At 53.2% G+C, this 106,217-nt stretch carries 106 protein-coding genes, 1 tRNA gene and 1 pseudogene; 62 read left to right on the top strand and 46 right to left on the bottom strand.

The features are described 5' to 3' along the window. The 3 genes from CZ787_RS17180 to CZ787_RS17170 all read left to right on the top strand — a co-directional run. Positions 1-1,826, top strand: a 1,826-nt coding sequence (locus CZ787_RS17180) for a fimbria/pilus outer membrane usher protein (protein WP_087111507.1), incomplete at its 5' end; no start/stop codon positions are given. Beyond that, positions 1,823-3,187, top strand: coding sequence for a fimbrial protein (locus CZ787_RS17175; RefSeq protein WP_087111505.1), 1,365 nt, complete (start codon positions 1,823-1,825; stop codon positions 3,185-3,187). The genes CZ787_RS17180 and CZ787_RS17175, both read left to right, overlap by 4 nt. Then, positions 3,165-3,944 (top strand): molecular chaperone, encoded by a 780-nt coding sequence (locus CZ787_RS17170; RefSeq protein ID WP_087111503.1) that lies wholly within the window; start codon positions 3,165-3,167, stop codon positions 3,942-3,944. The genes CZ787_RS17175 and CZ787_RS17170 overlap by 23 nt, the downstream gene beginning before the upstream one ends. Positions 3,945-4,098: 154 nt before the next feature. On the opposite strand, the pseudogene CZ787_RS17165 reads toward CZ787_RS17170, so the two are convergent. Together CZ787_RS17165 and CZ787_RS17160 are read right to left on the bottom strand one after the other, a co-directional pair. Next, positions 4,099-4,402: pseudogene (locus CZ787_RS17165) on the bottom strand (IS66 family transposase); the annotation flags it as partial. A 205-nt stretch (positions 4,403-4,607) separates the two neighbouring features. Next, positions 4,608-4,793 (bottom strand): hypothetical protein, encoded by a 186-nt coding sequence (locus CZ787_RS17160; RefSeq protein WP_419866543.1) that lies wholly within the window; start codon positions 4,791-4,793, stop codon positions 4,608-4,610. Between the two features lie 372 nt (positions 4,794-5,165). On the opposite strand from CZ787_RS17160, the gene CZ787_RS17155 reads away from it, so the two are divergent. From CZ787_RS17155 to CZ787_RS17100, 12 genes are all read left to right on the top strand, one after another. Continuing rightward, the gene (locus CZ787_RS17155) at positions 5,166-6,164 is read left to right on the top strand and encodes a COX15/CtaA family protein (protein ID WP_087111499.1); all 999 of its coding nucleotides are present in this window, start codon (positions 5,166-5,168) and stop codon (positions 6,162-6,164) included. Between the two features lie 154 nt (positions 6,165-6,318). Then, positions 6,319-6,804, top strand: coding sequence for a DUF2489 domain-containing protein (locus CZ787_RS17150; RefSeq protein WP_087111497.1), 486 nt, complete (start codon positions 6,319-6,321; stop codon positions 6,802-6,804). 274 nt (positions 6,805-7,078) lie between these two features. Next, a complete protein-coding gene (locus CZ787_RS17145; protein WP_087111495.1) occupies positions 7,079-7,951 on the top strand; it encodes an OmpA family protein in 873 nt (290 codons plus the stop codon). 228 nt (positions 7,952-8,179) lie between these two features. Further along, positions 8,180-10,102, top strand: a complete 1,923-nt coding sequence (gene thrS / locus CZ787_RS17140) for a threonine--tRNA ligase (protein ID WP_087111493.1) — start codon at positions 8,180-8,182, stop codon at positions 10,100-10,102. A gap of 60 nt (positions 10,103-10,162) precedes the next feature. Further along, complete coding sequence (gene infC / locus CZ787_RS17135; protein WP_140399006.1) at positions 10,163-10,654, top strand: translation initiation factor IF-3; 492 nt, start codon at positions 10,163-10,165, stop codon at positions 10,652-10,654. An 81-nt stretch (positions 10,655-10,735) separates the two neighbouring features. Beyond that, positions 10,736-10,930: a 50S ribosomal protein L35 gene (gene rpmI, locus CZ787_RS17130; RefSeq protein WP_087111489.1), complete on the top strand. Its 195-nt coding sequence runs from the start codon at positions 10,736-10,738 to the stop codon at positions 10,928-10,930. A gap of 56 nt (positions 10,931-10,986) precedes the next feature. Further along, a complete protein-coding gene (gene rplT / locus CZ787_RS17125) occupies positions 10,987-11,340 on the top strand; it encodes a 50S ribosomal protein L20 (protein WP_018916261.1) in 354 nt (117 codons plus the stop codon). Positions 11,341-11,491: 151 nt separating this feature from the next. Next, entirely contained in the window at positions 11,492-12,511 is a 1,020-nt protein-coding gene (pheS, locus tag CZ787_RS17120) for a phenylalanine--tRNA ligase subunit alpha (protein ID WP_087111487.1), read from the top strand. Between the two features lie 26 nt (positions 12,512-12,537). After that, entirely contained in the window at positions 12,538-14,919 is a 2,382-nt protein-coding gene (pheT, locus tag CZ787_RS17115) for a phenylalanine--tRNA ligase subunit beta (protein ID WP_087111485.1), read from the top strand. 66 nt (positions 14,920-14,985) lie between these two features. Beyond that, a complete protein-coding gene (locus CZ787_RS17110) occupies positions 14,986-15,285 on the top strand; it encodes an integration host factor subunit alpha (RefSeq protein WP_087111483.1) in 300 nt (99 codons plus the stop codon). A gap of 204 nt (positions 15,286-15,489) precedes the next feature. After that, entirely contained in the window at positions 15,490-15,951 is a 462-nt protein-coding gene (locus CZ787_RS17105; protein ID WP_087111481.1) for a flavodoxin, read from the top strand. Positions 15,952-15,954: 3 nt separating this feature from the next. After that, positions 15,955-16,329, top strand: coding sequence for a hypothetical protein (locus tag CZ787_RS17100; RefSeq protein ID WP_087111479.1), 375 nt, complete (start codon positions 15,955-15,957; stop codon positions 16,327-16,329). A gap of 5 nt (positions 16,330-16,334) precedes the next feature. On the opposite strand, the gene CZ787_RS17095 is transcribed toward CZ787_RS17100, so the two are convergent. Beyond that, a complete protein-coding gene (locus CZ787_RS17095) occupies positions 16,335-16,559 on the bottom strand; it encodes an EAL domain-containing protein (protein WP_254908646.1) in 225 nt (74 codons plus the stop codon). Continuing rightward, positions 16,501-16,833, bottom strand: a complete 333-nt coding sequence (locus CZ787_RS19285) for a CBS domain-containing protein (RefSeq protein ID WP_087111475.1) — start codon at positions 16,831-16,833, stop codon at positions 16,501-16,503. The genes CZ787_RS17095 and CZ787_RS19285 overlap by 59 nt, the downstream gene beginning before the upstream one ends. Before the next feature lie 241 nt (positions 16,834-17,074). Here CZ787_RS19285 and tig point away from each other — a divergent pair, with 241 nt between their 5' ends. The 6 genes from tig (at position 17,075) to CZ787_RS17060 (ending at position 25,496) form a co-directional block, all read left to right on the top strand. Beyond that, the gene (gene tig / locus CZ787_RS17085) at positions 17,075-18,427 is read left to right on the top strand and encodes a trigger factor (protein WP_087111473.1); all 1,353 of its coding nucleotides are present in this window, start codon (positions 17,075-17,077) and stop codon (positions 18,425-18,427) included. Positions 18,428-18,495: 68 nt separating this feature from the next. Further along, the gene (gene clpP / locus CZ787_RS17080) at positions 18,496-19,113 is read left to right on the top strand and encodes an ATP-dependent Clp endopeptidase proteolytic subunit ClpP (RefSeq protein WP_087111471.1); all 618 of its coding nucleotides are present in this window, start codon (positions 18,496-18,498) and stop codon (positions 19,111-19,113) included. Between the two features lie 74 nt (positions 19,114-19,187). Then, positions 19,188-20,468, top strand: a complete 1,281-nt coding sequence (gene clpX, locus CZ787_RS17075; RefSeq protein WP_087111469.1) for an ATP-dependent Clp protease ATP-binding subunit ClpX — start codon at positions 19,188-19,190, stop codon at positions 20,466-20,468. A 183-nt stretch (positions 20,469-20,651) separates the two neighbouring features. Continuing rightward, a complete protein-coding gene (gene lon, locus CZ787_RS17070; RefSeq protein ID WP_087111467.1) occupies positions 20,652-23,066 on the top strand; it encodes an endopeptidase La in 2,415 nt (804 codons plus the stop codon). Between the two features lie 192 nt (positions 23,067-23,258). Beyond that, positions 23,259-23,531: an HU family DNA-binding protein gene (locus CZ787_RS17065; RefSeq protein ID WP_087111465.1), complete on the top strand. Its 273-nt coding sequence runs from the start codon at positions 23,259-23,261 to the stop codon at positions 23,529-23,531. Positions 23,532-23,678: 147 nt separating this feature from the next. Next, positions 23,679-25,496, top strand: a complete 1,818-nt coding sequence (locus CZ787_RS17060) for a SurA N-terminal domain-containing protein (protein WP_087111516.1) — start codon at positions 23,679-23,681, stop codon at positions 25,494-25,496. Positions 25,497-25,563: 67 nt separating this feature from the next. Here CZ787_RS17060 and CZ787_RS17055 read toward each other — a convergent pair whose 3' ends face one another. Beyond that, positions 25,564-26,334 (bottom strand): UDP-2,3-diacylglucosamine diphosphatase, encoded by a 771-nt coding sequence (locus tag CZ787_RS17055; RefSeq protein ID WP_087111463.1) that lies wholly within the window; start codon positions 26,332-26,334, stop codon positions 25,564-25,566. Positions 26,335-26,349: 15 nt separating this feature from the next. Continuing rightward, a complete protein-coding gene (locus tag CZ787_RS17050; RefSeq protein WP_087111461.1) occupies positions 26,350-26,850 on the bottom strand; it encodes a peptidylprolyl isomerase in 501 nt (166 codons plus the stop codon). A 155-nt stretch (positions 26,851-27,005) separates the two neighbouring features. Here CZ787_RS17050 and CZ787_RS17040 point away from each other — a divergent pair, with 155 nt between their 5' ends. From CZ787_RS17040 to CZ787_RS16995, 10 genes are all read left to right on the top strand, one after another. Next, the gene (locus tag CZ787_RS17040; protein ID WP_087111457.1) at positions 27,006-28,685 is read left to right on the top strand and encodes a glutamine--tRNA ligase/YqeY domain fusion protein; all 1,680 of its coding nucleotides are present in this window, start codon (positions 27,006-27,008) and stop codon (positions 28,683-28,685) included. A 10-nt stretch (positions 28,686-28,695) separates the two neighbouring features. Beyond that, entirely contained in the window at positions 28,696-30,090 is a 1,395-nt protein-coding gene (gene cysS / locus CZ787_RS17035; protein WP_087111455.1) for a cysteine--tRNA ligase, read from the top strand. Positions 30,091-30,200: 110 nt separating this feature from the next. Then, a complete protein-coding gene (locus CZ787_RS17030; protein WP_087111453.1) occupies positions 30,201-31,112 on the top strand; it encodes an ABC transporter substrate-binding protein in 912 nt (303 codons plus the stop codon). A gap of 3 nt (positions 31,113-31,115) precedes the next feature. Further along, a complete protein-coding gene (locus CZ787_RS17025; protein WP_087111451.1) occupies positions 31,116-32,312 on the top strand; it encodes an ABC transporter permease in 1,197 nt (398 codons plus the stop codon). Next, the gene (locus tag CZ787_RS17020; RefSeq protein ID WP_087111449.1) at positions 32,309-33,274 is read left to right on the top strand and encodes an ABC transporter ATP-binding protein; all 966 of its coding nucleotides are present in this window, start codon (positions 32,309-32,311) and stop codon (positions 33,272-33,274) included. The genes CZ787_RS17025 and CZ787_RS17020 overlap by 4 nt, the downstream gene beginning before the upstream one ends. Then, positions 33,264-34,046 carry an ABC transporter permease gene (locus CZ787_RS17015; RefSeq protein ID WP_419866541.1) on the top strand — a complete coding sequence of 261 codons (783 nt, stop codon included), beginning with the start codon at positions 33,264-33,266 and terminating at the stop codon, positions 34,044-34,046. The genes CZ787_RS17020 and CZ787_RS17015 overlap by 11 nt, the downstream gene beginning before the upstream one ends. Before the next feature lie 207 nt (positions 34,047-34,253). Further along, complete coding sequence (locus tag CZ787_RS17010; protein ID WP_087111447.1) at positions 34,254-35,456, top strand: thiamine pyrophosphate-dependent dehydrogenase E1 component subunit alpha; 1,203 nt, start codon at positions 34,254-34,256, stop codon at positions 35,454-35,456. 1 nt (position 35,457) lies between these two features. Next, on the top strand, positions 35,458-36,435 hold the full coding sequence (locus CZ787_RS17005; protein WP_087111445.1) for an alpha-ketoacid dehydrogenase subunit beta: 978 nt from the start codon (positions 35,458-35,460) through the stop codon (positions 36,433-36,435). 18 nt (positions 36,436-36,453) lie between these two features. After that, the gene (locus tag CZ787_RS17000; RefSeq protein WP_087111443.1) at positions 36,454-37,728 is read left to right on the top strand and encodes a 2-oxo acid dehydrogenase subunit E2; all 1,275 of its coding nucleotides are present in this window, start codon (positions 36,454-36,456) and stop codon (positions 37,726-37,728) included. A 20-nt stretch (positions 37,729-37,748) separates the two neighbouring features. Further along, positions 37,749-39,596 (top strand): protein kinase domain-containing protein, encoded by a 1,848-nt coding sequence (locus CZ787_RS16995; RefSeq protein ID WP_087111441.1) that lies wholly within the window; start codon positions 37,749-37,751, stop codon positions 39,594-39,596. Between the two features lie 49 nt (positions 39,597-39,645). Here the strand turns inward: CZ787_RS16995 and CZ787_RS16990 are convergent, their stop codons facing one another. From CZ787_RS16990 to CZ787_RS16960, 7 genes are all read right to left on the bottom strand, one after another. Beyond that, positions 39,646-40,257 (bottom strand): ABC-type transport auxiliary lipoprotein family protein, encoded by a 612-nt coding sequence (locus CZ787_RS16990; RefSeq protein WP_087111439.1) that lies wholly within the window; start codon positions 40,255-40,257, stop codon positions 39,646-39,648. After that, entirely contained in the window at positions 40,254-41,195 is a 942-nt protein-coding gene (locus CZ787_RS16985) for an MlaD family protein (RefSeq protein ID WP_087111437.1), read from the bottom strand. The genes CZ787_RS16990 and CZ787_RS16985 overlap by 4 nt, the downstream gene beginning before the upstream one ends. A 3-nt stretch (positions 41,196-41,198) precedes the next feature. Further along, the gene (locus tag CZ787_RS16980) at positions 41,199-42,038 is read right to left on the bottom strand and encodes an ABC transporter ATP-binding protein (RefSeq protein WP_087111435.1); all 840 of its coding nucleotides are present in this window, start codon (positions 42,036-42,038) and stop codon (positions 41,199-41,201) included. Next, a complete protein-coding gene (locus tag CZ787_RS16975; RefSeq protein ID WP_087111433.1) occupies positions 42,035-43,147 on the bottom strand; it encodes an ABC transporter permease in 1,113 nt (370 codons plus the stop codon). The genes CZ787_RS16980 and CZ787_RS16975 overlap by 4 nt, the downstream gene beginning before the upstream one ends. Positions 43,148-43,227: 80 nt before the next feature. Then, complete coding sequence (locus CZ787_RS16970) at positions 43,228-44,049, bottom strand: IclR family transcriptional regulator (protein WP_087111431.1); 822 nt, start codon at positions 44,047-44,049, stop codon at positions 43,228-43,230. A 120-nt stretch (positions 44,050-44,169) separates the two neighbouring features. Then, on the bottom strand, positions 44,170-45,378 hold the full coding sequence (locus tag CZ787_RS16965; protein ID WP_087111429.1) for a 3-oxoadipyl-CoA thiolase: 1,209 nt from the start codon (positions 45,376-45,378) through the stop codon (positions 44,170-44,172). 76 nt (positions 45,379-45,454) lie between these two features. Next, positions 45,455-46,978: a 3-hydroxyacyl-CoA dehydrogenase gene (locus CZ787_RS16960; protein ID WP_087111427.1), complete on the bottom strand. Its 1,524-nt coding sequence runs from the start codon at positions 46,976-46,978 to the stop codon at positions 45,455-45,457. A gap of 196 nt (positions 46,979-47,174) precedes the next feature. Between CZ787_RS16960 and CZ787_RS16955 the strand changes: the two genes are divergently transcribed. The 7 genes from CZ787_RS16955 (at position 47,175) to CZ787_RS16925 (ending at position 54,696) form a co-directional block, all read left to right on the top strand. After that, positions 47,175-48,326, top strand: coding sequence for an acyl-CoA dehydrogenase family protein (locus tag CZ787_RS16955; protein WP_018916229.1), 1,152 nt, complete (start codon positions 47,175-47,177; stop codon positions 48,324-48,326). Beyond that, complete coding sequence (locus CZ787_RS16950) at positions 48,326-49,945, top strand: class I adenylate-forming enzyme family protein (protein WP_087111425.1); 1,620 nt, start codon at positions 48,326-48,328, stop codon at positions 49,943-49,945. Before CZ787_RS16955 ends, CZ787_RS16950 begins: the two co-directional genes overlap by 1 nt. Then, positions 49,942-50,421, top strand: coding sequence for a PaaI family thioesterase (locus CZ787_RS16945; RefSeq protein ID WP_087111422.1), 480 nt, complete (start codon positions 49,942-49,944; stop codon positions 50,419-50,421). Before CZ787_RS16950 ends, CZ787_RS16945 begins: the two co-directional genes overlap by 4 nt. Continuing rightward, positions 50,418-51,806 carry a hypothetical protein gene (locus CZ787_RS16940; RefSeq protein WP_087111420.1) on the top strand — a complete coding sequence of 463 codons (1,389 nt, stop codon included), beginning with the start codon at positions 50,418-50,420 and terminating at the stop codon, positions 51,804-51,806. Before CZ787_RS16945 ends, CZ787_RS16940 begins: the two co-directional genes overlap by 4 nt. 163 nt (positions 51,807-51,969) lie before the next feature. Further along, positions 51,970-52,719, top strand: a complete 750-nt coding sequence (locus CZ787_RS16935) for an electron transfer flavoprotein subunit beta/FixA family protein (protein ID WP_087111418.1) — start codon at positions 51,970-51,972, stop codon at positions 52,717-52,719. A 14-nt stretch (positions 52,720-52,733) separates the two neighbouring features. Further along, positions 52,734-53,660, top strand: a complete 927-nt coding sequence (locus CZ787_RS16930) for an electron transfer flavoprotein subunit alpha/FixB family protein (protein WP_087111416.1) — start codon at positions 52,734-52,736, stop codon at positions 53,658-53,660. Positions 53,661-53,736: 76 nt separating this feature from the next. Next, entirely contained in the window at positions 53,737-54,696 is a 960-nt protein-coding gene (locus CZ787_RS16925; RefSeq protein ID WP_087111414.1) for an NAD(P)H-dependent flavin oxidoreductase, read from the top strand. On the opposite strand, the gene CZ787_RS16920 is transcribed toward CZ787_RS16925, so the two are convergent. The 7 genes from CZ787_RS16920 to CZ787_RS16890 form a co-directional block, all read right to left on the bottom strand. Next, entirely contained in the window at positions 54,678-55,457 is a 780-nt protein-coding gene (locus CZ787_RS16920) for an enoyl-CoA hydratase/isomerase family protein (protein WP_087111412.1), read from the bottom strand. The genes CZ787_RS16925 and CZ787_RS16920 overlap by 19 nt on opposite strands. A gap of 10 nt (positions 55,458-55,467) precedes the next feature. Then, entirely contained in the window at positions 55,468-56,586 is a 1,119-nt protein-coding gene (locus tag CZ787_RS16915; protein ID WP_087111409.1) for an acyl-CoA dehydrogenase family protein, read from the bottom strand. Between the two features lie 10 nt (positions 56,587-56,596). After that, a complete protein-coding gene (locus CZ787_RS16910; RefSeq protein ID WP_087111407.1) occupies positions 56,597-57,790 on the bottom strand; it encodes an acyl-CoA dehydrogenase family protein in 1,194 nt (397 codons plus the stop codon). Positions 57,791-57,792: 2 nt separating this feature from the next. Then, on the bottom strand, positions 57,793-59,208 hold the full coding sequence (locus CZ787_RS16905) for an enoyl-CoA hydratase/isomerase family protein (RefSeq protein ID WP_087111405.1): 1,416 nt from the start codon (positions 59,206-59,208) through the stop codon (positions 57,793-57,795). A gap of 76 nt (positions 59,209-59,284) precedes the next feature. Beyond that, the gene (locus tag CZ787_RS16900) at positions 59,285-61,300 is read right to left on the bottom strand and encodes a TRAP transporter permease (RefSeq protein ID WP_087111404.1); all 2,016 of its coding nucleotides are present in this window, start codon (positions 61,298-61,300) and stop codon (positions 59,285-59,287) included. A 70-nt stretch (positions 61,301-61,370) separates the two neighbouring features. Then, on the bottom strand, positions 61,371-62,531 hold the full coding sequence (locus CZ787_RS16895; RefSeq protein WP_087111402.1) for a TAXI family TRAP transporter solute-binding subunit: 1,161 nt from the start codon (positions 62,529-62,531) through the stop codon (positions 61,371-61,373). A gap of 211 nt (positions 62,532-62,742) precedes the next feature. Next, entirely contained in the window at positions 62,743-64,443 is a 1,701-nt protein-coding gene (locus CZ787_RS16890; RefSeq protein WP_087111512.1) for a SulP family inorganic anion transporter, read from the bottom strand. Positions 64,444-64,705: 262 nt separating this feature from the next. On the opposite strand from CZ787_RS16890, the gene CZ787_RS16885 reads away from it, so the two are divergent. Next, positions 64,706-66,361, top strand: coding sequence for a methyl-accepting chemotaxis protein (locus CZ787_RS16885; protein ID WP_087111400.1), 1,656 nt, complete (start codon positions 64,706-64,708; stop codon positions 66,359-66,361). Here CZ787_RS16885 and rarD read toward each other — a convergent pair. Beyond that, positions 66,332-67,240 (bottom strand): EamA family transporter RarD, encoded by a 909-nt coding sequence (gene rarD / locus CZ787_RS16880; protein WP_087111398.1) that lies wholly within the window; start codon positions 67,238-67,240, stop codon positions 66,332-66,334. The genes CZ787_RS16885 and rarD overlap by 30 nt on opposite strands. Positions 67,241-67,311: 71 nt before the next feature. Here rarD and CZ787_RS16875 point away from each other — a divergent pair, with 71 nt between their 5' ends. Together CZ787_RS16875 and CZ787_RS16870 are read left to right on the top strand one after the other, a co-directional pair. Further along, entirely contained in the window at positions 67,312-68,127 is an 816-nt protein-coding gene (locus tag CZ787_RS16875; RefSeq protein WP_087111396.1) for an amidohydrolase, read from the top strand. Further along, positions 68,127-68,831, top strand: a complete 705-nt coding sequence (locus CZ787_RS16870; protein ID WP_087111394.1) for a pseudouridine synthase — start codon at positions 68,127-68,129, stop codon at positions 68,829-68,831. The genes CZ787_RS16875 and CZ787_RS16870 overlap by 1 nt, the downstream gene beginning before the upstream one ends. Before the next feature lie 135 nt (positions 68,832-68,966). On the opposite strand, the gene CZ787_RS16865 is transcribed toward CZ787_RS16870, so the two are convergent. The 6 genes from CZ787_RS16865 to gloB all read right to left on the bottom strand — a co-directional run bounded on the left by CZ787_RS16865 (position 68,967) and on the right by gloB (position 76,702). After that, positions 68,967-70,559: an ABC transporter ATP-binding protein gene (locus CZ787_RS16865; RefSeq protein WP_087111392.1), complete on the bottom strand. Its 1,593-nt coding sequence runs from the start codon at positions 70,557-70,559 to the stop codon at positions 68,967-68,969. Continuing rightward, positions 70,552-71,625 carry an ABC transporter permease gene (locus CZ787_RS16860; RefSeq protein ID WP_087111390.1) on the bottom strand — a complete coding sequence of 358 codons (1,074 nt, stop codon included), beginning with the start codon at positions 71,623-71,625 and terminating at the stop codon, positions 70,552-70,554. Before CZ787_RS16860 ends, CZ787_RS16865 begins: the two co-directional genes overlap by 8 nt. 2 nt (positions 71,626-71,627) lie before the next feature. After that, entirely contained in the window at positions 71,628-72,701 is a 1,074-nt protein-coding gene (locus tag CZ787_RS16855) for a microcin C ABC transporter permease YejB (RefSeq protein ID WP_087111388.1), read from the bottom strand. A 32-nt stretch (positions 72,702-72,733) separates the two neighbouring features. Continuing rightward, the gene (locus CZ787_RS16850; RefSeq protein WP_419866542.1) at positions 72,734-74,554 is read right to left on the bottom strand and encodes an extracellular solute-binding protein; all 1,821 of its coding nucleotides are present in this window, start codon (positions 74,552-74,554) and stop codon (positions 72,734-72,736) included. A gap of 138 nt (positions 74,555-74,692) precedes the next feature. After that, positions 74,693-75,904: a transglycosylase SLT domain-containing protein gene (locus tag CZ787_RS16845; RefSeq protein ID WP_087111384.1), complete on the bottom strand. Its 1,212-nt coding sequence runs from the start codon at positions 75,902-75,904 to the stop codon at positions 74,693-74,695. 30 nt (positions 75,905-75,934) lie between these two features. Next, the gene (gene gloB / locus CZ787_RS16840; RefSeq protein WP_087111382.1) at positions 75,935-76,702 is read right to left on the bottom strand and encodes a hydroxyacylglutathione hydrolase; all 768 of its coding nucleotides are present in this window, start codon (positions 76,700-76,702) and stop codon (positions 75,935-75,937) included. 111 nt (positions 76,703-76,813) lie between these two features. On the opposite strand from gloB, the gene CZ787_RS16835 reads away from it, so the two are divergent. Genes CZ787_RS16835 through nudC form a run of 4 tightly spaced genes read left to right on the top strand, consistent with a single transcriptional unit; the run spans position 76,814 to position 79,604 of the window. Continuing rightward, on the top strand, positions 76,814-77,590 hold the full coding sequence (locus tag CZ787_RS16835) for a class I SAM-dependent methyltransferase (protein ID WP_087111380.1): 777 nt from the start codon (positions 76,814-76,816) through the stop codon (positions 77,588-77,590). A gap of 31 nt (positions 77,591-77,621) precedes the next feature. Continuing rightward, complete coding sequence (rnhA, locus tag CZ787_RS16830; protein WP_087111378.1) at positions 77,622-78,092, top strand: ribonuclease HI; 471 nt, start codon at positions 77,622-77,624, stop codon at positions 78,090-78,092. Further along, positions 78,092-78,829 (top strand): DNA polymerase III subunit epsilon, encoded by a 738-nt coding sequence (dnaQ, locus tag CZ787_RS16825; RefSeq protein WP_087111376.1) that lies wholly within the window; start codon positions 78,092-78,094, stop codon positions 78,827-78,829. Before rnhA ends, dnaQ begins: the two co-directional genes overlap by 1 nt. Next, complete coding sequence (nudC, locus tag CZ787_RS16820) at positions 78,822-79,604, top strand: NAD(+) diphosphatase (protein ID WP_087111374.1); 783 nt, start codon at positions 78,822-78,824, stop codon at positions 79,602-79,604. The genes dnaQ and nudC overlap by 8 nt, the downstream gene beginning before the upstream one ends. A 39-nt stretch (positions 79,605-79,643) precedes the next feature. Here nudC and CZ787_RS16815 read toward each other — a convergent pair whose 3' ends face one another. After that, entirely contained in the window at positions 79,644-79,952 is a 309-nt protein-coding gene (locus tag CZ787_RS16815; protein WP_087111372.1) for an SCP2 sterol-binding domain-containing protein, read from the bottom strand. Positions 79,953-80,098: 146 nt separating this feature from the next. On the opposite strand from CZ787_RS16815, the gene sohB reads away from it, so the two are divergent. After that, the gene (gene sohB, locus CZ787_RS16810; protein ID WP_087111370.1) at positions 80,099-81,142 is read left to right on the top strand and encodes a protease SohB; all 1,044 of its coding nucleotides are present in this window, start codon (positions 80,099-80,101) and stop codon (positions 81,140-81,142) included. A 23-nt stretch (positions 81,143-81,165) separates the two neighbouring features. Here sohB and CZ787_RS16805 read toward each other — a convergent pair whose 3' ends face one another. After that, entirely contained in the window at positions 81,166-81,486 is a 321-nt protein-coding gene (locus CZ787_RS16805; protein ID WP_087111368.1) for an ArsR/SmtB family transcription factor, read from the bottom strand. A 300-nt stretch (positions 81,487-81,786) separates the two neighbouring features. Here CZ787_RS16805 and CZ787_RS16800 point away from each other — a divergent pair, with 300 nt between their 5' ends. The 3 genes from CZ787_RS16800 (at position 81,787) to CZ787_RS16790 (ending at position 85,394) form a co-directional block, all read left to right on the top strand. Continuing rightward, complete coding sequence (locus CZ787_RS16800) at positions 81,787-83,700, top strand: propionyl-CoA synthetase (RefSeq protein WP_087111366.1); 1,914 nt, start codon at positions 81,787-81,789, stop codon at positions 83,698-83,700. Positions 83,701-83,837: 137 nt separating this feature from the next. After that, complete coding sequence (locus CZ787_RS16795) at positions 83,838-84,506, top strand: 7-cyano-7-deazaguanine/7-aminomethyl-7-deazaguanine transporter (RefSeq protein ID WP_087111364.1); 669 nt, start codon at positions 83,838-83,840, stop codon at positions 84,504-84,506. A gap of 81 nt (positions 84,507-84,587) precedes the next feature. Further along, positions 84,588-85,394: an alpha/beta fold hydrolase gene (locus CZ787_RS16790; RefSeq protein ID WP_087111362.1), complete on the top strand. Its 807-nt coding sequence runs from the start codon at positions 84,588-84,590 to the stop codon at positions 85,392-85,394. A 21-nt stretch (positions 85,395-85,415) separates the two neighbouring features. Here the strand turns inward: CZ787_RS16790 and CZ787_RS16785 are convergent, their stop codons facing one another. Together CZ787_RS16785 and CZ787_RS16780 are read right to left on the bottom strand one after the other, a co-directional pair. Beyond that, entirely contained in the window at positions 85,416-86,819 is a 1,404-nt protein-coding gene (locus tag CZ787_RS16785; protein ID WP_087111509.1) for an exonuclease domain-containing protein, read from the bottom strand. A gap of 48 nt (positions 86,820-86,867) precedes the next feature. Continuing rightward, positions 86,868-87,845: an ABC transporter substrate-binding protein gene (locus tag CZ787_RS16780; protein WP_254908644.1), complete on the bottom strand. Its 978-nt coding sequence runs from the start codon at positions 87,843-87,845 to the stop codon at positions 86,868-86,870. A 302-nt stretch (positions 87,846-88,147) separates the two neighbouring features. Between CZ787_RS16780 and CZ787_RS16775 the strand changes: the two genes are divergently transcribed. Beyond that, a complete protein-coding gene (locus CZ787_RS16775; RefSeq protein WP_087111358.1) occupies positions 88,148-89,854 on the top strand; it encodes a potassium/proton antiporter in 1,707 nt (568 codons plus the stop codon). A gap of 58 nt (positions 89,855-89,912) precedes the next feature. Beyond that, a tRNA-Ser gene (locus tag CZ787_RS16770) sits at positions 89,913-90,003 on the top strand. A gap of 42 nt (positions 90,004-90,045) precedes the next feature. Here the strand turns inward: CZ787_RS16770 and CZ787_RS16765 are convergent. The 14 genes from CZ787_RS16765 to CZ787_RS16700 all read right to left on the bottom strand — a co-directional run bounded on the left by CZ787_RS16765 (position 90,046) and on the right by CZ787_RS16700 (position 98,823). Next, a complete protein-coding gene (locus tag CZ787_RS16765; RefSeq protein ID WP_087111356.1) occupies positions 90,046-91,188 on the bottom strand; it encodes a tyrosine-type recombinase/integrase in 1,143 nt (380 codons plus the stop codon). Beyond that, complete coding sequence (locus CZ787_RS16760; protein WP_176372248.1) at positions 91,095-91,403, bottom strand: helix-turn-helix domain-containing protein; 309 nt, start codon at positions 91,401-91,403, stop codon at positions 91,095-91,097. The genes CZ787_RS16765 and CZ787_RS16760 overlap by 94 nt, the downstream gene beginning before the upstream one ends. A 1-nt stretch (position 91,404) precedes the next feature. Further along, a complete protein-coding gene (locus tag CZ787_RS16755; protein ID WP_087111352.1) occupies positions 91,405-91,917 on the bottom strand; it encodes a hypothetical protein in 513 nt (170 codons plus the stop codon). Then, entirely contained in the window at positions 91,914-92,408 is a 495-nt protein-coding gene (locus tag CZ787_RS16750) for a hypothetical protein (RefSeq protein ID WP_087111350.1), read from the bottom strand. The genes CZ787_RS16755 and CZ787_RS16750 overlap by 4 nt, the downstream gene beginning before the upstream one ends. Next, positions 92,405-92,698 carry a hypothetical protein gene (locus tag CZ787_RS16745; RefSeq protein ID WP_087111348.1) on the bottom strand — a complete coding sequence of 98 codons (294 nt, stop codon included), beginning with the start codon at positions 92,696-92,698 and terminating at the stop codon, positions 92,405-92,407. Before CZ787_RS16745 ends, CZ787_RS16750 begins: the two co-directional genes overlap by 4 nt. Continuing rightward, complete coding sequence (locus CZ787_RS16740) at positions 92,695-93,024, bottom strand: DUF4406 domain-containing protein (protein ID WP_087111346.1); 330 nt, start codon at positions 93,022-93,024, stop codon at positions 92,695-92,697. The genes CZ787_RS16745 and CZ787_RS16740 overlap by 4 nt, the downstream gene beginning before the upstream one ends. Next, positions 93,021-93,992, bottom strand: coding sequence for a recombination-associated protein RdgC (rdgC, locus tag CZ787_RS16735; protein ID WP_087111343.1), 972 nt, complete (start codon positions 93,990-93,992; stop codon positions 93,021-93,023). The genes CZ787_RS16740 and rdgC overlap by 4 nt, the downstream gene beginning before the upstream one ends. A gap of 422 nt (positions 93,993-94,414) precedes the next feature. Next, entirely contained in the window at positions 94,415-94,738 is a 324-nt protein-coding gene (locus CZ787_RS16730; protein ID WP_087111342.1) for a hypothetical protein, read from the bottom strand. Continuing rightward, complete coding sequence (locus CZ787_RS16725; RefSeq protein WP_087111340.1) at positions 94,735-94,998, bottom strand: hypothetical protein; 264 nt, start codon at positions 94,996-94,998, stop codon at positions 94,735-94,737. Before CZ787_RS16725 ends, CZ787_RS16730 begins: the two co-directional genes overlap by 4 nt. Further along, complete coding sequence (locus CZ787_RS16720; RefSeq protein ID WP_087111339.1) at positions 94,995-95,396, bottom strand: response regulator transcription factor; 402 nt, start codon at positions 95,394-95,396, stop codon at positions 94,995-94,997. Before CZ787_RS16720 ends, CZ787_RS16725 begins: the two co-directional genes overlap by 4 nt. Positions 95,397-95,750: 354 nt before the next feature. After that, a complete protein-coding gene (locus CZ787_RS16715; RefSeq protein ID WP_087111337.1) occupies positions 95,751-96,503 on the bottom strand; it encodes a zeta toxin family protein in 753 nt (250 codons plus the stop codon). Between the two features lie 19 nt (positions 96,504-96,522). Further along, entirely contained in the window at positions 96,523-97,401 is an 879-nt protein-coding gene (locus CZ787_RS16710; RefSeq protein WP_087111335.1) for a hypothetical protein, read from the bottom strand. Further along, on the bottom strand, positions 97,398-98,276 hold the full coding sequence (locus tag CZ787_RS16705; RefSeq protein ID WP_087111333.1) for a hypothetical protein: 879 nt from the start codon (positions 98,274-98,276) through the stop codon (positions 97,398-97,400). Before CZ787_RS16705 ends, CZ787_RS16710 begins: the two co-directional genes overlap by 4 nt. Continuing rightward, the gene (locus CZ787_RS16700) at positions 98,209-98,823 is read right to left on the bottom strand and encodes a helix-turn-helix domain-containing protein (RefSeq protein WP_176372247.1); all 615 of its coding nucleotides are present in this window, start codon (positions 98,821-98,823) and stop codon (positions 98,209-98,211) included. The genes CZ787_RS16705 and CZ787_RS16700 overlap by 68 nt, the downstream gene beginning before the upstream one ends. Positions 98,824-98,845: 22 nt before the next feature. Here CZ787_RS16700 and CZ787_RS16695 point away from each other — a divergent pair, with 22 nt between their 5' ends. Beyond that, positions 98,846-99,112 (top strand): hypothetical protein, encoded by a 267-nt coding sequence (locus CZ787_RS16695; protein ID WP_087111329.1) that lies wholly within the window; start codon positions 98,846-98,848, stop codon positions 99,110-99,112. A 275-nt stretch (positions 99,113-99,387) separates the two neighbouring features. Here CZ787_RS16695 and CZ787_RS16690 read toward each other — a convergent pair whose 3' ends face one another. Continuing rightward, positions 99,388-99,873, bottom strand: a complete 486-nt coding sequence (locus CZ787_RS16690; protein ID WP_087111327.1) for a hypothetical protein — start codon at positions 99,871-99,873, stop codon at positions 99,388-99,390. An 83-nt stretch (positions 99,874-99,956) separates the two neighbouring features. On the opposite strand from CZ787_RS16690, the gene CZ787_RS16685 reads away from it, so the two are divergent. The 10 genes from CZ787_RS16685 (at position 99,957) to CZ787_RS16640 (ending at position 106,161) form a co-directional block, all read left to right on the top strand. Then, entirely contained in the window at positions 99,957-100,955 is a 999-nt protein-coding gene (locus CZ787_RS16685; RefSeq protein WP_140399004.1) for a DnaT-like ssDNA-binding domain-containing protein, read from the top strand. A 22-nt stretch (positions 100,956-100,977) separates the two neighbouring features. Further along, entirely contained in the window at positions 100,978-101,589 is a 612-nt protein-coding gene (locus CZ787_RS19160) for a replication protein P (RefSeq protein ID WP_254908645.1), read from the top strand. A 2-nt stretch (positions 101,590-101,591) separates the two neighbouring features. Continuing rightward, complete coding sequence (locus CZ787_RS16675; RefSeq protein WP_087111320.1) at positions 101,592-101,930, top strand: hypothetical protein; 339 nt, start codon at positions 101,592-101,594, stop codon at positions 101,928-101,930. Positions 101,931-102,068: 138 nt separating this feature from the next. Next, on the top strand, positions 102,069-102,758 hold the full coding sequence (locus tag CZ787_RS16670; RefSeq protein WP_087111318.1) for an adenylosuccinate synthase: 690 nt from the start codon (positions 102,069-102,071) through the stop codon (positions 102,756-102,758). Next, complete coding sequence (locus CZ787_RS16665; RefSeq protein WP_087111316.1) at positions 102,751-103,050, top strand: hypothetical protein; 300 nt, start codon at positions 102,751-102,753, stop codon at positions 103,048-103,050. The genes CZ787_RS16670 and CZ787_RS16665 overlap by 8 nt, the downstream gene beginning before the upstream one ends. Then, positions 103,047-103,559, top strand: coding sequence for a VRR-NUC domain-containing protein (locus CZ787_RS16660; RefSeq protein WP_087111314.1), 513 nt, complete (start codon positions 103,047-103,049; stop codon positions 103,557-103,559). Before CZ787_RS16665 ends, CZ787_RS16660 begins: the two co-directional genes overlap by 4 nt. A 29-nt stretch (positions 103,560-103,588) precedes the next feature. Continuing rightward, positions 103,589-104,209 (top strand): hypothetical protein, encoded by a 621-nt coding sequence (locus CZ787_RS16655; protein WP_140399003.1) that lies wholly within the window; start codon positions 103,589-103,591, stop codon positions 104,207-104,209. A 123-nt stretch (positions 104,210-104,332) separates the two neighbouring features. Next, complete coding sequence (locus CZ787_RS16650) at positions 104,333-104,854, top strand: hypothetical protein (protein WP_087111310.1); 522 nt, start codon at positions 104,333-104,335, stop codon at positions 104,852-104,854. 48 nt (positions 104,855-104,902) lie between these two features. Further along, on the top strand, positions 104,903-105,253 hold the full coding sequence (locus CZ787_RS16645; protein WP_087111308.1) for a hypothetical protein: 351 nt from the start codon (positions 104,903-104,905) through the stop codon (positions 105,251-105,253). A gap of 2 nt (positions 105,254-105,255) precedes the next feature. Then, positions 105,256-106,161, top strand: a complete 906-nt coding sequence (locus CZ787_RS16640; RefSeq protein WP_087111306.1) for a tyrosine-type recombinase/integrase — start codon at positions 105,256-105,258, stop codon at positions 106,159-106,161. Positions 106,162-106,217: the final 56 nt, after the last annotated feature.

The raw sequence follows: 106,217 nt of genomic DNA, 5'->3' as shown, positions 1-106,217 counted from the left end.
ATGCAGCTATTGCATGGGAAAACTTAGCAGATATCACTTTTCGTACAAAACCTAGTCAACGAAATTATGCCCCCGAAGTGCGTGGCACAGCCTTAACGTCAGCGCGTGTCATTATTAGGCAGCACGGCCAGATCATTCGAGAAACCAATGTGGCCCCCGGTCCATTTATTATCGATGACTTGTTTGACACCTCTTATAACGGTGATCTGAACGTCGAGATCATTGAAGCCGATGGCACTTCCTCTGAGTTTACGGTCCCTTTCGCAGCGGTACCCGAATCGATGCGTCCTGGATTGTCAAACTACAGTGCCACTATCGGTCAAACCACTCAATATGATAACGACTGGTTTGGTGAGGCGACCTATCAACAAGGTATTAATAATAACCTGACCCTAAATCTTGGTGCCAGAACGGCTGATAATTATTTGGCTCTGCTGGGTGGTGGAGTAGTAGCAGGTCATTGGGGGGCGTTAGGATTGAACGCAACCTACTCAAATGCACGAGTAGAACGTGGCGAACGAAAGCAGGGGTGGCGTTTGGGCGCAAGCTACAGTCGCACATTTCAGCCCACTAATACTACATTGACGCTCGCGGGCTATCGTCATTCTACAGCAGGTTACCGTGATATGACTGATGTCCTGGGTGTACGCGACGTGCTCGATGACGGACGACAATGGGATTCGTACAGCCATCAGCAGCGTAATCAATTTACCTTGTTGATTAATCAAAATATGGGTAGATATGGAGCTTTATATTTCTCAGGTTCCGCCAGCGATTATTATGGAGACAAGCAAAAGGACAGCCAGTTTCAATTCGGTTACACCAACAACTGGAAGCAAGTTAGCTATGGTTTATCCTGGTCCAGGCAGAAAAATACCTACCATCAAACATATGATGATCCGACCCTGCCAGACTCGGCTCTTGCTGGATCAAATACTGTTCTCAGAGGAGATGTTGTTAGCCTAAACGTCTCATTCCCCTTGGGAAGCTCGCCTAAATCGCCACAGCTAAATACGGTGTATACACAACGCTCAGGTGATCAAGCAGGGCACACTATACAGACAGGACTTAGCGGCGTAATGGGACGAGACAATACCTTTAGCTATGCCCTGGCAGCCAATCAAGATAGTAATTATGGAGATACCAGCTGGAACGCGAATGTGCAGCAACGCGGTTCGCTAGCGACATTGAGCGCGGGTTACGCCCATGCACATGATTACAGGCAGTACAGTGCAGGCGTGCGAGGGGGGTTAGTGGCACATAAAGGTGGCGTGACGTTGGGTCCATATTTGAGTGATACGTTTGCTTTGGTTCACGCCGAGGGGGCAGAAGGCGCTATGGTGCGACATGGTCAAGGTTCACGTATAAACAGTAGTGGATATGCGATTGTGCCTGCATTAAGTGCCTTCCGCGATAACTCCATAAGAATAGATCCTCAAGGCTTGCCTTCCTATACTGAACTATTAGAAACAGAAAAACATGTAGTCCCCTATGCGGGCGCGATGCTTTATGTTTCCTTTGATACTCGCTTTGGGCAAGCCATTTTAATTCAATCTGAATTGGAGGATGGTAATCCTATACCGTTAGGAGCAGCTGTCTCTAGTGAGCAAGAGCGTGATATTGGTGTGGTTGGTCAAGGCGAGCAAGTATATGCTCGGGTGCAAGAGCAGCAAGGCGCATTGCTTATACGCTGGGGAGATGATGATAAACACACCTGCGTTATTTCTTATGACATTACTAGCGAAGATAAAACTCAGGACTTGATTCAACTGAAGGCCCCATGCCGCAACTCTTCCCCAATACTCCACCTTTCAGAGGCACCATGAAATTCAGAATTAATACGCTAAAATTTTATGGTTTTATGATTTTGTTGTGTATGCCGTTTTCTGAAGCTTGGGCTCGCTGCTACAAAGTAACCCAAGCGCCATCAAACAACCCTGGAAACTCCTCTATCCATATCGGTGAGGGTCAGTCGGGTCCTTGGAGTGGGGCGTGTGGTACCTGTAACGGGAATCTGGGCTTGCCTTCTGTCGTCAACTTGAGTAATGGTTCTCTCGTACCTCACGGCACGCTCTTGGCTAGTAGCATTGCACCCTTCATCCAGTACGGACAGCCGGCGGGTTATGATCCAGAACGTGTATTCACGCGTTGCGCACCTGGCGAGGATATCTATGAGATGTATTCTACGAACGGGGACAACCGCTACAGCGGCTACGGCGGCAGCCCGAAGGGAGATACAACAGGACGAGCGCTAGGGCTAGAAGCGGCTTATGACACGGTTTGGGATAATATTTTATTACGACTCAGCAATGTGACCACTGGCGAGTATATTACGGACATATGGAAAGAGCGTCTGCTGACAGATCTGGATGTCGATTCACGAGGCTACCGACTGGTAAAGGCGAAAAATCTTTCTACCATACGAGCAGATTTGTTCAGCGCTGGCTCTACAACATATCATTATTATAACAGCAACGTGCTGACACGCCCGATGTCGTACAGCCAACCAAATGCCTATATAGCTCTACGAGGTAACGGCCTTGCTGGCCCCAAAACGGGAGTCACTCATGCTTCTGATATCACTGGTTGGCATGGTCGTTGGCCCGGTGCCATTGGTCTGTATGGGCAAGTTACGTTAAAACGTTATCCTACATGTGTTGTATTAAATGCCACCCCTTATGTCCTGCTGCCTACGATTCAGCGTAGTGCTATAGAAAACGGCGAAACCAGCGAAGCAGTGTTTCAAATCAGCTTTAAATGTGAGAATGCTATGGTATCTGGCATAGCAAACAACAATACGGCATTGGGGATCATGGTGTCTTCGGGCGCGTTTTCTGCAGCGAGTAATTTAGGGCTGGTCAATGCAAGCGCAGGAGTATCACATTTAGTGTCCGATAATTACGGGGCAGCGGGAATGGCCGAAGGAGTGGGAATACGGATTTTGCGGGACAACACCCCCATTATTTTGCTGTCTACCCAAAATTCTGGATTCATAGATGGGACAGTTGTTCCCGAAACGGGGTGGTTGCCAGTCGTGGGTAATGCATCGCAATTAATAAGTAGTGATTCCGGCATGAATCAATATATAGAAAATTTTATTGCACGGCTAGAAAAGCTTCCAGGAAGTCACCCAGTGACTAGCGGCAAAGTCAGGGCTACGGCAAATGTCATTATCCGGGTTCAATAACATGATGAAACGTACGCTGTTTTACTTGGTATTGGTCCACGCTATCTTGTACTCGTGCTTGTCATGGTCAGGTGTCTCTGCAGAGCGAACACGGGTGATCATGTCGCTAGATCAGCGTGAAGCTTCCTTGCTATTGGTTAATTTAAATAGCTACCCAGTGATTACTCAAGTATGGGTAGATGATGGCCGACCTGGTGGCACGCCCGAGGCAGCCCAGGCGCCTGTTATGCCTTTACCTCCTGTGTTTCGACTGGAATCTCAGGAATCAGAAACACTGCGGTTGCTATTTACGAAGCAAAATCTACCCCAAGACAAAGAGTCTTTATACTGGCTCAATATTTATGAGGTTCCCCCCCTTCCAACGTCTTTGGGGAAAGAGAAAGAGGGTGAGGATTTAGTTGCGGTCACTTTGCAAACTCAAATGAAGGTAATATTACGCCCAGAATCATTGGATATGACGTTAGAGCAAGCCGCCGAGTCTGTATCTATAACACAAAAAGGAGACCAGATAGAGATAAGTAACCTTAGTCCGTATTACCTTACGCTAACTTATATGAAAATAAACGACGACACGCAAGATGTTCTAAGCCTTGGCGAGCCCATGTTGAGCCCTTTTTCTAGCCAGAGTTTTGAGTTGCCTGCCAATTATGCAGCCACTCTTATAGACCAGATAGGGTATGGCTGGATTGATGACGATGGAATAATGCATCAAAGAAAGCAGGCCGTAAAAAACGAGATATCAATCATTACTCAATAGTTTGCTGTTCTGCGTGTGTTTTAAGTGTAACACCTGCGTTTTCTTGTGCTCCTGGGTATTTTATCAAGATTACTTTTCCTTGGGTTCGGTGTAAGCGATCCACTAATCCCACCTATGCAGGTTTCGCTTAGACCGGTAATGTCTCTTTCCATTGCTAGGGCAACAGTGTGTTGAGTTCATCATCGGGAAGGGTGGGTAGCGTCGCGAAGACGTACTGTAAGTAGTCGTAGGGCGAGAGGCCATTGGCTTTGGCGGTTTCGATCAGACTGTAGATTGCCGCGCTGGCATGAGCACCGCTCGGAGTATGGCTGGACAACCAGCTTTTACGCCCCACCACGAACGGTTGGATGACGTTCTCCGTCGGGTTGTTGTCCAGCAGGCAGGCCATCTTCCAGAAATCGGGTCAGCCGGGCCCACTGGTTATCCAAGTAGTACAGGGCTTTCCCCAGCGAACTTTTATCCAACAAGGTATCCGTAGCTACTGACTGTCAACGCTATTTTGAGAGTTCTTTCCTTGCCAGGGGGCAGTCGCTTGGCCAGCCATGGGCAGTGTGTCAATAGGTCGGTTGTCAGTTGGTGCTGCGCACTTGGTCGGCAGGCCCGTGCACGGCTTCAACGAAGCACCGCAAGCAGGGATAAGAACAGGGCTAGTGCTATGTGTTGCTACTGAGTTTCTGGAATTTCACCTGGTACGCGGTATCTGACACTTTCGGCTTGCTGCTCTTCATAGCGTTTATTTTCATCCTCCGGCGCAACGCCAAGTACGGTTTCTTTTGAGCCATCTGGCCAAGTATACGTCGTGCATCCCGCTAGCGACGCCATTGCCATTAACGCCAGAAAAGCCACCATCCCGGTGGTGAGACGATATTGCAGCATAAAATCACTCCCTGTATTACGTTGGATTAATGAAAAGGATACTGAATTGTAATAGTGACTATAGGGCTCATGTCAGCGGGTTGTAAATCGCCTTTTGTGTTGTGCGTACGAATAACCGTTTAAAAATAAATGACTATACTGATACAGAATGATAATGCTGCGTGGGATATGGGGGTATTTCTTTGGTTGACGATAGGCTTGGAGGAAAAGCAGGGTGTGGCTCTTGAGACAAGTTAGCCACTTATCTAACTGCTAATATAAGGTAACCATGGATAGGTTGGTTTGTATCGAAGAGGTCTTTAATAGCCGATAGGGGTACTGCCGACGATAATGTAAGGATACATGATGCACACATCGACAGAGCGCCGCTTAATATGGCTTTCACGCTTAACGTTATTGGGAACGCTGCTGACTATTGTCGTTATTTTGGTCGGTGCCTGGACGCGTTTAGTGGACGCGGGGTTGGGTTGCCCGGACTGGCCCGGCTGCTATGGTCGCTTGCTCGTTCCTGATGGTGAGCATGCTGCTCTACGCCATCCTGATGCACCCCTGGATGCTGCAAAAGCCTGGGTGGAGATGGTGCATCGTTATATAGCTACTCTTCTTGGACTATTGGTTCTAAGCGTTTTAGCGCTTGGCTGGCCATTTCGCAACACTCACCATTTCCCTTGGAGCATTAGCGTACTTCTGCTTGCCGCTATCATTATACAAGGGGCTTTTGGTGCATTTACCGTGACCCTCAAGCTTTGGCCTCAAGTGGTTACTTTACATTTGCTGGGCGGGCTAAGTGTATTGCTGCTCTTTTTCTGGCTGCATCTCAGGCTAACAAGTGTTTCTGAGAAAAAGGTCATAGGAGCAAAGTGCTTTAATATTTTTTGGGGCTTAGCCGCCGGGCTATTGATTTTGCAGCTTGGCTTGGGTGGGTGGGTAACAAGTAACTATTCAGGTATGGCTTGCCAAGGGTTCCCCGCTTGTAATGGCCAGTGGTGGCCACACATGGATCTCAGTGAAGGTTTCCATCTGACTCAAACGGTTGGTCCCAATTACTTGCATGGACAGTTGCATGCAGAAGCTCGGGTCGCGATTCACTATATGCATCGGCTAGGGGCGCTATTGTTGGGCGTATCACTCCTGATGCTTTGGTATCGATATCGCCACAACCCAAGTGTTGCTCGGGCGCTTGTATTTGTTATTGGGGTCTATGCGCTGCAGGTTGTACTTGGCATAGCCAACGTGTTGATGTGGTTGCCTTTGTGGTTGGCGCTTGCGCATACTGCAGGGGCCGTTTTGCTCGTGATTGGCATGTTGTGGGCTTGGCGGTGTGTGTGCCTGGGCGAGCGTTAGTGCCGATTTATCTTGGAGCATGCGTCATCTTCATAAAGTTGTGGAGTTAAATATTCAGATTTCGGCATTCACGTACGAGCGATAGAAAATAAGAGTTCAAATATAAAATGATGTATAATTCCTGTTTAGTTTTTGATGCAAGACGGAGAGCATTATGAATTCGGTCAGCGCACTTATAGCGCTTACATTAGCGCTTGCTGTCATTGCGGCTTTATCCATGTACGCGCTTAAACTGCGCAAAGAGGTAAAGCGCCGTGAAGCATTCCGCTCGGATGAAGATTTAAGAGCCCAGCAAAACAGCCTTGAAAATTTGGATTATGTAACAAGTGCATTGGTCCAAGGGCAGGTAGACATTACCGAAGGCTCATGGCGCTGTAAGGTGCTACTTGAAATTGTGGATGCCAATCTTGCAGAGCATCCTGATTTTCAAGCCTTTGCTGAGGTTTACAACCGGACGCAGCATCTTAAAACGCACTCTGCACGTGCCAATTTAACGCCCCGTGAGCGCATGAACGAAGATAAGCAGCGTTTGGAGGTTGAGCGTGATATGAAGCCCGCGGTTCTGGCTGCTGCAGAAGCTGTTATAAAATGGCGTGCACAAGGCGGGCCTGGGCTGTATAAAGGCGAAAACAAGAAGTAAGTTTGGTTTATTTTGGTATGGCAATATGTTTTTTTGGTGCCGGATGTGGCAGTTTTGCTATGCTTGATATGTCGGTATTGGCAAGAAGTTGATATATCGGCATTGTTGCCTTCGATTGTTAAAGCGTAATAATAGGCAGATTGTTCAATTCAGGCAGGGGAACGCCCGCGTGGTTAAAATTGAACAAGCGAAAAATGGATGCTCTCGCAATAAGAAGCATTGGATAGATTTGGCTATACGGCTAAGTCAGCATTGGATCAAGAAGGAGTCTTGTATGAAAAAGTCAACGACTGGGTTGCTTATCGGTTCCGCCTTGGTAGTGGGCCTTTCAGGCTGTGCCACTTCCGCTAATCAATCTTCTGGCCAAGCTAGTGCTAGCAGCAGTGACCGTAGCTGGTACCAGCACCCTGCTGTTTGCGGTCTGGCGGGAAGTTTGATTGGCGGCAGCATCGGCTATGCCACTAGCAGCTCTTCTGATGAAGATAGCGGTGCGGCAACGGGCGCTGTAGCTGGCGCTGCCATCGGTGGCCTGCTGTGTGCTGATCGTACGCCTGAGCCGGTAGCTCCGCAGTGCCCGACATACGGTGAAGTGCCTGCTGGTGTTGCCGTTGATGCGCAAGGTTGTCCGCTGGACTCCGATAATGACGGCGTGCCGGACTATCGTGACCAGTGCCCGGGTACCCCCGCTGGTGTTGAAGTAGACGCAGTAGGTTGCCCGCTGGACTCCGACGGTGACGGCGTGCCGGACTACCGTGACCAGTGCCCCAATACGCCAGCTGGCACCGAAGTAAACGCGTTGGGTTGCCCAGATAGCGTTGTTCTTCAAGATGTTAACTTCGAGTTTGATTCTGCTCAGTTGACCGCTAATGCCCGTGACATCCTGAACGGTGTTGCTGAGCGTCTGGTTAACAATCCCGATGTGCGTGTAAGCATTGATGGATATACCGATTCACGCGGTACAGCTGCTTATAACAAAGGCTTGTCTCAACGTCGTGCAGAATCAGTGACTACATATCTTGCTCAGCGTGGCGTAGAAGCTAATCGCATGCGTGCTGTTGGCTACGGTGAAGAGAATCCGATCGCTACGAACGAGACTGATGAAGGTCGCGCGCTGAACCGTCGCGTTGAAATTGACGAGTGGAACTAATACGCAGACTGCTTGGGCGCTAAGCGTGTAGTGCTTTTGTTGAATGTGTAGCACATTTACTGTGCGTATCGACGGGAGGCATATGCCTCCCGTTTTTATTTTCTGCGGCGCTCAAGTCTGTTAGGCTACGCGCTTGTATAACTTTGTATCATTTATTAAACGCCACGATCATTGATAGCGAAATGTGATCCTTGGTATGGATCACCACTGCGCTCAAGGAATTACTGAATGCCCATTGTGACACTACCTGACGGTAGCCAAAGAACATTTGAAGCACCGCTTTCCATTATGCAGCTTGCAGAATCCATTGGCCCTGGTTTGGCTAAGGCCTGCATTGCAGGGCGGATAGATGGCGTTTTAGTCGATGCTGCGGATGTTATCGAGCATGATGCAAACGTAGCGATTATTACTGCGCGTGACCCTGATGGCGTGGAGATCATTCGTCACTCCTGCGCGCATTTGATTGGTCATGCGGTAAAGCAGCTTTATCCGGACGCTAAAATGGCGATTGGGCCGGTCATTGATAACGGCTTTTATTATGATGTCGACTTTGGTCGTTCAATTACGCCAGAAGATTTAGAGGCGATTGAAAAACGTATGCAAGCGCTAATAGAGCGCGAGTACGATGTTGTCCGTGAATATGTTGATCGCGATAAGGCAATGTCGACGTTTTCTCAGCGTGATGAAACGTATAAACAGGAAATTATTCACGATATTCCTGACGGTGCGGATATCCGGCTTTATCATCATGAAGAGTACACGGATATGTGCCGTGGCCCTCATGTGCCTAACACCCGTCATCTAAAAGCGTTTAAGTTGACGAAACTTGCTGGCGCCTATTGGCGTGGGGATGCTTCAAATCCCATGCTGACGCGTATTTATGGCACTGCCTGGGGCGATAAAAAGCAGCTGAAAGCGTATTTGAAGCGGCTTGAGGAGGCTGAAAAACGCGATCACCGTAAGCTTGCACGCCGTCTTGATCTCTTCCATATGCAGGAAGAGGCGCCAGGGATGGTGTTTTGGCATCCGAACGGTTGGGCGTTATGGCAGCAGATCGAACAGTATATGCGAGGCGTTTATAAAGACGGCGGTTACCAGGAAATTCGCTGTCCGCAAATAATGGACGTATCGTTGTGGAAAAAATCAGGACATTGGGATAATTACGCTGACGGTATGTTCTTTACCGAATCCGAGAAGCGTGAGTATGCTCTCAAACCCATGAATTGCCCTGGCCATGTGCAGGTGTTTAATTCCGGGTTGCGCAGCTACCGTGAACTTCCGGTTCGCTTTGGTGAGTTTGGCGGCTGCCATCGTAACGAGCCCTCAGGCGCTTTGCATGGCATTATGCGTGTTCGTGCGTTTACTCAAGATGATGGCCATGTGTTCTGCACCGAAGCTCAGGTTGAGCCCGAGGTCACCAGCTTTCATCGCCAAGCGCTTAAGGTCTATACCGATTTTGGGTTTGAAGATATTGCCATTAAGATAGCGCTTCGCCCTGAGAAAAGAATTGGTAGTGATGACGTTTGGGATGAGGCAGAAGATGCGTTGCGTCGTGCGTTAAAAGCGTGTGATGTCGAATGGCAGGAACTTCCTGGTGAAGGTGCGTTCTATGGCCCCAAGATTGAATACCATATGAAAGACTGCCTGGGGCGCGAGTGGCAGGTTGGCACGATGCAGGTTGATTTCATGATGCCCGAGCGTTTAGGTGCTCAATATGTGACCGAAGAGGGCGAACGTAAGCCGCCGGTTATGTTGCACCGTGCTATTGTAGGCTCAATGGAGCGCTTCATTGGTATCTTGATTGAACATTATGCGGGCGCTATGCCATTATGGTTGGCACCTCAGCAGGCGGTAGTGATGACAATTACCGATGCGCAGCGTGATTACGCTCTTGAATTAGAGCAACGTCTGCAAAAAAGTGGCTTACGAGCTAAAGCGGACTTGAGGAACGAGAAGATCGGCTTTAAAATCCGTGAGCATACGTTACAAAAAATTCCCTATCTCCTTGTGGTGGGAGATAAGGAAGTCGAAGCTGACTCAGTGGCCGTGCGAACTCGCAGCGGCGAAAACCTCGGCACAATGACAATCGATACACTTATCGAGCGTCTTGGTGCGGAGCGAGCAGCCCTGGCGACATCGTCAATTGCCTAAGGAGACGGAACGATCAAGCGAAGCAATCAGCGCGGGCGTCCAGCAGACAAACGCCCACCAATGAACGAGCGAATTACCGAAGAAGAAGTACGTTTAATCGATGCTGAAGGTGAGCAGTTGGGCGTTGTGCCTACCACCGAAGCGCTTGAGCGTGCAGAAGCTGCCGGTTTAGACCTCGTGCAAATTTCGAATGCCGATCCCATTGTCTGTAAGATTATGGATTACGGTAAATTCGTTTTTGAGACGAAGAAGCAGAAAGCGGCTCAAAAGAAAAAGCAAAAGCAGATCCAGGTTAAGGAAGTTAAATTCCGTCCTGGCACCGACGAAGGCGATTATCAGGTAAAATTGAAAAACCTGATGCGCTTTTTGGAAGGTGGTGACAAGGGTAAGGTCACTTTGCGCTTCCGTGGTCGTGAAATGGCGCACCAGGACATCGGCCGCAAGCTGATGGAAAGGATCGCGGCAGACCTGGAAGAGATCGGAGCGGTGGAATCTTTCCCGAAAATGGAAGGCCGCCAGATGATCATGATCCTTAACCCGAAAAAGAAGTGATCCAACGGCGAAGCCAACGGGCCATCGCTTATGTGATGGTCGGCCTTGGGTTTTCTAAAAAATATCGAGCGGAGTTTTCTCATGCCGAAAATCAAAAGCAACAGCGGCGCTGCGAAGCGCTTTAAAAAGACCGCTAATGGCTTCAAGCACAAGCAGTCTCACCGTAGTCACATCCTGACCAAAAAATCGACTAAGCGTAAGCGTCAGCTGCGTGGAATGAAGCAGGTTCACGCTGCTGATAAAGCGCTGATCCAGCGCATGCTGCCAAACCTATAAGTCGTATTTTTTTGTCTGAGTGCTTAAAGCCTCAGCTATAAAGTCAGGAGTGTGTTATGACTCGTGTTAAGCGTGGTGTAGTTGCCCGTCGTCGCCATAAAAAAGTATTGAAGCAGGCTAAAGGTTACTACGGTGCCCGTTCGCGTGTTTTCCGTGTAGCTAAACAGGCCGTTATCAAAGCAGGTCAGTATGCTTATCGTGACCGCCGCAACCGTAAGCGTCAGTTCCGTGCGCTGTGGATTCAGCGTATTAACGCTGCTGCACGCATCAACGGTATGTCTTACAGCCGTTTTGTTGGCGGTTTGAAGAAAGCCGGCATCGAAATTGACCGTAAAGTATTGGCTGATCTGGCTGTACACGAGAAAGCCGCATTTGCTGCTATCGTGGAAAAAGCCAAGGCTGCCCAATAACGTCATAGCTGTGCAAATGCCAGCGTGAATTGACGAAGGTCATTTCAGTGTGACCCGCAGGGGAAGAGCAGCCGCTCTTCCCCTGTTTTTTTGTCACCTTCAATGTGCGACACCCTCATAAAAGGGAACCGCTTAATTCGGAGTGAAACGGATGGACCACCTTCCTACTCTGGTATCTGAAGCACGTGATGCCATTCTGGCTTCGCAAGATGTTGCTTCGCTGGATGAGTTGCGAGTTCGCTATTTAGGCAAAAAAGGCGAAGTAACGGCTTTGCTAAAAGGGTTAGGCAAGCTAACAGCCGAAGAGCGCCCGGCTGCTGGCGAGCGCATTAACCAGGCCAAGCAAACATTGGCCAATGAAATTGACGCTAAGCGGCAGCAGCTTGAAAACGCAGCGTTGAATGCGCGATTGGCTGCTGAGCGCATTGATGTTACGTTGCCGGGCCGTGGTCAGGCCAGTGGTGGCTTGCACCCGGTTACGCGTACGCTTGAGCGTATCGAAAGCTTATTTACGCGTATCGGTTATGACGTCGCGGTAGGGCCAGAAATTGAAGATGACTATCACAATTTCGAAGCGCTCAATATTCCTGCGCACCACCCGGCACGTGGCATGGCGGATACGTTCTATTTCGATGCAACGCGTCTGCTAAGAACGCACACATCTCCCGTGCAAGTGCGGACGATGAAAGAGAGCGAGCCGCCCATTCGTATTGTGTGTCCCGGGCGTGTTTATCGTAGCGACTCTGACTTGACGCATACGCCTATGTTTCACCAAGTGGAAGGACTGCTGGTGGACGAAGGGGTTAGCTTTGCCGACCTAAAAGGCACGATCGAAGACTTTCTGCAGGCGTTTTTTGAGCGGGACGATCTTTCTGTTCGCTTCCGCCCTTCGTATTTCCCATTTACCGAGCCTTCTGCTGAAGTCGATATCCAATGCGTTATGTGCAGCGGTTCAGGCTGCCGTGTTTGCTCGCATAGTGGTTGGCTGGAAGTAATGGGTTGCGGCATGGTACATCCTGAAGTATTCCGTCACTCGGGCATTGATACTGAACGCTATACCGGCTTTGCCTTTGGTATGGGGGCTGAGCGCTTAGCGATGCTGCGTTACGGTGTAAACGACTTGCGCCTGTTCTTTGAAAATGACCTGCGCTTCTTGCGCCAATTTGCTTAAGACCGCTGCCGAACACAGGAACGATCATGAAATTCTCAGAACAGTGGCTGCGCGAATGGGTATCACCGCAGCTGGACACGCAGGCGATTGCTGATCAGATCACGATGGCCGGCTTAGAGGTCGATGCAGTTGAAGCCGTAGCCGCTGCGTTTAGCGGCGTTGTCGTTGCTGAGGTGCTTACCAAAGAGAAGCACCCGGATGCCGACAAATTAAACGTATGTACCGTTAATGATGGCTCGGGTGAGCCGGTGCAGGTGGTGTGCGGTGCAGCAAATGTTGATATCGGCCAAAAGATTCCCTTTGCTCAGGTGGGTGGCGTGCTGCCGGGCGATTTCAAAATCAAGAAAGCCAAGCTGCGCGGTGTAGAGTCACGCGGCATGATTTGTTCAGCATCGGAGCTTGGGCTTGAGGAAGAAACCTCGCCTGGTATTCTGGTGTTGGCTGATTCTGCGCCTGTTGGCGTCGATTTTCGCGAGTATATGCACCTCAATGATATGACTATTGAAGTGGATCTTACGCCTAACCGTGGTGACTGCTTAAGTGTTAAAGGGCTTGCCCGTGAAGTGGGCGTGCTAAATCGGTTAGCCGTAACGCCGCCGGTCATCGAATCTATCCCGGCCGTAATAGATGACACCTTTGCTGTCAGCGTTGAAGCACCTGAGCAGTGTCCTCGATATGTGGGTCGCCTAATCAAGGGCATTAATGTACAAGCGGAAACACCGCTTTGGATGGTAGAGCGCCTGCGTCGTAGCGGTATCCGTTCCATTGATCCTGTGGTGGACGTTACCAATTACGTCATGCTGGAGCTTGGCCAGCCGATGCATGCGTTTGATCGCGATAATCTGAACGGTCGCATCGTTGTACGCATGGCGAAAGAGGGGGAGCAGCTAACCTTGCTGGATGGGCAGGAAGTTGCCCTGCGCCCCGGCACATTAATGATTACCGATGAGGCGGGGCCGCTCGCCATGGCGGGTGTCATGGGTGGAGAGAATTCTGGGGTTAACGAAACTACCCAGACGATTTTCCTGGAGTCGGCATTTTTTACGCCACTGGCGATTGCGGGTAAGGCGCGCTCTTACGGTTTACACACCGATGCGTCACACCGGTTTGAGCGTGGCGTGGACCCTGAGCTTGCTAAAGCGGCCATTGAGCGTGCAACACGCTTGCTGTTGGATATTTGTGGTGGCCAGCCTGGCCCTGTCACTGAATGCGTCAGTGAAGAGCATGTGCCTGCTTCTCGCACTATTTTGCTGCGTGAAGCGCGTTTGGAAAGTGCGCTCTCCAAGAAACTGGGCAATGAAGATGTCACCGACATTCTGACGCGTTTGGGTCTTGAGGTGAGTCAGCAGGCTGAAGGCTGGTCGGCTGTTGCACCCAGTTGGCGTTTCGATGTCGCGATTGAAGAAGACCTAATCGAAGAGATCGCCCGAATTCATGGCTACAATAATCTGCCCGTTCGCCGCCCGGCTGCACGGTTAGCGCTGCGCTCTGCTGATGAAGCAACGCTCACCCAAGCCCAGCTGCGTCGCCAAATGGTCGCTCGTGGTTTCCAAGAGGCGATTACTTATAGCTTTGTTGCTCCCGAGCTTCAGGCCGCTATATTGCCTGATGCCGTCTCTCCGGTACTTGCTAACCCCATTTCAGCTGATCTATCGGTGATGCGGGCCAGTCTTTTCCCGGGGCTGGTGCGGGCCATGGAGCATAACTTAAACCGTCAACAAACCCGCGTTCGCCTGTTCGAAACGGGGCTGGTATTTAATGGCGAGCTGGATCAACTGTCCCAGATTCCCATGATGGGGGCGTTAGTCTGTGGTAGTCGGGAAACGGAAGGCTGGGCAGGTTCTAAAGAGCGTATCGACTTTTACGATCTCAAAGGGGATCTTGAAAGCCTTCTAGCCTTGGGTGGCAATCTTGATGCGTGGCGCTTTGAGCCAGCCGAGCATCCGGCGCTTCACCCCGGCCAGAGTGCTGAAATACAGTACAACGGCGAGCATGCCGGCTGGATTGGAACTTTGCACCCGCAAGTGCGCGCAAAGCTGGGCCTTAAAGTGGATGCGGTACTCTTTGAAGTACGCCTGGATACGTTAAGCCAAGGGCAGATTCCGGCCTTTGAAGCGTTATCACGTTATCCTGAAGTGCGACGCGATCTGGCGTTTATCGTAAAACAAGCGGTGCCCGTTCAGGCTCTACTGGATTGCGCTAAAGAAAAAGCCGGTGATTACTTAAAAGACATTACGCTATTTGATGTCTATGCTGGTAAAGGCGTGGCGGACGGCCATAAGAGTATTGCGTTAGGCTTGACCTGGCAGCATCCTTCACGCACGCTAAACGATGAAGAAATCAACCAGTTGGTAGATTCCATCGTGACACAAGTGCGTGTCCAGTTGGAGGCTGAGCTACGCGGCTGACAATAATATGCCACGACACGGCGCTTATCACGTTCTTGGCAATGCGTTTGCTACAAGGAGGGTCCTATGGGTGCGTTGACCAAAGCAGAGCTGGCAGAGCATTTACATACTGAGCTGGCACTGTCTAAACGAGAAGCAAAAACCATGGTCGAAGCTTTTTTCGAAGAGATTCGAGCCTGCTTACGAGAAAATGAACAGGTTAAGCTGTCTGGGTTTGGTAACTTTGATTTGCGTGATAAGCGTGAACGGCCGGGCCGTAACCCAAAAACCGGTGAAGAAATACCTATTTCTGCCCGCCGTGTAGTGACCTTTCGACCAGGTCAAAAATTAAAGCAGCAAGTCGAGCACTATGTGAAAACCAAATAGTCCTTGATGTTAATGACCTATCCATAGAGTCGTTTTCGCTATATAACGGAGTGCTTTTGGGCGCTCCGTTTTTTTATGCGTCACAGTGTGTACGGTCTTGTCTGTTCATTTTCGAAATGTGCCGTATAAATGAAATATGTTAATATTCCTGCAAATTCAACGGCTATTTATCAACGCCGTGACACTTAATAGGGGATAGCAACAATGCCTCAACTGAATATATTGGTTGGCACCATGTATGGCGGTGCGTTAGATGTGGCTGAGCAGGTAAAGCCATTATTCGAGCAAGCGGGCTTTGCCGTTAATATTGTTGAGCAGCCGATGCTTGATGATCTAACGAGCGATGAAGATCTTTCATTATTCGTGCTCTCTACCACTGGCAGTGGTGACTTTCCCGGTAATTTTGTGCCCTTTGTGCGCAGCTTAAAAGATAAAAGCCCAGCGCTTACGACATTACGCTACGGCATGATTGCGTTAGGCGACAGCTCCTACGGTGATACTTACTGTGGTGCGGGTAGGGCGCTTGATGCGTTACTCGAAGACCATGGGGCACGCCGTTTGGGTGACCGGTTGGAAATTGATGCCATGGAAACATTTATGGCAGATGATGCCGCAGTGCCGTGGGTCGAGACGTGGATTGAAGAGCAGCAGTTAAAGGTAGCCTAAGCAATGCAACCGATGCCTTTTTCAGCAGAGCGCGTTAGTGTTGCGCTTGGTTTATGCGTGGTGATGTTGGCGTCTTTGCCGCGTTTTATGGTGGGCGGGCACAGCACCCGTCAGACGCTTATCGTGATGGGTGTCGTATTGGTCGCTGGCGCGGCGGTAGCGCAATGGCGTTTACTGCCGCATGATGCGCGCAAGCAATTACCTCGGCTTTGCCTGCGGTTGGTGCTCATGCTGTTAGCGGGTGCTTTAGTCATGGGGGCTTGGCACGCGCTTTTTACCACATGGATCAGCTGGGAAGTCTTTATCTCTCATGCCGCTACCTGCGGTCTTTTAATGCATGCGATAAGTTTATGGTGGCGCCCTAAACGCCATAAATAACCCATTTAGGTCCAAAACCCTTGGATAGAATCGATAGTATACTCACCCAGCAGGTTCCATTGCTGCTCCGTTTCAACGCCTTCGGCGACCACCTCCATACCTGGCTCACGAGCAAGGCTTGCAATCGCCGCAACGATAGCGCGGCTGTTGTGCTCCTGCGGATGCAAGGCCTCAATAAAACTGCGAGCTATTTTTAGGCTTTGGGCCGGAATATAATGCAAGTAGCTCAGTGATGAGTAGGGCCTTACTGAGCAATATTTGATGCGGCGTGGTATGCGCGGGTGATGTCATAAATTCGGCGGCCGGCCGCATAAGAATCGAGGGCGTGCTGAAATTGATCATCAAGGCGTCATGCTCTGTCCAGATACCTAACGCTTGGTGGTTCTCCACAATGACAATAGAGCTGCAGAGGCGCTTCGCCATACGTTTTGCCGCTTGGCAAAGCGGGATGTCGGGTGTGCAGTGCATAATGCGTGAAATAGGTAAGTCTTGCTGAATAGTCATGAGTATCGTTACGATAGCCAGTAAAGGTTGCTAAGTGGCAGGTAGCCTATCGTAATGAGCAAGTAATTCTTTGTCCGAGGTCTAAAAGTAATAAATTAGTCACTTATTCCCTTGTAATTAACCGCTGCGCCCCCATCTTGCGAGCATGGCGCTTGCCACCGTGCGCTAGGGTTCTTAAAATTGCCCCTTGGAATTTATTTAAACACTGTTAATACAACGCCCAGCCGCTAGAGGACAATTCATGCAAGTTTCCGTCGAGACGACCTCCCAGATCGAACGCCGTATTTCTATCCAAGTACCGGCTGCCGAAATCGACGAGGCTGTCAGTGCTCGCCTGATAGACACCGCGAAAAACGTGCGACTGAATGGTTTTCGCCAAGGCCGGGTGCCAATGTCTGTTGTCCGTCAACGCTATAGCGACAGCGTTCGCAGTGAAGTGGTGGGTGAGGTGATGCGTGAGCGTTACGTACGTGCCATCACCGAAGAAGGTCTTAACCCGGCTGGCTACCCTCAGATTGAGCCGCAAATTAATGAAGCCGGTAAAGATCTTGAGTTCGTAGCGGTCATGGAAATTTATCCGCAGATCGAGTTGACCTCTATCGAAGGCACTGACGTTGAGCGCCCGGTAGTTAGCGTAAGCGATGCTGACGTTGATGAAATGATCGAGACGCTGCGTAAACAAAATGCCGATTGGCAAGATGCGGATACACCGGCAGCAGATGGCGATCAGGTAACGATTGATTTTAAAGGTTTCCTGGGCGACGAGCCGTTTGAAGGCGGTAGCGCTGAAGGTCACGAGCTGGTGATTGGCTCCAACAGTTTTATCCCAGGCTTTGAAGAGCAGCTAATCGGTGCCAAGGCTGGCGAAGAGAAAACCATCAAGGTGACTTTCCCGGAAGATTACCAGGCCGAGCATCTGGCAGGAAAGGAAGCCACCTTCAATGTAACGGTGCATAAAGTCAGCACGCAGAAGCTGCCTGAAATTGACGCTGCTTTCATTGAGCGCTTTGGCGTAGACGATGGCGACCAGGATAAATTCCGCGCTGAAATCAAAAAGAACATGACGCGTGAGGCGACCCAAGCCGTTGATAATCGTGTTAAGCAGCAGGTGCTGGACGCGCTTAAAAAAGCCAACGACATTTTGGTGCCAAGCTCGTTAGTTCAGCAAGAAACGGATGCAATGAAGCGCCAGGCCGCTCAACAGTTTGGCCTTGGTGAAGACTTTGATGTTAGCCAGCTGCCCAATGAGCTTTTTGAAGAGCAGGCCAAGGGCCGCGTTCAAGTAGGTCTTTTGCTGGCTGAAGTGATCAAGGTCAATGAGCTTGACGCTGACGATACTGCGATTAAAGCAAAAGTTGAAGAGCTGGCCGAGCAGTACCAGGACCCGTCTGAGGTTGTTGAGTACTACATGGGCGACGACCAACTGAAAACGCAGGTGAAATCTGCCATTCTCGAAGAGAAAGCGGTCGATAAACTGCTTGAGCAAACGAACGTTAAAGACGTTGAAATGTCTTACCAGCAAGCATTGGCTGCCGCTCAGCAGCAGGCTGCACAAGACGAGGGTGTTGAAGAAGGCGAGAAAGCAGACGCCTAAGTATCCCATCAGCGCGGCGCACCGTTTTTGGTGCGCCTTTCCCTTATCGGACGCAAGGAATCACCTAAATGAGTGGATTTGATATTCAAAACGCCGGCGGTTTAGTGCCCATGGTGGTTGAGCAGAGCGCCAAAGGGGAAAGAGCCTACGATATTTACTCGCGTCTGCTAAAAGAGCGTGTCATTTTCCTGGTAGGCCCTGTTGAAGACTACATGGCTAACCTTGTGGTCGCTCAGATGTTGTTCCTTGAGTCGGAAAATCCCGACAAGGATATCCATCTTTATATCAACTCGCCGGGTGGCTCGGTAACGGCAGGCATGTCGATTTATGACACCATGCAGTTTATCAAGCCTGATGTATCAACCGTATGTATTGGCCAGGCGGCCAGTATGGGCGCGCTGCTTTTAACAGCAGGTGCAGAAGGTAAGCGTTACTGCTTACCTAACTCGCGCGTCATGATTCATCAGCCGTTGGGTGGTTATCAAGGTCAGGCATCTGACATTGAAATCCATACCCGTGAGATTCTGGGAATCCGCGAAAAGTTGAATCAGATTCTTGCTCATCATACCGGTCAGGATCTGGAAGCGGTTGCCCGTGATACCGACCGTGACAATTTCATGAGCGCCAATAAAGCTCAAGAGTATGGCTTGATTGACGCAGTGCTGGATAAGCGGCCTACATCCTGATAGCGTGATGAGGTTTTGCTTTTCTAACGAGCTTTTATGGCGGTGCAAGCCGCCGCAGTGACAGAGGTACGCTAATGGCCGACGGCAAAGGCAAGGATGAAGGTGGCAAATTACTTTACTGCTCGTTCTGTGGAAAAAACCAGAACGAAGTACGTAAACTGATTGCTGGCCCGTCCGTATATATCTGCGATGAGTGTGTCGACTTGTGTAATGACATCATTCGCGAGGAAGTTCTCGAAGCCGATGCCGAGAGCGATGAGGAGCGTTTACCTACGCCTCGCGAAATACGTCATACCCTGGACGATTACGTCATTGGACAAGACCGCGCCAAAATGGTGCTGTCCGTAGCGGTTTATAACCACTACAAGCGTCTGAGACCGGACGTACGTGAAGGCGATGTTGAATTAGGTAAATCCAATATTCTGCTCATCGGCCCCACTGGTAGTGGTAAAACATTGCTAGCGGAGACCATGGCACGTTTATTAAACGTACCTTTCACCATTGCGGATGCAACAACGCTGACTGAAGCGGGCTATGTGGGTGAAGATGTTGAAAACATCATCCAGAAGCTGCTTCAAAAGTGTGACTACGATGTAGAGAAAGCCGAGCGTGGCATTGTATATATCGACGAAATCGACAAGATTTCTCGTAAGTCCGACAACCCGTCCATCACGCGTGATGTATCGGGTGAAGGTGTACAGCAGGCGTTACTCAAGCTTATTGAAGGCACTACGGCTTCAGTGCCGCCTCAGGGTGGCCGTAAGCATCCGCAGCAAGAGTTTGTTCAGGTAAATACCGGTAACATACTGTTTATTGTGGGCGGCGCTTTCGCGGGTCTGGACAAGGTTATACGCGACCGGGCTGAAAAGGGCGGAATCGGTTTTAACGCCAGCGTTAAGAGCAAAGAGTCAGCACGTGGTATCGGTGAGCTGCTTGCAGACGTTGAGCCGGAAGACCTGGTGAAGTTCGGTTTGATTCCAGAGTTTGTTGGACGTCTACCGGTCATTGCTACGTTAACTGAGCTTACCGAAGACGCGCTGATCCAGATTTTGACAGAGCCCAAAAACTCGCTCATCAAGCAGTATGGGAAGCTCTTCGAAATGGAAGGCGTGACGCTTGAGTTTAGAGACGAAGCGTTACGAGCGGTTGCTGCGAAGGCGATGGAGCGGAAGACAGGTGCACGCGGCCTGCGCTCTATCCTTGAGTCGGTATTGCTTGACACCATGTATGAAATTCCATCACTGGAAAATGTCAGCAAGGTGGTTATCGATGAATCGGTAATCACAGGTGAAAGCGAGCCGCTCTTGATGTATTCAAAGCAGGAAGACGCTCGCGTTGATGGCACGGATGGCTAGTAATAGGCCAACGGCGTGACTTCAGCCGCTTGCGCTAAACCAAGGGGTCGCCTAGGCGGCCCCTTGTTGTTCATGGGTGTCACTGCGTAGTTTGCTCTACACTGCGTAGTACTTTTCATACAGTGATGTACTTGCCTTGGTGTTCCATCAAGTACTCTTCCGATTTGTTGAGGAACGTCTGCGATGCAGCAGAACGCCGAACAGACTCAATGTCTACCTTTATTGCCGTTGCGGGACGTCGTCGTGTACCCGCAAATGGTTATCCCTCTGTTTGTAGGGCGTGAAAAGTCGATTCAGGCGCTTGAAGCTGCGATGGAAGCTGATAAGCGCGTATTGCTAGTGGCTCAGCGAGAAGCTGCCCAGGATGAGCCGGACAATGCCGACCTCTACGCCATGGGTACTGTGGCGGACATTATGCAACTGCTCAAGCTTCCCGATGGCACTGTAAAAGTGTTGATTGAAGGCAGCTTTCGCGCGGATGTACTGGACATCGAAGAGAACGAAGCGGGCTATACTCAAGCCCATCTTTCTCCTCGAGAGAGCGAGCCATTAACCAACCGCGAGCAGGAAGCGCTGGTGCGCGTGCTGCTTAATCAGTTCGAGCAGTACGTTAAACTGTCGAAAAAAGTGCCCAACGAGGTGCTTAACTCGCTTTCCGGGATTGAAGATCCAAGCCGGCTGGTGGACACCATCTGTGCTCATTTATCGCTAAAAATTGGCGATAAGCAGGAGCTTTTAGAGATGGATCGGGTGCGCGATCGTATTGAGCACCTGATGGCCTTAATCGAATCTGAAATTGATCTGCTTCAAGTAGAAAAGCGCATCCGCTCGCGTGTTAAAGAGCAGATGGAAAAGACTCAGCGCGAGTACTACTTAAACGAGCAGATGAAAGCCATTCAGAAGGAGATGGGCGAGCTCGACAACGTACCAAATGAAGCCGAAAAGTACGAGAAAGCGATCAAAGAGTCGGGCATGCCACAAGAGGCTGCCGATAAAGCGACTCAAGAGCTGAACAAGCTGAAAATGATGGCTGCTAACTCTGCAGAATCGACTGTCGTGCGCTCCTATCTGGACTGGCTGATAGCGGTCCCTTGGAAAAAACGTACGCGCGTGAAGCATGATCTTGTGAAAGCGCAAGAAGTGCTTGATGAGGACCATTACGGTCTTGAAGAGGTAAAAGCGCGCATCCTTGAGTACTTGGCCGTACAAAAGCGCGTACGCAAGATGAAAGGCCCTGTGCTGTGTCTGGTAGGCCCACCTGGGGTGGGTAAGACCTCGCTGGGCCAGTCTATCGCGCGGGCGACCAATCGCAAGTATGTACGCTTGGCATTGGGCGGTGTGCGTGATGAGTCGGAGATTCGTGGTCATCGACGCACTTATATTGGTTCATTGCCCGGTAAGCTAATGCAGCGCATGAGCCGTGCTGGTGTCAAGAATCCGCTGTTCCTGCTGGATGAAGTTGATAAGCTCGGCATGGATCATCGCGGCGACCCAGCCTCAGCGCTTTTGGAAGTGTTGGATCCTGAGCAAAATAACAGCTTCAGCGATCACTATCTGGAACTGGATTACGATCTTTCAGAGACGCTGTTCATTTGTACGGCCAATTCGATGAATATTCCTGGCCCGCTTTTGGACCGTATGGAAATTATTCGTCTGCCAGGCTATACCGAAGATGAAAAGCTGGCGATCGCCAAGCGTTATCTGTTGCCGAAGCAGCTCGCCGCCAATGGGCTGAAGACAGATGAGTTGGCACTTCAGGATGATGCGCTGCTGGAGCTTATTCGCTACTACTCGCGTGAAGCGGGGGTACGTGAACTTGAACGCCAGATTGCTAAAGTCTGCCGTAAAGTGCTTCGCGAACGCCTGGAGCATCAAGACCTTGAAGAAACGCAATTCCTCTCTGCTGAGCAAATTGAAGCCTATGCTGGCGTACGACGCTATAGCTACGGGCTGGCTGAACAGGACGACCAGATTGGCCGTGTAACAGGGCTTGCGTGGACATCAGTCGGTGGAGAGCTTCTCAGTATTGAGTCTGTGGTTACGCCAGGTAAAGGACGAATTAACAAAACGGGTTCTCTCGGCGATGTAATGAAAGAGTCCGTTAGTGCCGCACAAACCGTTGTTAAGGCACGTGCTCACGGGTTCGGTATTGACCCTGCGCGTTTTGAGAATGAAGACCTGCATATCCATGTGCCAGAAGGCGCTACGCCTAAAGATGGCCCTAGCGCTGGTGTCGCGATGGTAACGGCTATGGTGTCGGCCTATACGCAGCGTGCAGTGCGCTGTGATGTGGCGATGACCGGTGAAGTTAACCTTCGGGGCGAGGTGTTGCCGATAGGCGGCCTGAAGGAGAAATTGCTGGCAGCTCGTCGCGGTGGTATAAAGACAGTCTTGATTCCTGAAGAAAATCGTCGTGATCTCAAGGAAGTACCGGAAAATATCAAGGGTGCGCTTGATATTCGTCCGGTACGTTGGATAGATGATGTGTTGGCGGTGGCGCTAGTGAGCGATGAAAACAATGATGGCACGCCTTTAAAAAGTACTGAAAAGGGTGCTGAAACATCGTTTACTTCCTCCACCGTAGCCAATACACACTAAGATTAAAGCCATTGGTCTTTAGTTTTTACTTAAAGAATTTGCCCAAAGCCTTGTGCAGCGGGCATTCCACGGTGTGTTTGCTTGACAGGTGTTTCAAGGCATTGCTATAAAACGCAGCTATGCTTTGAGGTTGTACCTTCTGGTGGCCATGCCGTACAGAGCCATTTTTTTGAAACAGTTAAGGGGTGAAGTGTGAATAAGTCTGAGCTGATTGAAGCCATTGCCGCGTCTGCCGATATTCCTAAAGCAGCGGCAACCCGTGCATTGGATGCCATGGTAGAGTCTGTCACCGATAGCCTCAAAAAAGGTGAAAGCGTTTCACTGGTAGGTTTTGGTACCTTCGCTATTAAAGAGCGTGCTGCACGTACTGGCCGTAACCCGCAGACGGGCCAGCCTATCGAAATTAAAGCGGCGAAAGTACCTGGCTTCAAAGCAGGCAAGGCGCTGAAAGACGCCGTTAATTAATTGTTCTGTGTTTATGTAATCTAATGGGCGCATCGCATCCGCGATGCGCCCATGTTATTTTTTGGCCTGGTATTTAAGGGGTTATCCGAAAACGATTTCGGGCAACGTGAAGGTTTATTTATATGGCTGTGTTTATCTGAGGCTAGCATGCTGCAAAGTATTCGAAATGGCTCCAGAAGCTGGGGCGCCAAAATTATTATCGGTCTCATGGTGGCTGCCATGGCGCTGTTTGGAGTGGAATCACTGTTTAGTGTGTTTGGCAGCGATCCCAATGAAGTCGCAAGTGTCAATGGCCAGCCCATCATGCGTCAGCAGGTTGAGCTTGAGGTGCAGCGAGCGCTTCGGTCAGGCCAGGTTCCGCCGGAACAAGAGCGTGCGTTGCGCAATGATATGCTGGATCAGTTGATCACCCAGCAACTGCTTACTCAGTATGCTGATGACGGCGGGTTCTACGTCTCCGATGCACAGTTAGACCAAATTATTGTAGGCCTCCCCGAGTTTCATGATCAAAACGGTCATTTCTCGGCCGACATTTTCCGTAACCGGCTGGCGGGTGCAGGTTATTCACCTATCTCGTTTCGCCAGGACTTGCGCGTTGACATTAAGCGTCAGCACTTACAGCAAGGCTTGGCATTCAGCGATTTTAGCCTGCCCAGCGAGCAGGCCCGTTTAGCCGAGTTACAAAATCAGCAGCGCAGTTTTCGTTATGTGCTGATGAACAACGATGACGTAGACGTTGATATCAATGTCACAGATGAGCAGATGCAGGCTTACTACGATGCCCACCAGGAGCGTTTCGAGCGGCCTGAGCAGGTACGCGTTGAGTATGTGCTGATTGATCGCCAAGCCATGGCCGCTGAAACTGAAATTGATGAAGAGACGCTTCGCCAGGCGTGGCGTGAACAGAATCAAAATGCGGATCGGCGTATTTCACATATCATGGTGACCTTTGGTGATGAACGTTCCCGTGAAGAAGCACGCAGCATTGCTGACACTGCTTATGATGACCTGGAAGATGGCGAATCCTTTGCTGATACGGTACTTCGCTACTCTGATGACACGACAAGTGCAGAGGAAGGAGGAGATCTAGGCACGATCTCGCGCGGTATTTTTGGCAATGCATTTGATGAGGCTGCATTCTCTCTTGCTGAAGGCGAAACGTCGCAGGTCGTTGAAGTTGATGGTGCCTTCCACATTCTGCGGGTGACCGATGTTGATGCCCCCTCTTTTGAAGAGCAGCGTGACGTACTGCGTCAAAATGTTGCGTTAGGTGACGTTAACGATGCATTTAACGCCAAGGTTCAGCAGTTGATTGATCAGAGTTTTGCAGCGGATGATTTGCAAAGTGTTGCTGATCAGATTGATGTGACGCTAACGCAGACCGATTGGCTCGCGCGAGGTGAAGGTGAAGGTGTCCTGTCGGAGCCGGGCGTGCTGGATGAGGCCTTCAGCGAAGAGGTACTGAATGATGGCTATAACAGTGAAGTGATTGAGCTCGACGATGATCGACGCTTGGTCTTGCGTGTGGCCGAACACCGTGAAGCGACGTTGATAGGCCTGGATGACGTCCGTGATGAGGTAGAGCAGTCCGTTGCCGCACAGCAGCGTCAACAAGCCCTGCTTGAGCAGGCTCAAGCAATGACAGCTTCGCTTAATGCGGGTGAGACGCTCGACGTCAATTGGCTTGAAGCCACTAACGTTAGTCGTCAGCAGAATGGTTCTTTACCTCAAGGATTGGTGTCGGAAGTCTTCCGTATGCCGAATCCGGATGAAGGTGAAAGCCAGTACCAGGCTGTTACGCTGTCGCAAGACGTTGCGGTTATCGCGTTGGATGACGTATCGGCAGGCGATGATAGTGATCAAATAGCGGGTTTTGTCGCGCAAATGGCTGAGCAGTTAAGAGCCCAGGCGGTGATCCAAGGCTTGATTGACACCTTGTATCAGGATGCGGATATCAAGCGCTAACGTTGTCAGGTATGAATAAAAAAGCCGATCATCAATTGATCGGCTTTTTTGTGTTTGCTGAAGGCAGTTACGCCGCGGGCGGCGTGGCCAAGGAGAATTGACGCAGCCTGGGTTCAGGGCGGTCAGACTCCTCGATAATAACATCCCAGCCGTGCTGGTTATCCCAGTCACCCAGTACAAAGCGCTTGGCGGGTACGTCCTCCACCGTGAGATCATGAACTTTAGGGCGGTGCGTATGGCCATGAATCATAGTGGCAACGCCATAACGCTCCATTAGTTGCACGACTTCAGCATGGGTCACGTCCATAATCGCCTCGGCTTTGTTGGCGTTGGCATCACCTGATTGCAAGCGTAGGCTTTTGGCAAGCTCCAGGCGCTGCTCAAGAGGCAGCGCTAGAATCTGTGCTTGCCATTCAGGATTGCGCGACTGCTGCCTGAATGCCATATAGGCTTCATCCTGGGTGCACAGGCTGTCGCCATGCAACAGCACAAGCGGCACACCTTCCAACTCCACTTCCTGCACATCGGAGAGAAGTGTTGCCTGGCAGGCATTAACAAACCGGTCGCCCAGCAGAAAGTCACGGTTACCATGGGACAGATAAATAGCTGTGCCGTCATCGCTCAGCTTGCGTAACCGCTGGATGACCTCAAGCGCCACGGCGCTAAGGGGATGCTGAGTGTCGAGTAAGTCATCGCCCATCCACGCATCAAAAAGATCACCCAAAATATAAAGGGCGCTTGCGCCCTGGGCGGTTTGTTCTAGATAGCGATAAAACCCCTGATTGATCTCAGGGGTGTCGCTGCTTAAGTGCATGTCAGCTACAAGCAGTGTGCGCATGATGCTCCCGAAGAGTTATTCTGCTTCTTTTACATAAGCACGCTCAATGATCACATCTTCCGCAGGCACATCCGCATGCATGCCACGGCGGGTTGTGCTCACACCCTTAATGGCATTGACCACGTCCATGCCATCAACTACTTCACCAAAAACGGCGTAACCCCAACCTTGAAGACTTTTTCCGCTGTGATCTAAAAAGCCGTTGTCGCCAACATTAATAAAAAACTGGCCAGTCGCCGAATGGGGGTCTTGCGTTCGAGCCATGGCAAGCGTGCCGATGGTGTTCTTTAAGCCATTATCCGCTTCATTCTCGATTGAATCACGTGTCGGCTTCTGGTTGAAATCCTGATCAAAGCCACCGCCTTGCACCATAAATCCGTCAATGACGCGGTGAAACAGTGTGCCATCGTAAAATCCATCACGAACATACTGCTCGAAGTTAGCCGCTGTTACCGGCGCTTTTTCATGATTAAGCGCGATAGTAATGTCACCGTGGTTTGTCTGTAATACGATCATGAATAAATTCCTGTTCAATGAAGACGTTCGCCTTGGCGCTGTGCATCGGCGTCACGCTATAATAGCGGTTTTGCTTGGCACCGCGAAGCGCTAACCTGATAGCGTAAGCAGAGGTTGCTTGGCACGCCATCCACCACGAGGTTTTCAACACCACCATGACCAACGAGACCACCCCAGCGCCGAACTTCATTCGCAACCAAGTACGCGACGAGATCGAGGGCGGCCAGGTCACAAAAATCGTGACGCGTTTCCCCCCAGAGCCGAACGGTTTTCTGCACATCGGCCACGCAAAGTCGATCTGCTTAAATTTCGGATTGGCGGAGCAAATGGGTGGTGAGTGTCATCTGCGTTTTGACGACACCAACCCGGCGAAAGAAGAGCAGGCTTATATTGATGCCATCAAAGAAGACGTCAGTTGGTTAGGTTTTAGCTGGGCGGGCCCCGTTCGTTTTGCTTCTGACTACTTTGACCAGCTTTATGCCTGGGCACAGCATTTAATTCGCGAAGGCAAAGCCTACGTGGATGATCTCTCTCCCGATGAGATTCGTGAGTATCGCGGTACGTTAACGGCTCCTGGTAAGCCAAGCCCTTATCGCGAACGTAGCGTTGAGGAGAACCTGGATTTGCTGGAGCGTATGCGCGTTGGCGAATTTGGCGAAAGTGAAAAAGTGCTGCGTGCCAAAATCGATATGGCATCACCTAATATCAACTTGCGTGATCCCATCTTGTATCGCATTCGTCATGCGAATCATCACCAAACCGGCGATAAATGGAAAATTTATCCTTCCTACGACTTCACTCATGGGCAGTCGGATGCGATCGAAGGTATCACCCACTCAATCTGTACGCTGGAATTTGAAGACCACCGTCCGCTATATGAGTGGTTCCTGAATAATCTCCCGGTTCCCGCTAAACCACGTCAGATTGAGTTTGCGCGCTTAAATCTGGATTACACGCTGACCTCTAAACGCAAATTGAAACTGTTGGTGGACGAGCAGATCGTAGACGGCTGGGATGATCCACGGATGCCGACGGTTTCCGGCATGCGCCGCCGTGGTTATACCGCCGCCTCTATTCGTAAATTCTGCGAAATGATCGGCGTGACGCGTGCCGATGGCGGACTTGTCGATATCGCCATGCTGACCCACGCTATTCGCTCGGACCTTGAAGATAACGCGCCGCGTGCCATGTGCGTGCTGAAACCACTCAAGGTCGTACTGACTAACGTGGCAGAAGACCACGAGGAAGTGTACGACGTGCCGGGACACCCCGCGCGTGACGACATGCCGATGCGCAAGGTGCCGTTTGGTCGCGAGCTGTACATCGACCAGGATGACTTCATGGAAGATGCACCCAAGAAGTTCTTCCGCTTGGCGCCAGGCAAGGAAGTTCGCTTGCGCAACAGCTACATCATCCGGTGTGACGAGGTGATCAAGAACGACGCCGGTGAAGTGGTTGAGCTGCGCTGTTCGGTGGACTTCGACACGCTCGGCAAAAACCCGGAAGGGCGCAAGGTGAAAGGCGTGGTTCACTGGGTCAGCGCCACTCACGGTGTGCCCATGGAAGTGCGTCTGTATGACAACCTGTTCATGGTCGAGCAACCGGACCGTGACAAGGATGTCGATTTCCTTGAGCACCTGAACACGGAGTCATTGGTCATCTGCCAGGCAATCGGCGAGCCAAGTCTGGCCGAAGCCGTGCCGGAAGATCGTTTCCAGTTTGAACGCATGGGTTACTTCTGCGCTGACCGTCATCTCTCCAAACCGGGGCAACTGGTGTTTAACCGTACCGTAGGGTTGAAAGATAGCTGGGCGAAAATCAAACAGAAAAGTTAAGGATCGTCATATGCAAATTTACAATACGCTGACGCGTCGCAAGGAGCCATTTACGCCGCTGGTCGCGGGTAAGGTAAGCATGTATGTCTGCGGCATGACGGTGTATGACTATTGTCACCTTGGCCACGCCCGCGTCATGGTCGCATTTGATGTCATTACTCGCTATTTGCGCCACCGTGGCTACGACGTTACCTACGTGCGTAACATCACCGATATCGACGATAAAATCCTTAAGCGTGCTGAGGAGAATGGTGAAAGCATTACGGCGCTAACCGAGCGCATGATTGATGCCATGCATGAAGACGAAGCGCGGCTGAACGTGCTGCCACCCAGCCAAGAGCCCCGTGCAACGGGGCATATTGGCGATATCGTCGCCATGATCGAAACGTTGATCGATAAGGGTTTTGCCTATCCCGCTGGAAATGGCGATGTGTACTACCGAGTGCGCAAATTCGCCACGTACGGCAAGCTCAATAACCGTCAGCTAGACGATATGCGTTCAGGTGCGCGGGTTGATGTGGATATTCATAAAGAAGATCCGCTTGATTTTGTACTTTGGAAAGCGGCAAAACCGGGTGAGGCGCACTGGTCATCACCCTGGGGCGATGGCCGTCCTGGCTGGCATATCGAGTGTTCGGCCATGTCGACCTGCTGTTTGGGTGATACCTTTGATATTCACGGTGGCGGGCCCGATTTGACCTTCCCACACCACGAAAACGAAATTGCTCAGTCAGAAGCCGCGACGGGGAAAACCTACGTTAACACTTGGATGCATGCGGGCGCTGTCCGTGTGGATCAGGAAAAGATGTCGAAGTCGCTAGGCAACTTCTTCACTATCCGAGACGTATTGGCTGAGCATGATCCGGAAGTGGTGCGTTACCTGTTGGTCGCCAGCCACTATCGGAGTGCGATTAACTACTCGGTTGATTCCCTCGTAGAGGCGCGTAAATCGTTAACGCGTCTTTATACCGCGCTGGATGGCGTCGATAGCGCTGCCCGAGTGGAGGAAGTCGCTAGCCCTTATCGTGACCGCTTCACGAAGGTCATGGACGATGACTTCAATACCCCGGAAGCGCTTGCAGTGCTATTTGAGTTGGCGCGAGAGGTTAATCGTGCCAAAAGCGATACACCTGAAAAGGCCGTGGGGCTGGCTGGCGAATTAAAACAGCTCGCTGCTGTGTTGGGGCTTCTTCAACAAACGCCCGCCGTGTTTTTAAAAGGCTCTCAGTCGCAAGGGGTAGCGCTTAGCGAAACGGCTATTCAGGAAAAAATTGCCCAGCGTCAGGCAGCGAAAGCGAACAAGGATTTTGCTCAGGCAGATGCTGTTCGTGATGAGCTGGCGGCGTTAGGTATCGTTCTAAAAGACTCACGGGAAGGAACCACGTGGGTCATTGAATCTCCTTAGCAAGAGCCGGTGCGCCAGGCGTCGATATAGTGGCGTCTGGCAGCTACTCGAATGCCCCTTATACTAATAATACCTCTCCTCAAAAAGACGTCTACTAAAGGATTGCCAGGATGCGCTTTACTATCAAACCTCTGCTATCTGTCGTTGCCCTGTCGTTGACAGCATTAAGCCAAGCGAATGCCAATGAGCCCGTCGTTGTTGCCTCCAAAATTGACACGGAAGGGGCGGTATTGGGTGAGTTAATCATTCAGACGCTAGAGCGCAACGGCATACCAACGCAAGACCGCCTTCAACTGGGTGCTACGAATGTGGTACGTACCGCGCTAACTGCTGGAGAAATCGATCTATATCCTGAATACACCGGAAACGGTGCTTTCTTTTTCGATATGGCGGATAGCGATGTATGGAAAGATGCTGACCAGGCACATCAAACCGTACGTGAGTTGGATGCGCAAAATGGATTGGTATGGTTAACACCCGCGAGCGCGAATAATACCTGGGCCATGAGTATTCGTCAGGATGTTGCAGATGAGCATAATTTGAAAACACTGGATGATCTTACTGCTTATATTGCCGATGGCGGCGATTTCAAGTTTGCGGCCAGTGCAGAGTTCGTTGAATCCGCTCAGGCGTTACCCGCTTTTCAAGATGCGTACGGATTTAAGTTAACGGATGATCAACTGCTGGTGCTTTCAGGCGGTAATACAGCGGCTACAATGCGTGCCGCGGCTCAACAAACCAGTGGCGTTAACGCAGCGATGACCTATGGAACGGATGGCGGCTTAAGTGCCCTGGGCCTGGTGGTATTGGAAGACTCGAAAGGCGTTCAACCTGTCTATCAGCCCGCACCGGTCGTACGAGAAAGTATTCTTGAAGCCTACCCGGATATTGAACCGCTGCTTCATGATGTATTTACAACCCTGGACGAGGTAACGCTGCAAGCGCTTAACGCGGATGTAGCCGTTAACGGTTTATCGGCAAGTCAGGTCGCCAACGACTATCTCGACCGTTTGGATAACTAATAGATGTCGCTTTTGGATGCGCTGCCCACGCCTCGTTTGGGGCGTGGTGGTTACCCTAATGCTGTATTAATCAGTTTAAGTGTGGTGATGCTGGCAGCGGTTTGGGGGTTGGATACCGTCAGCGTTGCACCTAACCGAATTGTGCAAGGAGAGAGTGTCCACGTTCAGAATGCCTTCGGTTGGCCCGGTGCTTTGCTTGTCTCATTACTGGTCATTGCGTTGGGAAGCTTGGCGTACCAGCCCAGCCGTATCCACTATTGGGCGGCCTTGGGCGTAGTGGTATTACTACTGGTGCTGATGCCGTTTGGATTAATGGTCGCCAGCCACTTTTTAATAGACCCAGAGCTTCCTCAAGCGCGATTAGGCATCGGGGGCGGTTATTGGGTTGTCTTGTTTATCTCACTGTTAGGTATCGTTGAACTACGCCTGCGGCTTGGTTTAAAACGTTTATGGCCGGTTTTCATATTGTCAGGCGTTGGACTGATTTGGTGGCTTTGCGCGTGGCTCTGGTTAAAAGACTTGGCTCTGGTTCAGGAATTTAAAGCGCGGGATCATCAATTCATACAGGCGATCAGGCAGCATATTATCCTGGTGAGCACCGCTGTGAGCGTAAGTGTAGTGATGGGTACGCTGCTTGCCCTGTTGATGCGTCGCTTTGCCAGGCTGCAAAAGGTTGCTTTTGCGCTGCTTAATTTCCTCCAAACCATCCCTAGCCTGGCACTCTTTGGTCTTTTGCTGGCGCCGCTGGCGTGGCTTGCCGCCAATGTGCCTTTCTTGGCTAAGGTTGGGGTGAGTGGGATTGGTAACACGCCCGCACTTATTGCGCTAGTGGCCTATAGCCTGCTGCCCATGGTGCGCAACACCTACACTGCCTTGGAAGAGGTCAGTCCGGATACTCTGGAAGCCGCAAGCGCCATGGGCATGCACCGTATTCAGCGGTTTTGGCAGGTTCGCCTGCCCTTGGCGCTGCCTGTGCTGTTGGAGGGTGTGCGTATTACGACGGTTCAAGCCATTGGACTCACGGCAGTAGCGGCTTTGATTGGCGCAGGGGGCTTAGGCACCTTCATTTTTCAAGGGCTAGGCCAGGCAGCCATGGACATGGTACTGCTGGGTGCACTGCCCATTTTGATATTAGCTTTGTTAGTGGATGCGGGCCTGGGTGCCTTGGCAGAAGCACTGCGCCCAGGAGGCGTTCAATGATCGAACTTTCACACGTCTCAAAGTATTTCGGTACTGAAATGGCAGTTGATGCCATTAATCTAAAGGTGGAAAAAGGGCAGTTTTGCGCTCTGGTAGGTACCTCTGGCTGTGGCAAGTCGACCACGTTGCGAATGATCAATCGCTTAATCGAAAAAAGTGATGGTGAGATTACTCTGGATGGCCAGGCCATTGAAGCGTATGACCCGGTCAAGCTGCGCCGCCGGATTGGATATGTGATTCAAAGCACGGGGTTATTCCCGCACTGGACGGTTGCTCGCAATATTGGGTTGGTGCCACGCCTGCTGAAATGGCCTGCGAAAGATATTCAGGCGCGGGTTGAGGAGCTAATGGGCTTGCTTGGCTTGCCCGTTGCTGAGTTCGCACATAAGTATCCGCATCAGCTTTCTGGTGGGCAGGCTCAGCGCGTAGGTGTTGCCCGAGCCCTGGCGGCTGATCCGGATATTTTATTAATGGATGAGCCTTTTGGCGCACTGGACCCTATCACGCGCGTCAAATTGCAGGATGAGCTGGCAGGCCTTCAGGCACGGTTACATAAAACCGTTGTGTTTGTCACACATGATATGGATGAAGCGCTTAAGCTGGCTAATCATCTTGTCGTGATGCGCGATGGCCATATCGTGCAGCAGGGGACACCGCTTTCACTATTACAGCATCCCAAGGACCCTTTTGTTGAATCGCTTTTGGGTGGGCTTGAGCGTGGTTTAAAGCAAGCGGCCTTAACGCGAGTCAAGGACCACATGTCTTCGATGGGCCCAACGTTGCCCTCGCAGTTTCGTATACCCGCTGACTTTTCGTTGCGCCAAGCGCTTTCCATGATGCTGCGCGACCATACGGATCGTCTTGCCGTGGTCGATCAGCAGGATGTTCCAATTGGCGAGCTTTCTCTGCGCAAGATAGTAAAAGAGGCCCAGTTGGAAAAAGGAAGCATGCGTGAAGCCTGATGTGAAGCGTGTGATCCGTTCGACCCAAGCCACCGCAATGACGGCCTGGTTGTGGCCATTCTTATGGGGCACGCTGTTGGCTATCTGTATCGTGGGAATACCGCACGCTCAGGGTATCTTTCAATGGATAGAGCCGGATGTTCGGCAGGTTATCTATCAACGTACGCCTTTTTATGTGTTGCTTGAACGCCATGTACTGGTCGTTGGAGTTGCCGCGGTTGTTACCATAAGCCTGGGTGTTGGCGCAGGTATTGCGGTAACGCGTCGAAAAGGGCAGGATTTTTTGCCGTTAGTGTCGCAACTTGCATCACTTGGACAAACGTTTCCCCCCGTGGCGGTATTGGCCTTAGCCGTGCCGGTACTGGGTTTTGGCACCTTGCCCATTATTGTGGCGTTAATGCTTTATGGTCTGCTGCCGATTGTACGCAATACCCTGGCAGGGCTTCAGGATGTTGATAAGGACATTAAAACCGCAGCCCGTGCAGTGGGGCTAACGCCCCTTCAGGTGCTTTACCAGGTAGAGCTGCCTTTGGCTGCGCCCGTCATATTGGCGGGTATTCGTACCTCGGTGACTATCAATATTGCGACCGCTGCACTCGGTGCCACGGTGGGTGCCAGCAACCTGGGGGATCCGATCATTGCCGGCATTATTAATAACAATATGGCTTACGTTATTCAGGGTGCTTTGGTGATTGCGCTTCTGGCGCTTACGGTTGATAGCGTGTTTGATGCACTTCAAACCAGGCTGCGCTTACGACTCTCTTCTTCCTAACGCCTTGCTTCTAAACCGCTATCTCCTTGAACCGCTCCAGATCATCTTGTCGTCGTTGGTCTCTTCGTCTTAAGTGGTATGCCTAAAGTCCTTGTGCTGCGTTACTGTCGTAGTCGTTGCGTTGACTGAAACCAGATAAATCCACTGGCATAAACAGTCATCTCCGACAATACTGCCTTCAAAAGAGGCATAACAAGGACAATAATGATGATTCGCTACGTACACCAGCCGACGTTTCTGACGGGCGATGAGCTTTCCATCTCCACCTTCAGCTTGCTCGACCCTGAAGGCGAACTTTATAGCGGTGCCGAAGCGCCTGCGCTAGAGCGTGAACACGCACGCAGGCTCTACCAGGCCATGCTATCCACTCGTATTCTTGACGAACGTATGATGGCCGCACAGCGCCAGGGGCGGCTTAGCTTCTACATGCAGTGCGTAGGAGAAGAAGCGGCGGTGGTGGGCGCCACCGCCGCCCTGGACGATGCGGATATGATCATGGCGCAATACCGTGAGCAGGGTGCGCTGATGTATCGCGGTTTTTCCATTGATGAGTTTATGAACCAGCTATTCGGCAATGAGCTGGATTATGGCAAGGGCCGCCAAATGCCGATTCACTATGGCTCGCGTAAACTTCACTACATGACGATTTCGTCACCCTTGGCGACCCAAATCCCCCAGGCAACCGGCTATGCCTACGGTCAAAAACTCGCAGGCGATGGGCAGTGTACGTTGACCTTTTTTGGCGAAGGCGCAGCGTCAGAGGGCGACTTTCATGCGGCGCTTAATATGGCCTCTGTCCATAAAGTGCCCGTCATCTTTTTCTGCCGTAATAATGGCTATGCCATTTCCACTCCTGCCGTTGAGCAGTTTGCCGCGGATGGCATTGCACCGCGTGCGTTTGGTTATCACATGCACGTTATTCGTGTAGATGGCAACGATGTACTTGCCGTATACGAAGCCACTCGGCAGGCGCGCAAACTGGCGGTTGAGCATAATCACCCGGTGCTGATTGAGGCGATGACGTATCGCCTTGCCGCTCACTCATCCTCTGATGATCCTTCTGGCTATCGCTTAAAAAGCGAAGAAGAGACATGGCGCCTCAAGGACCCCGTGCTGCGAATGCAAAAATGGATGTTGAAGAAAGGTTGGTGGAGCGAAGAGGAGGAAACCCAGCAGCAGGAATCACTGCGCCGTGATGTGCTTGAAACCATGAAGCGTGCTGAAAAGCGGCCTCCACCCTCATTGGATAGCCTGGTGAGTGATGTTTATGCTGATGTAACCCCAGCGCTTCAGCGTCAATTCGACCAACTTAAAAGCCATATTCGTCGCTACCCTGAGGCCTACCCCCAAGGCGCCCGGTCGTTAGACTTGACCGTGAAGACGCCCACTGACTCTAAAGGGGAGGCGTAACATGCCCACGATGAACATGTTGCAGGCCATTAATAATGCGCTGGATATCGCCATGGCCGAGGATGAAAAGGTCATTTGCTTTGGTGAGGACGTCGGCATTTTCGGTGGTGTGTTTCGCGCCACCAGCCATCTACAGGAAAAATACGGTAAAGCGCGGTGTTTTAATACGCCCCTGGTAGAGCAAGGCATTATTGGCTTTGCCAACGGTTTGGCAGCACAGGGTTCGGTGCCTGTCGCCGAGATCCAGTTTGCCGACTATATCTTTCCCGCGTTTGACCAGATTGTTAACGAAACGGCCAAATATCGTTATCGTTCAGGCGACTTGTTTAACGTCGGCGGACTAACGATCCGTACCCCGTATGGTGGGGGGATATCCGGTGGGCTTTATCACTCTCAGTCTCCGGAAGCCTACTTTACCCATACGCCAGGGATAAAAGTGGTGGTGCCGCGTAATCCCTACCAGGCAAAAGGCCTGTTGCTGGCTTCCATCCGCGATCCAGATCCGGTGCTTTTTTTAGAACCCAAGCGTCTTTACCGCGCTTCAGTGGGCGAGGTGCCGGAAGAGGATTATCAGCTGCAGATAGGTGAAGCAGACATCATCAAAGAGGGCAGCGATATTACCCTGGTAGGATGGGGCGCCCAGATGGAAGTAATTGAGAAAGCAGTAGAGCTTGCTGAAGCGCAAGGCATTGCCTGCGAAGTGATTGACCTGCGCTCCCTGCTTCCCTGGGATGCCGATACCGTTGCTGAGTCTGTACTGAAAACAGGTCGGCTCGTCGTCAGCCATGAAGCACCGCTAACCGGAGGTTTTGCCGGCGAAATAGCAGCGACCATTCAAGAGCGTTGTTTTCTCTATCTCGAATCGCCGATAAAGCGGGTGACCGGGCTGGATACTCCTTTCCCCTTGGTATTGGAAAAAGAGTATTTTCCCGATCATTTGAAGATTTTTGAAGCGATTCGTGAAAGCGTTAATTTCTAGCGCCCAAGGAGAAGAGCAATGAGCGATTTTAAATTGCCAGATATTGGCGAAGGCATCGTTGAGTGTGAAGTCGTGGAGTGGCGGGTTGCGGAAGGTGATCATATCGAGGAAGACCAGCCCATCGTTGAGGTAATGACCGACAAAGCGCTGGTGGAAATCACTGCCCCTGAAGCGGGTGTGGTAACACGGCTTTATGTGCCACAAGGGCAAATTGCCAAAGTGCATGCTCCACTCTACGCCTACCAAGGCTTGGATGAGAACGAAGGGGAAGGAGGCCGCTCTGTTTCGCATCATGCATCGCCAATAAGCGAGCTACCGGATGTGCCGGATGACGCTGTTGAGTTACCCGTCGCTACGCCGCCCAGTAACCCAACTGCACAGGGAGCTTATGGCAAAGTGCCCGCGAGCCCGGCGGTAAGGCGACTAGTACGAGAGCATGGGTTAACAATTACCGAGTTGGCTGGCAGCGGCAAAGAGGGCCGAGTGCTTAAAGAAGACGTACTGGCGCATATTCACCAAAACGAGGTAGAGCCGTCAATAGCCATGCCAGCGTCTACTATCGGCGAGGCTCACGACCCAGAGCAGGACGCGCCACGTATAGAACCCTTACGCGGCGTGCGTGCCGTGATGGCAAAACGCATGGTTGCCTCTGCAACGACTATTCCGCATTTTCACTATGGCGAAGAGATTGATGTTACTGAGCTATTGGCGCTACGCGAGCGGCTGAAGCCTCAGGCAGATGCTCAAGGGCAGCGCCTTACGCTGATGCCCTTTTTTATGAAGGCGTTGGCACTCGCCTTGGCCGAGACGCCGATACTTAATGCGCAACTCAATGAAGCCGGTGATGAACTTCACTACTATCCTCAGTGCAATATTGGTATGGCGGTAGATAGCAAAACCGGATTATTAGTGCCAAATGTTAAAGGCGTTGAGCATTTGACGTTGCTTGAAATCGCTCGTGAAGTGGGCCGCTTGACCGTTGCTGCACGTGAAGGCCGCGTCGACCAGGCTGATCTAAAGGGAGGGACGATCAGTATTTCCAATATCGGTGCCTTGGGAGGTACCTATGCCACGCCCATTATTAATGCCCCCGAAGCGGCTATTGTTGCGATAGGAAGAACGCAGTGGCTGCCGCGTTTTGATGAGCAAGGCGCCGTTCAGCGCCGCGCCATTATGACAATTACCTGGGCAGGAGATCATCGGTTTATTGATGGCGGCACCATTGCGCGCTTTTGTAATACGTGGAAAGGCTTTTTGGAAGCGCCTGAAACAATGCTGCTTTATCTGGGATAAACGCACGCTTAGGACACAAGATGCCGCAGGCGCCGTTACAGCAATTTTATATACCTGAAGAGCAGTCGGTCTATCTGCTGAGCCATAATGATGCTCAAAAGCTTAAAGACTGGGTAGCGCTCTGCCAAGCCCAGCTTAGTCAGCTGGGGTATCAGGGTATTGAGCTGATTGGCAAAGGCGCCTACGGTTTTGTGTTTTCTGGCAGCGTGCCCAATGGCGATACGCTGGCGCACTATGTGTTCAAATTTTCTCGCATTACGCTGCCTACACACTTACAGGAACGTCTCGAAGAAGAGGCGTTTATGCTGGATCAAGTGTCGCATGCCCGCATTCCCAAGTTAATCACCTACCAGCGCGCAAGAGGCCAGTCGATTTTAGTCATGGAGCGCGCACCCGGTTGGAATCTGGAGCAGATATCCCTCAAAAGAGGACGTTTGTCACCACGCTTGATTATGCGTATAGCGCGTCAGCTTGTTGATATTTTAATCGCGCTTCGCCGCGACGCTGGGGCCCATGGCCGGCCAGTGGTACATGGTGATATCAAACCCTCCAACCTGGTCTTCGACCCTGACACTGAGTCTATTGCACTGATTGATTGGGGATCGTCTGTTTTTGCTCAATTGGATGCTCAACTACAGTTCGTTGGGGCGAATGTGATGGAGCTGATGTCCGATAACCTACAGCAAACCAATGCACGTTTGGGTGACGTCTATTTTATTGGTGAAGAGCAGCTAAATGGCGCGCTCTCTTCGCCACGTTTTGATGAACAAGGCGTGGCGGGCACGTTGTATGCGCTGGCATCAGCACAGTCGTGCCGGTTTGGTCATCGCGCTATTCCCGCAAGCTCCCTGGGGTTGCCTGTGGAATTTGCCCGTACATTGGATGGTATGCTGGACCCCGACCCGCAGGTTCGCCTTACCGCAGGCAGTTACTTTATCGACACAATGCCGCGCATGGCAAACGTTGTAATGATTGATTTCCCCCCCAGCCCCGAGGTGCCTCTCGTGCCCGTATGGGTTCGCTCTGTGCAGCAGGAAATTGATACCGTGGTGTATAGCTCTCGCAAAGCTTTTCTGCGAGAAGCCAGCGTTGAGGAAACGCTCAACGAGGTTAACGATGTACAGCTGGACCGTTACTATAAACAGTTTATGCAGGGGATGGGCGAGACAGAAAAAGCATTTTTAGCCTCGGTAAGTCGGCTGGGTAAATATCCGGTAGTAGGAGGGCTGGCCGTACGTTGGGAGCGCGAAGGGGTATATATTGATTCTTCCCTCAACTTGCATGACCCAGACGTGAAGCCCGCCTTTATTGAAGCTGTTAATAATACGGTTCACTTGGCGCGCGCCATTCATCGGCAGGGAGTTTTTAAAAGCTGTTTGTTTAATGCGCGCCAAACGCTGCATTTAGAGCGGGAAACGGAGCGTGAGCCGTTTTACTGCCAGCCTGATATGGCGATTAACTACGAAATGAGCGCAGTGCCAGAACTGGAGGATAGGAGCCGCCAGCATAGCTATTTTGAAGATGGGCCCGACCCGGAAGAGCTGTTGATATTGCCCGCCGAGATTATGACGATCCTGCAGCAACTTAACGATATTCATCATACCGGAATGATTATCTTCGAGGCGCTCCCTCAGCATCTTAAAATACACAGTTATTACCGACTGCTTGACCCCGCTAGGGAGCGCGAGTTTCAAACATTGCTTACCCATATTTTAGACGCGGTTAACCAGATCCAGGGTTTGGGCGTTTCTGGTTTTATGAAGATGCCCTATAAAGACACCCGCTTTTTTACCCACCTGGAGCGGCAGCCCGAGCGCTACTACCCACAAAATCCGCGAGAACACGTTAAAAACATAAAAGCCTGCTGATCTCTTACGGATAGACATCAGCAGGCAACAAGTGGCGTCAGGCAGCGGCCTAAAAAGAAGACCTGTTGGCTTGCAGCCATGTGATCAGTTGTTCAACCAGTGTGTCGCTTGCGTGGCCAAAGGCGTCGACCACTGAAGATATATCAACATCGGCTGCCTGGCTGGTCGTGGTAAAAGTGCGATAAGCAATAGGCATTCGGTCATGGGTGGTTACAAGCTGGACATCGAGCTGAATAACGGCATTAGGGCGCCCATTTTCATACTCACTTTGAAAACTACGCAGTGAGCTAAGTAGCTGCAGCTGAGAGGGCAGTTGATCGGTTCCGACATTGCCAAAGAGCTGACTTTGCTGCAAACCTTCTATTAACCGTGATTGAACGAGAGCGGGGGTATCTTCATACCAGCGAGCGCCTTCATACACATTAACGATATTTTTTTCCGGATAGACCACTATGCGATTACCGCTCAGCAGATATCCGGCTTCTGGTGTAGCAATGCCCAATGTTTCAGTCGCCGCATTGGAGGGCATGTTTATGCCAGGCACGTTAGTGGAGGGTAGGCGATAAAGCGTCGCCGGATCGTTTTTAGGGACGATGGAGCACCCAGCGCTCAACAAGAGTACTGATACAATGAGTACGGCAAAAACAGGGCGTAAGTTCATGGGCTAAATTCCTTTATCTGGTCCCGACCCAACAAGAATTCAATTGGGTTTTCATCCAGCTCACGGGCGATACGATCCAATGAGTTAAGCGTTGAACGCAGTGAAGAAAGCGCAGGGCCAATATCGCGGGTGCCTTGCAACGTACTATCAACTGCGCCAGCATTTTGCTCTATCAGCTGCTCCATCCGCTGCGCTGCGCGGGCGATATCCTGGCTGGCATTGGCAGCATTTTGCATAACGTTTTGTCCATCTTGTTCGAGCAGCTGGGTAACTTGCTCGCTCAGTACATTAATGCTTGCCATCGTGGTGGTCGCTTGGCGTGATGCAGTGCCTAATAGGGCTAAGTTCTCTTCAAACGCTTCACGCTGTGACGCTATCATTTCGGTAATTTGTTCTATATTCGTCAGTACGTTACTTGCATTCTGGCGATTACTGTCATCGAAGAGGTTATTAACATTGGCCAAAATTGAGTTAATGTTATCAACCACTTCTTTACCCTCTTCTAAAAAAGTGGAGAGCGGGGAGGGGTCTGCATGAATGATAGGTATTTCATCACCCGCATGATCAATTAATGCAGGACTATCCGGTGTTCCACCATAGAGCTGTATCGACATGCTGCCAGTAATACTCGCAAACGCTAGTTGCGCGTGGGTATCTTCTTTGACGGGTGTTTCTTTTTCGACACGAATTTTGGCAATAACCTGACGAGGATCTTCCGGGTTTAGGTTCAGTGCTGTTACATCGCCTACTCTGATGCCGTTATATTGCACTGCACTTCCTACTGTCAGCCCGCTAACGCTGCGTTCAAACAAGACACGGTACGTTTGATAGTCGCGCTGACCCGCTGAATGGCTGATCCAGAGCGTAAATAGCAGAGCCGCTGCCGCCGTTATTACTGTAAATAAACCAATTAAAACGTGATGAGCGCGTGTTTCCATGTGCTACTCACTCCTTAGCTGACGATCATTTGAGTGGGCGGTCTTGTTGGCGGCTCTGCCACGAGGCCCGTTAAAGTAGTTCTGGACCCATTCATCATCCGTCCGGGCAACATTTTGAATGGTATCCGTTACTAAAACACGTTTCTGAGAAAGTACGGCCACTCTATCGCAAGCCGCATAAAGTGTATCCAAGTCGTGTGTTACCAGGAAAACGCTAAAACCGAGCGCATTACGTAAAGTGACCAGCAATTGGTCAAACGCAGCGGCGCCAATAGGATCCAAGCCTGCAGTAGGTTCATCAAGAAACAGAATGTCAGGGTCTAACGCTAGTGCGCGAGCCAAGGCGGCACGCTTAATCATGCCCCCAGAGAGCGACTCTGGATACTGCAATGCAGCTTCGGGCTCAAGCCCCACGAGCGAGAGTTTTACTCGCGCCAGGTATTCCGCATCTTCTCGTGGTAATTTGGCATGCTCAATAATGGGCAGCGCCACATTCTCTTGTAAGCTAAGCGAGCTAAACAGGGCGCCTTGTTGAAAAAGCACGCCAAAGCGTCGCTCAACCTGGCTGCGCTCCTTGCTGCTTAGCTGGTTAAGATCATTGCCCAACACATTAATTTTGCCTGCATTGGGGCGTTTTAAACCCACGATACTGCGCAAAAGGACAGATTTTCCCGTACCTGATCCGCCCACGATTCCGAGAATCTCGCCGTCGAGTAGATCAAGGTCCAGCGATTCATGGACGACGTGGTTACCAAAACGGTTTTCCAGACCGCGAACTTCAATCACCGGTTGTCCAGACGAATGGCTTGGTGATTGGTTTGAGGAGTCAGTAGATTTGCTCACCAGCCCATCTCCATAAAGAACAGGGCGGCAAGTGCATCAATCAAAATAACCATGAAAATACATTGCACGACACTGGACGTGGTATGAGAACCTACTGATTGCGCGCTACCACTAACTTTGAAGCCTTCCAAACAACCAATGACGGCAATAACAAAGGCGAATATGGGAGCCTTGCTCATCCCTACCAGGAAATTATTCAATGCGACATCTTTTTGCAGTATGTAAAGAAATTGCCCCGTTGATATATCCAAAGAGAGCACTGCGACGAGCGCGCCTCCCATTAAGCCACACATCATTCCTATAAAGGTAAGCAGAGGCAGGCTAACGAGAAGCGCTATGATCCGGGGCAGCACTAATAACTCAATAGGGTCTAGCCCCTGCGTCTGTAGCGCGTCAATTTCTTCATTGGATTTCATCGACCCTAACTGAGCCGTAAATGCACTGGCAGTTCGGCCTGCCAATAAAATCGCTGCCAACAAAACGCCAAATTCACGTAGAAATGAAAATGCCACCAGGTCAATGGTATAAACAGTCGCGCCAAATTGTTCGAGAACGGTGGCACCCAGAAAAGCAACGACCGCACCCACCATGAAGGTTAGCAACGCAACAATGGGAACGGCATTAAGACCGCTTTGCTGTATTTGGGCGACGGTGGCAGTTATTCGCCAACGTTTTGGTTTAAAAACGACCTGTACCAGTGTCGCGATGACGAGCCCGATGAAGGCCAGCAACTGGCGCTGCTGCGACCATAACCCCGCCATGTGCTCCCCAATACTTGCCAGCGCATCAGTGAGACGGTTGGAGCTATGCTGCACGGCTTCTATCGGGGCATCCATCGCTTCAGCGATACGCTTTAAAAGCGCTTGTTGTTCCTGGGGCAGTTCGCCTGCCCAATCGCTTATTGCGCGAGACTTTTCAATACCGATCATGCCAACAATGACAGCGGCTCCTGCGGTATCCAGGCGCTCAATACCGGTCAGGGATATATCGTTTGGTTGCGTTTTTGAATAAGGGGCGGAAGCATCTTTAAGTTTTTGGTAATGGGCGAGTGTCCACTCACCCTTTAATACGAGCTTTTCACCCTGTCGCGTAATCCATTCGCTTGGCATCTCTGCTCCTGTACGCTGCACTACGTTTAGAGCCTATGATGCATTCAAACAATCGTTAGGGGAAGTCTGATAAAGTATACTCAGCGCATTAAGCGATATTTTGGCGCTAATTCTTGCTTGATTTGAGCAGCGACTTCTTTAAGCCGGGGGCCTAAATTATTAACCAATCGGTCGCGATCCAAGCGTAGGCTTGAGCCCCCACAGTTGATTGCCATGACTTCAGCGCCATCTTCTAATATAAGAGGCATCGCCACGGCACTGATATCACGTTGCCAGTCCTGCTCGGATAAGCAAAATCCGTAATGGGCATAATCTTCCATGCTTTGCTTAATGGATGCTTCCAGAGCAGGCCACTCTTTACCATGGAATTCCGCCAGCTCTTTAAGAAGCTGTTGGCGGCGGGTTTCAGGCAGGCCGCATAGCCAAGCGCGGCCGATTGCCGAGGTGGCTATTGGCAAGCGTGAACCAACGTCCAAGCGAATGATTAAAGGACCGCTACCGTGGCACGTCTCCAGGTAAACCATATCGCTACGGTCAGCGCCGCCCAGGCTCACGTTACAATCCGTGGCATCGGCAAATTTTTGCAAATGCGGACGGGCGACTTCACGAATGCCCATATTGGCCAGAAAGCGATATCCCAGCGCCAGTACACCGGGGCCTAAGCGGTATTTCTCCAGGTGAGTATTATGCTGCAAATAACCTAGCTGGGTTAAGGTATAGGTCAAGCGTGAAACCGTGGGACGTGGAATCCCTGTTCGATTGGACAGCTCGGCATTACCCAGGTATTCCTCGCCATTGCCGAAGGCGCGCATTAGCTCTAATCCGCGTGCCAATGCAGTAACGAAATTGCGATCTTTTCCCGGTATCTGCGGGTCATCAGTAGTATTGTCGATAGCGGTCATTAATAATTCCAGCAGAGAATGTCTTATAGCGGCAAGTATCGCATAAGTGCTTAATAACCATACAAAGCGCTATCAACGAAACGACCTAGGCGCTAGCGGTATTGGATTCGCCAAGAGGGGCTAGGGGTTGAGCCTCTCGATAATGGTCGCAATACCCTGGCCAACCCCAATACACATCGTCACCAGGGCGTAACGCCCTCCCGTTGCCTCCAGCTGACGCAATGCAGTCAGAGCCAGGCGTGCGCCTGAAGCACCTAATGGATGGCCGATTGCAATGGCTCCACCGTTAGCATTTAAGCGTGGGTCGTCAACTGATAGCCCTAATTGCTGTACGCAACCCAGCACTTGAACGGCAAACGCCTCATTGATCTCAATGACATCCATTTGCTCAAGCGTAAGCCCAGCTCGGTTTAAGGCCTTTTGTGAAGCAGGCACGGGGCCTAAGCCCATGACGCGCGGTGCAACGCCGCCGACAGCACTCGCCACAATACGCGCACGGGCGCGCAAACCTACTCGTTCGCCAGCCGCTAATGTGCCAACAATTAACGCAGCAGCACCATCGTTAAGGCCGGAAGCATTCCCCGCCGTCACTACGCCACCCTCAAACAGGGCATTTAGCTTGGTAAGCTTGTCTGCGGTGCTTTGCGGGCGTGGGTGCTCATCTTTATCAACTAATAATGGCGGCTGTTTACGCCCCTGAGGGACCTCAACGCCAATCATCTCAGCGTCGTAAAAACCCGCGGCTAGTGCTTGGGCGTAGCGGGTTTGAGAACGAGCCGCAAAGGCATCGCTTGCCTCACGGCTAATGTTCAGGTCATGGGCAATATTGTCAGCCGTTTCAGGCATGCTGTGGCTGCCGTACTCGTTAGCAATCCACGGGTTGGGGAAGCGTGAGCCGATCACCGTATCGTACAGCGGCTGGTTGCGGGCAAACGCGGAGTCTGCCTTGCCGAGCACATAGGGCGCGCGGGACATGGACTCCACGCCACCGGCTAGAAATAGCTCGCCCTCACTCAGCCGGGCCGCACGGGCGGCATCCATCATCGCTGCCAAACCACTGCCGCAAAGGCGGTTGACCGTTTGCCCCGCCACTTCGATAGGCAGGCCCGCCAGCAGTGCTCCATGACGAGCGATATTACGGGAATCCTCGCCTGCCTGGTTAGTGCAGCCTGCCAATACCTCTTCATAGCTTTCAAGGGCGAAAGGATTGCGGGCGACCAGAGCTTTCAGCGTCAAGCCCAGCAGTTCATCCGGGCGAATAGCCGCTAGGCTACCGCCATGCCGCCCAAAAGGTGTACGTAAACCATCATAAATATAGGCGTCTTGCATAATGATTCTCCCGATTATTCTTATGGCCGATAGCTGTCATGAAAACGGTTGTTCTGAGCGAGGGTGCTGGTACGCATTAGGCTTTAGTAAGCGATATATGCAGGGCGGCGCGGCGGCGCAACCACGGGCTAGGGCGGTAACGGGGGTCGCCGGTCGCATCCAACAGGTTGGTGAGTATCGTCATAATACGTGTCGGTCCGTAATGGTCGCCCATTCGTAGCGGGCCGAACGGGTAGCCCAAGCCAAGCTCTACCGCCCGGTTGATAGTGGCTGGGTCGGCAACTCCCTGCTGGGCAATGTCGGCGCCTACATTGACGATACAGGCAATAATACGCTGGAGCACAAAGCCATTGCTGTCCTGCAGCGTGCTCACCGGCGTACTGTCATGGTTGAGTAAGCTGGCAGCTGCTTGAGCGAAGGCAGTATCGGTCAGCGGCGTAGTCATCAAACTGCGGCGCTTTTGAAGGCCTGCCAGCATATCTATCGCGACGCACTGTTTGGCATCTAGACCCTGGCGAAGCGCACAGCTGGTGGCATCTTCGCCCAGTGGGGTCAGCAGGCAGAGCGCTTTTCCCGTGGGTTGCGTACCGGCTTCTAAAGGCCAGCCAGCCGCTTTTACCAGCTCGCTAAGTGCGGCAGCGCTATCGGGGTCGTCTTGGCTGATCCATACCGGGCAGGGAGATACTGACGCAATGACCGGCTCATCCGGCATTTGCTGCTGGCCTTCAGTGTAACGGTAAAAGCCTTCGCCGGCTTTACGGCCCAGCAGGCCCGCGGCCAAGCGTTGACGCGTTAACGGTGAAGGGCGAAAGCGCGCCTCTTCATAATATTGGTGATAGATCGACTCCATTACTGCATGGGAGACATCCAGCCCCGTTAAATCGAGCAACGTGAAAGGCCCCATACGAAAACCGCCCTGGTCGACCATGATACGGTCGATAGTCGCCGCCTCGGTGACGCTTTCACCCAGAATTTTAAGTGCTTCAGTGCCGAAGGCGCGGCCGGCGTGGTTGACCAAAAATCCAGGCGTATCGGTTGTCTGAGCCGTAAAGTGCCCCATGGTGTCACCCAATGCATTGACTCGCTGGGTAACATCGCTGGCCGTGCGCAGGCCAGGAATCACCTCCACGATTTTCATCAGCGGAACAGGGTTAAAGAAGTGAAAGCCGATGACCCGCTCTGGGTGCTGACACGCCGCCGCAATAGCCGTTACGGAAAGCGATGAGGTGTTCGTTGCCAGCACTGCCTGCTGGCTCACAATTTCTTCTAGATCGCTGAACAGCCCCTGTTTGGCTTCCAGCTTCTCAACAATCGCTTCGACCACGATATCGCAGGAGGCGAGGGCGGCCAGCTCGTTTGCCTCGCTCAAGCGCTGACTATATTGCTGCGCTTGCTCGGGAGTGATGCGCTGCTTGTCAGCGCTTCTCTGCCACAGGCCATTAATGAAGGTTTGCGCCTCTTTTACGGCACCTTCTTTGACGTCAAAAAGCATGACGTCAAGGCCTGCCTGAGCGGCTAATTGGGCAATTCCACGCCCCATGGCGCCGGTGCCAACAATGCCAAGCGTGGTGAAGGGGAGCGATGTTGATTCGTTAGCCATGTACTAAATCCTTGCTTTGAATTTATTTTGTTCTGCATTGCAGAATGGCGTTTCGTTTATTGACTGCCATCCTAGGCTATGCAAAAGTGCCTGACAAGAAAAGTGAACGTTAATTCCGCTAGGCAGAATCTAATAGGTTAATTCACTTATCTCAGTCTAAAAATATTAAAACCGATTATTCACGCCAGGAGCCATCATGATTCGTGATACTGAATTGCTCAATCAACTTGTTGATACCATTTCTCGCTTTGTTCGCGAACGGTTAATTCCTAATGAAACGCGCTTGGCTGAAGAGGATGCAGTGCCTGCTGAGCTTCTGGCGGAAATGAAAGAAATGGGGTTGTTTGGCTTATCCATCCCCGAAGAGTACGGCGGCCTGGGGCTTACTATGGAAGAAGAGGCGTTGGTGGCCATGGAAATTGGTAAAACCTCGCCTGCCTTCCGCTCGGTATTCGGGACCAATAACGGTATTGGTGCCCAGGGCATTTTGATTGATGGCACTGAGGAGCAAAAAGCCAAGTATGTACCGCGCTTGGCTACCGGTGAAATCTTGAGCTCGTTTTGTCTTACCGAGCCAGACTCCGGCTCCGATGCGGCCAGCCTACGCACAACGGCGGTACGCGATGGTGACCACTACATTTTAAATGGCACCAAGCGCTATATCACCAATGGCCCAGAAGCTGACCTGTTTACCGTGATGGCGCGCACAGACCCGGCCAATAAAGGAGCCGGGGGGATTTCTGCGTTCATCGTTGAAGGTGACACCCCTGGGCTAATCCGCGGCCCGGCCGATAATAAGATGGGCCAAAAGGGCGCGCATACCTGCGATATCATTTTTGATAATTGCCGAGTGCCCGCCGAGAACATTATTGGCGGCAAAGAGGGCCAAGGGTTTAAAACGGCCATGAAGGTGCTGGATAGAGGCCGGCTACATATTTCAGCGGTATGTGTCGGCGTAGCAGAACGCCTAGTGGAAGAGTCGTTACGCTACACGATGGAGCGCAAGCAGTTTGGCGCCGCGCTTGCCGAGCACCAGCTGATCCAGGCGATGCTGGCCGATAGTAAAACCGAAGCCTACGCGGGAAGAACCATGGTGATGGATGCCGCACGCCGCAAGGACGACGGTGAAAACGTCTCCACGCTTGCTTCATGCTGCAAACTGTTCTGTGCTGAAATGGTTGGCCGGGTCGCCGATCGCGCGGTGCAGGTTCATGGCGGTGCTGGCTACATGTCGGAGTATGCGGTAGAACGCTTTTACCGGGATGTGCGGCTGTTCCGTATCTATGAAGGAACCACGCAGATTCAGCAAATCGTCATTGCGCGCAATATGGTGCGGGAGGCGTCCTAATGACTTTGTCGGTTGCCTACCAAGCTCAGGATGAGGAGATTTTTGGACGCTGGGCAAGCGAACTGGTGACTGAGCTTCCTGAACGGCTCAGTACGCGCGTGCTTGAAAACGCGCAGCGTCTTGGCGACCAGCCAGCCATTGTGGATGGCCAGGTGCGCTGGAGTTACGCTGAGCTGGGTCAGGAAATACTCGCCGCCTGCCACTGGCTAAAAACGCTGGGTATTCGGCCTGGCGACCGTATCATGACGGTGAGTGAGAACTGTCGTGCCCTGGTGGTATTGCTTCTCGCGGCCAGCGAAATGGATGTGTGGTTAGCCATTGTCAATTCACGCCTCTCGGCGCAGGAAGTTGACCTGATTCAGGTTAACTGTTCGCCTCGGCGGGTGTTTTACACCTGTGAAGCGTCTCCCGAGGCCGCCCAGCATGCCGAGCGCCACATGGCTGAGCGCAATCAGCATCCGCAATGGGGTGAGTTGGCTATCTCGCCTTTGTACGAGAGCGACCCCGAGCCGGTAAGCGCCAGTGGGGCTGAACAGGTCGCGGCGATGATCTACACCTCGGGAACGACGGGCACGCCCAAGGGCGTCATGTTGACTCACCGGGGCATCCTGTATATCGCCTCGATTTCAGGCGGCATGCGCCATTTAAGTCAAGGCCAGCGTGTTTATGGCGTGTTGCCCATGTCGCATGTGTTTGGTCTTTCATCGGTGTGTATGGGCTCTCTCTATAACGGTGCCTGCCTGTATACCGTGCCCCGGTTTGACGCCGCCCAACTGCTGGCCGCGCTAAAGCAGGAACGGATTACCGTTCTTCAGGGCGTGCCCGCCATGTATGCCCGTGCGCTGGAGTTTTTAAAGCGCGAACAGCGCTCCCTGGAAGCACCTGAGCTAATCTATATTTCCGCCGGCGGTTCACCGCTGGATAGCGACACCAAAGTACGTGTAGAAGCGGCTTTTGGTCTGACGCTGCATAACGGTTACGGATTAACCGAGGCTAGCCCCACTATTAGCCAAACGCGCATTGATGATCGCTATGCCAGCAGTACGGTTGGCCGGGTATTGCCGCTTCTGGAATATCGCCTTGAGCCGCTGAGCGACAGCGGCACCGACGAGCCGACTGGCGACGAGGTTGGCGAACTGTGGGTGCGCGGCCCCAATATCATGAAAGGCTACTTTCGTCAGCCGGAAGCTACCCGCGCGACGTTAAGTGAAGATGGCTGGCTTAATACGGGAGACATTGCCCGGCTTGGCGCCGAGAACCAGCTGTATATCGTGGGGCGCAGTAAAGAGCTGATCATTCGCTCGGGGTTTAATATTTACCCGCCGGACGTGGAGGCGGTCATCAACGAGCACCCGGCGGTCACGCTAACCGCCGTGGTGGGGCGCCAAATCGCGGGTAATGAAGAGGTGGTGGCGTTTGTGCAGTGCGAGGCGGGCATTGAGGTCGATATGGCGGAGCTCAAGGCATTTATTGCCGAGCGGCTGGCGCCCTATAAACGACCGACCCAAATTGTATTAATGGACGCGCTGCCTTCTACGGCTAGCGGCAAAATTCTTAAAGGGCGGCTTCGCGATTTAGCCCAACAACGTGATTTAGGCCAGCAGGAGAGTCGCTCATGAGTCAATCATCAAGCGCTGCGTCGCCAACCGGTAACGCGCCGCAGGAGGCGCTTATGGGGTATCACGAATTGCTGGGAATGCAGGTGGTGGAGTGGCAGGAAGGCCGCGCCGTGGTCGAACTTGCCATCGAGCCCCAGCACCTTAATCGCAGCGGCAATGTTCACGGTGGCGTATTGGCCTCAATGTTAGATAGTGCCTTAAGCCTTGCTGGCCTGCACTGCAGCGTACCCGGCAATATTCGCCGCGGCATGACGCTCTCGCTAACGACCAGCTTTGTAGGGCCTGCCCGCGAAGGGGTGATTCAAGCGATAGGCACGCTACGCGGCGGCGGGCAAAAGACGTATATGTCGAACGGTGAAATCAAGGATTCACAGGGAAACCTGGTTGCCATCGGGGAGGGCGCATTTCGTCGGCGCAGCGGTAGCGAGTCGCCTGAAGGGATGCCAGACCCGCTGGCTGGGGAGCGCCACGAGTGAGCCCAGCCCGGCTGCGGGTATCTTTTCTGCTAGTAGTAACCTCAGCAACGCTTATCCATCTGGTGCTCGGTAGCCGCCTGTTCGAAGCACTGGGAATTAGCGCGCTACTGCTATATCTACTGACCCTTGGCGGGCAGCTTACAACGATGGCCAAAGGGTTGCTCTGGGTAGCCGGTGGGGTAAGCCTGTTGACTCTTTGGCGCTCGCCTGCCCCCGCTCAGCTGCTTTTTGACGCCGGAGGGCGTTTCGCATTCTTTGCCACCTTTGTGGTGGCGCTCAGTATGCTCCGGCTACCTGCTTATCGTTCACGTTTAGTGCGCCGTTGTGGGCAGAGTATGTTGCTGCAGCCACCCAGTCGGCGTTACCCCATATTATCGCTAGGTTCGGCACTATTCGGCATTATTTTGAATATTGGCGTGCTGAATCTGTTTGCATCGATGATTGAAAAGAGTAACACCCTGGAAGCGGCGCAAGGGCGCGTATGGGTTCAGCAGGCACGTCAACGCCGCATGATGCTTGGGTTGTTACGTGGATTTGCGTTGGCGCCGCTGATTTCTCCTATGGGAATTGGCGTTGCCGTTGTGCTCTCAAGTCTGCCGCAAATTACCTGGCTTGGGCTTGCGCCGTATATTTTGGGAGCGGCCGCGCTGATATTTCTTGTCGGCTGGGCCGTCGATTTTTTTACCGGGCCCCATCCTCCCGCCAATCAACCCAAGCCTGTATCACCTTCGTTACGGCCAATGGTTCAGTTTAGTGGGCTATTGATGGCTATTGTGACGCTGGTCTTCTCAATTGCCTGGCTGTGCGAATTGCGCTTACCCATTGCGGCGCTGTTAGGCGCGCCGCTAGCAGCGGTTATCTGGCTTGCATGGCAGCGTCGTCGGCTAGGTTATATGGGGTTGCCCGGTGCGTTTAATACGCTGCATCGACAGCTGCCTTGGCTGCTTTCGCCCAGTGCTAATGAAATCGTGGTACTGGGCGCGGCAGGCTATTTAGGGCATTTGTGCGTCGGTTTGGTGGATGTCCAGCAACTTACGCCTCTGTTGGGCGTACTCGATCAGTGGGGAGCGTTTAACGCCGTACTAGCCATGCTCATGGTCATCGGATTAGCCCAGGTCGGCGTCAATCCCATCGTCACGGTTACGCTATTGCTGGGCTTGCTGCCGCCGTTAATGATAGAAGGTCTTTCGCCCACCCTGATCGGTGCCTCATTAATGGTGGGCTGGGCACTGGCACTGATGTCCTCGCCAATGACCGCTTCCATGTTGATTTTATCAAGGTTCACCGGCGTGCCCGCCAAGCTGATCGGCTATCGTTGGAATGGAAAGTTTCTAGCGGCGTGTATTCCCCTGTTGGCGGCCTGGTTTTTATGGTCGCCGTTTTAATGACACCGAAGGCAGGAACGCTTGATTTATCGCGAGCGTTTTTTTAAGGTGTTTTAATATAGTGAAATAGTGTTTTGCTATGCAAAATAAAATCATCTGCGTTTGAAACGTTGAACAAGCAACTAACTCAACGTACTTGGGCTGATCAAAGAGAGCATGTGATATGAAAATTCTCGTCGCGGTTAAACGCGTCATCGATTATAACGTCAAAATCCGCGTCAAAGCAGATCACTCCGACGTGGACCTTACCAATGTCAAAATGGCCATGAACCCCTTCTGCGAAATTGCCGTGGAAGAAGCCGTGCGCCTGAAAGAGAAGGGCGTGGCCACAGAAGTCGTCGCCGTCAGCATTGGCCCCAAGGCCGCTCAGGAACAGCTGCGTACCGCGCTGGCGCTGGGCGCCGACCGTGCCCTGCATATTGAAACCGACGAGCGGGCCGAGTCGCTGGCTGTCGCCAAACTGCTGGCCAAAGTCGTCGATGACGAGCAGCCTGGCCTGGTGATTCTGGGGAAACAGGCGATCGATACCGACAATAACCAGACCGGCCAGATGCTCGCTGCGCTGACCAATCTGCCCCAGGGCACCTTTGCCTCGGAAGTGGCCGTGGACGGTGACAAGGTTAACGTTACCCGTGAAATCGATGGCGGCCTGCAAACGATTGCGCTGACGCTCCCGGCGATCGTAACCACCGACCTGCGCTTGAACGAGCCGCGCTACGCCAAGTTGCCGGACATCATGAAGGCCAAGAAGAAGCCCATGGACGTCAAAACCCCCGCCGATTACGGCGTCGAGGTGGCGTCCAAGGTTAGCCTGCTCAAGGTGGAATCCCCGGCCGAGCGGAAAGGAGGCGTCAAGGTCGCCTCCGTGGACGAACTGATCGATAAACTTAAAAACGAAGCCAAGGTGCTTTAAGAGGAGTCGAACGCATGAGCATTCTGGTACTTGCCGATCTCCATGAAGGCCAGTTGGCGGGCGCGACCGCCCACGTCGTAGCGGCTGCACACGCGATCGGTGGCGATATTGATGTGCTGATCGCCGGGGAAGGCGTTCAAGCCGCCCCCGACGCGGCCGCCAAGCTGGACGGCGTCAACAAAGTGCGTGTGGCGGATAACGCCGTCTACGCCCACCAGCTCGCCGAGCCCATGGGCGCCTTGCTGGTCGAACTGGTGGGGGATTACACTCACGTACTGGCCAGCGCCTCCACCACAGGCAAAAACGTCCTGCCGCGCTTGGCAGCCCTGAAAGATGTCAGCCAGCTGTCTGACGTGATTGCCGTGGAAAGCGCCGATACCTTCAAGCGCTCGATCTACGCGGGCAACGCCATCGCCACGGTGAAAAGCGACGACACCCTCAAAGTGCTGACCGTACGCACCACCGCGTTTGATGCGGTCGGCGACAGCGGTAGCGCCACGGTGGAAGCCGTCGACGTGGTGATCGAGAACACCCAGTCGAGCTTTGTAAAAGAAGAACTGGCGCAGTCCGACCGCCCGGAACTTGGCGGTGCCAAGGTAGTGATCTCCGGTGGTCGCGGCATGGGCAACGGCGATAACTTCAAGCTGCTCAACGGGATTGCCGACAAGCTGGGCGCGGCGGTAGGTGCCTCACGCGCCGTGGTGGACGCAGGCTTTGTACCCAACGATATGCAGGTCGGTCAAACCGGCAAAATCGTCGCGCCGGACCTGTACATTGCGGTGGGAATCTCCGGCGCCATCCAGCACCTGGCGGGCATGAAGGACTCCAAGGTGATCGTCGCGATCAACAAGGACGACGAAGCGCCAATTTTCCAGGTGGCCGACTATGGCCTGGTGGGTGATCTGTTCGAGATCTTGCCCGAGCTTGAGAGCAAGCTGTAAGTCATCAGGCGCAAGAAGGCCCCCCTAGGGGCCTTCTTGCGCTAACGGCCTCATAAAAATAACCAGCGAGTTGCCCATGCTAACGCGCTTAACCGCTTCGTTAACTCTGCCGGTGATCGGCTCTCCAATGTTTATTGTCTCTGGGCCAGAACTGGTTATTGCCCAGTGTCAGGCTGGCATTATCGGGGCTTTTCCGGCCCTAAACGCCCGGCCCGCTGAAACGCTCAGGGAATGGCTCGAACAGATCACTCAAGCCCTAGCCGACTATGATAAGCGTCATCCCGAATGTCCCTCCGCGCCCTTTGCGGTTAATCAGATCGTACATCCCACGAATGACCGCTTAGAGCACGACGTGTCATTGTGTGTCGAGTTCAAGGTGCCACTGGTGATTACCAGTCTCCACGCCCCTAACCGGGTGGTAGAGCAGGTGCACGCTTATGGAGGGCTGGTGTTTCATGACGTGACCACGCTACGGCACGCCAAAAAAGCGATTGATGCCGGCGTCGATGGTCTTATTTTGGTTTGCCACGGCGCAGGCGGGCATGCTGGCGGGCTCAATCCGTTTGCTTTTGTGGCCGAGGTGCGCCGCTTTTACGATGGCCCATTGGTACTGGCAGGGGCTATCACTCAAGGTAAGCAGATTGCCGCCGCCCAGGCGCTAGGCGTGGACTTGGTATATATGGGCACGCGCTTTATCGCCACCCAGGAGGCGAGTGCATCGTCGGCTTATAAGCAGATGGTGCTGGATTCGGCGGCGGTGGATATTGTGTATACCAACTTATTTACGGGTGTTCACGGTAACTACCTACGCGCCAGTATTGAGCAAGCAGGATTAGACCCGGATGCGCTACCTCAAGGCGATAAAGCCTCCATGCGTTATGGTTCAGGTGGAAGTAGTAAATCAAAAGCGTGGCGTGATATTTGGGGAGCCGGGCAGGGCGTGGGCAGTATCACTACGCTTAATAGCGTTGCCGAAGAAGTGGCCACGCTACGCAGCGATTATCAGCAGGCGCTGGCTCATTTGCGGCGGCTTTGACGAAAGGCCGCCACACGCGCTTGAAAATCATCGGATGCTTTGCACTGATCCTGCAGTTCCCCTTCTAATTTCATGGTATCGCCAAGCGAATGTTGCGCTGCTTCTCGCAGTGCATGCTTGGTTGCGCTTAACGCTTTGGGGGATTGATTTACCAATGCCTGCGCCAGCGCGCGGGCTTGCACCAGCACCTGATCATCTTCCACAACGCGATTGGCCAAGCCAAGCGCCATGCAGCGTTCAGCAGTAATGGGGGTCGCCAGCGCAGCCATTTCAAAGGCCTCGGCATGGCCAAGCTGGCGCACCAGATGCCAGCAGGCGCCGCCATCGGGAATCAAGCCAATATTGATAAAGGCGAGCTTAAGGTAAGCCGAGCGTCCCATGACCACCATATCACTGGCGAGCACATAGGAAACACCAATGCCTGCTGCGGCACCACTGACTGCCGCAATCACCGGCTTGTCCATCGTCATTAATGTGCGTAAAGCGGGTAAAAAGAGCGTCTCAAGCCGCTCGCTGGCCGGCTGGGAGGCTGCTTTTTCAAACTCGGCAAGGTCTGCGCCAGCGCAAAATGCACTACCTGCACCGTAAAGAATTACGCAGCGCACCCGGTCATCCTGTGCCACGCTTGAGAGTGCTTCGTTAAGTGCTAGAGCGGTAGGCTCATTTAGCGCATTGCGAACGTCTGGTCGGTTGATAGCAACTTCGACGATGCCGTTTTCAGCCGCATTGAGGCTAATCAATTGGCTAATGTTATCTGCCATGCAAAGCTCCTTAAGCAACGCTTAGCTGGCCACTTACCGTCTCAAGATGGTAGTCGCTATCGCCCAGATAGTGGTCAAACATGACCAGGTGCTTGGCATAGTGAGCCACATGGCACTCTTCTGTCATACCCATACCGCCGTGGAGCTGAATCGCCTGCTCGGCAATAAAGCGTGCTGACTCGCCACAATACGCCTTGGCAGCGGCAATTTTATAGTCCCGCTCATCAGCGGGCAGTGACAGGCTGGTGCAAGCCAAAATCGCCATGGAGCGGGATTGCTCAAGGTGTAAGTGCATATCGACCATGCGGTGCTGAAGCGCTTGGAACGTCGCGAGCGGTAGCCCAAATTGCTTACGATCCTTTAAATAGGCCAGGGTTTGATCGCAGACTTCCTCCATCGCCCCAATGGCATCAGCACATAGCGCCGCGCGGCCCAGAGCAAGCACGTCGGCCAGCGCCTCACTGACATCATCACTCAGGCAGTTTTCAAGCGGTAGCGTAACGTCATCAAGGGTCAGATCGCCGGCGGCCTGATCATCCATGGTGCGGTAGAGGTGCCAAGCTAGGCCGGGCGTGCCCGCAGGCACGATGAATAGACCTAACGTACCGCTCTCCAGCCGAGCGGTGACCAAGTAGGCGGCAGCGGCCTCCAGGTTCAGCACGACATCTTTTCTGCCAGTTAACTGCCATTGAGCGCTGTGCATTATGGCTTGGGTAGATACGGCAAAGGCATCGTACCGAGCGCTTTGCTCTTGCCAGGCGAGCGCCAATTGATGTTTGCCCTCAAGGAGTGGGGCCAACCAGCGGGCTTGCTGAGCGCTGTTTGAGGTCAAGGCGAGTAGCTGGCCTGGCAGCAACAAACCTGCCAGGTAGGCTTCCGGTACCAGCCCATGGCCCAGCGCCTGCATGATAATCATGAGATCCGTACCATCGCCGCCTAAACCGCCCTCTGCTTCGCTGAAAGGCATATGCAGCAGGCCAAGCTCTGCGAAGGTACGCCAAAGCGTGGAAGGCTCTTGATAGGGTGCATCCAGCATGGCGCGACGCTGTGTGGGGGAAACCTGATCAGTCACCAATCGGGTGAGCGTCTCTTCGAGCATGCGCTGCTCGTCGGTCAAAGCAAAATCCATGGTGACGTCCTTACATTTCTAGAATAGTTTTGGCGACGATACTTTTTTGTATTTCATTGGCGCCGCCATAAATCGATAGCTTGCGGCGATTAAAATACTGCGCGCTGGCGGAAGCGCTTTGCGCGTGGACGTCATCCAGCGATGCGTCGCCGTGAAGAAAATCAGGAAAGAAGGGCAGCGCCGCCGGTCCAAGCGCACGCCGAGTCAGCTCGCTTAGCTCCTGGCGAAGTTCCGAGCCGCGTACCTTGAGTAGCGAGCTTTCCGCGCCGGGTGCGCCGCCATCCCGGGCGGCAGCAATCACGCGCAGGTTGGTGACTTCCAGTGCCATGAGTTCAAGCTCTGCCTTAACAACCCGCAAACGAAAGCTGGGTAGCGCCAGCAAAGGCTTGCCGCGATGTTCGATACGGCTGGCCAGCGATTTTAAATGAAGCAGTGCTTGCTTGGCGTGACCCAGCCCGGCAATACCGGTACGTTCATGGGTGAGCAGAAACTTGGCGCAGGTCCATCCCTGGCCCTCTTCACCCACGCGGTTTTCAACCGGTACCCGGACGTTGTCTAAAAACACTTCATTCACCTCGTGGGCACCATCGAGGGTAATGATCGGGCGCACCGTAATGCCTGGGCTCTGCATATCAATCAGTAAAAAGCTGATGCCCGCCTGTTTCTTGGCATCCGGGTTGGTGCGCACCAGACAAAACAGCATGTTGGCGTGCTGGCCCAGCGTGGTCCAGGTCTTCTGGCCGTTAACGATGTAGTGGTCGCCTTCGTGTACGGCGCGAGTATTCAGGCCCGCCAGGTCAGAGCCTGCGCCTGGCTCTGAGTAGCCCTGACACCACCAATCCTGGTTGTTCAAAATGCGTGGCAGATAGTGCTGTTGCTGCTCAGGACTGCCGAATTTCATGATAACCGGGGCCACCATGTTAACCCCGAAGGGCACAACCGTCGGCGCATGAGCCGCGGCGCACTCCTCATCGAATATATGCCGCTCGACCGGCCCCCAGCCGGGGCCGCCGTGCTCCGTTGGCCAATTAGCGGCTAGCCAACCCTGCGCGCTAAGAATGTTCTGCCAACGCAGATGATCATCGGCACGCAGGTGGCGCCCCAGACGCACGCGCTTACGAATATCGCCGGGCAACGCATCGGCTAGAAAGCGGCGAACCTGAGCGCGAAATGCCTGCTCTTCATGGCTAAAGGTAAGGTTCATGATTAGACGTCCTTAGCCGTTGAGAGCGCAGCCTGGTGGTGCGGTCCACCTAAGTGACGCGGGTAGCCTAACGCATCTACCGCGAGTAAATCGATATCGCTTTCGCGATAGCAAAAGGCCTGCTGTGCAATGTCGGTGCTCGCCTGTTCAAGCGCTGAGCTTTTTTCGCTGGTTGGGGCTTGCTGAGTCGCTTCGTAGAGCGTATTGAGCAGACTGCGCTTCTGGCTGGCCACTACGTTTGCCCGAAGGGCTTTGAGTGTAAGCGCGGCGCGTTGCTGAGTAAGCGGCTCAGCACCTAGATTCACCAGCTCCACCAGATCACCACTTTGGGGAACGACCAGGCTTAACGCGGTGTCGCCGTCACCTTGAGCGCCCATCTCGTTAAGGGTGATGGTAGTGATATGAAGTGGGTGGTCCGCATTGCTTTTCGGCGCAATAAGGCACAGCTCGGTGTTTTCATTAGCAGAGCCGGTTAACTGAATACCGGCCCGTTGGGCGGCTTTTTGCAAGCGCTCAAATAGTGGGTGCTCGCCGATCAGTGCCACTTGGCTAAAGGCACTGGCATTTTCGACCCCAGGTACAATGTGCGGGCTGCGCGCGGCGAAAAATAGATGGATAAGCCCCGCACGCTGGGGTGAGTCCATGCAGGCGACAAAAAGCTCCCGCTCGCGGCGCAGCCCGGCTTGAAGCGAGTCGGCCGTTACGCTGGCTTCGATTGCTTCAACAATGCGAAACGGTGAGAAAAGTTCAGGCGTTTCCCGGGTAAGGCGCTCACGCGTATCGGTAATCGCTTGCGGGTTGCTCTCAGGGGCAGGCAGGGCGCCGGTAATACGCGGTGTTTGTTGGCCGCATAATACCGCTTGTGCCGCTGACAAACCCGCTTCAAGCGGTGTCTTGGCGGTGCTAATGTCATCAATGATACCCGCCTCAAGCGCTTCTGTAGCCTCAATGAAGCGCCCGCTAGTAATCATCTCGAGCGCGCGCTCAACGCCGACTAAGCGTGGCAGCCGCTGGGTGCCTCCGGCGCCGGGCAGAAGGCCCAGCTTTACTTCTGGTAGCCCTACGCGGGAGCCTTCCAGTGCAGTGCGGTAGTGGCAGCCCAGCGCTACTTCCAAGCCGCCGCCGAGCGCTGTGCCGTGTAGCGCCGCAATCAAGGGTTTCGGGCAGGCTTCCAGTTGAGCAATCACATCCGGCAAAAGAGGCACTTGAGGCGGCTTGCCAAACTCGCGAATATCCGCCCCGGCAATAAAGGTTCGCCCATCTGCTAGCAGCACCAGCGCTTTAGCCTCTGCGTCGGCGATGCCTTCTTCAAGCGCGTTGATTAAGCCACTGCGCACAGCTTGACCCAAGGCGTTAACCGGTGGATTGGCAATTTGGATAACGCCTATATCGCCGTGGCGCTGATAATGAACGGACATGGCCTGCTCCCGTGCTTGGTTTAGTGGCATTGGTGAGTATCAATGTAAATCATGAGTTGACGTATCGTAGGCTGCATCACGGCTCTATGGCCGTCGGCGCGTGAGAGCGATGATGATACCGCTGGCTTAAGCGCGCCAACAAAATGCCGGGCACTAGTGCGGCAAGTGCCAGGCCGATTAGCTCCCATTGGCTCAGCGGCACCATTCCACCCCCGGGTAATGCCAGCAACAGCCCCGCGATAAGAATCAAACTGCGAATAATGATCTCCTGCAGGGCGCCATAACCCAGGCGACCAACGCCCATCAGATAGCCCTGCATTGCTGAGGCAAACAAAACGATGCCGATAACCGCCTGGATAAACACGGCCACGACCGTAAGCGGCGTGCCCTGCATAATTAGCGCCGGGTTAAGCACGAACAGGAACGGAATAAAGTAAATGACGCTACCCAGGCGCATTGCCTGTAAGCCCGTTTCCATCGGGCGGGCACCGGCAACGGTGGCGGCAGCAAACGCCCCCAGCGCTACCGGCGGTGTAATAAAGCTCAGCATGCCCCAGTAGAGGATGAACATGTGCACTGCCATGGGGTCCAGGCCGCCGCCCTGAATCAAGGCCGGGGCCAGAGCTACCGCCAGGAAGATATAAGCCGCGGTGACGGTCATGCCAATGCCGAGCACAAAGCTGGTAACGGCGCCCATAATCAGTAGCAAGGGCACGCTGCCCCCGGCGATATTAATGAAATCATTCGCGATGGTGCCGGAAAGACCGGTCATCGAAAGTGCGCCGACCAGCATGCCTACGCCTGCCAGAATGGCAATCAGCTCGGCAAACAGCTTGGCCGCCGATGACAGCGTCTCGGTAACGTCCTTCCAGCCCCAGCGGTTGTGCTGGGAAAACTGGTTGAGCACTAGCAGAAGGGCGGTGGCGTAGAACGGCGCCACGGCTTCGCGCTGCATGACCAGCAGCATCCAGACGAGCAAAGCGAAAACGAAAATAAAGTACCAGCCCTCTTTAAGCGTCTGCTTAAGCGAGGGCAGCTCAATGGCAGGTAGGCCTTTGATATCATGGCGTGCGGCGTAGGCGTCTATCTGAATAAATAGGCCTAAAAAGTAAAGGATAGAGGGAATGACGGCGGCAAGCGCGACGGCCGAATAGGGAATATCCAGAAACATCGCCATCACAAACGCGGTGGCACCCATTACTGGGGGCATTAACACACCGCCCGTAGAGGCACAGGCTTCAACGCCACCAGCAAAAGAGCGGCTCATGCCGATACGCCGCATGGCAGGAATCGATAAAACGCCGGTAGTGAGTACATTGCTGATGACGCTACCGCTCATGGAGCCCATCAGGCCACTAGAGAAAATCGATACTTTGGCCGGGCCGCCACGTACATGGCCTAGCAGCGAAAACGCCAGATTGATGAAAAACTTGCCGCCACCACTTTTTTGCAGCACAACGCCAAATACCAAAAAGCCGATTACCAGACCTGCGAAGGCCTGTAGTGGTACCCCCATGATGCTCTCGGTACTCATAGTGTGGTACATGGCGGTTTGTTCAAGAGTGGATGGGAATGCCTGGATTGGCCCGGGGACAATGTCAGCCACCAGTGGATAAAGTGAGAACACCCCCGCAATAATCGCGATGGGTAAGCCGCCAGCCCGGCGGGCCGCTTCAACGATCAATAGCCAGTAGGCATAGCTTGCATAGATCGCCAGTTCCGGAGCGTCGAACGCCCAGCCGCGCTCCAGAATGGGCACCGCGTTAACAACAAAGTAGCCACCCACGATTAGCGTTGCGGCACTTAGCAGGTAGTCGTACCACGGGATAGGCTGCTCCTGCTGGCTGCTACGTATGGGCCAAAGCAGAAAAACCAAGGGAAGCAGAAGCGCGACCACGGCGTAATAAAATTGCGTTTCCAGTCCTGTGACAAAGGTAAGTAAACCCAGGTTGAAAAGGAAATCCAACGTCATCAGCATCAAAATGACGGTCACGGTGGCGGGAACCCAGCGCAGTGCCGAGGGCAGCTCACGGATTTGGCTGATCTTTTCTTTAACCTGCTGATGATTGGCAGGAGCAGTATCTGTTGTCATGGCGAGGTATCTTGAGTTATGGAAAGATCCGTCAATCAGCAGAGGGCGGCGAGCGCCGCCTTCTGACGTATTACTCGAAGATCGGTTCGAAACCGGCATCACTCAATGCGCTGGCGCGGGCTTCCATCCATGCGCTAGTAAAGGCCTCATCATCACTGGGCGCATCCTGCATAAAACTCTCCCAAGCGCCTAACAGCACGTTCTGGCGCTCAACCAGATTATCCTGGTGCGCCTGCATTTCATCGGTCCATACATCGACCTCTTTGTAGTACTCCACCACGGCGTCGTGGAACGGCACTACCCATTGAAGATCCTGCTGATCCAAGGCATAGCCAAGCGCACCGGGGGCGTTATCCTTGTAGTCGTCAAAATCCTCCTGCATGGCTTTGATCAGACCATAAGCAACATTGTCATCCAGATCTTGATTGGCCACCACGATAGGATACGGATAGCTGGCGCTAGGCACTGGGTTGTCAGCACTGATACCGCCTGCGCCTGACGTAGCTTCATGGGGACGAAAATAAGGCGCCACCGCCGCCATACGCTCCCAGCCTGCTTCATCGTTAGGGTCGAGCACCGGCCAACTGATACCGCGCGGGCTGCTGGCAAGCTGCTGGGCAGGCGGGGTGACGGTAGTGGTAAATGAGGCATCTACATCACCGGCGATAATGCCATCAAACGAGCGGCCGTAGCCTGGGTAATCAACTCGTTCAACGTCATCCCAGGTAAGCCCGCCAAACGCTAAGTACGCTTCAGTGCCTTTATTGAGCGCATCATCGCCGCGTATATAGGCAATGCGTTTGCCCGCCAGGTCGGCGGGTGTTTCAACGTCCAGATCACCCGCCACCGCCAGAGAAAGGCCAAAAGAGGCGGTAGACGTGGTAATCACGCGCAGTGGCTGAGGGCCCCAGTCACGATCGGCAAACATCATCACGCCTTCCGCGCCGTAGTAGCTGGCAATACCGCACGCACAGAGGTCAACACGCCCTTGCTTTAGCGGAGTCATGCGCGAGACATCGTTGTCTCCCGGCAGAATGCGCACCGATGAGTCGTATTTGTTTTGCAGCATATTGCCGATGGCCACGGCTTGAGCGTAACCGCTTGAGTTAGTGCCGTAGGCTGTCCATGCCATGGTGGAGGGCAATTCAACCTCGTTGGCGTAGGCAACAGCGGCACTTAACAACGAAAGTGGCAAGGCGGTAATGAGAAGACGATGGGCAAAAGGGCGCATTGGCAGGCTCCATTATTATGTTTGTAATTACATTTGGTTACTTAGTGTTTTGCTGTGCGGTATTTGGTTTTGCTTGGTGGTCAAGTGATAGTAGGTAAGCTAATGGGGAAATGTCAATGCTGTTGTCAATCCAGACCAAAAACACACTCATCTGAAATGCAAAAAGCCAGGTAAAAACCTGGCTTTTCAAAAGATTGGAAGAGTAAGTCAATTACGAAAACTCTCGCCAGGCCGCGTAGGTGCTCAAAAAAACCCGACCTGTTAGAGCGTCCAGAAAGTCGCTCTTTTTAAGCTTGTCCATGACAGGACCTTTCACTTCCGATAAATGAAGTTTGACGTTGGAATCTTTGAGCCGCGAATTGATGGCATCCAGACTTTCCAAGGCAGAGGCGTCAATCAGGTTAACCGCTGAACAAATCAGTACCACATGCTCAAGTTCAGGATGACTGGCCACCAGGTTATAAACAGTATCTTCCAGGTAGCGAGCATTGGCAAAGTAGAGGCTTTCATCGATACGCAGCAGTGCCACATGGCTAATGGTTTCTACATTATGGCGGTGGGTATTACGAAAATGTTCGGTGTCCGGTACCCGGCCAACTAGCGCACTGTGTGGGCGGCTGGTGCGGTAAAGAAATAGCGCTATAGATAATGTAACACCACTCACAATACCGGCTTCAATCCCCTCGACCAGCGTTAATAAAATGGTCACGGCCATTGCAGAAAAATCGCTGCGCGAGTAACGCCAGGTTTGACGCAGCATGGGAATATCCACCAGCGTTAAAATAGCCACCGTAATGGTGGCGGCAAGGGTGGCAATGGGCAGGTAATAAAGCCAGCCGGTAAATGATAGGGTGATAAGTGCAATGCCCAGAGCGGCAAACGCCCCGGCCGCTGGGGTTTGGGCTCCGGCATCATAGTTGATCACCGTCCTTGAAAGACCCCCCGTTACCGGCATCCCACTGGTAACACCCGCTGCCAGATTGGCGGCTCCCAAGCCAATCAGTTCCTGGTTAGGTGAGATGCGCTGGCGCCGTTTTGCCGCCAGCATTTGACCCATGGACACGGACTCGACAAAACCCACCAGGCTAATCAGCAGTGCCGGAATCAACAATGTCCGCCATAAGGAGGCGTCCGCCCACGGAAAGCTAAGCGCTGGTAAGCCGCTCGGAATAGCGCCTACTACCTCAACGCCTGCCTCTGTGAGTTGCCAATGCCAGGTAATGAACGTGGTTGTAACGACGGCAAAAACAGGCCCCGCCTTGGTGATTAAGTCAGTAAGTGCGGCAGGAAGGCCCAGTACGCTAAACGTTTGCTTCCCATAGCGACGCATGGCAATAAGAAATACCAGCGTGCCTGTACCAATCGCAAATGTGTAGGGGTTAAATTGAGGCAGGTTGGGGAGTAGCGTTATCACACGCTCAATGAGCGTGAAGCCGCTACTGGAGACGCCTAAGATGCTTCCCAGCTGGCTTGCCGCAATGAGTATTCCAGAGGCGGTTAAAAAGCCAGAAATGACCGGATGGCTTAAAAAGTTGCTAAAAAAGCCCATCCGTAGCGCGCCCATCATGACTAATATAGCGCCAGAAAGTAATGAAAGTACCAAGGCTGCCTGTAAGTAGGCGTCAGTGTCTGGCTGCGCTACTGAAGAGAGTGCAGCACCCGTCATCAGCGCGATAATGGCAACAGGCCCTACGGCGAGCGTGCGACTTGTACCCAACAGGGTATAAAGAAGCTGCGGCAGAATGCTGGCATATAATCCGACAACGGCAGGCAGGCCCGCTAGTAATGCATAAGCAAGCGATTGCGGAATGACCATGATGGTCACAATGATCCCTGCTAGCACATCAGCACCCAGTAGGCGTCTATGATAGTGCGGTAGCCAAGTGAGAATAGGTAAATAACGCTTAAACATGGGCTCCGGGCCATCAGGCATCAATGGTTTTTAAGAACCGTTGGTTCTTTTATTAGTCCTTATATTAACGCGTTATGCCAGTAATTACGGCTCGGCTTCTTAAATAAGCCACCTCTCTTCCCCCAAAGTGTTACTTATTTCATCAGCATAACCCGTTAAGCTCGTTAAGAAAATTGGGCGCCTCTTGGCGTTTTACTTACCGCTGTCCACAAAAACGCCGACAAACGCAGCTCGATAACCTTAATTACAAAAGAGTCCCTCTATGCGTCTACTTCGTGTGCTGGCACCATTGATATTGTTCGGATTATCGGTTTGGTTGGTTGCCCAAGCGGGTACCTTTAAATACCTGGCACTTATTTGCGCCGCATTAGCGGGGGCAGGGCTGGTTGCTAATGCGCTGCTCAGTGTTTTTATGGCCGACCAGCAGCGTCTTGCCCAGCCTGTTCGTGGGCCAAAGCCACTCAAGGATTATGCGTCGCTTCGTGCGATGGCGTATCGCTTAATGAAACGGGCAAGCAAAACGGCCATTGCTTCGGCGGAGGTCTCTCACTATGCCGATCTTATGGACCAACGTCTTACCAAGCAGGAGACGATGGCGCATGAAGCATCATCAAGCATGAATGAAATCAATACCGCTATTTTGCAAGTAAGTACGAGCGCGACTCACGTGGCCACACTGGCAGAAAACGCCCGCGATGCCAGCCACCAGAATCATGACGAGCTGACGGATATTGTCAGCGATATGAGCCATGTGGCTGAGCGATCAGATCAGGCGTTAGAAATGTTGACCGCACTTAATGACAAAATAGAGCGGGTGCGCAATGTCACTGAAATGATTGAAGGGATTGCCGAGCAAACCCATTTGTTATCACTTAATGCGTCGATTGAAGCGGCCCGAGCGGGTGAGCATGGCCGGGGGTTTGCCGTGGTGGCTGAAGAGGTACGGAGCTTGGCGCTCAAGACCTCAACCGCGACGCAGAATATAGAAACGCTGGTTAAGGACATGCATCAAAGCGGCCAAGGGGTTGTCTCTACGATGGGCGCAATAATGGTGCGTATTCGAGAGCGCTCCGGGGGGTTGCAACAGGTAGGCAAGCGTTTGGCCACCATTACCCAGCAGTTTGATCAGGTTCAGCACGAGATCACAAGTGTCGCCACCGCCATGGAGAGCACCAAAACCCATAGCCAGACCGTTGCCGAGAGTCTGCGTCAGTTAGAGAGCGACGTAGATGAAGGTAATCGCAATATGCATGATTTGGCTGCGCAAGCCCGTTCGTTAATGGAAGCGGCTGAAGGGGTTGATGGTGAGCTGGCTCAGCAGCGTCTTCAGGGGCGGCATCAACAGGTATTTAAAGCGGCTCGCCAAACGGCTAACCGCATTGGCAAGCTGTTGGAAAAGGCCATTTCCCGCGGAGAACTCGTAGAATCAGCCCTTTTTCAGCCAGATTATCAGGCACTCCCGGGCACCCGGCCAACGCTTTATCGTACAGGGTTTGATGACTTCACCGATCAATATTTACCAAGCGTGCAAGAGCCGCTACTGACGGAGTATAGCTTGAGTTATGCGATTGCCTGTAATCGTGATGGCTATGTGCCTACTCACAATGAGGCGGTTAGCCGACAGCCCACGGGCGATATGGAGCATGATTTAAAGTACTGCCGCAGCAAGCGTATTTTTGATGACGCGACGGGAAGTCGATGTGGTGCTCATCAACACCCATTATTGCTTCAAACCTATAAACGCGATACGGGCGAGATCATGCATGATCTATCGGTACCGATTTTTATCCATGGCAAACACTGGGGTGGTTTCCGGGTAGGCTATCAGCCAGAGGGGGCAGAAGAGGAGAGCTCTGCCCTGACATTATCGCATTCAGGGCAAAAAACGTTAGCGGATAGGGGGCTGGTGCGGGCGTGATTGCCAAGAGGACCATGAATAGAGTGCAAGCCCAAACCAGATCATAATAAAGGTAGCGAGCTGTATGGTACCTAGCGGTTCACCAAAAATGGTTAAAGCGATTATAAACTGAATCGTAGGGTTGATGTACATCAAAAAGCCCAACGTCGAGAGCCGTAAGCGTCGAGCCGCACCCGCGAAAGCCATCAGCGGCAAAGCGGTTATTACGCCGCTTACCGCCAGTAAAACACTCATTGGCACATCAATCATGAAGTGTGAATTACCCTGCCAGCTAAGCCATGTCAGGGCGAGCAGCGCCAGCGGGAACAGCAAAAGGGTTTCTACAAACAGTCCCGATAAACCATCCAGCGGCACTTGCTTGCGAAAAAGCCCGTAGCTACCAAAGCTGAGTGCTAGCATCAGGCTGATCCAGGGCAGCTCACCCAGCAGCGCAAATTGGATGGCAATGGCCAAACCTGCAAGCCCTAACGCCACTAATTGAAGACGTGCCATCACTTCACGCAGTACCAACATGCCCAACGCCACATTAACAAGTGGCGTTAAAAAGTAACCAAGGCTTGCTTGCAGGACCTGGTTGCTTTCCACCGCGTAAATATAAAGCCCCCAATTGAAGCCGATTAACACAGCGCAAATTAGTACACGGCCTAAACGGCGAGGCTGGCTTAACGCCGTTATCACGGGGGACCAACGGCTTAACATCGTGATGAGTACAACAAGAAAGACACACGACCATACTATTCGGTGGATAAGAATTTCAAACGCTGGAATACCGTCAAACAGCGCGAAAAAAAGCGGGAAACACCCCCACATTACATAGGCTGCTAACCCAAATGTGACGCCTTTGACGGCCTGTGGATCACGCGCTGGAGGGAAAAGCATAGCAGCCTCATTATTTAAAAATGCTAATCTACCACATAATTGCAAAAACATACTGGCAAAGGAGACATGACATGAGTCAGCTAAAAACGAGCCTGGTACAGTGCGATTTGCGCTGGGAAGACCCGCAGGCCAACCATGATCATTTGGGCCGTTTGCTGGGAGATCTGGATAGCCGTGACACCGATCTCATCGTATTACCCGAGATGTTTGCAACGGGTTTTACCATGAACTCGCGCGAAATGGCCCAACCCATGGCGCAAAGCCAAAGCGTTGCCTGGCTGCAGGCGCAAGCTAAAGCGCGTAACTGTGTCATAACAGGGAGTGTGGCCATCGTTGATGACGGGCAGTACTACAACCGTATGATATGGGCCACGCCCGAGGGCGATATCCGCCATTACGATAAACGCCATTTGTTTCGTATGGCGGGCGAGCATGAACGCTATGGCATGGGCAGCCAGCGTGAAATAGTCGAGCTCAAGGGGTTTAAGCTACTGTTAAGCGTTTGCTACGACCTGCGTTTTCCTGTTTGGATGCGTCAACAGCCAGCAGCGCAAGAGCACTTCGAGTATGATGCGCTACTTTGTGTTGCCAACTGGCCAGCACCGCGTCGGCAGCCTTGGCGAACGCTGCTTCAGGCTCGGGCGGTGGAAAACCTTGCGTATGTCGTGGGGGTTAATCGCGTTGGTGAAGATGCCAAAGGTCTTGCTTACAGTGGCGACTCCATGCTGGTCGATTTCAAGGGCGAACCGCTCATCGACCATCCTGAAAATACGCCGTTTATTGAAACGGGGACGCTTGATAAAACGGAGTTAAATGCTTTTCGTGAAAAATTTCCAGCCTGGCAAGATGCCGACCACTTTTCGTTACTGCCAGGAGTGGGCCAATAATGCGCCTTGATCGGTTTTTAAGTGAAACAACACCGCTAACGCGTAGCTTGGCAAAACGAGCGCTTAAAAATGGCGAAGTCACGCTTAATGGTGAGCCTATTAAGCAGTCGGCCACCCAGATTGATACCGAGCAGGATGAAGTGAAATTCAACGGCGAAACGCTTTCGCTGGTCGGGCTTCGCTATTTAATCATGCACAAGCCAACGGGTGTTGAGTGCACTGCCAGGCGCGGGCTGTATCCACGGGTGATTGATTTGATTGATTTGCCCAAGGCAGAGCGTCTTCAGCCAGTAGGGCGGCTGGATGTTGATACCACTGGCCTTTTACTGCTGACTGATGATGGCCAGTGGTCACATCGTGTTACTTCACCGCGCCATCGTTGCGCCAAGGTCTATATCGCCGACTTGGCTGAGCCTATGGAAGGCAGCGATGCGGAGTGGGCAATCAATCAGGTAGCCCAAGGCATCCTGCTGGATGATGAAGAGACGCCAACGCAGCCTGCGTTACTACGGTTTATAACGCCTCTACAAGCGGAACTTACCCTTACCGAAGGGCGCTATCACCAGGTTAAGCGTATGTTTGCCGCGTTGGGTAACCATGTTAATGCGCTGCACCGCCAATCTATTGGTGATGTTGTATTAACGGATGATTTGGGCCCCGGTGAGTGGCGCGAGTTAACTCAGGAAGAAATCGCCAGCTTCTAAATTTAGCCGCTAAGCGCACTTGGCCAAACGGCAGTAGGTCAAGTGCGTATCCAAATATTCGGCTTATACCGTTATCTTGTTTTTTTAACAACGTCTACTATCAGAGTCATCTGGTTAAATTTTTCAAAATAAACGTTAAGCAAACAAACGTGGCAAATGGGCGGCGGCAATCAGCGATTGAGTATATGCATGCTGAGGCGAGGCCAGCACGTCAAGGCAGGGGCCCTGCTCGACCACTTCACCATCCTTTAGCACCATAATACGGTGCGCCATGGCACGTACTACGGCTAAGTCGTGGCTGATAAATAGATAGCTAAGCTGGCGATGTTCCTGTAACTGACGAAGTAGCGTCACAAGCTGCTTTTGCACGGTACGGTCCAGCGCTGAGGTCGGCTCGTCCAACACTAGAAGTTCAGGCTCTAAAATAATGGCTCGGGCCACGGCTATTCGCTGGCGCTGCCCGCCGGAGAACTCATGGGGATAGCGCGCCGCACAGCCTTCAGGTAAACCCACCTCAAGCAGCGTTTTTTGTACACGCTGGGTAACTTCATCGAGTGAAAGTGCGGGATAGTGAAAACGTAGCCCCTCACTCACAATATCAAACACCGGCATGCGCGGTGAAAGCGCGCCGTATGGGTCCTGAAATACCATTTGTAAACGATGACGCTGGCGCCGTAGTGCATTGCCTGTAAGCTGGCTCAAGGTGGCATCACCCAAGATAACGTCTCCCTGACTTTGCACCAGGCGCATAATCGCGGATGCCAGCGTCGTTTTACCTGAGCCTGACTCGCCGACAATGCCCAGCGTTTCACCGGCCGAAATACTCAAGTCGGTTGCTTTAAGCGCTTCAAAAGGGGGAGGCTGACGTTTAAATAGCCCGGTTTTGGGGCGCTTAAAACTAACGCTTAGCTGTCGAGCGGTTAATAAGGGCGCCGTATTGGCAGGCGTTGCCGGGCGGCCTTCAGGTTCTGCTGCTAGCAGTGCTTTGGTGTAATCACTTTTAGGGTTTTGAAAAACCTCTTCAACCGGCCCCATTTCCTGAATCTTACCGTGATACATCACGCAAACCCGCTCGGCATAGCGGCTTACAAGATTCAAGTCGTGGCTGATAAACAGCATGCCCATGCCATGCTGATCGCGAAGCTCTTTTAAAAGGCCGAGTATGTCTTGTTGCACGGTGACATCCAGCGCGGTCGTTGGCTCATCGGCGATTAAGAGTGATGGGTTATTGGCAATGGCCATGGCAATCATGACGCGTTGACGCTGACCACCGGAGAGTTGATGAGGCCAGGCATCCAACAGCTCATCAACGCGGGGCAGTTTCACTTGCTCAAGCAGTTCTCTGGCCCGCGCTCGCGCTGCTTGCCCACTTAACCCTTGATGCAGGCGCAGGGTTTCACCAATTTGCTTACTGATACGGTGCAAAGGGTTGAGTGATGTCATGGGTTCTTGAAATACAAACCCTACACGGTTGCCACGCACGCCGTTCCAATCGCGCTCGCCAAGTTGATTGAGGTCAGTATCCTCTAACCAGCGCTCGCCGCTTATCATGGCATTGCGGGGTAAAAGGTTAATAGCTCCCAGTGCTGAAACGGACTTGCCCGAGCCGGATTCACCCACAATAGCCAGCGTTTCGCCTGCATTGACCGTTAATGAAAGCGCATCTACCACTACATTATCATCAAAGGCAATCGTGAAATCCGTTAGCCGAAGTAGTGGTTTAGGCATGTTGGGCGTCCTGCGCAGGCGTTTGGCGCTGATTAACGTGGCGTGGGTCAAAGGCATCACGCAGCCCTTCACCAATAAAGACAAGCAAGGAGAGCATCACGGCAAGCGTCATGAAGGCGGTAATGCCTAACCATGGCGCGTGCAGATTATTTTTACCCTGAGCGGCAAGCTCCCCCAGGGATGGGGAACCTGGCGGCAGGCCAAAGCCCAAAAAGTCGAGCGCTGTTAACGTACCAATCGCCCCGGTAAATAGAAAGGGGATAAACGTTAGAGTAGCCACCATGGCATTCGGCAGGACATGGCGCCACATAATCAGCCGAGACGGCAATCCCATGGCTTTTGCTGCGCGTACGTATTCCAAATTGCGTGCTCGTAAAAACTCGGCCCGCACAATATCGACCAGGCCTAGCCATGAAAACAGCAGCATAATGCCCAGTAGCCACCAAAAACCGGGTTGAACGAAGCTTGCTAAAATAATCAGCAAAAACAGCACCGGTAGCCCCGACCATATTTCAGTGACCCGTTGGCCTATAAGGTCCACCTTGCCGCCAAAATACCCCTGCACACCGCCCGCTAGAACGCCTAACGCCAGCGACCCTGTCGTAAGCACTAACGCAAAAAAGACAGAGAGCCGAAAACCGTAGATAACGCGGGCCAGCACATCGCGCCCTTGGTCATCCGTGCCCAGCCAGTGGCGGCTATCTGGGGGGGCTGGTGAGGGTTGTTGCATCTGCATGTCCAGCGTTTGATAGGAGAACGGAATAAGCGGCCATATGGCCCAGCCGTTGTCGCTAATTTGCTGTTGAATAAACGGGTCCAAATAGTCAGTACGGGTGGGAAGAAAACCTCCAAAATCCGTTTCCGGATAATCCACCAGCAGAGGTGTATACCACTGTCCGTCGTAGTTCAGTATGAGCGGCTTGTCATTGGCAATCAGCTCGGCAAACAGGCTAATAATGAACAGCACGCCAAACAACCAAAGCGATATCCGAGCGCGACGATTTGCTTTAAAGGCGGCTAAACGGCGCTGCGTAATGGGTGATAGTCGTGATGTAAAACCGCTCATTTTCACGACTCCCTCGTTGCAAAGTCGATGCGTGGATCCACCCACACGTAGGTCAAATCGGATATCAGCTTTAGCACGAGCCCGATGACCGTGTACAAAAACAGGGTGCCGAAGATGACCGGATAATCCCGCTGCATAACGGCTTCAAATCCTAGAAGGCCCAGCCCATCAAGCGAGAAAATCACCTCAATTAGCAGGGCGCCGGTAAAGAAAATCCCAATCATCGCGGCCGGCAATCCCGCAATAATGATGAGCATGGCGTTACGAAAAACATGACCGTACAAAATGCGCTGTTCGTTAGCACCTTTGGCGCGAGCGGTGAGCACGTATTGCTTATGAATTTCGTCTAAAAAGCTGTTCTTGGTCAGCATGGTAAGCGTGGCAAAGCTGCCGATAGCGGCCGCCGTGACGGGCAACGTGATATGCCAGAAGTAGTCTTTTATTTTGCCGCCTAGTGAAAGGTCCGCAAAATCTGGAGAGGTTAGCCCTCTGAGGGGAAACCAATCCCAATAGGTGCCGCCCGCAAACAGCACAATCAACAGGATGGCGAATAGAAAGCCCGGTATCGCATAGCCGACAACCACCAGCCCTGAGGTCCACACATCAAAACGTGAGCCGTGGCGCAAGGCTTTACGAATACCCAGTGGAATGGAAATCACATAGACCAGCAGGGTGGTCCATAAGCCCAGAGAAATGGATACCGGCAGGCGCTCAATTATCAGCTCGATCACCGGTCGGTCACGGAAAAAGCTGGTCCCGAAGTCGAGCGTAAGATAATCGGTCATCATGCCGATAAAGCGTTCATGGGCTGGCTTGTCGAACCCAAACTGCTGTTCCAGCTGTTCGATAAAGCGGGGGTCAATACCCCGTGAGCCCCGCGAATCATCGCTTACCTGAACATCCGCGCCGCCCATGTCTAAACGTGTGCTGGCCATGGCGTTGGCGCCTTCAAAACGCGCTAGCATCTGATCAATGGGGCCGCCGGGCGCGGCTTGAACGATCATGAAGTTAAGCAGCATGATGCCAAGCAGCGTCGGTATCATCAGTAGCAGTCGGCGTAGGGTGTAACGTGCCACAGAGTGCACTCCAATCGTTATTATTTAGCCCTTCAGCGACGCCGGTGACGGCGCTGTAATTCTGCTTCACGGTCGGTATCGACCCACCAGGCATCCAAATCCATCGCGTATTCCGGGAAAGGCTCTTGATAGCCGAACTTGTCCCATACTGCAATACGCGTTTCGCCGGAGTGATAGTGGGGGACGGTGTAAAACCCCCAGCGCAGCACCCGGTCGAGCGCGCGCGTCGCCGTATCCAGTTTCTCCCGGTTATCTGCGCTAATAATGTCCTCGATTAACGCATCCACTGCCGGGTGAGCGAGCGCCATTCGGTTACGGCTTTGCGGCGCTTTGGCGGCCTCACTACTCCAGAAGTCGCGCTGTTCGTTACCGGGGTTATTGGATTGGGGGAAATGGCTGATCACAATATCGTAATCGTAACTACGCTGGCGATTAAGATATTGGTTAATGTCCACGATCCGCATGGTGGTCTCTACACCGAGACGCGCCATATTGCGCAGCATAGGCTGTACCACACGCTCAAGACTCGCATCATAAAGCAGCACTTCTAACTGTAGGGGCTTGCCTGTTTCAGTATGAACCAGTGTGCCGTCTTCCACTTGGTAGCCCGCTTCGTGCAGCAAGTCGAGCGCCCGGCGTAAGCGTTCGCGCAGATCCGTCGGTTGGTCGATAGGGAGTGCATCGGTAAATATTCGGTCAGAGCGATGAGAGGCTAAAAGCTCCTCCCGGTAAGGCTCAAGCAGGGCGAGCTCTTCCTCTGAGGGCAGGCCATCAGCTTGCATCTCTGAATTCTGGAAATAGCTTTCGGTACGCTGGTAGGCGTTATAAAAAATATTGGTATTCAGCCAGGGAAAGTCGAACGTCAGGCTGAGCGCTTCGCGTACGCGCGGGTCCTGGAACTTCTCCTTACGAAGATTGAATACGAACGCCTGCATGAGCGAAGGATTTACATCAGGCACCGTGATGCGTTTCACCAACCCTTCGCGATACGCCGGGAAATCGTAGCCAATGGCCCAGGTCGCCGCACGGGCGTCGGTCCTGAAGTCGGTTAAGCCCGCCTTGAATGCCTCCCAGGCAATATCCCTGTCTCGGTAATAGTCGTAAACCACATGATCAATATTGTAGCGGCCGACATTAACGGGCAGGTCTTTGCCCCAGTAGTCGTCGTCCCGCTGATATACGATGCGCCGGCCTGGGTCGACGTCACTGATGCGATAAGGGCCGGAGCCTGGGTGTGTTGCCAGTGTCGGGGCGGTAAAGTCACGGGGTTCCCAGTAGTGGCGGGGGAGGATCGGTAACTGCGTGACGATTAATGGTAATTCACGAGACTCAGTACTGCTAAATTCGAAGCGAACCTGGTGTTCATTTAGCGCAATGGCGTTATCAACACCGGCATAGTAACTGGCGTAAAAAGGATTACCCTCTTCACGCAGCAGGTTAAAGGAGAACACCACATCGTACGCAGTTACCGGCTCGCCATCTTGAAAACGTGCTTCGGGGCGGAGGTCAAACTCAATCCACTCCCGGTCAGGGTCCAAGCGGACGCCCTCCGCCAGTAATCCATACACGCTGAAGGGTTCGCCTGGATTGCTGGTCATTAACGTATCGTATATCTGGCCTACACCGGTGGCAGGCGTGCCACGAATGATAAAGGGGTTGGTGGAATCAAAGCTGCTGCCTACGGCGGTGTGGGTGATGGTGCCGCCCTTGGGAGCCAGTGGATTAACATGAGGGAAGTAGGCGAAGTCGGCAGGTAACTCAGGGCTATCGTAAAGTGACAGCCCGTGCACCGTCTGAATAGAGGTATTGTTGCTTGCGACGCTACCTGCAGGCGTTAGGCTATTTCCAGCCATGATCTGCGGTTGAGGTTCAGCCTCTGTCGGTTCTGCAAAGGCTGACATACTCATGATGAAGCAGCTAACGATTAGCAGCGTCTTTACAAACACACCACGTGGCATTGGTTACGTCCCATGTGAGCAGATCCTGTCAACTCATTGCCCTGAAAGTGTCAGGAGTTGGCCTGGTTGTAAAGCATTAGGTCGATCAAGCGCATTCCAGCGTATCAAGTCATTTTGATTAACTTGGTAGCGGCTGGCGATGGCGGATAGATTATCTCCACGTTCAACACGATGAACATTGGGCGCTTGTGTCGAGGCAAGCTGGCTAGACGTGGTTTGCGAAAGCTGAGCTAATACCTGTGTATCCGCTTCCTCAGGCACTAAAAGCGTTTGTACATTGCGGGGGTCGATGCTGCCGTTAAGCAGCCCCGGGTTTAGCTCCGCTAGCGCTGATTGGCTGACATCTAAAAGCTGTGAGGCTTGAGCAATACTTAAGGGTTGCTCAAGTTTTACTTTGGCAAAGGCCGGGTCCATGTGAATGTCTGGCAGGCTAATATCAAAGCGTTCAGGGTCATTAATGATGGTCGCGATCGCCTTGAGTTTGGGAATGTACTGCATGGTTTCATGCGGTAACGATAGATCCCAATAGTCACCCGCCAGCCCCTGATTTTGTGCCTTGTGTAGAGCGCGATTAACGGTGCCCGCTCCGGCGTTGTAAGCCGCCAACGAAAGCATGATGCCGCCCTCGTACCACTGATCCGCCTGCATCTCAAGGTAATCAAGCGCCGCTGCGGTTGAAGTGAGTACGTCCAGGCGCCCATCATAATTGCCGTTACGAACCAGACCCAACGCATCACCTGTGTTGGGCATGAATTGCCAGAGCCCCGCTGCGCCACGATGGCTACGCGCACTGGGGTCGAAGGAGCTTTCGACAAATGGAATCAAGGCGATTTCGCCGGGTAGGCCGCGATCACTCACCTGTTGAGTGATCCAGGCAAGCCATGGCGTGGCGCGCTCAGTAATCGTGGCTATGTTTTCGGGGCTGGCGCGATAATATTCGATCCACTCATCAACACGGGCCTGAGCGCTGGGGGGCAGTGTTAGCTCCTGCCACTGAAACGTTTGACGCAGCGCTGTCCAGGCATCCTGATGCTGAAGCTCCAGATCTTCCCAGAAACTGGTGTGGAAAGACGTTGGAACCGCCTGCGTTGAAGGCGTGTGCTCTGTGTAGGAAGTATCGCTATTAGAAGGGCTATATGAGATTGCTGAGGCTTGTGAGTTAGCGGCAGCGGCCAATAACAAGCCCATAATTACCGTACTGCCAGCGCTTAATATCAAGCGCTGTCGCATCGTTCGATAGGTCATAGTTTAATTCATTTGTTTTTTGGAGCGTTCTTAAAATCGGTTCTTCCACTCACGTAGAGTGGTGAACGTCGCGAGGTCGTTGTCATTAGCTCCCTGTTCTCCTGCCGCTTGGCGTACGCTTTGGGTACTGACGCGCAGGTAGGGGTTAATTTTTAGCTCGCGTCCTATTGTGCTGGGTAAGGTGGGGCGATTTAATGCCCGAGCCTTTTCACACTCACTTAAGGCATAAGTCACATCGTCATTCTCTGGGTCAGCTGCGTGGGCAAATACAAGATTCGCCTGTGTGTATTCATGAGCAGCAAAGACCAATGTATCGCCAGGTAGTTCCGCGAGTTTGTTCAACGATGTATGCATTTGTTCGGGTGTGCCTTCAAATAAGCGGCCACAGCCTGCACAAAACAGCGTATCTCCACAAAACAGTAGTGCCGGAATACCCGGCGTATAAAAGCTAATGTGATCAAGCGTGTGCCCGGGGGTTGCCATGACATCAAATTGGCGTCCCATCACACGCACGGTGTCGCCATCACCGACATGCTGATTAATACCCTGAATATCCGGATTCGCTGGACCAATGACATGGGGGGAGTAGCGCTTGATGAGCGTTGCCAAGCCCCCCGTATGATCATGGTGATGATGCGTAATCAGAATGGTGTCCAGCGTCAGCGATTCACGCTCTAACAGTTTGATGACAGGGTCGGCCTCACCGGGGTCCACCACGCAAACGCTTTGACTGGTATCTTGTCTCAATAGCCAAATATAGTTGTCGCTAAGGGCGGGAATCGGTGTCACGCTCATCATGGGCGAGATCCTTTTAAGGGTTGCAAACCTGCTGTCATTACGCTGATAAATACGTTGAAAAGACACATAGAAAGCGTTAAAAAGCCGTTACTTTGGAGGGAAGCGCTGTCCATGTCAAATTCGACAACGGCCGATAAGGCGATGACCAGCCGCTTGGTAAATAGCCAAGCCTACTGGAAAATGGATGCTGGTCGATCACTTTGGGACGTGCAACGTGCTTGCCTGGGGCCCGTGGTTGAAAGCCGGGCAGGCAGGCATAGCCTGGAGATAGGCATGGGGCCTTCTTTGATGACCATGTCGTCGATACCTCACGCGGTCCGCTGGGTTCCAACGGTTGAATTTGCCACCAGCCCATCAACGTTGGTCTGCCCACCTGACCGCTTGGCGTTACCTGATCGTTGTATGGACGTGGTGATCATTCACCACTGGCTAGAGCAATTGGAAAATCCCCATCACACCCTACAAGAAGCGGCACGAGTGACGGCTGACAACGGAATGCTGGTGCTATTTGGTTTTAATCCTCTGAGCGTTAAGGGCCTGGCACATCAGTGGCGTAAACGCCGGCCCGAATTCCCTTGGAACGGGCAGTGGCACAAGCTTGGGCGACTACGTGACTGGCTAGCATTTGTCGATTTTGAGGTCGAACGCGTAGACTATTGCTGTTTTAGAGGCTTGCTGAATGCGTCTTGCCCCGAAGGGCGAGAGGCGCTGGGGCGTCGGCATAATTTGCCCTGGGGGGAAAGTTACATGATCCGGGCACATCGTCGCCAGCAGTCGGCTTACGTCAAACGCATTAAGTTTGCGCTACAACGCCCTGTTTCCTCTTCATCGCTCGGTGCTACACGCAGAGGTAAACCGGCGCATAACCAGTCTCATCAGGATACGTAGCGCCAATACCTGTTAATAAAGGATGGAAAGATTGAGTAATCAAGCGGCCGAGCAGCTACCGCAGGTCACGGTATATACCGACGGTGCATGCCGGGGAAATCCTGGCCCCGGCGGTTGGGGGGTGGTGCTGTCTAGCGGCGAGCATGAAAAGACCTTAAAAGGGTATGAGGCTGATACCACCAATAACCGTATGGAATTAATGGCCGCCATTATGGCGCTGCGCACGCTCAATAAGCCGTGTGACATCGCGCTATGGACCGACTCTCAGTATGTTCGCCAAGGCATTACTCAGTGGATTCACAACTGGGTTAAACGCGGCTGGAAAACCGCCGCCAAGCAGCCAGTCAAGAACGCCGAGCTGTGGAAAGCGCTACACGAAGAGACCCACCGCCACAAGGTAGAGTGGCACTGGGTAAAAGGGCATAGCGGGCATCCAGGTAATGAGCGCGCTGATGCGCTTGCCAATGAAGCCATCGATGAGCACCAGCAGAGGAAAGTGTGATGCGCCAAATAATCATGGATACCGAAACGACTGGTATCGACCCCAAGGATGGCCATCGTATTGTAGAGATTGGCGCCGTTGAAATGGTGAATCGCCGTTTTACTGGGCGTACCTACCACCAATACATCAACCCTGAGCGGCATATCGACGCAGAAGTCGTGGCGATTCACGGTATTGATGATGAAAAGGTCGCAAACGAGCCAGTGTTTGCTCAAATAGCGGACGAGTTTTGGGCTTTTATCGAAGGCGCAGAGTTGGTTATTCATAATGCCCCCTTCGATGTGGGCTTTATGGATCATGAATTTGGCCGGTTAAATAAGCAGCGCAGTGGAGCGCCATTAGGTCCGGTGCGCGAGCACTGCCGCATTCTGGATACGCTCACAATGGCCCGAGAGCTGCACCCAGGTCAGCGTAATAGCCTGGATGCCCTGTGTAAGCGTTACGACATTGATAACGGCCACCGCGTGCTCCACGGGGCGTTGCTCGACTCCGAGATTCTGGCCGACGTTTATCTGGCCATGACGGGGGGGCAAACGGCATTGACGCTGGATGCTGCCACGTCTTCAGAAGAGCAGCAGGCCGATTCGTCAAATGAAGGCCTATCGGTTCAGCGGCTAACGCTTACACCCGGTCAGTTGCGTGTCATCCGCCCAAGCGCACAAGAGCACGCCGCTCATCAGGCAAAATGCCAAGCACATAAGCTGAATTGGTTTGAGGAACGTGATCACAATGCTTAGGCGTGAGATTCCCCACCATGTACGTGAAGGGCGCGTTATTCGTCTATCGCGCAGCCAACTGGCGCCAGCCCCTCTATCGGGCGACCAGGAACTGACGCCGCTTCAGCCTTATCAGCCTTGGACTGAACAAATGCAGCCGTTGTGTTATTGGAATGACGAGCCAGTAGCGCTATGGGTTGATAAAGAGCCGGGTGATGGCTGGATTGATGGGCGCCAATGGATGGCAGACCTGCCCAGCGGGTGGTTTAGCTTGATTTCTACCGCGCTTCAGGTTGGCGCATGGCTTGAAAATCACCGTTTTTGCGGACGTTGTGGCGCTGCGGCCACGAGGCTTGAAGCTGAATTCGCCATGCACTGTAATGCATGTGGGCATCGCAACTATCCACGCATTTCACCGTGTATTATCACTCTGGTCACCAGTGGTGAAGCTATGCTGTTAGCACGAAGCCCACGTTTCCCGCCAGGACGCTACTCGACCCTGGCAGGCTTTATTGAACCGGGTGAGTCAGCTGAAGAGGCTGTCCATCGTGAAGTGTTTGAGGAAGTGGGTGTACATGTTGATAAGCTGCGCTACTACCAAAGTCAGGCATGGCCATTCCCACATTCACTGATGTTTGGTTTTTTTGCTGAAGCGACCACGCGGCGTATTAATATCGATGGGGTAGAAATTAGCGATGCGGCCTGGTTTTCGCCGCGGCAACTACCCTCGTTGCCGCCGCCGTACTCCATATCACGTGAACTGATTGAAACGCATTTGGCTAAATGGCGTGAGTAAGCCACTGACAACCTTGCTGAAAAAGTTCACAGCGAGCGTTTAGTTGGGAAACAGGCTGGTGAGTTTGGTGGCCAGCATTACGTTGCCGGTTGCTTTTAACTTGCCAGTCATAAAGGCGGTCATGCCATTGATATCACCGGTCATAATACCTTTGAGGGTATCTGTGCCCATGCTCAAGCTGACCGAAGGGTCATCATGTTCGCCTTCTTGAACATTCAGAGTGCGATTCTTGATAACAAGGTAGTGGTCACCCGCATCTTCAAAGTGAAATTGAAATACTTCGTCCATACCCTCAGCCGCATCCGGATTAAATCGTGCTTTCAACTTATCAAGCGTGCTGTTTGACATAACTATCTCTCCATAGGCGGTAAAATATATAAATGGGTCATCAATGACCCGATGAATGTGAATGAGAGTATTTTAAACAATCGTTTAGTTCAAGCCGTGTGAACGGATATTGAACGATAGTGCTAAACCTCGGCAGGAGCGTATACGTGAGTGAATGGATAGCAGAGATGGGCACCTTTTTGGTGCAAGCGACGATTGTTTTTGGGTTTCTGGGAGGCGTGGCCTTGCTGATCTTGCGCAGCAAAGCGACTCAAGAAAGTGATCTTCGGTTGCATATTGAGCCACTCAATGAGCAGCGCCAGTCGCGTAAGCGCCGTCTTCGTATGGCTACCACTGAGCAGGGCGCGCGCAAAAAGATGCTTAAGGGGTTTCGCCAGGAAGACAAGAGTCGTCAAAAAACAGCGAAAAGCAAGGATGCCACGCCATCAAAAAACAGAGTATGGGTGCTGGATTTCCACGGTGATATCAAAGCTTCTCAAACGGAGCTTTTTGCTCAGGAAGCATCGGCCATTATTGATGTCGCTGAGCCCAATGACGAAGTAGTGGTACGCCTGGAGTCTGCCGGTGGGCTTGTGCATGCCTATGGATTGGCTGCCGCACAACTGGACAGGCTGCAAAGCGCGGGTCTTACTACCACCGTGTGTATCGATAAGGTGGCGGCCAGCGGCGGATATATGATGGCCTGTACGGCTCAGCATATTAAAGCTGCGCCGTTTGCGGTAATCGGCTCAATTGGTGTGGTCGCTCAGGTGCCGAACATTCACCGACTTCTTAAACGTCATGATATTGACGTTGAGCTACTTACAGCGGGTAAGTACAAGCGCACGCTAACGGTGATTGGCGAGAACACCCAGGAAGGCCGTGAAAAATTTGTAGAAAATCTGGAAAATACTCATCGCCTGTTTAAGGACTACGTTAGTAGCCACCGCCCTGAAATGGATATCGATACCCTGGCAACAGGGGAGATTTGGTACGGCAGCGAAGCAGTTTCCAATCAGTTGATCGATAGCCTGGGCACCAGTGAGGCTTATCTGGTTGAACGAATGGCAGACGCCAATGTATACCATGTGCGCCTTGAAGCGCCGAAAACTATCAGCCGCAAAATAGGCTTGGCGGTCTCGGCGGGTGTAGAAAACGCCGCGCTAAAGGCTCTCAGCATGCTGGAGGCCTCCGGCTGGCAGCGTCGGTAGTCTCTAAAAAACAGTGCGTTTTCTTACGTTGTATAGTGCTGCGCTAGGGTATCTAAAATTGCCTTGGCGCTGTCGCTACGCAAGGAGTAATAAATGGTTTGTGACTCACGTCGTGTATTGACCAGCTCATCCCTGCGTAAAATAGCCAGATGTTGCGAAAGCGCCGATTGGCTCAGTGAAAGCTGCTGATTAATCTGCGTGACCGAAAGCTCCTCCTCGGCCAGTAAGCAGAGTATTTGTAGTCGTTTTTCATTCGCCAAGGCTTTTAATAAATTCGTAGCTGATACAAGATTTTGGCAGTTATTTTCGAGCAGACATGCAGCGGCGCTTGAGGACGCAGACATCATAATCTCCTTGCCTACACTGGGTGAGAAGCGGTTAGTTGTAGTGTTTTATAAATGTATTTTTATCAATTGTTATGGCATCGCCGCGGCGCAACGATGATTAATTTAATAATCGGTAATTTAGTGAGTTTTGTCCAAGTCTTCGTTTAACGGTTAATCAATGATAACGCTGGCTCTTTAACGACTTTTCTAGCCCATTGTACGTCTTTAGCCGATAGTATGAGGGTGAGTACGGCAATTACTTTATAAAGTAGAAGCTATTCAGTGTTGCTTCGATAATACAATAAAGACAGGGTCATTATGAGCCGCTACCAAGAAGCCTACCTGCAAGCGAACAGTCAGCCCGAACACTTCTGGGCTGAGCAGGCCAAAAGCCTGCCCTGGTTTACTCCACCCACACGGATTCTGTCCTATGATGACCAGCAGCATGCTCGCTGGTTTAGCGACGGTGAGATCAACATCTGCTATGCCGCGCTCGACCACCATGTTGAGCAGGGCCGAGCGGATCAGCCCGCTATTTACTGGGATTCACCCGTAACGCATGCCAAGGCAACGTTAACCTACCGGCAACTGCGTGACCAGGTAGCCTACTTTGCTGGTGCGCTTTCGGCACTTGGCGTAAAAAAAGGGGATCGAGTGGTGATTTATATGCCCATGATTCCTGAAGCCTTGGTCGCGATGTACGCCTGTGCGCGGCTTGGGGCCGTCCACTCCGTCGTTTTTGGCGGTTTTGCGCCTCACGAGCTTGCGGCAAGAATCGAGGATGCTGAACCCTGCGTTGTAGTTGCTGCTTCCTGTGGTGTTGAGGTGGATAAGGTCATTCCCTATAAGCCAATCATTGACCAAGCGCTGGCATTAAGTACTCACCAGCCGAATGCCTGTGTGATTTATCAGCGTGACATAGCACCGGCAACCTTGGGCGAACGTGATTATAACTGGAAGGATTTAGTGGCCAGCGCCGCCTTTGCCGAATGTGTTCCCGTAAAAGGGACCGACCCTCTGTATATCTTGTACACCTCAGGCACTACGGGAAAACCTAAAGGTGTGGTACGAGATACTGGCGGTTATGCGGTTGCGCTTGAATACTCGATGGAGGCAATTTACGCCCTGGAGCCTGGCGACGTATTTTTTACTGCCTCAGATGTGGGGTGGGTGGTAGGCCACTCCTATATCGTTTACGCCCCGCTACTGCGAGGCTGTACCAGCGTTGTTTATGAAGGCAAACCGGTAAATACACCCGACGCGGGTAGCTTCTGGCGCGTTATTGAGGAATACAACGTCAAAAGCTTCTTTACTGCGCCCACGGCTTTTCGGGCAATTAAAAAAGCGGACCCGGATGCCGCGCTGTTTTCCCGGTACGATATCAGTAGCTTGAAGCACGTGTTTGTAGCGGGTGAACGACTTGACCCGCCTACATTTCATTGGCTGGATGATCTGCTGGATGTGCCGGTGATTGATCACTGGTGGCAAACCGAGACAGGCTGGCCGATTGCTGCTAACCAACCAGGCCTGGCAACAATGCCGATTAAAGCGGGGTCGGCGACCTTGCCGGTGCCCGGGTTTAATGTACAGGTGTTAGGCCGCGACGGCGAACCAGCAGCACCTATGGAGCAGGGGAGTGTGGTTATCAAGCAACCGATGCCGCCTGGGTGCCTGGTGGGAATTTGGCGTGACCCCCAGCGTTTTCATAGCGCTTATATGGCGGCGTTTCCGGGTTACTACTTAACCGGCGACGGCGGCTACTTCGATAAAGAAGGTTACCTGTTCATTATGGGACGCACCGATGACGTGATCAATGTGGCAGGGCATCGGCTCTCCACCGGAGAAATGGAGGAGGTGGTGGGGGCGCACCCTGCGGTGGCTGAATGTGCGGTGATTGGCATCCACGATATGCTGAAAGGGCAAATCCCCCTTGGCCTGGTGATTCCCAAGGATGGATTTAACGGCGATGAAATGGCGCTTGAAAATGAGCTGATCGCGCGTGTCCGTGAGTATATTGGTCCTATCGCATGTTTTAAGCAGGTGCTGGTGGTCAACCGTTTGCCGAAAACCCGCTCTGGAAAAATATTGCGAAAGCTATTGCGCACGATTGCAGATGGGAAGGCGTTTGGGATTCCCTCCACCATTGATGATCCGGCAAGCCTGGAGGATGTGCGTATCGCGATGTGTGAACGCGCCATCGGTGATGCTGATAAAGCAACGGCGCTTGATTGAGTCAATTAAGCACTGATAAGCAGGGTGGCGACTTTTAATGCAGTTAAGAACGCGTATAATGCGCGGCCAGCAGCGCTATGCGCTTTCTTATGAGGGTTCCCTAACCCCTCTTGGCTTGTAAAAAAAGGTCATTTTGCATGTTTGCACTAAGTGATACACAGTACCGCCGTTGCCTCGTGGTAATGGTCGCCTTTCATATCGGTATTATTGCTGCCAGTAACTACCTTGTTCAACTGCCGTTTACGCTCTTTGGGTTCCATACCACCTGGGGAGCGTTTAGTTTTCCGTTTATCTTTCTGGCCACTGACTTAACGGTCCGCCTTTTCGGCAAAAATGCTGCACGCGCCATTATCTTGCGTGTGATGCTGCCCGCTCTAGTCGTGTCGTATGTTGTTTCGGTCGTCTTTCCGCGAGGCAGTTTTGCCGGGTTTGAAGCACTTGGCGAGTGGAATGTGTTTGTGGCGCGCATTGCGTTGGCAAGCTTTCTTGCATACGTCATAGGGCAGTTACTGGACGTGCAGGTATTTGATCGCTTACGCCAATTGGCCTGGTGGGTAGCGCCGGTATGCTCGACGGTGCTTGGCAATCTTGCTGACACTTACGCGTTCTTCTCAACCGCATTCTATAACAGCCCTGACGCCTTTATGGCCGCAAACTGGTTAGAAATTGCCGCGGTGGACTATGCCATAAAGCTCGCCATCAGCCTGCTGTTCTTTTTACCCTTGTACGGCTTGCTGCTTGCCTGGTTGACGCGTCGCTTGGTGGTTTGGACGGGGCATACCGACCTGTCTCCGCATACGGTTTAATAATGTACGGCTAATCGTTGTTGCTTAACAATGACGGCCTTGTTGACAATCACCTGATTAATCAACGCTTAGGGAGTTTACATGACTGATGCTGCCACGGTGGATCTTCACTATCTTGAAATGGAGAGTGAAGCAGCTCCCGATGCGACACCGCTTGTGGTGATTCATGGCCTAATGGGCAGTGCCGACAACTGGCGCTCACATTTGAAAGTCTGGCAGCGTTCGCGCCGCGTCATTGCCGTAGATTTACGTAACCATGGCCGTTCACCGCATAGCGATGATATGCGCTATGCCACGATGGCCCAGGATGTACTGGCACTGCTCGATAGTCTCTCTATTACTCAGGCACACGTGCTTGGCCACTCCATGGGCGGTAAAGTTGCTATTAGCCTTGCAAGGCTGGCGCCCCAGCGCGTAGTGACGCTGACAATAGGCGATATCGCCCCGGTCGTTTATCAGCATGGCCATGATGATATTTTTGCGGCCCTTAAGCGTGTTAGAGAAGGCCGGCCTAAAAATCGCCGTGAAGCCGATGAGCTGCTGGCTGAACACGTTGATTCGCGATCTACACGCCTGTTTCTGGCGACCAATTTAGCGCGTACCGAAGAGAGCGAGTTGGGACTGCGTATAGGGCTGGATGAGATTCAGCGAGGGTATGACGATATTATTGATCTGCCTGCTGGAGAGGCCCCTTATGAAGGCCCGACGCTCGTGCTTCGCGGCGCCCAGTCGCACTATGTGACGGACGATATGCTGCCTGCCTTGCGTGAGATGATGCCCCAGGCGCGCATTGTAACGCTCAAAAATGCGGGTCACTGGCTTCACGCGGAGCAGCCTGAGGCGTTTCAGCAAGCCGTTGAGGCCTTTTTGGAACACCATGAGCGCTAGGGGCTGTTTGAATGCCTGCACTTAGCAGGTCTTAATGACAAGCCCGTGTTGCGCGGGGGCGCGCAAGAATCGATTTAAAATACGATAGCTATCTATATCAAAAGCGGGCGTCGCTTGGCTTGGGAGCTCTTTGCTGAATTGCTGCGCTTTTTTAAGCGTATCGGTGCAGCCTAAATAGCACCAATGGTCGACAACGTGCCATGCACTTTTAGCCCCCACTGCGTGTTTTTCCTGAACAATAATACGGCTCGGCCAGGGCCATGCGTGGACCTGTAGCTGCGCCAACGCATGCTGAGCACGCTGGGTATGCGCCGCCAGCGTTTCGTTGCCCTCACAAGCTCCGCCGCATTTACCTAACTGGCGGGCAAAACAGCGGCCTTTACCCTTGGTAATGCCCAATACTTGCGGGCAAAGCTTATGCGCTTCCGCCACTGCGCGCAGCGTATCTTTGGCATCCCTGACGCTACGGAAAAGCCCGTAAAGCGCTCCCTGTATAGGTTGGTTTACTGTATCGCCGTTCATTAATATTGGGCAGTCTGCGCCTACCGGCCAGTGCCACGTGGTGAGCTTTCGTTGCCTGCGTAACTGGCGGTTCATAATCGGCATCATCGACTTTACCAACTGCGCTTCACGCAGCTGAGCACCAAAATCGCCCGCGGTTTCTTCCCATTCAATATGGTGAATCTGCTGAGCAAGCCGCATTGCTTTATTGTCTTGATGATCTCGCTGAAAATGACTCAGCACACGACGACGTAAATTCACACTTTTGCCGACATACAAGGGCAGGCGGTTATGCCCATAAAAGAGATAAACGCCAGGAGATTCGGGTAATCCCTCTAATTGCTGGCTATCCAGGTGGGCCGGTAGCGTCCGATGGCGCTGCTCATCTGCGAGCGCGCTTTCCCACGCTTCACCGCTATAATGCTCTTGCCATATCTGCCAGAGTGCCCAAAGCGCGTTGACATCATCACCCGCTCGATGCATACGGGGAGTCGTAATTGCATGACGTTTCAGCAAGGCTTTTAAATTATGCTGTCGCTCCAGCGGCGCAAGCCGACGTGATAGGCGCAGCGTGCAAATAACAGGTGCCTTGTAATCCTTGCCCGCATGTTTAAAGGCATTGCGCAGGAAGCTGTAATCAAAGCGTGCATTATGAGCGACTAACTGATGTTGATCGCCAAGCCAAGCGTGTAGCGAATCGGCGATGTCGTCAAAGCACGGCGCATCCGTCACCATATCATCATCAATGCCCGTTAGCTGGCTGATATGGGTAGGTATTTTGATGCCAGGGTTAATCAAACAAGACCAACGATCTATGGGTTGCCCGTTAATCACTTTAAGCGCCGCAATCTCGGTAATACGGTCCCGTGTTGCACGAGTACCGGTGGTTTCCAAGTCGATAAATATCAGCGGCGCTTCCCTCATGGTCGTCGTTACAGGACGAGTTACCGTGCCTGTCATAGCGCTCCCGGGTTAAAGAGTGTAAGGGTCAACGGCCAAACGTGATGTGGGCAGTTCAGCGTCTATTAGTCCTTGCTGTAAAAGATACGTTTCAAACGTTGCATAGCGGCGTGCGTTCAAGGTAGCAGGGCTTAATGCGATCCGGCGCAGAATATCCGGCCAAGCGTTGGCATTGGTTGCATTATCAAGAATGGGGTGAGCACTAATCAGCGTTTCCCAAGCGGACTCCGGATTTTCCACCATCCAGTTGCTGGCTTCTTCTAGCGCCACCAAAAAACGTGACCACGTATCGGCTTTTTTGACTAATGAGTTGCTATTGGCCACTACAATTAGGCCATCATGGCGAGGAATGCCCAGCTCGCTATAGTGCACGGTATGGGTGGCAATGCCGTTTGAGGCTAATTGCTCAGGCAGGAAATGATAAAAGCCATCAGCAATGGCATCCACGCTCTCTTCAGTAAACGCATTGACCACATTAAAATGAACGCTTTGAGGCGCTAAAAATGTATCGGTTTGGCGTACGGAGCGCGGCACGAGCTTGGGAACCAGCAAGTTGGCACCTTCTCGGGTGTTGTAGCCATAATGAAGCCCGGCCAAGTGCGTCGCATTTTCCGGTTGAGCCTCGCCAGTGACAATGACGGCGTTAAGAGGCGTTTCAATCAGTGTCGCAATGCGTGTGATGGGAACATCTTCGTGGGCAAGTAGATGAAGCAATGGCTGGCGCGTTAACGCTAAATCCACTTCTCCCGCCGTCAGCAGTTTTATGGCGATCGCAGGGTCCGCCGGTGTTTGAAGCTCCACTTCCAGCCCCTGTGCGCTAAATAGGTCTCTCGTTTGCGCAATGACCAAGGCCGCATGCTGAGGGCTAAGATACCAGTCCAGCATTAAACGTACGCTTTTCAATGGCGGCGGCTCAAGCGGAGCCGGAGGTGCCAGTGCCGTAGTGGGCACTTCATCAACAACATCACTGTCAACTGATGGCCACAGCATGTCAGGAATCATAATGTCACTTTCAAGAGAAAGCGGTGTCTGATCCTTCTTCGGTGTGTCTTGTTCTGCATAAGCTAATGAATATGCGAAAAATAAACAAAAAATCACTATCAAAAAACGTAAGTGCCTATAACCAGAAAGGCAACGTGACATAATCATAACTCCTGATATCGAGATGGCGGAGTTTATCCCTGACAAACGGTGCGTGACTAGCCTTGAACGCGTTGGCCTCCTGAGTTCGCACAGTAAATGTAACGGTAGCATGCAATAATAGTGTGGCATTGATGTAGAGACGGAGAGACATGGACGGAATTTACACCTTCTTTTTAATTGGTGGTTCTCTAATGGCACTGAGCATTTTGGCGAGCCGACTCTCGTCAATGGTTGGTGTGCCACTTCTGCTCATCTTCCTGGGACTAGGTATGCTGGCAGGGGAGGAAGGCGTTCTTGGCGTTGCCTTTGACGACTACTCAATGGCGTTTACAATTGGCCACTTGGCACTGGCCATGATACTGCTTGATGGCGGTTTACGTACGCGCCTTAAAACATTCCGGGTAGGTTTTAAGCCGGCACTTTCGCTGGCGACTTTCGGGGTTTTTATCACCAGTGCGGTCGTGGGCATGATCGCTATGTGGGTGTTTGATTTAACGCTGGTGCAAGGGTTGTTGGTGGGCGCTATTGTGGGCTCTACCGATGCTGCCGCCGTTTTCTCAATGCTCAGTGGTCGTGGCGTGAATCTCAACGAGCGGGTAGGTGCAACGCTTGAGATCGAATCGGGTACCAACGACCCCATGGCGATCTTTCTGACCTTAATGCTGGTAGAGCTTTTGGTTGGTGATATGGGAGGGGTATTTGAAACCCTTACCTTCTTTGTTTCCCAATTTGGTATTGGCTTGGTTGTCGGTATTGGCGGCGGTTGGTTAAGTGCCAAGCTGCTCCGCTCGCTCGATTTAGCGCCCGGCCTTTATGCCATGCTGGCATTGGCGCTGGGCTTTAGCGTTTTTGGGCTTACCAGTGTGCTGGGAGGCAGCGGCTTTTTGGCAATTTACCTGGCAGGCCTGATGATCGGTAACCAGCCTGGCCGCCATCTTAACTTTATTCTTCCTGTGCACGATGGCCTGGCGTGGTTAAGCCAGATTGGTCTCTTTCTTGTCCTTGGACTTCTTGTTACACCCAGTGAGCTATGGAATGTTGCGTTGCCTGCAAGTTTGGTAGCGTTGGCGCTTATCTTTATTGCCCGCCCTTTGGCGGTACTAATTACCATTAAGCCATTCTTTAAATTTCGCTGGCGTGAAACTTTTTTTATCGCATGGGTAGGGTTAAGAGGGGCAGTGCCCATCGTGCTGGCTATTTTCCCCGTCATTGGAGGGGTTGAAAATGCGTCGCTTTACTTTAACGTCGCCTTTGCGGTTGTGTTGTTGTCCCTATTGATACAAGGCGGCTCGCTCACGCTGGCAGCCCGATTATTAAAAGTAGAAGTGCCGGTAGGTACAACGCCTAACCGCCGTGGACCGCTGGGGATTTTGCCAGATAACGACTTTGAGATGTTTGTTTATGTTGTCGAAAACCGGGACCTCGAAGATGTGCCCATTCGGCTGTTACGCTTCCCATCGGGTGCGCTGATTTCAGCGCTGTTTCGTAATCACACCATGCTTCATCCCAAGGGCAGCACACGGCTAAAATTAGAGGATGTCATCTGTGTGATAGGACGCACAGAAGATCTTTCCGCGCTAAACCGCTTATTCAATGGTGATGCTGGCCTCAAGCATGAGCGTGCGTTCTTCGGTACCTTCACGCTAGAGGGCGACGCACTCATGCAGGACGTTGCTCAAGCATATGGCTTAACGCTAAGCCCGGGTGAGCATAGTATGACCCTTGCCGAGTTCGTCGCACTGCGCGTGGGTGGGCATCCTGTAGTGGGTGATGATGTAGATTGGCATGGTATTCACTGGGTCGTCAGCGAAATGGAAAAAGGCAAGATTACCCGTGTAGGCCTGCGATTGTATTAATTGGGCTAGAAGGTGTTGACTTCCAAGGGAATGCTGCTATTATACGCACCCATAAGCCGGAGGGATGGCAGAGCGGTTGAATGCACCGGTCTTGAAAACCGGCATAGGTTAATAGCCTATCCAGGGTTCGAATCCCTGTCCCTCCGCCACCTCGATTCTAAAGCCCCGTTTTTACGGGGCTTTTTTCGATTCTAGGCCCTTCGTTTCCTGCCAAGCATGCTTTCTATTGAATGCACCGGTCTTTCATTGTGCTGGGATTGTGTTAGAGGTTCCTGCACAGTCTCTGCTGGCGTACTGCCTACTGTGCGATTTCCTAGCTGGTTTACTGCATCCCTTGCACGGTGCGGCGCCAAGTGCGCGTACTTCTCTGTCATCTTCACAGTGGAGTGCCCGAGCACCTCTTTCACGTCCAGTAGCGGCACGCCTTCGCTGACCATCCAGCTTGCACACGTGTGGCGCAAGTCGTGGATCCTGAAGTTCGTAATACGCGCAAGGCTGCACGCGCTCTTGAAGCCTTCCCGAAGGTTACCCAACCTTTCACCATCGGACTTCGCGAACACCCATTCGCTTTGCGGGCAGTGGTTGGCTACCCACACCCAGCGGCGCTTGAGTGCCGCGATTGCTTCATCATTAAGCGGGACCGACCTCCGCTTTGCACTCTTGTTGTCTTCTCCTTCCAGGTGAAGTAGTGCACTATTGAAGTCGACGCGTGACCAGGTCATCTTGAGCAGTTCATTCATGCGGGCGCCGGTATTGAGGCCTAATAGAATGAAGTCTGATAAACGCTCTCCGTTGCGCTGTGTTTTAGCTGCCGCTACTAGCCTGTCTGCTTCTGAGTGAGTTAACCAACGCACGCGCCCCTCTGGCTCTTTGAGCATCCTGCCTCTAACAGGATTGCTCATGGGCCACTCTAATTGCTCAATCGCGTGATTGATCATTGCACTCAAGATCGATAGCTCCCGGTTAATAGTTGCTGGCTTAACACCATCCATCTGCCTGGCTGAAATAAACCCTCGAATATCCTTTCCTGCAAGCTCTTCCATGATCTGGTCTGGCCCAAAATGATCATAGAGTCGACCAACACGGCGCTGAATATCCTCAACAGTTCGCTTTTGCTGGCTAGCTAAAAGAAACTCGCTGGCCACTTCGGCGAAGCCGTGGGTAGGAAGCCGACCCCAGGCTTCCTGCTGATACAGTTCTGAACGCCACTTTGATTCCAGTGCTTTTGCTTCCCGATAGTCTACCGTCCCAGTAGAGCGTCTAATCGGCGCACCGCCTCCCGGCGGGGATATGTGTGTCCACCAATACGGTGAACCTTTACGTTTGTGGGGCATGGTGCTTCTCCTTGTACCACGCCGGGCGCATGGTTAGTTTGCGTCGCTGCGCAGTTTGCGTCCAGCTTTTGGCGCAGACGTTCGGCGTGAATCATGCGGCGCTTACCCATCTGCACAACGGGCAGGGTGCCGTCATCCATCCAGCGGTAGACGGTAGCAACGGACACGCTGAGCGCCTTGGATGCTTCTTTTGGGGTGTAGGTAAGCACATCCATATCAGTCTCCCGTATACCGCTGGCCACCGGGGCCAAAGCCTTGGCCCTCGCGCCACGCCTGCTCATTACGCGCCGTGCTTTCGCTTAAGGCTTGCTGGCGCTCTTTTTCGAGAAGCGCCAGCACCGCTGGGTTGTCTGCGATGCGCCGCAGATTTAGCAGCTCTTCCAGCTGTCGCTGAATGATGCCTCCGGCAATGCTGGCAACGTCCCACATTTCAGAAGGGCGTTCGCTGCTATCCAGTACTTTTCCCAAGCCGTAGCAGTGCCCGCACGGGTTCGCCGCGTTGCCTTTTATGTGGTCGGTGCCGGTGCCCAAGCACACCGTGCAATCATCGGGGGTAATTTCTCGCCAGTTTTGCTCCCAATCTTCGGGATTGGTGTAGCTGCGCACATCGCGGTCTATATCGTGATAGATCACCTGCACCCAGCCCTCGCTAGCGCCACCGCCATGGATGCGCTCGATCTCAGCAAACTTTCCACCATTTGTGCGGTGAGTGTGGGTGGGCTGGGTCATTGCTGGGCCTCGGCTTGCTTGCGTAGGGTTGCTTGATAGGCCAGTAGGTCCGGCAGCCTATCTTTGCGTTCTGCGTAATCACCAAAGCCTTCAAGTTTCATTTTGGCATCGCGGTGGGCTAGGCTAACTCTGGGTGATTCCTGCATTGCGGTCCGGCCTAGCTCCTGCAAGTTCTGAATAGTCCAGCCGTTCTTTTTGGAATAGGCAGCTGAGGCGAGTGTGTTTAGCCGCTCCACATGCGCCGCCAGCGCGTCGCGCTCATGCATCAACTTAGCGTTCATCCTTATCTGCGCTTCATTCTGCTGACTTAATTGGGCGTTGCTGTCAGCCAGCGCATTGCGTTCGGCTTTCAACCCCTCTGCGTGGATTGAGGCGGTCGCGCCTGATGCGATACGGCTCATTTCCCGCCAGAACCCACCAGCGTTGTAGTTACTCAGGTCCCGCAATAAAAGCTTTAGCTTTCCACGTGCGTAGTTGTGATCGATGCTCACTGCGCACCTCCCACCATTTTGCTGACCTCAGCAATATGGTTAAGCGGGCGCATAAGCCCGCGCGAATTAGCCGCGAGAACCGCTTCTTTACGCTCCGCTGCTGCCTGCGCTCGAGCGCGTTGCTCGGCGTTGTAGCGTCGAATATCGAACGGCTCTACCAGTTCATCGCCGCGTTTGCCCTCGGCGTGACGGCGGGACAGGGTCGATACGCTGAGTTGGTGGCGCTTGGCTAGCTCGCTGAGCGTGACGCTTTCACCCGTGGCGGGGTCGGTGGCGTAGATGGCAGTCATGCGGGCACCTGTTCTAGTTCGTCGCGATGCAGTTTCTCAATATCCACGACGGTCATGCCGACGCGGTGAGCTACGTGCAGTTCAAGGTGAGCGCCTTTCGAGGCTTCCCAGCCAGGCAGTAGGGCTATCGTGTCGCAGGTGAGCATCTGGATCAGGTCGGCTTTTAGCCAGTGATGCCATTCATCTCCTTCGCTGGGTACCGGCGTTTCGGCGGGGTTAACCACTTCATACCCCAGGGCGCGCAACTGGTTGGTTCCAAAATGGAACGCAGCATGATTGAGGCCCGGCAGTCCCGTCATGGGGCCGCTGATATAGATGCGTTTCATTCGGCTGGCTCCTGCTCGGCGCCGTCGTCTGCGGCTTCATCCAGCACTGGCTGTTCATACTCCATCAGATCGCACAGTTCAGTGACGACGCCCACCATGCCTTCCACTTCACGCATGACGTTCATGCGCCAATCATGAATGCCATCGACTTCACCGCCGTTTTCGTCGGGCTCTTGTGGTGCGAAGTCGATTCCTTTGAAGCGGAATTGGTGGGTAAGGCGGAAGGTCATTGCGGCGGGCGGGTAGCTCATGCCGATTTCTTCTACCTCGAAGCCGTCCGCCAGCTGTGCCAACACCTCGTCGTTTTCGGCTAGCCAGGTGCCTTTGTAGGTGATTACCTCTATGGGCTCACCGGGTGCGAGCTGGCGGCGAATGCGAGCCATGTCGTCGGCTTCCAATTGGCCGAAGGGGCGTACTTCATCACCTAACTCAGCAGCGATAAGCTGGCGCAGGCGGGTGGTAACGCCGTTTTTCACGCCGCTAATGTGGATCGTGACGGTTTGAATCTTCCCGGCAAGTTTGACCAGGGTACCCATCAAGCGGCTGACATCACCGGGTGACGTGGTATCGATAAACAGGAACTCGCTTTCGACGTGATAGAAAGCGCGAATGTACTTCGTTTTGACGAACGCTTTTTTGCAGATCTCCATACTTACGTCGGCGTTGAGTTGGTCGCGCTCTTCATCGTCGAGTAGGTCGCCGCGCTCTGTCTCCAGTTCAGTTACCCGCTTGAATACCGCTTCAGCAATGGTGCCTTTGGGGATGATCTTCTCTTCGCAGCGCAGGCACAGCGCAAAGCCAGAGGGAAACTCGGCTACCATTTCCTCGGCTAATGCCGGTACAAAGGCGTCGCGCCGGAATTCAGTCTCTGCAATCTCACCCCGCTCAGCGGCGGCCAGCTGCTGGCGCAGTAGGGCGATTTCAGGGAGGCGGGCTTTCAGTACAATGGCGTTTTTTAGGATGGTCATGTCTGATTCCTCAGTGATCGCGCTTGGGCGGCTGGTCGGTTTTCGCTGGCGCTGGCTTAAAAATTTGGTCGAACTGTTCTTCAAAGGTCATGGCTGGTCTCACATCCCGGCGTACATATATCGGTGCTCTTCATCGGCGGCGTAGTTGGGGTTGTGGTAGCACCACTCGCTGCGGATGCGGTGGGGGTAGTGGTACCCATCGCAGTAACACGTCTTGTTTCGCCAGCCGCACCCATCTGCCCACTTGTCGATTCGGAGGGAGTCGAACGCACCGCAGCTTTTGCAGCGGATCCTGCGCTGGTATTCGTCCGGATGTTTCGCTTTCACCTGGCGGGCACCGCATGAGCGGCACCTGCAACGACGGCGACGACTGCCCACCGTTATGGCTTGGCCAAGTGCGTTGCGAGCAAACATAAGGCCTCCTAAAACTGAACAATCTGTTGAATGGGCGCCGTCTCTGGCATCGCTAGCCGTGCTGGCGCTCGGTAGTCGTCGTCGATCGCAGGGCCAGCAGGGCGCATGCCTGGGCAGCTTTCTTCGGCGATGCCGCGATAGTCGGGCTGGCCGGTGCGCTCGCTAAGGGGCACGCCGCGATGTTCTTCAAAGGCCCACACGGCCGCGTCGGTGCAGTACTCGGTTAGCCATTCTTCGTGGTCCTGCGCATCGCTTTTGGAGAGGTGGCCCATGACCAGCACGGCGGCTACCAGGGCGCCTGCCCATAGAGTTTTGGATTGCTGAATGCTCATTGCGCACCCCCGAGGAAATCACGAGCATCCGCGATGATTTTTTCCAGTTCATCCAGCGTTCTATTGGTAGCCATCAGCGGGAGCGGGTAGGTGGAATGAAACGAGCCCATGTCGCTGTGGATGTCGACATAAGCGGCATCTGAAAGCACGCGGATAGCGGCTGTGCCGGTATTGTTGGCGTTGACGTCCATCGCCAAGTCGACCAGATCATGAATACGGTTTCGCACCAGCTGCGCGGTGGTTCTCTCTACGATGTTCATGCGTACACACTCCCCACATCACGGCGTGACACGGTGCGGCTAGTGCTAACGCGGGTTTGTGTGCGTGCCGGGGCGCGGTGGCGCATGCCTTCGGCGTCGGGGTTAATGCCGCTGATGAGTAGGGCGAGCACGACCGGGGCGATCCAGCCGCGGCGCATGGCTTCGGCTACGGCAGCGGTAGCTCGGTAAGCCCCTAGTTGCCAGTAAAGCGCTTCTGCCACGGTGCGAACTGAAGCGGGGGATACGCCGCGAAGCTTGGCGATTTCCTTCTGGGTTAAGCCGGCGGCAAGCCCTGCAGCTACTTGCGCTTGCACGATTGTTGGTAAGCCGCTTTTGCGGGCGCCGTATCGGCAACGCCAGCCTGCGAAGGTTACGTGTTGTATGGTTGATGACTGCATTGATGTGATCCCCGACGTAATTCGTTATGCGTTAAATATGAACCAATGGTTGTTTTAAGTCAACAACCAATAGTTGTTGTTTGGGCCAGCAATTACGAACCTCGAAAAGTGGCTTGGCCGTGACGGGGGAGAGGGGGATGGGTTAGAACATCAGGCACAAAAAAACCGCCCCGAAAGGCGGTTCTTGTAGATCGTTAGACGTGGGAGCTGTATCAGCAGTGCTGGTGTTGCTCAACCTCAAGTCGTTTTAGCACTTCATTTTGGCGTTCAATCGCTTGATCGAGCACCTTTGTGTATACGCGCTTCTTCTCACTGGAAGATGCTGAACGCATAAAGGTTGAAAAAGCAGTGCTTTCACTCTTCGCTTTTGGAGGGAGTCCGAACATAATGCTCACCTATGTGTATGAGTTCCCTGTGAAGGGATGCAGGAGTGTACTTTTCAGGCAAATACCCGTCAACTTCACTGATGTTCTGTTTTGTGGCTTTCAAGCTGTTGTCATTGTTTTTTATTAATAAATCAACGTTTATTTTCTTTTGAAAATTTTGTTTCAAGGTGTTCACAACACGTCGTGAGCTGAAATATTGCTCGATGAAGCTTTCAAGCGGTATTCGCCGTCCTTCTATATGCTCTCGCGCTAGCGCAAACTTCCAAGCAAGTTTGGGCTCTTGGTAAACGTATAGTATCTGCACAAAGCGGTTCCGTTTGATAGAGCGCTCAATGTTCTTCTTTGCAATATCGTAGTTAGCCAAGGTTCCGTCAAGCAAGAAACTTTGTTTTTGATCAAGTGCCGTGTCGTGGATTTTATCCACCAGAATGGAGACAGCGAACTGAAAAAGCCATGAATTGTTGCCAGTGTAGCCGGGTAATTCACATCTGAGCTCGTCAGGGTCAATTCTTAGTACATCTTGACCATGCTGCAATTTGAAAGTTTCCAGTAGGGCCAATGATGATTCAGTTTTTCCAGCACCCGGTGACCCAGCCATAAAGACAGACACCGGTTCCTTTTCAGGAAAGTAGATTGACTTGCTCGTGAGACGCTTGGCGATGCTTTTTTTATTGCGGCGTGCAAAGGTAATAGCGTTATCGCGAATTTGGTCCTCAGTCACGCAATCACCTCAAATATATTCAAGCCGCACCTCGCTTACTCCACCATTGAGTGGTTTGTTCAGCCAGCCCAGCGGTGGAGTCATCACGTAGTACCGTAATGCCTGAGCGCTCAAAGCGTTCTAGTCTGCGGTAGATCGCTTTTTCCACCTGCTCGCGCTCTTTGATCGTTAGGCCGCTCTTGTCATTCGGTATAAGTACTGACATGGCCGCTTGTCGCTGACTATTGCTAGCGACCAATGAGAGGTCGGCGCCCGCTTGCAGAATATTGTTTTCTACCACCATCGGGCTTTTGTACCACGCTGAGATCACTGAACCCACGGCAGAGCTGGACAGTAGGGGTACCTCAACATCAATGGTTTTCCCATTGCTCAGCGGAAGGCGTAGCGGTTGATCCTGTATCACGCGGCTGGCGCTAAAGCCCAAACGCTCTTTCATCAGTTCAATGACGCTTGTGCACACTTTGCTTGATGAACGATAACGGAATTGAGACGGCGCTTGATTCTTGCGCGGCCTAGCGAGGGTGACCACATCTTCAAAGAAGGCATCGACAATACTTTCTGCGTCTTCACCTTGGGCGAAAAGAGAAGGGCCCAGGCGAATGGTGTCGCTCAAGCAATCAGGCAGATCCCCTTTCGTGGAGATCAAGCAGGCTTCAATGTCCATTAGCAGGTGTTGAAGATGCGACTGATTGATGCGCGTGTCATACAGGCACTTTAGTCGCTCAAATGAGTCCAGCATGCGCACTTCAACATGAGATCCATGAGCGAAGACGACACCAACATTTAAAAACTCACATGCCGTGTCATCCAGGCACATGCTAATTGGCCGCCAGTTACCAGAGACGGTGGGGCTTTCCTCAGCAGTTAATGTTTCTTTTAGTCGAGCTGCCAAATTCATGCTATTAGGCCTATTGCCTTGCGATAATGCCCTGGGTCTAAGCGCTGCTCTAAAAAGTCGAGCACGCAATCTATCTCGTCACCCGGCAGGGAGAGGTCAGACAGTGCCTTTCTAACCTTATCTTGTCCAGTATCGCTGAATGATATGTGGAATCCATTATAGGCCAATGCGCGCTTACTCATGTTGGGTAATTTTCGATTCCAACCGGGCTCGCCTAGCTCGGCCCAACTGGCCATCTGGTTACCGGCTTGGCGATGCATGAGGAATCGCAACGCTTGTGACTGCCAGCCCCGAGACATGAATAGTCGGCCATGGTCAATGAGCGCTACAGAGGCAGTGCTGGCGCTTAGCACGTTACCCGGGTTGCGGTCTGTATTCAGTGTCCACTCGTCAAAAGAGACAAGCTTAGGCAGTTCTTCGCGCGCTAGGAGGTCTTTAGCAATGCGAGCTTTTAGGCGATCTTCAAAATCTTGGCTGGTGACCCCTGTCGTGTGCTGTACAACCAAATCTGGATAGCATAGGTCTTCGCTAAACCATGCAATGAATTCTGACTGGGGTGCCCCGGCTGTTTCTGCATCAGCCTGTGCAAGTACATTAGGGGGGATTTGTTGCCGATTCAGAAGGATAACGCCCGCTACATTGGCCACTTTAAAGCCACAAGCACGGGCCAGCACATAGCCAATGGCTTCGCTGTAGGCCTCGCGGTTATCGACGACTGCGCCATGCTCCACGACCTTGTCTGGCAGCAGCTTGATGAAGCACCGGCGGCTTTCACCTTCAGCCTGGATGCGCGCCTTGAAGATCGGGTTAATCCCCTCCCGCTTCGGGCTCGGTAGCTGCCCCTGCAGGGCGGTTCCTTTCAGCAGATAAATCATTGTTCCCCAGTTTTGCCTTTAGCCGCTCTTGATTGCTCTGGCGGCGTTCGTATGTTTTTTCGGCAGGTCGAGCGGCAATTCGATTTGCGATCTGCTCGAGCAGTATTAGGTCATCTTCTGTTAATCGGCCATCTTGGGCGGCTTGAGCAATGTTATTCAGCATGCGTAAGGAGCGAGGCGATGCAAGTTGCGCGAGTTCTTGAGCATGCTCCTCAACACGGTACGGCTCGCTGGAAGCTGCCCCCCGGCGCATAGGCTCACGCCCATACTCGAGCCATTCCTCTCGAACATTTAGCCAATGGCAAATCTTCTGAAGGTTCTCAGGCGTTGGCATGCTCTCGCCTTTCAGCCACTTCCCGGCTGCATTAGCAGATTTGCCTGTTAGCTCATGCAGGCGCACGGCCGCCCCACGAATCGGCTGACCCGATTCGGTCATTGCTTTCCTTAGTCTATCTGCAAAAGCAGACCGTAACTTTTCATTAGTAACCATCGGTTCATTATGCGCTTTCCTTGCGAGAACTTTCAGTTGTGTTTTAATATCAACCATTGGTTCGTTTTTGGAGAGTGCAATGAGCAATGTTGGATTGGCTGTTGAACAGCTAGGAGGCCCCTCTGCTGTTTCAATCATCTGCAATGTCACCCCTCAGGCAGTTCGTAAGTGGGTTAACCGAGGGCGTTTGCCACGCACCGAGTACACCGGCGAAACCCAGCATGCCCAGCGGATGGCTAGCGCTAGTGGTGGGGCATTCACTGCTGAGTGGTTGTTGGAGCATGCCGCACCCTCTGCAATTGAGGTTCAGCTTAGCTCAGACGAACCAACGGTTACGCCATCGTGAACGCGGTGATTTTCCATACAGGTATTTGTGAGGTGAGGGTATGAGCAAGTTGCTAACGGATGACACGCTGGCGCAGCCCATGCCATCCACGCATTTCTTTCCAGATTCGCGCTCGGGCTTTCCCAGCGCTGCGCACATGCTTGATAGCCGCGTGTGGTTTGAAGAAGGAAAGGGGCAGGCGCTGGAATTACGCTTTGCCTGCCGTCCGCAAACAGTTGAGTACCTGTGTTTCTGTATGGGTAATGGCTACTTGTTGTTTAAGCAGATCGATGTGATCAAGAACCGATCAGTGTTTTCAGCCATTCAATGGAGCGCGGAGCCCCCTCAAGGCCTAGGCGAATCAGTTGGTTGGCTAGGCGCTGGTGGCCCTCTTTCGAAAGCGCCTGAAGCTGCTGGCGCAGGAGGTTCTTCTCTTGCCTAGTTGCATCCGTCATTTCGATTTGAGCGGTGACCAGTGCTTGAATAGTCTCGGCTTCAAGCCTAATGGTCACCACGCCCAGCTCAGACGTGAGACCGCCATCTTCGCTGACATAATCCAGGCCAGCGCTAGTGATGGTGATTTCGCCATAGCTATCGATGTCTCCCATTCGCTTTCTAGCCAAGCCTGTAACAAGCCCATGGTCTACCAGGTAGGTGATGTTGGCGTTAGCAGTGCTTTTACCAAGCGCTTGATTCCACTGGTCAGCCTCGCGGGCATCTGGGTAGGTTTCTGCCGCCGCCTCCAGCATTTCAATCCATATCTTTTTATCCGGTTTAGCCACGTCGCTTGCCTTCTGTTAGTGGGTGGTGTCGCAACTGCCACTTTAGCGGGTGACGGCGTGGCTTTCTATTTGTGGGGGGCGCCATGAGCATAACTGCAGCCATGCTCCCGGCACTGCTCGGCCGTCCTGTTGCCTATCAGGCGGTGTTTACCCGCTTGCCGGGCGTAACAGTGCAGGGTGCTATCTTTCTGAGCCAGGCGCTTTTCCTGACCAATACGCCTACCGCTTCCAAGCGTGATGGATGGTTCTGGAAAGAGCAGCAGGGCGAGCACGATAGCTGGGAATCTGAAACCGGTATGAGCGCCAAACAGCAAGTGACTGCACGTAAGCAATTGACCCAGATCGGCGTACTTGAAGAAGTCCGAAAGGGCGTTCCGGCAAAGACATGGTATCGGGTTAATAGTGAGGCGTTGGCTGCTCAATTAGCGCTGGCGCTGAGTAACGAAGAAACCGAGAAACCGCCTGAATCCCCCGCCACTGCTCAGAATCTCCCAGACGGAGAATCTGAAAACGCCCAACCGGAGAATCAAGAGTCGCCAGAAGGGAGTGCACAGAACCGCCCAAACGGAGTTTTCTTACAGAGACTACAACAGAGAGTAACCCCCTCTCTCTCTGGCGCGGGCGAGCCTCAATCCACCGTTTTCGAGCGTGCTGCCCAGCAGACCGACGATGGCGAACCCGCTACCGATGCCGCACCACGCAAAACGGCCATGCACCTTGGCTGGGAGCCTGAGCCAGAGACCTACCGCGTTTCCTGCCTGCAGCGTGGCCTGTCAGCCGATGCCAACGTGCACGATGCGCTGATCGACTTCCGCGAACACTTCGCCGCCAGACCTCAGCAAACCCTGACCCACGCCGATTGGACCCGCCGCTTTGCGCGCTGGGTTTCCGAAAACACCAAGCGCCAGCAAGCCCAGCAAACCAACGTCGCCACTTCCGGAGGCCACCATGCATCACGCCGCAACAGCACTCCAAAACGCCGTCTTACCGCTCAGGAAGCGCGAGCAGCCGCTGGACGGCGCGCGCCAGAGCCGTCAGGGCAAACGTTCGACGGCGAGTGGTCCAACGCTAACGGCTGGTGACGTGGACAACCTGTTCAACGTCATGGGCGAGCTGTTTGGCAACAAGTTCAGCAGCCAGTGGGGTGCGTTCGATGAGACTGGCGCGTGGTGGGCAGAGCTGCAGCACGTCACGCCCGGGCAGCTGGCAATCGGCTTGCGTCGTGTGCGCCAGCAGATTCAGGACGCAGCCCGCCAGAGTGACGAGGTGTGGCCACCGATGCCCGTTGCGTTCGCCGCCCTGTGCCAGCCCAAGCCGGAAGATATGGGCCTGCCGGGTGAAGCCGATGCGTGGCGCGAAGTAACCGCCAATGCTCACCAGCCCCAGCGCCATCAGTGGAGCCACGAGGCCGTGCGCATGGCTGGGGCTGCCGTTGGTTGGTGGGAGCTGACCCACGGTGGCGGTGAGTCCCGCGCTAGCCGTATGGAAAGCCGTTTCCGGAAAGAGTATGGCGCGCTGGTTAATCGCGTGATGAGCGGCGAGCAGCTGCAGGCCCGCACGCTGATCGGCCACGACAGCCAGTTAAACCGCGCAGAACTCGCAGAGCGCGCCAGCCGTGAAGCTGCCCAGCAACGTGCCGAGGCGGCGGGTATGCCGGACCGTATGAATTCAGAACAAGGGCTGCGCTCACTGCGTGCCGCTTTGGGAGGACGTTAATCATGAATACCGCATTTCAACCGAGCGGCAATGAAGTGAAACAGGCCGCGTTCAGCGATCACCGGCGCAGCGGCAAGTTGAGCGTATCGCGTAGCCTGGTGCTTTCCAGCTTGGCAGGCGGGCCGCGCACGCGTAATGAGCTGGCAGCACGCACGGGATTGCCGCTAGCCAGCATTTGCGGCCGTTGCCGTGAGCTGCTGGACCTTGGATACATCGACGTAGTGGGCCTGACGGCGGATACCCCGGCACGGCAAATGCTGGCGCTGAGCGATTCGGGCCGGGCGCTGGTGCTGCAGGCTGTTGAGTCGTTGAAGGGCAAGGAGGGTGCTAGCGATGCTTAAACAGGCATACATACAGCCCAAGTGCCCAGAGTGTAACTATCGCAAGCCGCCATCGGAATTTCGTGACCCAGGCACCCATGAGCAGCTAGCCGCGTGCAAGCACTGCATGCGTCGTATTCAGCGCGGGAGGGCACGGGCATGACAGCTGTTAAGCAGTGGACCCACGCTGATCTTTGCACCATCGCTGTTAAGTGGCTCAAGCGCGCAAACAGCAACAATGGCCACGGCTGTCATGTGGCGGTTAGTGAGGTGCGCTCAGGCTGGACGGGTGAGATACCCGACGCAATCGGCTTTAGGCAATCAGGCTATGCGCCGAGCGATGGCTCGGTAGTGGTTGAGGTAAAGGTCAGCCGTAGCGATTTTTTGGCGGACAAGAAGAAGCCGCACCGCATTGATGGTGGCCTAGGCAACTGGCGTTACTACATGTGCCCTGAGGGGATGATCCAGCCGGAAGAGTTGCCAGAAGGCTGGGGGCTGCTGTGGGTCAATTCACGTGGCCACGTAAAGCCGAAGGCGGGTTTCGCTGGTGCGTTGGCAGATTCAAAGAACTATCACAATCATCAGGAAGCTCTGGCTAGCTATCGGCATGAAAGCGACTGGCTTGGTGAGCAATTCATTTTGGTGAAGCTGTACTCACGAATTGGTGACGCAGAGGAGCTTAATCAGAAGATGCGCGAAGCATGGGCAGAGCAAAGCCGCCTTTCTAAGCGAGTGAATACCCAGAACGAGACAATACGGAGGCTTGAGAGAGAGTTGCGTATGGCACGGCGGGGCAACCCCTCTGCGATAGCCGAGCTGACGGCCAGCCTTGGAGGCGCTAATGCTTAATCAATCTATAAAAGGCGGCCCACACGCCCGGCGCGCTGCGATGCTGTGCCAGAACAAGCGCTTTTGGCTCTACCTCGACCAGCGGCGCCGCCGTGTGCATCAAGTGCCTTATGACACGATGCCCGACGGCACCCACGCCCAAGTGGATTGCGAGGACTGGCTGCGTGAGGCGTGCGGTATTGAGAGCCGCGCTGAGATCGATCACAACGACGAAGCGCGGGCCATGCTTGACAGGATTATGGCGGATTACAGCAAGTGGGAGCGTAAGCAGCTCCAGCGGGGGAACGCATGAAACTACCTATCCAAAAGCCCCGTAGGCCGCGTGCGCTTACCAAAAGCGGCGCACCCCGGGCAAAGCCGGTCGATTGGGAAGGGCAGGAGCAAGCGGTATTAATGCGCTGGCTGCATGGGGAGAAAATGCGAGGTCAGTCGGTAGGTGAGTTATACGACTCGACTTATCACGTTCCCAATGGTGGGCAGCGTAACAAGAAAACGGCTTCTGACCTCAAACGACAGGGTGTACGCGCAGGAGTGAGTGACTTACCCGTAAGGCAAGCACGTGGCGGTTGGCATGGTCTCTTCTTGGAGTTCAAAGCCACACCCCCACGTGATGCAGCGCTGGCGCCTAGCCAATTCGAATGGCTGGAAGGCAGCGAGTATGAAGGCTACTGCGCGGTGCTGGCGCGTGGGTTAGATGAAGCCAAAGCGGTGTTGCGTGAGTATGCGAGCTGGCCACGTACTGAAGTGGTGGGGCAGCGGCAGGTAATGAATAGCGGTAGTGAGTGGAGAAAGGGCGAATGAGCGCAGCACTACAACACACAGGGGGCGCAATGCGCGATTATCGGAATATGGGCATCCAGCGGTTGCGAGAGCTGGCGCGCGCGACACACCCCGAGCACGATCCGGACGCTACCCGGACATTCGTTGATCGCGTGCTCGATATGGAGGCCGAGCGGGTAACGTGGCACATGCACGAGAACGAGGGGTTCCAGCCATTCAGCCCTACGGCGACGCTGGGGCAGCAGCCAGGGGGCGGCACCGCGGCGGCCGAGCCGTTGGCGATCGCGTACGAGCGAGGACAGCGGTTGAGCGCCGGGCATGAGTTCGCGCGGGCGTGGCTGGCTGGCGCTCGGCAACGGCCCCGGGCGCGGCTGGCGGTGCTGATCCGCGCAGCGAAGCTTCACCCGATGCCGACCCAGCAAGCGGCGCCCTGGGCGAAGCCCTACGATTTTATCGCCCAGCACCTGCCCATCTACTCGCGCATGCTGCAAATGGGGTCGCTATCGGTGATGGGGGATATTGTGCCGACGGTAGTGGCGACCGATCGCCGGGGCGTGAAGCACATGGTGCCGAACAAGCAGCGGGGCGATGCGATATTCAAAAACGGACAGGCGATCAAGGACGCGGCCACCGCTGGAAGAGTAGAGCTGCTTCTACTGGCGCAAGTTTAAAGAGTCTTCGAAAAATACTTGAAAGGTACTACCCAAGGTAGTACCTTTAGAGGTGTGAGGCGAACAAAGCCCACGCCCTGAGCGAACTGGCCCATTTCGGGCGCAGAACCAAGGAGACACACCATGACCAATCTCGAACTCTGCCGCGCAGCCATGTACCACCAACTAGGTCAGCGCACCAAGTTGAGCGCGTCGGGCTACAACGTCATTTTTGCTGAAGGCTACCGACTCAACGACCGGGCTGACCTGAGCGAGGGCATTCCCGAGCGGGCCGAGGCTCAGCTGAAGTTCGCGGGTATCGACCCCAGCCTCGTCACCCAGGAGCAGCTTGAAGCCTACCAAACGTGGCAGGCCGATCGGGATCGCGAGCACTCCCTGAATGGCGCCTGCATCCTCGTCACTGGTAAACGTCGCCCCGAGAGGGGGAGCCGCATGTGGAACGAGGTGATACTCAAGGATGGCCGAGGAGAGGAGCTCGCCTGCCACGTTATTAAGTGCCTGGAAGAGTGGGATAGCGAGGCTCGCAATCACGGCGGGGGTATTGGAGGCTTTCGGGCGATACCCAACGCTAACGCCATCAACGAGGCGATCGCGAAGATACAGCGCGAGTTCCCCGATTACGCCGACGCGCCCATCCAGCGATAACGCATACTGCCCCGGCTCCGAGCCGGGGCTTTCGAATGGAGCCTATACATGGCTGAGAACCGCAAAGCCAAACGCCCAAGCATCTATCTAAGCCCGCCGCTTCAGCACGTGGCCGGCAATCTGCGGGATGGCCAAAGCCTGAGCCAGCGTCTCGCAACTGTCGCCGAGCGCTACCAGCTCATTTGCAAACAAACGCCAGAGCTCACCGATCGCGAGCTCGAGATTCTCGGCTCCGCCCTTTCCGGATCTCACGTCGAACCGCTATTGATCAAACACCTGGACGACGAGATCGAGGACAGTGATGCAGGTGAGCCTGCTCAACGGCGCGAGCTCGCCGAACGATTGCGTGGCATGAGCATTGCCGAGCGCATCGCGCTGATCGAATCGCTCGGTTACTAGAAATGGGCCGATCGATTTTCCAACGCTGGAGACGGCGGAGTATCACCGTCGAGTCGTTCGCGGAGCAGTATCTCGAGCAAGTCCGCAGTGAGAACCTCAAACCGAAAACATTTTCGAATCGTCGGACCCACGTATACCACCTCACGCACCATATCGGCGCGATGCCCATTCGCGACGTCCGGCCGTCCGATGTGCTGCGGGCAATTACCGCCATCATGGACTCAGGTCGAGGGTCTACGGCGCGAAGTGTGCGATGGGAAGCCGAGTCGCTATTTCGCGCCGCGATCTACGAGAGGATCATCGACTTGAATCCCGTGATTCCAGTCAAACCGCCAAGAGTGCCGGTAGGACGATCTCGAATCACGTTCGAAGAGTGGCAAACGATCTACGCTTGGTCAGAATCCAATGCGCTTCCGTGGGAATCATACCTGCTGTTGCTGGCACTCGTGACCGGGCAGCGACGCTCTGACCTCGTCAGGATGCGAACATCGCACATCGTTAATGGCCATCTACGCGTGGAGCAGCAGAAAACCGGGGCGCGTATCGAGTTACCGCTGTCTCTACGGCTCGACGCGCTCAGCATTACACTCGAGGAGACCATTCGACGCGCAGACGATTATCGGCGCCCAGGTGATCTACTGCTACGCCGCCGCGATGACGTTCCGTTCTGTCCCAAAGGATTGTCGCCCTCGTTTCAGAAAGCGCGCCAAGCTGTTTATGACGACTCGCGTTGGGCACCCAAAACGCCGCCCACACTACACGAGATTCGATCGCTGTCTGAGCGCCTGTACCGCGCTCAGGGTATCAACACGCAGAACCTACTCGGGCACAAGAATCAGTCGATGACCGATCAGTACAACAACGATCGCGGCCGAAGCGCTGGTGAGTGGAAGCGGCTGGAGCTGTAACGTCGCCCTACCACCCACCACCCACCACCTGTCTCTAATACACACCTCCCCTCACA

Origin of the sequence: Halomonas citrativorans (genome assembly GCF_900163645.1) — a bacterium.
In the GTDB taxonomy this organism is placed as follows: domain Bacteria; phylum Pseudomonadota; class Gammaproteobacteria; order Pseudomonadales; family Halomonadaceae; genus Vreelandella; species Vreelandella citrativorans.
Note: the sequence above shows the minus strand (reverse complement) of the source record. Positions and strands in the feature narration are given on the sequence as shown.

Coding starts and splice junctions, on each gene's coding strand:
- CZ787_RS17175 (WP_087111505.1), top strand. CDS start 1,823: ATGAAATTCAGAATTAATACGCTAAAATTTTATGGTTTTATGATTTTG.
- CZ787_RS17170 (WP_087111503.1), top strand. CDS start 3,165: ATGTCATTATCCGGGTTCAATAACATGATGAAACGTACGCTGTTTTAC.
- CZ787_RS17160 (WP_419866543.1), bottom strand. CDS start 4,793: ATGGTGGCTTTTCTGGCGTTAATGGCAATGGCGTCGCTAGCGGGATGC.
- CZ787_RS17155 (WP_087111499.1), top strand. CDS start 5,166: ATGCACACATCGACAGAGCGCCGCTTAATATGGCTTTCACGCTTAACG.
- CZ787_RS17150 (WP_087111497.1), top strand. CDS start 6,319: ATGAATTCGGTCAGCGCACTTATAGCGCTTACATTAGCGCTTGCTGTC.
- CZ787_RS17145 (WP_087111495.1), top strand. CDS start 7,079: ATGAAAAAGTCAACGACTGGGTTGCTTATCGGTTCCGCCTTGGTAGTG.
- thrS (WP_087111493.1), top strand. CDS start 8,180: ATGCCCATTGTGACACTACCTGACGGTAGCCAAAGAACATTTGAAGCA.
- infC (WP_140399006.1), top strand. CDS start 10,163: ATGAACGAGCGAATTACCGAAGAAGAAGTACGTTTAATCGATGCTGAA.
- rpmI (WP_087111489.1), top strand. CDS start 10,736: ATGCCGAAAATCAAAAGCAACAGCGGCGCTGCGAAGCGCTTTAAAAAG.
- rplT (WP_018916261.1), top strand. CDS start 10,987: ATGACTCGTGTTAAGCGTGGTGTAGTTGCCCGTCGTCGCCATAAAAAA.
- pheS (WP_087111487.1), top strand. CDS start 11,492: ATGGACCACCTTCCTACTCTGGTATCTGAAGCACGTGATGCCATTCTG.
- pheT (WP_087111485.1), top strand. CDS start 12,538: ATGAAATTCTCAGAACAGTGGCTGCGCGAATGGGTATCACCGCAGCTG.
- CZ787_RS17110 (WP_087111483.1), top strand. CDS start 14,986: ATGGGTGCGTTGACCAAAGCAGAGCTGGCAGAGCATTTACATACTGAG.
- CZ787_RS17105 (WP_087111481.1), top strand. CDS start 15,490: ATGCCTCAACTGAATATATTGGTTGGCACCATGTATGGCGGTGCGTTA.
- CZ787_RS17100 (WP_087111479.1), top strand. CDS start 15,955: ATGCAACCGATGCCTTTTTCAGCAGAGCGCGTTAGTGTTGCGCTTGGT.
- CZ787_RS19285 (WP_087111475.1), bottom strand. CDS start 16,833: ATGACTATTCAGCAAGACTTACCTATTTCACGCATTATGCACTGCACA.
- tig (WP_087111473.1), top strand. CDS start 17,075: ATGCAAGTTTCCGTCGAGACGACCTCCCAGATCGAACGCCGTATTTCT.
- clpP (WP_087111471.1), top strand. CDS start 18,496: ATGAGTGGATTTGATATTCAAAACGCCGGCGGTTTAGTGCCCATGGTG.
- clpX (WP_087111469.1), top strand. CDS start 19,188: ATGGCCGACGGCAAAGGCAAGGATGAAGGTGGCAAATTACTTTACTGC.
- lon (WP_087111467.1), top strand. CDS start 20,652: ATGCAGCAGAACGCCGAACAGACTCAATGTCTACCTTTATTGCCGTTG.
- CZ787_RS17060 (WP_087111516.1), top strand. CDS start 23,679: ATGCTGCAAAGTATTCGAAATGGCTCCAGAAGCTGGGGCGCCAAAATT.
- CZ787_RS17055 (WP_087111463.1), bottom strand. CDS start 26,334: ATGCGCACACTGCTTGTAGCTGACATGCACTTAAGCAGCGACACCCCT.
- CZ787_RS17050 (WP_087111461.1), bottom strand. CDS start 26,850: ATGATCGTATTACAGACAAACCACGGTGACATTACTATCGCGCTTAAT.
- CZ787_RS17040 (WP_087111457.1), top strand. CDS start 27,006: ATGACCAACGAGACCACCCCAGCGCCGAACTTCATTCGCAACCAAGTA.
- cysS (WP_087111455.1), top strand. CDS start 28,696: ATGCAAATTTACAATACGCTGACGCGTCGCAAGGAGCCATTTACGCCG.
- CZ787_RS17030 (WP_087111453.1), top strand. CDS start 30,201: ATGCGCTTTACTATCAAACCTCTGCTATCTGTCGTTGCCCTGTCGTTG.
- CZ787_RS17025 (WP_087111451.1), top strand. CDS start 31,116: ATGTCGCTTTTGGATGCGCTGCCCACGCCTCGTTTGGGGCGTGGTGGT.
- CZ787_RS17020 (WP_087111449.1), top strand. CDS start 32,309: ATGATCGAACTTTCACACGTCTCAAAGTATTTCGGTACTGAAATGGCA.
- CZ787_RS17010 (WP_087111447.1), top strand. CDS start 34,254: ATGATTCGCTACGTACACCAGCCGACGTTTCTGACGGGCGATGAGCTT.
- CZ787_RS17005 (WP_087111445.1), top strand. CDS start 35,458: ATGCCCACGATGAACATGTTGCAGGCCATTAATAATGCGCTGGATATC.
- CZ787_RS17000 (WP_087111443.1), top strand. CDS start 36,454: ATGAGCGATTTTAAATTGCCAGATATTGGCGAAGGCATCGTTGAGTGT.
- CZ787_RS16995 (WP_087111441.1), top strand. CDS start 37,749: ATGCCGCAGGCGCCGTTACAGCAATTTTATATACCTGAAGAGCAGTCG.
- CZ787_RS16990 (WP_087111439.1), bottom strand. CDS start 40,257: ATGAACTTACGCCCTGTTTTTGCCGTACTCATTGTATCAGTACTCTTG.
- CZ787_RS16985 (WP_087111437.1), bottom strand. CDS start 41,195: ATGGAAACACGCGCTCATCACGTTTTAATTGGTTTATTTACAGTAATA.
- CZ787_RS16975 (WP_087111433.1), bottom strand. CDS start 43,147: ATGCCAAGCGAATGGATTACGCGACAGGGTGAAAAGCTCGTATTAAAG.
- CZ787_RS16970 (WP_087111431.1), bottom strand. CDS start 44,049: ATGACCGCTATCGACAATACTACTGATGACCCGCAGATACCGGGAAAA.
- CZ787_RS16965 (WP_087111429.1), bottom strand. CDS start 45,378: ATGCAAGACGCCTATATTTATGATGGTTTACGTACACCTTTTGGGCGG.
- CZ787_RS16960 (WP_087111427.1), bottom strand. CDS start 46,978: ATGGCTAACGAATCAACATCGCTCCCCTTCACCACGCTTGGCATTGTT.
- CZ787_RS16955 (WP_018916229.1), top strand. CDS start 47,175: ATGATTCGTGATACTGAATTGCTCAATCAACTTGTTGATACCATTTCT.
- CZ787_RS16950 (WP_087111425.1), top strand. CDS start 48,326: ATGACTTTGTCGGTTGCCTACCAAGCTCAGGATGAGGAGATTTTTGGA.
- CZ787_RS16945 (WP_087111422.1), top strand. CDS start 49,942: ATGAGTCAATCATCAAGCGCTGCGTCGCCAACCGGTAACGCGCCGCAG.
- CZ787_RS16935 (WP_087111418.1), top strand. CDS start 51,970: ATGAAAATTCTCGTCGCGGTTAAACGCGTCATCGATTATAACGTCAAA.
- CZ787_RS16930 (WP_087111416.1), top strand. CDS start 52,734: ATGAGCATTCTGGTACTTGCCGATCTCCATGAAGGCCAGTTGGCGGGC.
- CZ787_RS16925 (WP_087111414.1), top strand. CDS start 53,737: ATGCTAACGCGCTTAACCGCTTCGTTAACTCTGCCGGTGATCGGCTCT.
- CZ787_RS16920 (WP_087111412.1), bottom strand. CDS start 55,457: ATGGCAGATAACATTAGCCAATTGATTAGCCTCAATGCGGCTGAAAAC.
- CZ787_RS16915 (WP_087111409.1), bottom strand. CDS start 56,586: ATGGATTTTGCTTTGACCGACGAGCAGCGCATGCTCGAAGAGACGCTC.
- CZ787_RS16910 (WP_087111407.1), bottom strand. CDS start 57,790: ATGAACCTTACCTTTAGCCATGAAGAGCAGGCATTTCGCGCTCAGGTT.
- CZ787_RS16905 (WP_087111405.1), bottom strand. CDS start 59,208: ATGTCCGTTCATTATCAGCGCCACGGCGATATAGGCGTTATCCAAATT.
- CZ787_RS16900 (WP_087111404.1), bottom strand. CDS start 61,300: ATGACAACAGATACTGCTCCTGCCAATCATCAGCAGGTTAAAGAAAAG.
- CZ787_RS16895 (WP_087111402.1), bottom strand. CDS start 62,531: ATGCGCCCTTTTGCCCATCGTCTTCTCATTACCGCCTTGCCACTTTCG.
- CZ787_RS16890 (WP_087111512.1), bottom strand. CDS start 64,443: ATGTTTAAGCGTTATTTACCTATTCTCACTTGGCTACCGCACTATCAT.
- CZ787_RS16885 (WP_087111400.1), top strand. CDS start 64,706: ATGCGTCTACTTCGTGTGCTGGCACCATTGATATTGTTCGGATTATCG.
- rarD (WP_087111398.1), bottom strand. CDS start 67,240: ATGCTTTTCCCTCCAGCGCGTGATCCACAGGCCGTCAAAGGCGTCACA.
- CZ787_RS16875 (WP_087111396.1), top strand. CDS start 67,312: ATGAGTCAGCTAAAAACGAGCCTGGTACAGTGCGATTTGCGCTGGGAA.
- CZ787_RS16870 (WP_087111394.1), top strand. CDS start 68,127: ATGCGCCTTGATCGGTTTTTAAGTGAAACAACACCGCTAACGCGTAGC.
- CZ787_RS16865 (WP_087111392.1), bottom strand. CDS start 70,559: ATGCCTAAACCACTACTTCGGCTAACGGATTTCACGATTGCCTTTGAT.
- CZ787_RS16860 (WP_087111390.1), bottom strand. CDS start 71,625: ATGAGCGGTTTTACATCACGACTATCACCCATTACGCAGCGCCGTTTA.
- CZ787_RS16850 (WP_419866542.1), bottom strand. CDS start 74,554: ATGGCTGGAAATAGCCTAACGCCTGCAGGTAGCGTCGCAAGCAACAAT.
- CZ787_RS16845 (WP_087111384.1), bottom strand. CDS start 75,904: ATGACCTATCGAACGATGCGACAGCGCTTGATATTAAGCGCTGGCAGT.
- gloB (WP_087111382.1), bottom strand. CDS start 76,702: ATGATGAGCGTGACACCGATTCCCGCCCTTAGCGACAACTATATTTGG.
- CZ787_RS16835 (WP_087111380.1), top strand. CDS start 76,814: ATGTCAAATTCGACAACGGCCGATAAGGCGATGACCAGCCGCTTGGTA.
- dnaQ (WP_087111376.1), top strand. CDS start 78,092: ATGCGCCAAATAATCATGGATACCGAAACGACTGGTATCGACCCCAAG.
- nudC (WP_087111374.1), top strand. CDS start 78,822: ATGCTTAGGCGTGAGATTCCCCACCATGTACGTGAAGGGCGCGTTATT.
- CZ787_RS16815 (WP_087111372.1), bottom strand. CDS start 79,952: ATGTCAAACAGCACGCTTGATAAGTTGAAAGCACGATTTAATCCGGAT.
- CZ787_RS16805 (WP_087111368.1), bottom strand. CDS start 81,486: ATGTCTGCGTCCTCAAGCGCCGCTGCATGTCTGCTCGAAAATAACTGC.
- CZ787_RS16800 (WP_087111366.1), top strand. CDS start 81,787: ATGAGCCGCTACCAAGAAGCCTACCTGCAAGCGAACAGTCAGCCCGAA.
- CZ787_RS16795 (WP_087111364.1), top strand. CDS start 83,838: ATGTTTGCACTAAGTGATACACAGTACCGCCGTTGCCTCGTGGTAATG.
- CZ787_RS16790 (WP_087111362.1), top strand. CDS start 84,588: ATGACTGATGCTGCCACGGTGGATCTTCACTATCTTGAAATGGAGAGT.
- CZ787_RS16785 (WP_087111509.1), bottom strand. CDS start 86,819: ATGAGGGAAGCGCCGCTGATATTTATCGACTTGGAAACCACCGGTACT.
- CZ787_RS16780 (WP_254908644.1), bottom strand. CDS start 87,845: ATGCTGTGGCCATCAGTTGACAGTGATGTTGTTGATGAAGTGCCCACT.
- CZ787_RS16775 (WP_087111358.1), top strand. CDS start 88,148: ATGGACGGAATTTACACCTTCTTTTTAATTGGTGGTTCTCTAATGGCA.
- CZ787_RS16765 (WP_087111356.1), bottom strand. CDS start 91,188: ATGCCCCACAAACGTAAAGGTTCACCGTATTGGTGGACACACATATCC.
- CZ787_RS16760 (WP_176372248.1), bottom strand. CDS start 91,403: ATGGATGTGCTTACCTACACCCCAAAAGAAGCATCCAAGGCGCTCAGC.
- CZ787_RS16755 (WP_087111352.1), bottom strand. CDS start 91,917: ATGACCCAGCCCACCCACACTCACCGCACAAATGGTGGAAAGTTTGCT.
- CZ787_RS16745 (WP_087111348.1), bottom strand. CDS start 92,698: ATGACTGCCATCTACGCCACCGACCCCGCCACGGGTGAAAGCGTCACG.
- CZ787_RS16740 (WP_087111346.1), bottom strand. CDS start 93,024: ATGAAACGCATCTATATCAGCGGCCCCATGACGGGACTGCCGGGCCTC.
- rdgC (WP_087111343.1), bottom strand. CDS start 93,992: ATGACCATCCTAAAAAACGCCATTGTACTGAAAGCCCGCCTCCCTGAA.
- CZ787_RS16730 (WP_087111342.1), bottom strand. CDS start 94,738: ATGAGCATTCAGCAATCCAAAACTCTATGGGCAGGCGCCCTGGTAGCC.
- CZ787_RS16725 (WP_087111340.1), bottom strand. CDS start 94,998: ATGAACATCGTAGAGAGAACCACCGCGCAGCTGGTGCGAAACCGTATT.
- CZ787_RS16720 (WP_087111339.1), bottom strand. CDS start 95,396: ATGCAGTCATCAACCATACAACACGTAACCTTCGCAGGCTGGCGTTGC.
- CZ787_RS16710 (WP_087111335.1), bottom strand. CDS start 97,401: ATGAATTTGGCAGCTCGACTAAAAGAAACATTAACTGCTGAGGAAAGC.
- CZ787_RS16705 (WP_087111333.1), bottom strand. CDS start 98,276: ATGATTTATCTGCTGAAAGGAACCGCCCTGCAGGGGCAGCTACCGAGC.
- CZ787_RS16700 (WP_176372247.1), bottom strand. CDS start 98,823: ATGGTTGATATTAAAACACAACTGAAAGTTCTCGCAAGGAAAGCGCAT.
- CZ787_RS16695 (WP_087111329.1), top strand. CDS start 98,846: ATGAGCAATGTTGGATTGGCTGTTGAACAGCTAGGAGGCCCCTCTGCT.
- CZ787_RS16685 (WP_140399004.1), top strand. CDS start 99,957: ATGAGCATAACTGCAGCCATGCTCCCGGCACTGCTCGGCCGTCCTGTT.
- CZ787_RS19160 (WP_254908645.1), top strand. CDS start 100,978: ATGGGCGAGCTGTTTGGCAACAAGTTCAGCAGCCAGTGGGGTGCGTTC.
- CZ787_RS16675 (WP_087111320.1), top strand. CDS start 101,592: ATGAATACCGCATTTCAACCGAGCGGCAATGAAGTGAAACAGGCCGCG.
- CZ787_RS16670 (WP_087111318.1), top strand. CDS start 102,069: ATGACAGCTGTTAAGCAGTGGACCCACGCTGATCTTTGCACCATCGCT.
- CZ787_RS16665 (WP_087111316.1), top strand. CDS start 102,751: ATGCTTAATCAATCTATAAAAGGCGGCCCACACGCCCGGCGCGCTGCG.
- CZ787_RS16660 (WP_087111314.1), top strand. CDS start 103,047: ATGAAACTACCTATCCAAAAGCCCCGTAGGCCGCGTGCGCTTACCAAA.
- CZ787_RS16655 (WP_140399003.1), top strand. CDS start 103,589: ATGCGCGATTATCGGAATATGGGCATCCAGCGGTTGCGAGAGCTGGCG.
- CZ787_RS16650 (WP_087111310.1), top strand. CDS start 104,333: ATGACCAATCTCGAACTCTGCCGCGCAGCCATGTACCACCAACTAGGT.
- CZ787_RS16645 (WP_087111308.1), top strand. CDS start 104,903: ATGGCTGAGAACCGCAAAGCCAAACGCCCAAGCATCTATCTAAGCCCG.
- CZ787_RS16640 (WP_087111306.1), top strand. CDS start 105,256: ATGGGCCGATCGATTTTCCAACGCTGGAGACGGCGGAGTATCACCGTC.